The organism is Pseudoprimorskyibacter insulae, from assembly GCF_900302505.1.
Lineage (GTDB): Bacteria > Pseudomonadota > Alphaproteobacteria > Rhodobacterales > Rhodobacteraceae > Pseudoprimorskyibacter > Pseudoprimorskyibacter insulae.
In genome coordinates this window covers 56,594-147,215 of sequence record NZ_OMOJ01000006.1, presented here as the reverse complement: position 1 = coordinate 147,215, position 90,622 = coordinate 56,594, and the positions used below count along the sequence as shown (strand labels likewise).

The following is a 90,622-nucleotide window of genomic DNA, read 5'->3' as shown; positions in this document are numbered from 1 at the left end:
TGGAAAATAGGGCTTCAAACGCGCCATCTGCGCATCGCTCAACCAGAAAAGATCAGACATGTTCACCGCTCGTTTTTCGAACCGTGAATCACGCCGCTAGACGGAAATCAATGGGTCCTGACCCTAGTGGTCAACGACCATGAGATCGGCGCTTTGGCGGGCGTGGCCACAGTCCAAGACGGAACCACGGACCGAGACGCCGTCATGCGCGCTGCCAAAACCGTGCTGGATCAAGGCAGCATGGACCTTGTTACAGTGCATTTCACCCAAGGGGCCTGCATGGTCACCCGCGACGGCGGCGCATTGTTTCAGCCATCGGTCGCTGTGCCAGACAGCGCGCGCAAAGGGGCCAACGGCGCAGGCGACGCCTTTGCCGCCGGGTTTCACTATGGCCTGCACGAAGGCTGGACCGGCGCGAATTGTCTAAAACTGGGTCACGCCGCCGCCGCCGCCTGCCTCCGCGCAGCCGAGACATACACATCGGTCGGAACGGTGGCGGAATGCTTGGAACTGGCGCAAAGCTGGGGCTGGCGCTAGCAACCGCAAGGCTTGAACGTGTTTGGGGCAAGCGAATCCTTGTGGGTCTTACGGCACGTTTTCACCGTAGGGGGCGATCAGATCACTATTGGAACCAATGATCGGTGAAACGGGGATTGCGCTGAGATTCAAGCGTAATTTCAGCCAAAAGTTGAAATAGCATAGTTACGCAGGCGAAAAAACGAAAAACATCAATAAACAGCCAATGGAAGCGCTAACACTAAGACGGCGATCAGAGCGATCCAAGACGCGATTAACAGATTTCTGGAAACAACAGTTTTCACGTTAGCGCCAGAATCCTTCCCCAACCAATCAATCCAACTTTCCATTCACGAAGAATGCCATGAGACTTTTAATGACTCAAAGTGAATCAATTCGCGCTGAACCATTTCCCACATCATGTCACCCAAACCAAACGGCACTGGTAGCCACGGCACGATTAAAATCGTCAAACTTCTGATAATAAACGATTTAATCTACATCCTTCACCCGCCCCCCTGGGGAAACTTTGCCACTTTTCCCCTTTTTATCAATTCCAAACCATTTCCGACAACTTCGCACCACCCTCAAATATCAACCCGAAACATGGCCAGAAATCGCTTTTCGATGGCCAAAACGGATTTCACCAATTTACACACATATCGAATTCGCGAATTGGCCGTTCTTAAGATAGAAGTCCGAAAATTTCAAAGGCACATAGGTGGATTCTGTGGCATCCCGCCACCCCCCTTAGGAATTACTGCCCATCTACCTTTGTCACCTTCGACACCACGACCACCACGACCACTGCGACCGCAAATGACGACAAGATCTCTGGCACTTCTGGCAATGACCTGATCTATGCAGGCGCCGGCAGTGACACTGTTTCCGGTTCAAATGGACAAGACCACCTGATCGGTGACGCGTCTGACGACATCGTGTTTCAGACCGATCTGCTAACGATCGCGCAAACCGGTGCGATGAAAGTTACCTTCGACTTTGAAGAGGCAGGCTTCCGCAACACGATCGGCGTTTACAAAGTCGACGCCGCAGGCAATTTCACCCAGACCGAAGTGATGTGGGAAAACGCGTCTCTCAAAGGATCCGGTGGCGATCTGGTCGGCGGTGTGTCGTCCTTTGAATACCAAGTACAGGCTGGCGACAAGGTCGGCTTCTTCCTGATTGCCAACGGCTTTGGCCAAAACAACTTTTCGACCCTGACCGAAGGCACGTACAGCTTTGTCGATGCAAAAGGGAAACCTGCGACCATCAACTCGACCGGCAGCCGCTTGGTCCACACCGCTGACAACGGCAAGGTGACCCTGCTCAATGGTCAGATCTATCACACCGCCGCATTCGGCGACCGCACCAAGCTGAACGCCGATGGCCTCACGCACACCCTTGGCTACAAACAGAACGACAATGGCTCGTTCCAGATCGGCTTTGAAGATCTGTGGCAAGGTGGTGACAAAGACTATGACGACGCCGTGTTCACTGTTTCCGTTGATGCCGCCAGCATCGAAGTGCTGAAGGAACACTTCGCAACCACGCTGCAGCCGGCCACTACGGGCATGTACATCAATACGGCGTCCTACATGGCCACCGCGGCTGGCGATGATCGTCTGTCGGGCAACCTTGGCGCAGACACGCTGGAAGGCATGCAGGGCAACGACCTGCTGGCAGGCGGCGGCGCAGGTGCAGAATGGCGCATGGTCGGCGGAAAATGGGTCTATGACCCCTCCAAACTGTCCACGGATGGCCAAGGCATCGTGTTTGACGAAAGCGACGATGTGATTGATGGCGGATCGGGCGACGATGTATTGCTTGGCGGTCGCGGCAACGACCTTCTGTCGGGCGGCGCGGGCAAGGACACCATCAACGCAGGGCGCGGCGATGACGTGGCTTCAGGCGGCGATGACAATGACGTCATCAACCTCGAAGACGGCAACGACTATGCCTCGGGCGGCAACGGCAATGACACCATCAACGGTGGCCTTGGCGAAGACGTCATGTTCGGCGGCGACGGCAATGACGCGCTGCGCGGCGGCGAAGACAACGATCAGCTGTATGGCGATGCAGGCAATGATGAACTGCATGGCGCACAGGGCAACGACCTGCTGAGCGGTGGCGAAGGCAATGACAAGCTGTTCGGCGGCGTTGGCGCTGACACCTTGTTGGGCGGTGATGGCAATGACACCCTAGACGGCGGTACCGAAGCCGATGTGCTGGAAGGCGGCGCAGGCGATGACTTCCTTCAGGGTGGGGCCGACAACGACAGCCTGTCCGGTGGCGACGGTGTCGATAAAATCGTCGGCGGCAAAGGCAGCGATACGATCTCTGGTGGCGCAGGCGCAGACCAGCTCTGGGGCGGCGAATGGTCCAAAGACGGATCGGCCGATACCTTCGTCTTCGAACAGGGTTGCGGCCGTGACATGATCCACGACTTCGAAGCCGGCATTGACATGATTGACTTGTCCGCCTTTGGCTTTGACCAGTCAGACCTTGCCAGCGCGATCACGGACCGCGGCTGGTGCCTGGAAATCGACCTGGGCAGTGACGACACGAATGACTCGATCGTGATCAAGTCGCTGTCCCTGGCCAACGTGACAGACAGCACGTTCATCCTGTAACTTCAAAGCGCTCGGCACCTCATACCGGGTGCCGACCGCACTTTGCCCAATATGGCATCGTAAGCATTTGTTTTAAAACGACATACAGACACTGGCCGCAACATGCCGTGAAAACGCCTGATAAACTTGGCGACCCAAACCCTTCAGACTGCACGTTCAAATGGAGCGAAACTGAGGGCAGGTCTGACAGCAGGCAAAGTAGCCCAAATCAATCACCAAAGGCAGCGAAACCGCCTAGGCAACCGTATCTTCGTGAGAAACGCAAAGACGCGAACAGGCTCCTGCCCGCACCCCGCTCAACAACAACCCCGCACCACAGCACAGGCCCCGCACCCGATGCCTGGGCGCGCTATTTGTCATCCAATGTGCCGTGAAATGGCGGAGACGAAGGGATTCGAACCCTCGAGACGGTTTCCCGCCTACTCCCTTAGCAGGGGAGCGCCTTCGACCACTCGGCCACGTCTCCGTCGACCGGTCTATCCACTTGAGCCAGCAGGAACAAGAGCAATAGCGAAAAAAATCTTGCCTATGTTAGGTTGGCCCGACGACATCAAACTATGTGCCGTCGGGCTCTGTGACTTAACGCTTCTGGCGGCGTGTTTTCGACAGCGTCAACCGTCGCCATTCGCGCAGCAGTGGTGCCAAACCCGAAGTCTGAAAACCACCTCCTGGCACCGTAACCGTACCGCCGATCAAAACGCCGACCAATACGAGGACGAACACCAGACACATTGCCAAAGCGAGCAGCCAAGGCGAAAGAGAAAGAAGAACGTGCATTGCGTCTCCAATCATTTCTATTTGGGTTTTGGTGTTAGATTTCAGTTGGCCAAACAGGCCGGGCGCGCGCGCTCCGCGCACCCATCGCCGGAAGAGCTGCGAGCCTTTGGTTTCTGCTCAGTACGCGGGATCTAATCGCCGCGCAGACTCGCCATTCTTGCTTACTGTTTGTCTGCCATCGGCACACGGCCATAACATGACAGTTGCGTAACCGTTTTACGACAGCTCGCAGGTCACGTATTGAACAAGAAGTGCATCACGTCGCCGTCTTGCACGATATAGCCCTTGCCCTCGGCGCGCATTTTGCCGGCTTCTTTTGCGCCTTGTTCACCGTTCAGGGTGACGTAATCATTGTAGGCGATGGTTTCGGCGCGGATGAAGCCGCGTTCGAAATCGCCGTGGATTACGCCAGCGGCCTGCGGGGCGCCGGTACCTTTGCGGATGGTCCAGGCGCGGGCCTCTTTCGGGCCGACGGTGAAATAGGTTTCCAGCTTCAGCAATTCGTAACCCGCGCGGATCAGACGGTCGAGGCCGGCCTCCTCAAGACCCATTTCGCCAAGAAACATTTCGGCCTCTTCGGCGTCAAGCTGGCTGATCTCTTCCTCGATGCGGGCCGAGATGATGACATGGCTGTTGCCCTGCTCGGCGGCCATTTTGGCCACGGCATCGGAATGGGCGTTGCCATTCGCGGCCTCTTCTTCCGAGACGTTGCAGACATAGAGAACCGGCTTGGTGGTCAGCAGTTGCAGCATCTTCCAGGCTTTGGCGTCTTCGGCATCAACCTGAACAGTGCGCGCAGGCTGGCCGGATTCCAACGCGGCTTTGGCGGCTTCCATCAGGCGCTGCTGCTGCACGGCTTCTTTGTCGCCGCCACGGACCTTGCGCACGATGTTCTGTAGGCGCTTATCGATGCTTTCCAAATCGGCCAGCATCAGTTCTGTTTCAATCGTGTCGGCATCTTCGACCGGGTTCACGCGGCCTTCGACGTGGGTCACGTCGCCATCTTCGAAACAGCGCAGCACATGGGCAATCGCGTCGACCTCGCGGATGTTGGCCAGAAACTGGTTGCCCAGCCCTTCGCCTTTGGAGGCGCCTTTCACAAGACCCGCGATATCGACAAAGGTCATGCGCGTCGGGATGATCTGCTTGGACCCGGCAATCGCGGCCAGTTTATCAAGGCGTTCATCAGGCACGGCCACGTCACCGACGTTCGGTTCAATGGTACAGAACGGAAAGTTGGCAGCCTGCGCAGCGGCGGTTTTCGTCAGCGCGTTGAACAGGGTCGATTTGCCCACGTTCGGCAGACCGACAATACCCATCTTAAAGCCCATGATGCACCTTTTTCTCAGATCACCCGCGCCTTCTAGGCAGAACTTGTGGCTGCTGCAACAGGCTCCTGTGATAGGCTGCGACGGAATCGCGCGATGGGAGACATTAGATGCAACCGATTCCGTACATTTTCTTTAATGGCACCTGTGGGGAGGCGTTCCGGTTCTACGCTGATGTATTTGGCGCCCCTGCCCCGGAATTTATGACCGCCAAGGACATGCCCGAGGAATCGCGCGCCTATATGAAAGGTGTGCCAGATCACGCGGTGATGCATGTCGGGCTTCAGGTCGGCAGCGGCTGGATTTATGGCAGCGACAGCTTTGGTGAAGATACCGCAGGCATGGCGGGCTGTAATGTGCATGTGTCTTTCCCGACCGTGGACGAGGCGCACAAAGCCTTTGCCGCGATTTCCGAGGGCGGTGAAGTGCGCATGCCAATTGGCCCGACCTTCTGGGCCCCAGCCTTTGGTGCCTGTTCTGACAAATACGGTGTGCGCTGGATGATCGCCGCCGATCCGCAGGAGCAAGCCTGATGGCCACGCACCCGTACCTTCACTTTCGCGGGCAATGCACCGAGGCGATGACCTATTACGCCTCGGTCTTTGATGGCACCGACCTGCAAATGCTGCCCTATAGCCAGATGCCCGGAGGCGATGCGCGCGAAGGCTCGGACGACCGGATCATGCATGCGCAGATGACCATCGGCGACGGCGTATTGATGGCCAGCGATTTCGCCCCCGGCACCGAAGGCGATCCACAAAAGGCCGTGTCTGTGATGCAGGTCGCCCCCGATGGCGAGACGGCAAAGCGTTGGTTCGACCGGCTGGAAGAGGGCAGCGATATCATCTTCCCCTTTGGTCCCACGTTCTTTTCGCCGTCATTTGCGATGCTGCGCGACAAATTCGGCACCCATTGGATCATTTCTGCGCAAGCCTAGGGCTTGCTCTTGGCGACGTGATCGGGCACTTCCTTGACCAAACCCAAGGGAGTGCCAGCTATGACCCGTATCGACGCCAAATTCGCTGATCTGAAAGCCCAAGGCAAAAAAGCCTTCGTGGCCTATGTCATGGCGGGCGATCCCGATTTCGACACCTCGCTTGAGGTGGTCAAGGGTCTTCCGGGTGCGGGTGTGGATGTGATCGAACTGGGCCTGCCCTTCACCGATCCGATGGCAGATGGCCCCGCGATTCAGCTGGCCGGTCAGCGCGCGCTGGAAGCCGGCATGACGCTGGACCGCACGTTGGAAATGGCACGTGAATTCCGCAAGGGCGACAACACCACGCCGATCGTGATGATGGGCTATTACAACCCGATCTATTCGCGCGGCGTCGATCTGTTTCTTGAGCAGGCCAAAGAGGCGGGCATTGACGGGCTCATCATCGTGGACCTGCCCCCCGAAGAAGACGACGAGCTGTGCATCCCGGCACAAAAGGCTGGCCTGAACTTCATCCGCCTGGCGACCCCTACGACCGATGACAAGCGCCTGCCGAAGGTTCTGCAAAACACTTCGGGATTTGTGTACTACGTCTCGATCACTGGCATCACCGGCGCGGCGCAGGCCCAAGCCACCGACGTCGCCCCCGAAGTGGCCCGGATCAAAGCAAAAACCGAACTGCCCGTGATCGTCGGCTTTGGCGTGAGAACGCCTGAGATCGCGCAAAACATCGCCAGCGTGGCCGACGGCTGTGTTGTTGGGTCGGCCATCGTGGCCGAGCTCGCCTCGGGCAAGCCGGTGTCCGAGGTTCTGGCCTTCGTCAAATCACTGGCCGACGGCGCGCACCGCGCCTGATTACGCGCCCCTGCGGCTGGCCCACAGGGCCAGCGCTCCGGTCGGCCCCAAAAGAACCCACTGCGGCAACACCATCAGCCCCGAAACGCCGCTCTGCCACAGGGCGGCGACGACAAACACGCCTGCGAAAGCCAGCCAGAGCCAGCCGAACGCCTTTGCGGCCTCTCCGCCTCGCCAGAATACAAAGGCCGAGGCCAGCAGGAACACCGACACGAAATGCCAACAAGCGTGCAACGTGCCCACCACATCGGGCGGCAGGTCCGAGCGCAAAGTGGGCAGCATCACATCCATCGTTCCAACGGCAATGTGAACAAGCGCTGTAAATGCGGCCAATCCGCCAGAAATCTTTTGCATCATCTGGTAATTCCTTCGCAAACCAATGCCTGTGACCTAGCCTACAACCGGGGGAAGAACACTCTTGTTCTTGCCTGATGCGGCCAAAGGCCCTAAGTGCACCCCCCTATGCAGCCCTTCCTTTGAATGCAGGGGAATTGAGATGATCCAGACGCCCTACTACCTGATCGACAAGTCGCGCCTTCTGCCCAACATGGAAAAGATCGCTTGGCTGCGCGAAAACTCGGGCGCCAAGGCGCTGCTGGCGCTCAAGTGCTTTGCGACGTGGTCGGTGTTCGACATGATGAGCGAGTATATGGACGGCACGACCTCCTCCTCGCTGTTTGAGGTCAAGCTGGGCCGCGACAAGTTTCCGGGCGAAACCCATGCCTATTCGGTGGCGTGGTCGGATCATGAAATTGAGGAGGTGATCGCCAACTCGGACAAGATCATCTTCAACACGGCTGCACAGCTTCAGCGGTTCGAGGCGCAAAGCGCCAGCCACGTGCGCGGCCTACGCGTGAACCCCGGCGTATCCACCAGCGGGTTCGATCTGGCCGACCCGGCCCGCCCCTTTTCGCGCCTAGGCGAACACACCCCCGAGGCGATTGAGCCGGTGGCCGATCTGATTTCGGGCTTTATGTTCCACAACAACTGCGAAAACGCCGATTTCGACCGGTTCGACGCCATGCTGACCCAGATCGAATCCCGCTTTGGCAGTCTGATCAAGCGCATGAGTTGGATCAGCCTTGGCGGCGGCATCCATTTCACCGGCGAAGGTTATCCGCTGGACAAGCTGGCCGAACGCCTAAAGCGGTTTGCCGGTGAAAACGAAGTGCAGGTCTATCTGGAGCCGGGCGAAGCCGCGATCACCAAATCGACCACGCTGGAAGTCACCGTTCTGGACACGCTGCACAACGGCAAGAACCTGGCCATCGTCGATAGCAGCATCGAAGCGCATATGCTGGATCTGCTGATCTACCGCGAAAGCGCCAAGATGGACCAATCGGGCGATCACGAATGGATGGTTTGCGGCAAATCCTGCCTTGCAGGCGATATCTTTGGCGAATTTCGCTTCCCTGCCCCGCTGAAGGCGGGCGACCGTCTGTCCATTCAGGACGCGGCGGGCTATACAATGGTCAAGAAAAACTGGTTCAACGGCGTTAAAATGCCCGCCATCGCCATCCGCGACATGGACGGCACCGAACGTCTGGTCCGGGATTTCACCTACGAGGATTTCACGGCAGCCTTGTCGTGAATTTGTCGCCTTCGGGCATCAAAATGGGCAACCACCCTAGGAGGTCTCTTGAGTTGAAAAAGAACGTACTCATCATCGGCGCTGGCGGCGTCGCTCAGGTCGTGGCGCATAAATGTGCGCAGAACAACGATGTGCTTGGCGAAATTCATATCGCCAGCCGGACGGTTTCGAAATGCGAAGCTATCCTTGAGTCGGTCCGCAAAAAGGGCGCGATGAAACAGGAGGGCGTTCTTGCAGCCCATGCGCTGGATGCGACCAAATCCGCCGATGTGGCCGATCTGATCCGCAAAACCGGCGCTGAGATCGTGATCAACGTCGGCACGGCCTTCGTGAACATGCATGTGCTGGACGGCTGTATCGAAACCGGTGCCGCCTATATCGACACCGCCATCCATGAAGAGCCCGACAAGATCTGCGAAACCCCGCCGTGGTACGCCAACTACGAATGGAAAAAGCGCGACCTTTGCGCCGAAAAAGGCGTGACCGCGATCTTGGGCGCGGGCTTTGATCCGGGTGTGGTGAATGCCTATGCCCGCTTTGCCATCGACATGATGGATGAGGTCAAATCCATCGACATCGTTGATATCAACGCGGGCAATCACGGCAAGTATTTCGCCACCAATTTCGACCCCGAGATCAACTTTCGCGAATTCACCGGCGTCGTCTACTATTGGGAAGACCAGCAGTGGAAGGAAACGACCATGTTTGCCTCGGGCCATGTCTGGGATCTGCCGGTGGTTGGCCCGTCGCAGGCTTATCAATCGGGCCATGACGAGGTGCACTCTCTGGCGACGAACTACCCGCAAGCGGACGTGCGGTTTTGGATGGGCTTTGGCGATCACTATATCAACGTGTTCACCGTGCTGAAAAACATCGGCCTGCTGTCCGAACAGCCCGTGACCACCGCCGAAGGCCTGGAAGTGGTGCCGCTGAAAGTGGTCAAGGCCTGCCTGCCCGACCCGGCCTCGCTGGCCCCAAACTACACCGGCAAAACCTGCATCGGCGATCTGGTGAAGGGCGTGAAAGACGGCAAAGAGATCGAGGTCTTTGTCTATAACGTCGCCGATCACAAAGAAGCCTATGAAGAGGTCGGCAGCCAAGGCATCTCCTACACCGCGGGCGTGCCGCCCGTGGCTGCGGCCATGCTTGTTGCATCGGGCGAATGGGACGCGAAGACGATGAAAAACGTCGAAGAGCTGGACCCCAAACCGTTCTTCAGCATCCTGGACCGCATCGGCCTGCCCACCCGCAAACGCATCGGCGGGCTGCACGGCGAAGACACCGCCTGGGACGCCTAAGCACCTGAAATTCAAATGCGAAAGGCCCGCCAATCCGGCGGGCCTTTTAGTTTCGTATCATACCAAATTCAGGCGAAAATCACGTCCAGAAGCATCATCAGGATCAAGCCGATCAACAAGCCGGTGGTGGCACGGTTCTGATGGCCGTGGCGGTGCGTCTCGGGGATAATCTCATGGCTGATGATATAGAGCATCGCGCCGGCTGCGAAGGTCAGGCCAACCGGCAGGACGTAGGACGACACTGTCACAGCAGCCACGCCAATCAACCCACCGATGGGTTCGACCAGCCCGGTCATCAGCGCAATGCCAACGGACTTGCCTTTGCTAAACCCCTGCCCTCGCAGCGCAAGTGCCACGGCAAGGCCTTCGGGGGCGTTTTGCAGCCCAATCCCGGTGGCCAATGACATGCCGTTCGCCACGTCACCGCCGCCAAAGCCAATGCCAACGGCCATTCCTTCGGGGAAGTTGTGGATCGTGATCGCCAGAATGAACAGCCATAGCTTCGACAAGGCACCGGGATCCGCGCCTTCAGGCCCGGTGATGAAATGTTCATGCGGGATATTGGCGTTCATCCACGCAACGGCCCCGGCCCCGAGCGCAATGCCGAACCCAGCCAACAGCGCCGCTGCCACTGTGCCGCCGTAGATCGTTTCACCATAGTCGATGCCCGGCAGGATCAGCGAAAAGAACGAGGCCGAGATCATGACGCCCGCGGCAAAGCCCAGCATCGTGTCATTCGTGCGCCGGGACACGGTTTTGCCCAACAAGACAGGCAGAGCGCCGACGCCGGTCATCGCCCCTGCGGCAAGGCTGGCCGCTGCACCTACGAGTATCATAGGATCATCCCATTTACACGTTTTCGAAGTGAGTTCGTCATTGAAAGTCCTTTCACAGAATTGACGGTCGTACCGAATTACCGGAACTGGGCCGGCACCCAACTTGGCGCAGACGCTAACACCGCAGGTGCAGCATGGAAAGTATCCACAGGCAGAAAGCCCCTGCTGCCACAAATGCGGTGTGATCTGAGCCATACTTCCCGTCAGTTGCCGGAATTTCGCCTGCGAGCCGCGACATTAATCACTTTCCGCCGCCTCGGCGGTGCCCTCGGCATTGCACAAAACCCGCAACATTGGTAAGCAAACCTAACCAAAAGCGAGGGATTGTGCCCATGGCCGTCATTACCAACATTGAAGACCTCAAACGCATTTATAAACGTCGCGCGCCCAAGATGTTCTATGACTACTGTGAAAGCGGTAGCTGGACGGAACAGACCTTCCGCGAGAACACCTCGGACTTTGAAAAGATCTATCTGCGCCAGCGTGTGGCCGTCGATATGTCGGGCCGGTCGACCAAGACCCAGATGGTGGGTCAGGATGTGGCGATGCCGGTGGCTCTGGCCCCGGTTGGATCCACCGGGATGCAATGCGCCGATGGTGAAATCAAAGCCGCCCGCGCGGCAGAAGCTTTTGGCGTGCCCTTTACGCTGTCGACCATGTCGATCAACTCGATCGAAGACGTGGCCGAAGCGACAACCAAGCCGTTCTGGTTTCAGCTTTACACCATGCGCGATACGGACTTCACCTCACGACTGATCCAGCGCGCGAAGGATGCCAAATGTTCGGCGCTGGTGATCACGCTGGACCTGCAATTGCTGGGTCAGCGCCATATGGACCTGAAGAACGGCCTGTCCGCCCCGCCCAAGCCGACGCTGCCGGTGATTATGGACCTGTCGACCAAATGGCGTTGGTGCATGGGGATGGCCGGGGCAAAACGCCGCCACTTCGGCAATATCGTCGGCCATGTAAAGGGTGTTTCCGACTTGTCGGATCTGGGCGCCTGGACCGCCGAACAGTTTGACCTGACGCTCGACTGGGACAAGGTCGCCAAGCTGATGGAGCAATGGGACGGTCCGGTGATCCTGAAAGGGATCAACGATGTGGAAGACGCCAAGATGGCGGTGAAGCTGGGGGCGGACGCGATTGTCGTGTCGAACCACGGCGGACGCCAGCTTGATGGCTCGCTCAGTTCGATCCGCATGCTGCCGAAGATCTTGGACGCCGTGGGCAGCGATATCGAGGTGCATCTGGATAGCGGCATTCGGTCGGGTCAGGATGTGCTGAAAGCGGTGGCGATGGGGGCCAAGGGCACCTTTATTGGCCGCGCATTTATCTATGGCCTTGGCGCGATGGGCCAGGAAGGCGTCAGCCATGCGCTGCGCGTGATCCACACCGAGCTGGACAAGAGCATGGCGCTGTGTGGACGGACCAATATCGAGAGCTTGGACCGCGACATGTTGCTGATCCCCAAGGACTTCCACGGCGATTGGGTTTAAGCGTGATCTGATCGTGCGCTGACGCGCACAGGATATCTTCGGGCGCACCTTGCGGTGCGCCCGAACCTGTTTGGGGCGCTGCCCCGGACGCGCTGCGCGCGCCCTCCCCGGGATATTTCGGGTCAGAAAATGACAATTGCGGTGGTCTAGAGGGGAAATCGCGCATTGTTGCTTGCACCGAGGGGGATTCTGCTTTACCGCGCGAACTTCATGCGGGGTGGCAGCCTTGGAGGCACCCCGAAGCTATTATGGAGAGATAAAATGGCTGGTGAGATTCCTGATCTTGTATGCCAGGAACGCGCGGGGACAGGCAAGGGCGCCGCTCGCGCTGCTCGTCGTTCGAGCATGGTTCCTGGTGTGGTTTTCGGTGGCGACAAAGAACCGCTCGCAATCGAGATCCCGTTCAACGTTCTGCTGAAGCGCCTGAAGCAAGGCCGCTTTAAGTCGACCCTGTTCAACCTGCAGGTTGAAGGGCATGAGGACGTGCGCGTGATCTGCCGCGATGTTCAGCGTGACGTCGTGAAAGACCTGCCGATCCACTTCGACCTGATGCGCCTGCGCCGCACCACGCGCGTGAAGCTGTACATCCCGGTTGAGTTCCTCAACGAGGAAGAAGCCCCCGGCATCAAGCGCGGCGGCATGCTGACCGTTGTGCGCCCGGAAGTCGAACTGGAAGTGACCGCGGCTGATATCCCCGAAAAGATCACCGTTGATCTGGCCGGTCTGGCCATTGGCGACATCGTGCACATCAATGATGTGACGCTGCCGGCCGGTGCAAAGCCTGCCATCGACCGTAACTTCGTGATCGCCAACATCTCGGCCCCGGCGGGTCTGGGGTCGTCGGATGACGAAGACGAAGCGGAAGAAGCAGAAGGCGGCGAAGAGTAATCTTTGCACCTTTGACGGAATTGACGGCCTCGCCCTTTGGGCGGGGCCGTTTTCGTTGCGGGGCAGCCGATTGCCGCGTATCAGGGGCGCAATCAGGCGGAGAGGCACATGAAACTTCTGGTAGGACTTGGAAATCCCGGCGGCAAATATGCGCGAAACCGGCACAATATCGGGTTCATGGCGCTGGATCAGATCGCTTTGGATCATGGGTTCGGGCCGTGGAAATCCAAGTTTCAGGGGCAGATCGCTGAAGGCCGTCTGGGCGGTGACAAGGCACTGTTGCTGAAGCCCGAAACCTTTATGAACCTGTCTGGCCAATCCGTTGGAGAAACGATGCGGTTCTACAAGCTGACGCCCGCCGATGTGGTTGTCTTCCATGATGAGCTGGATCTGGCGCCGGGACGGCTCAAGGTGAAATCGGGCGGCGGTCATGCCGGGCACAATGGGTTGAGGTCGATCCATGCGCATATCGGCGAAGCCTATGACCGCGTGCGCATGGGGATCGGTCATCCGGGGCGCAAGGAACTGGTGGCGGCCTATGTGCTGCATGATTTCGCCAAGGCCGATGAGGCGTGGCTGGATGATGTGCTGCGCGGTGTGTCCGATGGTGCGGCGGCGCTGGCCGATGGCGATGCGGCCCGGTTCATGAACGCGGTCGCCCTGCGGGTGAAACCGCCGCGATCGTCTGGCGGAAAGGCCCCGGCGGCAAAGCCCGCCAAAGCGGCCCCTGAGGAGGCACCCGCCGCAGAGGACACCCGCAGCCCGATGCAAAAGCTGGTCGATAGGTTCAAATGAGCCACCATAGCGCGGCCTTGGAAAACATGTCATGCTGAGGTCAGTCGCCAAAGCCGCAGGATGAGGAACCATGACACCAGAGGCTTCGATCAATGTTCTGGGCGGGGCTTTGGCCCCCTGCTCGACCAAGCCATTGACGGGCTATTTCCGCGATGGGCACTGCAACACCTGCACGCAGGACAGCGGCAGCCATACGGTCTGTGCGGTGATGACGGCCGAGTTTCTGGCCTATTCCAAATATGTCGGCAATGATCTGAGCACCCCGCGCCCTGAGTTCGGCTTTGCCGGGCTGAAGCCGGGTGACAGCTGGTGCCTATGTGCCGCGCGGTTCTTGCAGGCCCATGATGAAGGCTGCGCGCCGCAGGTGCATCTGGAGGCGACGCATCGCCGGGCGCTGGACATCGTGCCGCTGCGCATCTTGGAACAGTATAAGGCCTAGGCCACGTCTTGTAGCGCATCCCGCAAGGGGCGGCCCTCAATCAATTCATCTATGAACAGGCTGAGCAGTTGCGGGCGGCCCGTCACGCCGGCTTTGCGATAGATTGCGTTGGTCTGCGCTTTGACCGTGCCTTCGGATGTTTTGCGCAAGGTCGCGATATCTGCGGTAGACAGGCCCTTGATGGCAAACAGGGCAACATCGCGTTCCGCGGGGGTCAGCGACCAAGCGTCGAAATGTTGGTTCAGCACGTCCATGAACGCGCCCGAGGCCAGTTTCAGCGACTGTTCCGCCGCTGCCTGACGCCGCAGAGACCGGCGCAGCAGGATGCCCGACACGACCGCGCCCAGCACCAGCCCGATTGCCGCGCCAATCTCGATCAGTTCCGACACATGCCACGGGATCGGGGCGGCCGGGGTGCCAATGAAGGATGACAAAGTGCGCCAGACAAACACCAGCGCACATAGGATCTGAAACACCAATAGGGCGGCGAATGTCAGGCGGAGTTTCATGCCGCGCTCCGATGATCTTGGGCCCTAGTCATCGCGATCGTCCCGATCATCGCGGTCGTCTTTGTCGTCTTCCGCTTTGTCATCGTCAGAACGGTCACTGCCGGACCTATCATCGTCTGGCTTGTCGTCATCCGATCTATCGCGATCCCGGCCTGAACTGTCAGACCCACGGCCCGATGACGAAGACCCGCTGCGATCATCGTCCAAACGGCGATCATCGTGCTCATCGTCATCATCGTCGTCCAAGTAGTCGCGCAGCACTTCGCCCGAACGCGGGTTCACCACCACTTCGCGCGTTTGGCCCGGTTTGCTGGCCTCAATCCGCAGGCGGCCCAGCCACGTGCGTTCAACCTCAATATGGGTAAACCCTTGGCGGCGAAGCTGTTTGATCCATTCGGCTTGCACATCTTTGGCCAAAGCCGCCCCGCCGGTGGCAAGCAGCAGGCATATTGCTGTCCAGATCAAACGTCGTAGCATTCTGTCACCCAAATGAGGAAACGGCGTGCAAGACCAAGCCGTGCACGCCTTCCGACCATAGCAAATCGGTCAAACCTTCACCAGTACGAGGCCGGATCAGTGGCCGTGACGGCCGCCACGATCATCATCACGCTCGCCGTGACCGCGGCCCCGGTGATCATCATCATCGTCATCGTCATCGTCGACGCTGTCATCAGACGAGCTATCGTCGGAGCTATCATCTGAACTGCTGTCGTCAGACGAACTGTCATCGGCGCTATCATCGCTGCTGTCATCCTCGGCATCATCGTCGTCATGGCGATGGCGGCCATTGTGCGCGCCGCGTTCAACAACGGCACTTTGTGCCTCTGCCGCGTCACGCAGATCGTCGGCATCAGCAGCCTCCGTCTCGGACGAGATCAGCTCTCCGCTGACTTCATCATAGACCAGTTCGGTCTTTTCAGTGCCGCGTAGCGCTTCGAACTTTACGGTGCCGCGACGGGTGCGCACTTCGATATAGGTGTAGCCCTGCGCTTGCAGGTCAGCGATGACATCGTCTGTGAGGGTCTCGGCTTGCGCCACACCTCCGAGCGACAGGGCAGCGAGGGTCGAAATCAACAGGGCAGGTTTCATGGGGACAGTCCTCCTCTAACTTATGAAACAACCGAAGATGGGGTACGGTTACAGAGTCGGACCGTTGTGATCCCGACCCTCGCCATCTGGATGCCTGCTGCGGTGGGATCTGTCGATAAACTGAGGGCAAAGGCCGCTAAACTTGGGTTTATGGCCGCTCAAGCGATTGAAACAAAAGAAAAAGCCCGACCAAATGGCCGGGCCTTCGAATTTCGCGATAGAACGACGGTTTAGACCAAGCCGCCCATATCCACCCCAAGATGACGCGCGACGGTAAAGATGTCTTTGTCACCACGGCCACACATGTTCATGCAGATGATGTGATCTTTCGGCAATTCCGGCGCGATCTTCATCACATGGCCCAATGCGTGGCTGGGTTCCAGCGCGGGGATGATGCCTTCGGTCTTGCAGCACAGCTGGAACGCCTCCAGCGCCTCCTTATCTGTGATCGAGACATATTCCGCGCGGCCAATGTCGTGCAGCCAGGAATGTTCTGGCCCGATGCCCGGATAATCAAGACCCGCCGAAATCGAATGGCCTTCGAGGATCTGGCCATCATCATCTTGCAGCAGATAGGTGCGGTTGCCATGCAGAACACCCGGACGGCCACCCGTCAGCGAGGCGCAATGCTCCATCTTCTCATCCACACCTTTGCCGCCGGCCTCAACACCGATGATGCGCACGGATTTGTCGTCAAGGAACGGATAGAACAGTCCCATCGCGTTGGACCCGCCGCCAATGGCCGCGATGATCGTATCGGGCAGACGGCCCTCGGCCTCTTGCATCTGGGCCTTGGCCTCTTTGCCGATGATCTGCTGGAAATCGCGAACCATCGCAGGGTACGGGTGCGGGCCAGCCACTGTGCCAATGCAGTAGAACGTATCGCGCACGTTGGTCACCCAGTCGCGCAGCGCGTCGTTCATCGCGTCTTTCAGCGTGCCACGACCCGAGGTCACGGGCACCACTTCGGCGCCCAGAAGCTTCATGCGGAACACGTTGGGGGCCTGACGTTCGACGTCATGCGCACCCATATAGACCACGCATTGCAGACCGAACTTGGCGCAAACGGTGGCGGTGGCCACGCCGTGCTGCCCTGCCCCGGTTTCCGCGATGATCCGGGTCTTGCCCATGCGACGCGCCAGAATGATTTGGCCCAGCACGTTGTTGATCTTATGCGCGCCGGTGTGGTTCAGCTCATCGCGCTTCATGTAGACCTTGGCGCCGCCCAGATGGTCGGTCAGACGCTCGGCAAAATACAGCGGCGACGGACGGCCCACATAATGCTTCCACAGAAAGTCCATTTCGGCCCAGAAGGTCTCATCGGTCTTTGCGTGTTCGTATTGCTCTTCCAGCTCAAGGATCAACGGCATCAAGGTTTCGGACACGAAACGCCCACCAAAATCACCAAAACGGCCCTTTTCATCGGGGCCTTTCATAAAGCTGTTGAATAGATCGTTCATCAGATGCTCCCTGCGCGATGCCTTCCCTTAGCGCAACCAAGAGGCACGGTAAAGCAGGCGGTCATCCCCACTTGGCCTTCCAATGCGCCACGGCCTCGCCTCTGGTTGGTGCGGTGTCGCCTGTGATGATGGTGTTGTTGGCCGAAAGGAACAGATCGGCATCTTGTCGCATGAACCGCGCATGCACGTCGGTTGTGGCATACCGCTTCATCACCGCCGGATCAGACCAAACCGAAACGGCAAAGAACAACCGGCCCTCGCGGAACAGATCCACCGAAACGCAGCCTTCGGTGGCCAGCGCCGCCTTGCGCGCCTGAAACGCCCGTAGAAAGAACCGGGGCAGATGCCGCAATGATTTGACCTTCACACCACCGATGGACGTCCAAACCATTGCGCTCCTATCCCGCCCTACCGGAGGTTTTGCATAAATTTCTGAATTAAAGTCGCGTCCTTGATCCCCGGCGCAGATTCCACGCCCGAGGATAGATCGACCTGCCGCGCCCCGGTCAGGGCAACCGCCTCGGCCACGTTGTCAGGCGTCAGCCCGCCTGCCAGCATCCAAGGCCGGGTCCAGTATTTGCGGCCCGACAACAGTCGCCAGTCGAAGGAAATCCCGTTGCCGCCGGGCAGGTTGGATTTGGTTGGCGGCTTGGCGTCGATCAGTAATTGATCGGCCACGTCTGAATAGATGTCGATTTTGTCCAGATCTTCAGCGTCCGCGATCCCGATGGCCTTCATCACCGGCAAACCATAGCGCGCCTTGATCTCGGCCACGCGTTCCGGGCTTTCAGAGCCGTGAAGCTGCAACATATCCAGCGGCACGGCGTCAGTGATCGCCTCAAGCAAGGCGTCATCGGCATCTACCGTCAGCGCCACCTTGGCCAGCCCGATAGGGGCCTCAACCGCCAAGGCCCGCGCCTGATCGATCGACACATTGCGCGGGGACTTGGGAAAGAACACCAGACCGGCATAAACCGCCCCAGCATCTGCCACGGCGGTCATGTCTTCGGGGCGGGTGATCCCGCAGATTTTCACACGAATGCGGGGCTGCATCGGCCTCAGCGGGCCTCATCCAGCAGGGCAAGCACTTCGTCCTTGCCTTCGTCGCGCTGGCCTTTGACGCGGCGCAGTTCACGCTCCAGCTTTTTGACTTCGCCCTGATTGCGCGATGCTGCGGCACGGTGCTTGTATTCGCGCAGATATTCCCAGACGAAGCCAAGCAGAAGGCCAAAGACGATGCCGCCGAAGATCACGACGAACAAAGGCAGGGTCAGACTGTGCTGAAGTTGCAGCAGGTTCGACAGACCTGACGGCAACAGTGTGAGTGTCACCTCCTGGCGGTTGGCCAGAGCAACAGACACCAAAAGAATGGCCAGAGCGGCCAGAAAGGCATAACGAATGTAGCGCATCGATTACTTTCCGTTCAGTCGATCGCGCAGCAGCTTCCCGGTCTTGAAGAAAGGCACGTGCTTTTCTTCGACTTCGACGGACTCGCCGGTGCGCGGGTTTCGTCCTACCCTCGCATCCCGTTGCTTGACAGAAAACGCGCCAAAGCCGCGCAGTTCAACACGATCTCCACGCGCCATGGCTTCGATGATTTCTTCGAAAATCGTATTTACGATTCTTTCGACATCACGCTGGTAGAGGTGCGGGTTCTCATCGGCGATCTTTTGAATCAGTTCCGATCGGATCATGTGTATCTGTCTCCCCAGGCGATTGGTTCTAACCAATTCTAATCTGTCTTTGGACTATAGAAGTATCTGGCCAACCGTTAAACATATTCTCGTTACTTCAGAACGAATTTGCGGGTGTTTGGGCCGATTTCCCCCATGTTTTGCATGGCTTGCCCCCACCGATCGTCCTGACATGCACTAAATCCGAGCGCAGCCCCCAGAGCAAGCCTCGTTTGATTCGCTCGCAAAGATAGTTTGCCTCCTGCGGCTACTTGGGCAGTTTCAGCGCAAATACGGGCCAAAGGCAGACGGCTGAAAACGTCCAGACCAGTGCTTCTTTCATCAACAGGTAGCCTGCGGCGAATCCAAAAGAAGTGACCGCCAGGACCACCAAGGAAACGAATGCGACGAAAGTTGACCAACTTGACTTACTCTTCATAGCAGATCCTCCTTGGAATGAGGCTGCCATGCAAAAGTTGGTCCTAAGTTTGCGACAGGTCAAAATTAGTGAACTTTGTTAACCCAAAAAGCACGTGGCACAGATGCGTTTTGCCCGCAGAACAGATGTTTCTGGCCGTGCTTTCTAGTGATCCAATCGCCTATCTGGCAACTTTAAGTGCAAATGCGGGCCACAGGCTGACTGCTGAAATCGCCCAGACCAATGCCTCAGACAGAAGCAAACTTCCAACGGCAAATCCGAATGACACCAAAGCTAAAATCGCGGCTGCAACGACGGCGATAAAAGTTGTGAGTCTCGTTAAGCCATTCATGTGACACCTCTTTTTCCAGAAGGTTGTCACACCAACGATAGGTCCGACTTTGCTTTGGATCAAATTTCTTAAAGTTCGACAAACAAAAAAGCACTCCGACCTTCGCCGGAGTGCCCAATTTTTAAGCATTACCGATCAAGAATAGATCAGTTGTCGCCCTTCAGCGCTGCGCCAAGGATGTCGCCCAGCGATGCGCCCGATGCGGACGAACCGTACTGTTCAACCGCTTCTTTTTCTTCAGCGATTTCACGTGCCTTGATCGACAGGCCCAGACGGCGCGACTTGTTGTCGATGTTGGTGACGCGAACGTCGACCTTATCGCCAACCGAGAAACGCTCGGGGCGCTGTTCGGCGCGGTCACGCGACAGATCCGAACGACGGATGAACGACTTGGCGCCTTCGTATTCCACTTCGATGCCGCCGTCTTCGATGGCGGTCACTTCGACGGTTACGATCGAGCCACGCTTCACGCCGCCAGTCGCTTCGGCGAACTTGTCGCCACCCAGCGCTTTGATCGACAGCGAAATACGCTCTTTCTCGACGTCAACTTCCGAAACCACGGCTTTGACGATGTCGCCCTTGCGGTAGTTCTGGATGGCGTCTTCGCCACGCTCTTCCCACGACAGGTCGGACAGGTGAACCATGCCGTCGATGTCGCCCGGCAGGCCAATGAACAGACCGAATTCGGTGATGTTCTTGACTTCGCCTTCGACCTCGGTGCCCTCGGGGTGAGTTTCCGAGAAAACTTCCCACGGGTTGCGCATGGTCTGCTTGAGGCCCAGCGAAACGCGACGCTTGGCGCCGTCGATTTCCAGAACCATGACGTCCACTTCCTGCGAGGTCGAAACGATCTTGCCGGGGTGTACGTTTTTCTTGGTCCAGGACATTTCGGACACGTGAACCAGACCTTCGACACCCGGCTCCAGCTCGACGAATGCGCCGTAGTCGGTGATGTTGGTCACGCGGCCCTGGTGCACCGAGCTCAGCGGGAACTTGGCAGCAACCAGATCCCACGGATCGTCCTGCAGCTGCTTCATGCCCAGCGAAATGCGGTGGGTTTCTTTGTTGATCTTGATGACCTGGACCTTCACGGTCTCGCCGATCGTCAGGATCTCGGACGGGTGGTTCACACGGCGCCATGCCATGTCGGTGACGTGCAGCAGGCCGTCAACGCCGCCCAGATCAACGAACGCACCGTATTCGGTGATGTTCTTGACCACACCTTCAACAGCCTGGCCTTCGGTCAGGTTGGCGATGACTTCGGCACGCTGTTCGGCACGCGATTCTTCGAGGATTGCACGACGCGACACAACGATGTTGCCACGACGACGGTCCATCTTGAGGATCTGGAACGGCTGCTTCAGACCCATCAGCGGGCCAGCGTCACGCACGGGGCGCACGTCAACTTGGCTGCCGGGCAGGAAGGCAACAGCGCCACCCAGATCGACGGTGAAGCCACCTTTGACACGGCCAAAGATCGCGCCTTCGACGCGTGCGTCGTCTGCGTATGCTTTTTCCAGGCGGTCCCAGGCTTCTTCGCGGCGGGCCATCTCACGCGAGATGACGGCTTCGCCACGGGCGTTTTCTGCGGCGCGCAGGTACACTTCAACGTCGTCGCCTACGGCAACTTTCGGTGCTTCACCCGGCTCTGCGAATTCTTTCAGATCAACGCGGCCTTCCATTTTGTAGCCTACGTCGATGATGGCCTGACCGGCCTCGATGGCAATTACCTTGCCTTTGACAACCGAACCCTCTTCGGGGGTGTCCATTTCGAAGCTTTCCTGAAGGAGGGCTTCAAATTCTTCCATTGCATTAGCCATGTGGCATTACATCCTTTACATCGGTTTTATCTGGCCGAGCGGTTGTCTCCGCCGGTCTTTGGGTTGGTCGTATCAAACGCAAAACAAAGAGGGCCGGTTGGTCCGACCCTTGCTCGATCTCTTTGGAATGCGGTGTTTTCACCTTGTCGACGCGCGCTCATTAGCCAAAATTGGCCAAAAGGGCAAGGACGGAATCCGCCCCTGCCCTGCGCGGCTTACTTTACGTCCGTGACGATCTGGTCGCGCGATTTGCGCACTTTCGGCAGCGGTGCCAGCCAATCCTTGGCCTCATCACGGTAGCCGATGGTCAGAATGACCACAGTTTTCAGGCCCTTCGCCCCAAGGCCCAGAATCTCGTCAAACTTAGCAGGATCCAGACCTTCCATCGGGGTCGCGTCCACGCCTTCCTCGGCAGCGGCCATCAGGGCGAAACCCAGCGCAATATAGGCCTGACGGGCAGCATGTTCGAAATTGGTGCGGGCATCGCGCGGCAGGTACATGCCCTTGAGTCGATCATAATAAGCGGTCAACGCCTCAGTCACGCCGCCACGCACTTCGCCGGTCAGGTTGACGAAGTCGTCAATGCGGGCGTCGGTGTAGTTGTCCCAAGCGGCGAACACCAGAACGGCGGTGCCATCAACCAATTGCTGCTGGCCAAAAGCGGCCTCAGACAGCTCGGCACGCACCTCGGGGTTGGTCACCAGAACCATTTCAAACGGCTGAAGCCCAGACGAGGTGGGCGCCTTGCGCGCAGCCTCGATGATGCGTTCAATTTTCTCGGACGGTACGACCCGGTTCGCGTCCATTGCCTTGGTTGCGTAGCGCCATTCGAGCTTTTCGTAGAACATTTTCAAACCCTTCTACAGTTTGATTGGTATTAATTTGTAACTGGGTATATATTTGTGACTAATCAGCCTCCGCAAGAAGGCACAAATTTGTTACCCAGTATCAAAAAGGGAACCGCCATGAAGGACATCGGACATTGCACCACCAGCTGCGACCGCATCAAAGATGTGCTGGCGCGGATCGGTGACAAATGGAGCCTGCTGGTGATCATCGCCCTGAAAGGCACGGGCGTAATGCGGTTCAACGAATTGAAGCGGCATTTGGGCGTGTCTCAGCGGATGCTGTCCATCACCCTGCGGGAATTAGAACGTGACGGCTTGGTCACCCGCACCGCCTATCCCACCGTGCCACCAACGGTCGAATATCAACTGACCACGCTTGGGGAATCGTTCGGCATGGCCGTGCGAACACTTAGCCAATGGGCCATAGATAATCTGGACGAAATCGACACAGCCCGCGCCGACTATGACGCGGCACAGCAAAACGCCTAAACAGCGGCGCGCTTTAGCGCCAATGCCCCGAGGCCAAGAATCGCGCCCGCGCCAATACAGATCACCGTCAAAGCCGCCGACAGTCCCGACAATCCATAGGCCACGAAAACCAACAGCCCGGCCCCTCCGCCCACGCCGACAAGAATCGCCGCTCCGATGGTTGAGGCCCAAGGCCGCCTGCGCCACGGCAGCCCCGGCACCAGAACCAAGCAAGCCGAGGCAAGCGTCGAAAAGCACAAGATGAACGCCACAACCTGCGTGATCTGCGCGACTTCGGCGGCCAGAATGGCGGCAAAGCCCGGCTGATCGGCGGCGCGGGCGAACCCGAATGCAGGGGCCGCGTCTTGCCTTGCCGGATCATAGGTCCAGCGGGCCGCAAGCGCCTCTTTCGAGGTTCCGGTCATCAAGGGGCCGTCAAATGCGCTGTCTTCTTCCCAGACAAACACGGCCTTCGCATCAGCATCATAAACCGCGCAGTCCGGGCCCAGCATGGGATAGCTTAGCAGCCCGACCTGCAAATATCCCAGCAACCGCCCCTCAGGCGAAAGGATCACCGCCGCCTTGGGATCAGGTCCGAACAGGCCATCGCCCAGCAGAAACGCCATGTGCCGATCACCGTCGATCTGGCAATCAAACGGGTCGGACAAATAGGGCGAGTTCGCAAGCGCCGCAGAAGGGGCCAACAAAGCCAGCCAAACCAGCAGCGCCCGCAGCACGCCTTTAGCCTCGCTTGGCGTCGACGGCCTGAATGGCCGCGGCCACCGCCTCGTCAATCGTCATGGTCGAGGTATCGACCAGCACCGCGTCATCGGCGGGTTTCAATGGGGCATCGGCGCGGTTCATGTCGCGTTCGTCCCGCGCCCGCACATCGGCCAGAACCGTATCGAATTCGGTGGCCGCGCCCTGCTCCGTCAGCTCTTTGAACCGGCGCTGTGCACGCACTTCGGCGCTGGCGGTCACGAACAGTTTCGCTTCGGCCTCGGGGCAGATCACGGTGCCGATGTCGCGCCCATCCAGAACCGCGCCCCCGGCACGGCGGGCAAAGACCCGCTGAAAATCCAACAAGGCGGCCCGAACTTCCGGGATCACAGCAACCTTCGACGCCGCCTGCGCGACTTCGGCGGTGCGCAAGCCCTCGACTTCAAGATCCTCAGGCCTCAAGGCACGCGCGGCGTCGATCGGATCGACACCGCCCAGCATTTTCAACCCGACCGCGCGATAAAGAAGCCCGGTGTCCAAATGGGGGACATTGAAATGTGCGGCCACGGCCTTGGAAATGGTGCCCTTACCCGCAGCGGCAGGCCCGTCGATAGCGATGGTAAAGCTCATGCCCGTTTATACACCTGATAAATCTGCACCGCGCCCGAAGGCAGGTTGTTTTCCATAAAGACACTGAGCAACTGCCCATCCGGCGACACCCGCCGCCGCGCATAGGCCATACGCCGATCACCGGCAAAGGCCGAACTGTCCAGCGTTGCGTCATCCACCGCTTGCACCGACACATGGGTCAGACCGGGGATATGCGTCTCCTCTGCCTCGCCATTCGCGGGGGCCGAGAAATCAGACCGCACCGGCTGGCCGTCCTTTTCAGATTGGATGACAAAGACAAACCGGCCATCGATCATCCCGATCTCATACCGGCCCGCATCTGGCGGGTGGCCTTTGCTATAGTGGCAAAGCTCGGGGATCAGCACCCATGTGCCGATGCAATTGCTCATGTCAGCCTCCTGTCATTGGCCCATGCTACCCACGCGGGCGGCGCAGGCCAACCGCAATCAGCTGCGTTCGACCCGTGCACCAAGCGCGCCCATCAGCGGCTCAAAAATTGGGAAAGACGTGGCAATCGGGCTGCCGTCATCCACGCTGACCGGCGCTTCGCTGCCCATGCCCATCACCATGAACGACATGGCAATGCGGTGGTCCAGATGGCTTTGAACCATCGCGCCGCCCGGCACTTTGCCATGGCCGCAGCCATAGACCGTCCACCAATCTTCGCCCTCGTCCACGGCCACGCCATTGGCACGCAGGCCCGTGGCCATCGCATCAATTCGGTCCGATTCCTTGACGCGCAGTTCCTTGACACCGGGCATATGCGTCTTGCCCTCGGCATAGGCCGCGACAACCGACAGAACCGGATATTCGTCGATCATGCTGGCCGCGCGTTCGGCAGGCACTTCGATGCCCTTAAGGTTCGGGCTGAATTTAGCACGCAGATCGGCGACCGGCTCGCCGCCCTCTTCGCGCATATTCTCAAAGGTCAGATCCGCGCCCATCTCTTGCAGGGTAAAGAACAGTCCCGCGCGGGTCGGGTTCAGACCGATGTTCGGCACCAACACGTCCGACCCTTCGGTGATCAGCGCCGCACAGACCGGGAATGCCGCCGAGGACGGATCGCGCGGCACAACGATGTGCTGCGGCTTCAGCTCGGGCTGGCCTTGCAGCGTAATAACCCGGCCTTCGTCTGTGACTTCGGTGGTGATATTGGCGCCAAAGCCCGTCAGCATCCGTTCGGTATGGTCGCGCGTGGCCTCTTTTTCGATCACGACAGATTCGCCGGGCGCATTCAGCGCCGCCAGCAGAACCGCCGATTTCACCTGCGCCGACGGCACCGGCACGACAAAGCGCACAGGCTTCGGCTCGGCCGCACCAACGATGGTCATCGGAAGGCGACCGCCAGACCGGCCAACCGATTGCGTGCCAAACAAGGCCAAAGGATCGGTCACGCGGGCCATGGGCCGTTTGTTCAGGCTGGCATCGCCCGTGAAGGTCGCGGTGATCGGCGTGGTGGCCATCGCACCCATGATCAGGCGCACACCGGTGCCGGAATTGCCGCAGTCAATCACATTGTCCGGCTCGGCAAAGCCGCCAACGCCCACCCCCTGCACCGACCATTTGCCGCCACCATGATCCGTCACAGTCGCGCCAAAGGCCCGCATCGCCTTGGCGGTATCAAGAACGTCCTCGCCTTCCAGCAGACCTTCGATCCGGGTTTCGCCAATGGCCATGGCCCCAAGGATCAAGGACCGGTGCGAAATGGATTTGTCCCCCGGCACATGGGCCTCACCCGTCAGGGGGCCACATTTGTACGAGGTCATCGGGATGGGCGTGCCATGTGCGGACATGTGAACCTTCCTGTCTTAGCGTTGGCTGCGTCTTAGCAAGCCCACGCAGGCAGGTACATCCCCTTTTGGCAGCGCAAACGCCGACCAATTGGCAGGGTGGCTCAGACGCGGCGGAAGGTCAGGTAATGCGCCGTGCGGCCTTCGCGGAAGGCCTTCTTTTCATAGCGCGTGCTGATCCAGTCATCCCAAGGCTTGCGCCAATCATCGGGCGCTTCGGCCTGCCATTCAAAGTTGGCCTTCGGCACCTGTTCCAGCGTTTGCCGCACATAGTCGGGAATGTCGGTCGCCACGCGGAATTCACCGCCTGGTTTGATGACCCGCGACAGCGGCTCCAGATGGTCGGGCGTGACGAACCGGCGGCGGTGGTGGCGCTTTTTCGGCCAAGGATCGGGATAAAGCAAAAACGCCTTCTCGACCGACCCTTCGGGCAACACGTCGAACATGTGCCGGGCATCGCCGGGATAGACGCGCACGTTGTCCACCTCGGCTTCGCGGATTTTGCCCAGCAGCATGGCAACGCCATTGATGAATGGCTCACAGCCGATGATGCCAACGCCAGGATTGTTCACCGCCTGATGCACCATATGCTCGCCGCCGCCAAAGCCGATCTCCAGCCATAATGGCCGTCCGCCGAACATCGCGTTCGGGTCCAGCGGCGTGCGATCTGGGTTGTCTTCCCACGACACTGCCCCCGGAGACAACGCCTCAAGGTCGTTCTCCAGATAGTCCTTATGGTTCGGACGCAGGGTCTTGCCCTTCCACCGACCATAGAAATTGCGCCAAGGGGTGCCGTTTGGGTGTTGCTTCTCGCTCATGCGCCGCCCTTTACCCGGCTCGGACGCGCCGCGCAACACCAGCCGCACCGCTCCCGCCCGAGGAAGCGCCCAAAGGGCGCAGACGAGATATCCTGTCGCGCCCCGCGCGGCCTTAGAACAGACTGCCCTGTTCGGGCGGCTTGGGTTTGGTTGCACTTTTGCGAGTTGTGCCGCCGATCTTGAACTTGCCATCGGCAAATTCGATCTCCAGCCCTGCTGCCGCCTCGGCTGCGGCTTTGGTCCCGACAACCTGCCCGCCATCGCCATAGACCACAGCATAGCCGCGCTTCAGCGTGGCCTTGTAGCCCAGCGTTTCATGCAGACGCATCAACGCTTCCAACCGGTCGCGCGGCGCGGTGGTTTGGCGGGTGCCTGCGTCCTTCAACCGGCGGGTCAGCGCCTCAAGGCGGTCACGCCCCTGCGCGATGTCCCGTTCGATTACACGCGGGGTCAACCGGTCGGCCCGTCGGCCCAAAGCCTCGCGCTTGGCCAATGCTGCGCGTTGCAGCGCCGGGGCCAGCCGGTCGGCGCTATTGGAAATCCGGCGCTGATCCTGCCCCAGCATCCGCGCCAGCAAACCTGGCCGCAGACTGCCCGAGGCCTCAGACAGGGCCACGCGACGCCTCTCCACCCCGCGCATCAGCGCGGTCGGCAGGCGGTCTGACATCAGATCGTATCGCTGCTGCGGCCCTTCCAGCAAGGTTTCAGGCCGCCGCAGGGCGCGGCCCAGATCGCGCAGGCGCTGGCCACGCTGGTCCACCCGCGCCGACAAGGCCCGGACCAGACGCGTTTGCTGTTCGCCAACCCATGCCAAAAGTTCCATTCGCACGGGCACGGCCATTTCCGCCGCCGCCGTGGGCGTGGGCGCCCGCCGGTCGGACACGTAGTCGATCAACGTCGTATCGGTTTCATGGCCCACCGCCGAAATCAGCGGAATTTCAGACCGCGCTGCAGCCCGCGCGACGATTTCTTCGTTAAAGCCCCACAGGTCTTCGATAGACCCGCCGCCTCGCGCCACGATCAACAGATCAGGCCGGGGCAAGGCCCCGCCCGGCGTCAACAGGTTGAACCCGTCAATCGCATTGGCCACCTCACGCGCGCAGGCCTCACCCTGCACCGCCACTGGCCAAATCAGCACCTTGCGCGGAAAGCGGTCGCGCAAGCGGTGCAGAATATCGCGGATCACCGCCCCGGAGGGCGAGGTCACAACGCCGATAATCTCAGGCAGATAGGGCAAGGGGCGCTTGCGACTTTGCTCAAACAGCCCTTCGGCCTGAAGCTGGGCTTTGCGCTTTTCCAGCAGGGCCATCAACGCGCCCTTGCCCGCGACGGCCACCTCTTCGACGTTCATATTGTACTTGGACTGCCCGCCAAAAGCCGTCAGCCGCCCGGTCACCACGACCTCAAGCCCCTCCTCGGGCACGACCGACAGGCGCGACACCTGCCCTTTCCACGTGGTGCAGGCCAGCACGTTTTTGTCGTCCTTGATGTCGTAATACAGATGCCCCGACCGCGCCGTGAACACGCGCCCGACCTCACCGCGCACGCGAACGCGGGAAAACTGATCCTCCAGCGTGCGTTTCACCGCGCCCGAGATTTCGGCAACAGTGAATTCTGGCAGGTTCTGCCCGGGCTGCGGATCGTCAATCAGGTCAGACATATAGGCCCCATCAGTGATTTGCCCCACCCTAGCCCGCCGCCGCGCCAGAGGAAACCGCAACCAAGCAGGCATGGGGCGGCGCTTGCGTTACAGCGGCCTTGGCACTAAGGAACCGGCAGATTTTCCGGCAAAAAGGTCACGCGCATGAACATTCTCATCCTTGGTAGCGGCGGACGCGAACATGCACTGGCTTGGGCCGTGATGCAGAACCCCAAATGCGACAAGCTGATCGTCGCGCCGGGCAATGCCGGGATTGCGCAGATCGCCGAATGCGCGGCGCTGGATACCGAAGACGGCGGCGTGGTTGCGGGCTTCTGCGAAGAGAACGCCATCGACATGGTCATCATCGGCCCCGAAGCGCCCTTGGCCGCCGGTGTGGCCGACCGACTGCGCGAGGCGGGCCTGACCGTGTTTGGCCCTTCGGCGGCGGCAGCGCGGCTGGAAGCGTCGAAGAGTTTTACCAAGGAAATCTGCGATGCGGCAAGCGCGCCCACCGCAGGCTATGCACATTTCACCGATCTGGCCTCGGCCAAAGCCTATGTGACCGAACAGGGCATGCCGCTGGTCATCAAGGCCGATGGGCTGGCCGCCGGTAAAGGCGTGATCATCCCCGAAACGCTGGACGAGGCGCTGGCCGCGCTGGACGACATGTTCGGCGGGGCCTTTGGGGCGGCGGGCGCCGAAGTGGTGATCGAAGAGTTCATGACCGGCGAAGAGGCGAGTTTTTTCATCCTCGTGGATGGCGAAACCTGCCTGCCGATCGGCACGGCCCAAGACCACAAGCGCGTGGGCGAAGGTGACACCGGTCCGAACACCGGCGGCATGGGCGCCTATTCGCCCGCGCCTGTGCTGACCGATGAGATCGCACAAAAGGCGATGGATGAAATCATCCGCCCGACCATGGCCGAAATGGCCAAGCGCGGCATGCCCTATTCCGGCGTGCTTTACGCGGGTTTGATGATCAAGGACGGCCAGCCCCGTCTGGTGGAATACAACGTCCGCTTTGGTGATCCCGAATGTCAGGTGCTGATGCTGCGCCTTGGCGCGCAGGCGCTGGACCTGATGCAGGCCTGCGCCGAAGGGCGTTTGGCGGATGCTCAGGTCACTTGGGCCGATGACCATGCGATGACCGTGGTGATTGCCGCCGAAGGCTATCCCGGCAGCTATGCCAAGGGGGCCGAAATTGGCGGGCTGAACGCCCTGCCCGAGGACAGTTTCAATGTGATGTTCCATGCTGGCACAAAGCAGGTGGACGGCAAGATCACGGCGAATGGCGGCCGTGTGCTGAACGCCACCGCGCGCGGGGCCTCCTTGCAAGAGGCCGCGGACCGCGCCTATGCGCTGGTCGATACCGTCGAGTGGCCCACAGGCTTCTGCCGCCGCGACATCGGTTGGCGTGCCTTGAAAGGGTAAACGCGGTTGGATTGCGACCTGTTTGGCAGGCGTAGGGGAAACCCTGCGCCTGTTGTCTTTTGCATAATTCTTTCGAACCGCTGCGCGGCCCGACGTGAAAGGGGGGCTGTCTGCCCCCCTCTGCGCCTGCGGCGCATTCACCCCCCGAGGAATATTTCTGGTCAGAAAATACTCAGGGACATGTCAGGGCTTGGGCTAAACTTGCGGGCGTGGCGTGGGTGGCCAGCGTTTTGGTGGACCAGCCAGTGCCGGACCATTTTATGGCAAGGGTATTGCGCCAGTTGCCATCGGACAGGATGAGTTCTGGGGATGGGCCGCAATTGCGGATGCCGCCTGCGATGAAGGCCCAACCGATTTGGTGATTGGTCACCCCGTCCAGGGGCGGCATTGGGGTCAGCTTGCCGCTTTGCCAGCGCCAAACGGTCAGGCGCTTGGCCAGATGCGGACGATCGATATAGGCTATATCGGGGGCACCATCGCCGTCGAAATCCGCGACGCCAATCGGGGCCAGCCAGCGGTTGCGACGGCCGATGGGTTTGGTCGCGGCCAGAAGCGTGCCTTGGGCATCGTAGATGACAAGGCGGGCACCGGACTGGATGCTCGATTGAACGGTGATGATCTCTGGCAGGCCATCGCCGGTCAGATCCGCAAGGCGCGGGGCGATGTCTTCGAACACCTCGCCTTTTGGGAGCGAGACCCGCGCAGGGCAAGCGATGCGGTTCGTGGCAGGATCGCCCAGCGTGATGATCAGCGCTTTGGCATCGCGCAGATCGCCCAGAATGCCGTGGCCATATTCATCCGTTGGGACGGCCAAAGCGGCGGTCAGCGATAGCTGGGCGCTGGCCTCGGCCCAAGGGGCATGCAGGCCCCGGTCATGTTGATTGGCGACCGAGGCAGCCGCGCTACGCCCTGCCATCGGCTGCACCAGGTGATCGGGCGGGCAGTCCGCCGAGGCGGTGGCGGCAAGCGCCGCCAGCCAAAAGCCCAACACTGGCCCGGCGCGGCGGGCCGTCGCGCGGCAGGCGCGCAACAGAACGTGCCGCGCCTTGCCGGCCATCAGATCTGCTTTTCGGGCATATGCACGACCAGACCGTCGATCGCGTCCGAGACCTTGAGCTGGCAGGTCAGGCGTGACCGCGCCGGATCGGGCTGATAGGCGAAATCGAGCATGTCTTCTTCCATGTCGTCCTTCGCAGGCAGCTTTTCGACCCATGCCGGATCGACGTAGACATGGCAGGTCGAACAGGCGCAGGCGCCGCCGCAATCGGCCTCGATGCCCGGAATGTTGTTGTCGCGCGCGCCTTCCATCACGGTCAGCCCGTTGCGGACCTCTACGTCGTGTTTGGTGCCGTTATGCTCGATATAGGTGATCTTCGCCATCTGGCCGGTCTCCCTCGTCTTGAAACTTCGCCTATTCCTAGGAAGGCTTTGCGCCGGGGGCCAGCCCTTTTACAGTCATGCTGGACTCAATTTTGCGTTAGTTCTATGTTTGTTCTCATGCAGCGCCCAGCTTATGACACTTGGCCCCGGCCCCCGTCCTGTCTTATGGCCGCCCGATTGGGCGAGCCGCCGCAGGGTGCGCGTGTGGCCGTGGCAGGGCTGGTGATCCTGCGTCAGCGCCCCGGAACCGCCAAGGGGGTGATCTTTCTGACGCTGGAGGATGAAACCGGCGTGGTGAATATCATCGTCTGGCGCACCTTATACGAACGGTTTCGCCGGGCGGTGATTGCCGGGCGGCTGCTGCGCGTGACGGGGCGGCTTCAGCGCGAAAATGGCGTGACGCATATCATTGCCGAACTGGTCGAAGATATCTCGCCCATGTTGGATGAATTGCTCCGCCCGTCAGAGGCGCTTTCCCAAACGGGGCAAACCGGTTAAGGTCTGCGCCAAGCCGAAACTGGCACGAGCAGTTCATGACCAAGCACTACACACTGGCCTGTCTGGCCTTCATCGCCCTGAGCGCCTGCGACCAGCCTGCCGCCACCACTGCGCCCGCCGCAACGGCAGAGCCCGCGCAGACCGAAACGCAGCCGACCGCCACAGGTGCAGTCTGTTGGGCCAGCAAGGTGGTGCCTGCCGAATACGGCTATGTCATGGGCCAGGTGCAGGTGGTGCAGGCCGAACGCGCCGCCGATGGCCGCGTTGTCACGCCGCCGGTCTATCGCAATCAACCGGTGCCCAAAGTGGTCAAGCCGCGCAGCGAGATCCGCTTTCAGACCCCCTGCCCCGATCAACAGACGCCGCAATTCATTGCCACGCTGCAACGCGCCCTATTCGCGCGGGGCTATTACAAAGGCCGGATCAACGGCCAGATGGACAAGCCGACCCGCGACGCGATCTTGCATTACCAGCAGCGCCAAGGGCTGAACAGCGACCAGCTTTCGATGGATACCGCGCGGGATCTGGGCGTTCTGGCCATCCTGATTCCGCCAAAATCAGACCAATAACCCCGCTTTCGGCACGGGTCTGCCCGAAAATCTCCTCATAGTTGCGCAATCAGCCTTTGCGCATCCCGAGGAGGTTCAACATGCAAAACCAGCACCAGCGCAGCGTCGCATTGATTGGTCTTGGCTCCAAACTGGCACCGGCCTATCTGGCCGCCATCAGCCAAAGCGATGACATCGCCCTGAGCGGTATTGCGGTTGCCGGAACCTTGGCCGAGGCGCTTGGCGTGCCGCTTCGGCAAGCAACCGATGTTCATGAAATCAGGCTGGCCCATGATTGCGGACAGGTGGCGCATTGCAGCGATCCGGCGTTGCTGGCCCAAACCATTGCGGCGGATCTGCTGATCGAGACCACAGACACCCCCTTTGAGGCCGCCCTATCGGCAGCGGCCGCGCTGGAACGTGGGATATCGGTTCTGGTGGTTCAACCCGACACGCTGACGCTTTATGGCCAGTGGCTGGCCCAGTTGGCCGCGCAGTCGGGGGCTCGGCTGACCTGCCCTGGCGTCGATGAGGCGCCCGAGGCCGCGTTGGCCCGCGCCTGCCTGCCATCGGGGCCAAGCGATCTGGCGCTGGCGCAGACCGGGCCGCAGACGGCCTATGCCGCCGATGATTTGCCTGCCGGAACGGCGCTGACCCCGGCGATGATGAAAGCCCATCACGAAGCGCCCGAGGCCAACCGACCCTATGATTTTCACGAAGGTCTGCCGATACCGCTGCATCCCGGCCTGTACCTGAAACGCCCGGTCCCGCAGGGCCGCCGCATCCGCCTGAGCGATTGCACCTATAGCGAACACGATCCGCGCTTTGCCCTTTGGCGGCAAGCGCAAAGCCTGTCTGGCGCACACAGGCAATTGGCCGCTGAATAGGCCACGAAAAAGGGCGCCCTAGGGCGCCCTTTTCTGTATTCGTTCGAACCGGGAATTACTCTTCGATCCCCAGCGCGACAAAGCGGGCATCCCCGGCGCGGCGCACCAGAAGCAGCAGCGATTTGCGGCCCTGTTCCTTGGCTTCGGTGATCCGGTTTTCCAGATCTTCAACCGTCAGAACCTGGCTTTGACCGGCTTCGGTGATCACGTCACCGGCACGCAGGCCTTTGGTGTAGGCTTCGGCCATTTCGTCGATGTTCGTGACAACCAGACCTTTGACCGATGCGCCCAGATCCATTTCCGTGCGCAGATCTTCGGTCACCGGGCTCAGCTCCATTCCCAGAATGGTGCTGGTTTCCGGTGCGGGTTCTTCCATCGGGGCAACAACCGGCACGGCCTCTGCCTCTTCGCGGCGGCCCAGCGTGACCAGCAGCGTTTCGGTTGCGCCGCTGCGGTTCACGACCACGCGGACAGCTTTGCCAACGGTGGTGTTGCCCACCTGACGCACCAGACCGCGCGTATCACTGACATCCACGCCATCGAACTTGGTGATCACGTCACCGGCCAGCATCCCGGCATCTTTCGCCGGACCATCAGGCACATCCGAGACAAGCACGCCCGAGGCCGAGGCCAGACCCAGCGCTTCGGCAACGTCTGCCGTCACATCCTGAATGCGCACGCCCAGCCAGCCGCGGCGGGTTTCACCGAATTCCTTCAGTTGGTCCACTACCTTGGTGACAACGTTGGACGCCATCGAGAACCCGATCCCGATCGAGCCGCCGTTGGGCGACAGGATTGCGGTGTTCACGCCGATCACATCACCGTCCATGTTGAACAGCGGACCGCCCGAGTTGCCGCGGTTGATGGCAGCGTCGGTCTGGATGTAATCGTCATAGGTGCCGCTCAGGGCGCGGTTGCGGGCCGAGACGATCCCGGCCGAGACGGAAAAACCCTGTCCCAGCGGGTTGCCCATGGCCATAACCCAATCGCCGACGCGGGCGTTGTCACTATTACCGAAATTGACGAAGGACAGCGCGGTTTCGGTGTCCACCTTCAGCAGCGCGATATCGGTCTTGGGATCGGTGCCAACCACCGTGGCCGGCAGTTCCTCGCCCGAGAAAAACTCGATGGTGATTTCGTCTGCGCCTTCAATCACGTGATTGTTGGTGACAACGAACCCGTCTTCCGAGATCACAAAGCCCGACCCCAATGCCGACGACCGGCGCGGGCGGTCCTGGTTTTGACCATTGCGGTCTTGGAAATCGCGGAAGAAATCCTCAAACGGTGATCCTTCGGGCACAATGCCCTGCGGGCCGGTGCGGCCTTCGACCGTGGTGGAGGTGGTGATGTTGACCACGGCGGGGCTGATTTTTTCGGCCAGATCCGCGAAACTTTCAGGTGCGCCGCGTGCATCCACCGAAAGCGACTGCGACACGATCAGCACCATCGACAAGGTCGTCAGCCAGAACATGCGCAAAGGCGTGGCGTGATCGCGCGTCAATGCGAGTGATAAGGGTTTCAAGTCTCTCTCCTTGCTTGTTCGGAGGACTTCACGGGCACCTATTGCCCCTGCCTCGATCCAGTGTCGCAGACATAGGTGCGATTGAGCAACACGAAAGACCTGATTTCCAAATATCAAGCAGATGTGAGCGAAAGGTGAAGAGGTTACAGCGCGTAGACGGCCCAGAGCATGGCCAAACCCGTTATTGCAGATAGCAGCCCCAACAGGCGCAACGCCTCTTCTGGCAGCAGGCGCAGGGCCTCTAGCATACGTTCGATGTACGAAGGGGCCAGTGCGAACACCAGCCCCTCGAAAATCAGGACAATCCCGATGGCCGTGGCCAGATCAGCGATCACCGACCGGCGCCGTTCGCCGATTTGAGATAGTTGAAGAATTCGCTATCCGGCGAAATCACCATGGTCGAATTCTCGCCCTTCAGCGCTTTTTCGTAGGCCGACAGCGAACGGTAGAATTCGAAGAACTCCGCATCCGCGCCAAAGGCATCGGCAAAGATCCCGTTGCGCAATGCGTCGGCTTCGCCTCGGATGATCTCGCTCTCGCGGTTGGCGTCCGACACGATTTCCACCTGCGTCCGGTCGGCCTGAGCACGAACACGCTGCGCGGCTTCGTTACCACGGGCGATTTCGTCAGCGGCTTCACGTTCACGTTCGGCGCGCATCCGGGCAAAAGTCGCGTCCAGGTTTTCGCGCGGCAGGTCGGTGCGCTTCAAACGAACGTCAATGATTTCAATCCCCAGCGAGGTCGCGTCTTTGACGGCCCCGTTGCGGATACGAAGCATCAGCGCCGCACGATCCGAACTTAGGATATCGTTGGACGACACCGAACCCAGAACTTCACGGGTTTGCGAACGCAGGATCGAATCCAGACGGCTTTCCGCCGCCGGAATGCCGCCCACACCCACGGCCTGACGGAACTGGTTCACGTCTTGGATGCGATAGCGCGCGAAGGCATCAACGACCAAGCGGCGGTCATCCAGCGGTGTGACCTCAAGCGGGTCGATATCGCGGCTGAGGATACGGTCGTCGTAACGCACGACTTCCTGAATAAGCGGGATCTTGAATGCCAGCCCAGGATCTTCCTTGACGGCGACAACGCGGCCAAACTGAAGCACCAACGCGCGTTCACGTTCATCCACGATGAACACAGACGACAGCGCGATAATCAGCGCCACAAAGACGGCGGGCAAAAGATAGGTCGTCTTTTTCATCAGTTGCTCCCCCGGCGCAGTTCGTTCAGCGGCAGATAGGGCACGACGCCCTGCCCGCCTTCGGCCTTGTCATCAATGATAATCTTGTCGACGCTGCCGAGAACGTTTTCCATCGTTTCCAGATAAAGACGCTTGCGCGTCACATCGGGTGCCTTTTGGTATTCGGTCAGAACAGCGCGGAAACGGCTGGCTTCACCCTCGGCCTCATTCACGACGCGGGCGCGATAGCCTTCGGCCTCTTCCATAACCTGCGCGGCTTCACCGCGGGCTTCGGCAACGATCCGGTTGGCATAGGCGTCAGCCTGCTTTTCCAAACGGTCGCGTTCCTGTTCCGCAGCCTGTACTTCGCGGAAGGCGCTGATGACCTGCTCGGGCGGGTCGGCCTTGTCGAAGTTCACACGCACCACGTTCACGCCGCTGTCATAGCTGTTCAGCGTCGATTGAATCAGGTCCTGCAAACGGCTGGCAATTGAACCACGATCGCGGTTCAGGATCGGCGCCAATTCGGACTGAGCGATGATTTCGCGCATCGCCGATTCAGACACAGCGCGAATGGTCATGCGCGGATCACGCAGGTTAAACAGATACTTGGCCGGGTCATTGATGTTCCAGACAACCTGGAAATCAATATCAACGATATTTTCGTCCCCCGTCAGCATCAGACCCGCGTCGCTGCCGCGACCGCCCACACCGATGTCTTCGGTCTGTTCGCGCGTAACCGGGATCACTTCGGCGGTGACGAAGGGCCAAGGCGCGAAGTTCAGACCAGGATTGCCGGTCGAGTAATATTCGCCAAGGAACAGTTCAACCGACTGTTCTTCGGGCTTGACCGTATAAAAGCTGCTGAAAGCCCAAAGACCGACAGCGGCCAATGCGCCCAGCGCGATGGTGCCACGCGTAAAGCCCGGACCGCCCGAACCGCCGCCCGAGGACGATCCGCGACCACCGCCGCCACCGCCCACCAGAACGCGCAGACGCTCTTGGCCTTTTTTGACCAACTCGTCGATCTCTGGGATCTGCGGGTCTTCCCCCGGACGACGTCCGCCGCCGTTGTTGCCACCGCCGGAATTGCCACGGTTGCCACCGTTGCTGTTTCCGCCTCCGCCGCCCCAGGGGCCGCCGCTGTTGCCTGCCATAAGGGTCCTTCCCTCTTTCATCTTACCCATGTCCGGGTCTAACCTGTGTATCTTTTGCAAGATATCAAGCTGTTCGTGTCGGATTGCGCATCGTGACCAGTTCTTCCGACATCGTCGGATGCACCGCCACGGTGCGGTCGAAGTCTTCTTTGGTTGCGCCCATCTTTACGGCAATACCCGCAAGCTGGATCATTTCCCCCGCTTCGGGGGCAACGATGTGACAGCCCAGAACCTTGCGGGTGTCGGCGCAAACGATCAGCTTCATCAGCACGCGATCTTGCTTGCCAATAAATGATGTCTTCATCGGCCGGAACGAGGTGCAGTAGACCTCAATCGGGCCATTGTCGCGCGCCTGTTCTTCGCTTAGGCCAACGGTGCCAAGTTCAGGCTGTGTGAACACCGCCGACGGGATCAGGTCATGATCGACCGGGGTCGGGTTGCCTTTGAACACGGTTTCCACAAACGCCATGCCTTCGCGGATGGCGACCGGGGTCAGGTTCACGCGGTTGGTCACATCGCCAATCGCATAGATCGAAGGAACCTTGGTCTGGCTGTATTCATCCACGACAATGGCGCCCTGACGGTCGAGTTCGACCCCCAGATCCGGGGCAACCAGACCTTCGGTTTTCGGCGTGCGGCCTGTGGCGAACATTACTTGTTCGAACACCTGTTCCGACCCATTGGTCGCCTTGACCTTGATGCCGCCTTCGACTTTTTCCATCGACAGGATATTGGTGCCAAGGTGCAGGCCAATCCCGCGCTGGGTCATTTCCTCGGCGATCAGACCGCGCGCTTCGTCATCAAAGCCGCGCAGGATCTGCGCACCGCGATAATACTGTGTCACCTCAACGCCCAAGCCGTGCAGAATGCAGGCAAATTCACAGGCGATATAGCCGCCGCCAAGGATCAGGATCGACTTGGGCAGCGTTTCAAGGTGGAAAATCTCATTCGAGGTGATGGCCAGGTCCGCGCCCGGAATATCGGCCAGCGTCGGTGCGCCGCCCACGGCGATCAGGATATGCTTGGCGGTTTTGCGTTCGCCCGTGCTGAGCTGCACGGTATGCGCATCGACCACTGTCGCACGCGCGTCGAACATTTCCACGCCCGACCCGTTCAGCAACCGGCGGTACACGCCTTCCAAACGATCAAGTTCGCCTTCCAGCTTGCCTTTGAACACATCCCACGAAAAATCACCCGCCTGCATGTCCCAGCCATATTCGCGGGCATCTTTGGCCATTTCGCCATAGGTCGAGGCAAATACCATCAGCTTTTTAGGCACACAGCCGCGCTGAACGCAGGTGCCGCCATAGCGATCTTCTTCAGCCAGACCGACCTTCGCGCCGGTCTCTCCGGCTGCGACCCGTGCCGCCCGGACGCCGCCGGAACCGCCACCAATCACGAAAAGGTCAAAGTCAAAATCGCTCATGCGCCTGTCTCCATTTCGATGTCATGCCGGTATCACACATGGTCCCGGAAATGACCAGTGCAAGGCCGGATCACGGCGAAATCCTTAAGCTGTGAAGCGGTGACGCCTAGTCACCGTCAACGAACAGGTTGTCGCTATCGCCGACATCCATCTGTTCTTCGCGCACGGTGCCTTCGTTGATATCGCGCACTTCGACGCGGCCATCGGAATTGCCGATCACCACCACATCGCAGATATCCACGAACAAACCGTTTTCAACCACACCCGGCATCTGGTTCAGCACCAGCGCCAATTGGCGGGTGTTTTCGATCCGGTTCAGATGCAGATCGATGATGTAATTGCCTTCGTCGGTCACATAGGGCTGATCGCCATTCATCCGCAGGGTCGAGGTCCGCCCCATGACATCCATGGAAATCAGTGTCTCTTCGATCAGGGCTTGTGTGGTGCGCCAGCCGAACTTGATCACCTCAACCGGCAGCGGGAAAGCGCCAAGGCTTTCAACCTCTTTGGCGGCATCAGCGATGACAATCATCTGGTCGCTGGCCGTGGCGACGATCTTTTCCTGAAGCAGGGCACCGCCGCCGCCTTTGATCAGGTTCAGTTCCTGATCGAATTCATCTGCGCCATCAATCGTCAGGTCCAGCCAACGCGCATCGTCCAGCGTGATGACCTCAATCCCGACGTCCCGCGCCAGTTTCGCCGTCCGGGCCGAGGTCGGCACTCCGCGAATGCGCAAGCCATTGTCACGGACCCGTTCGCCCAGGCAGCGCACCAGCCATGCCGCAGTTGACCCTGTTCCAAGACCGACCCGCATGCCATCTTCAACGAATTCCGCTGCCCTTTTGGCGGACACGAACTTGGCTCGGTCGATCGGGGAAAGCTCAACGGTCATGTAGGCGCACCTCCTTGCTTTTTGGCAGTTATAGGACGTTCGCCCCCGCCGTGCGAGTGAGAAAACGCAGAGCAGCACAATTCGTCCATGAGTGATCTCCATCGCGCACAATGCATGCGCGAAAGACGCAATTGCCGCGATTAAGTCGCTTTCGACTCAGGACATGGGCAATGTGCTGCGGTAGAAGACCCTATGGATTACGTGCTTCACTATGCCCCAGACAACGCCTCGCTTGCGGTTCGCCTTACGTTAGAGGAACTTGGCCTGCCTTACCGAACCCGGCTTGTCGATCGCGCCGGTCATGCGCAGGCATCTGATGCCTATCGCGCGCTGAACCCCGCCGCCAAAATCCCGACGCTTGAAACCCCGGATGGGCCGATCTTTGAAACCGCCGCGATTTTGCTTTGGCTGGCCGATCGGCATGGCGCAATGGCCCCCGCCATCACCGCCCCCGCCCGCGCCGGGCTTTTGAAATGGCTGTTCTTTACGTCGAACACCGTCCACGCCGGGCTGCGCATGACCTTTTATCCGAATCGTTACGCAGGCGATGGGGCAGAGGCGCAATCCGCGCTGCGCCGTCATGTGCAATCGACGCTGATGTCGGAATGGGCACTGCTGGATGCGGCCTTGGCCACACGACAAGGCCCCTATTTCGGCGGGGGCGCGCCAAATATCTTGGATTGCTACGCCGCCCCGTTGCTGCGTTGGAGCGCGCTTTATCCCGCTGGGCAGACGGATTGGTTCCGCCTTGCAGACTTGCCCGCACTGGCCCGCATGGCGCAATTGTTCGAACAACGCCCAAGCGCACAGGCCGCCATCAAAGCCGAAGGGCTTGGCCCGCACCCGTTTACCGCGCCGGAGCCGCCGACGCCCCCAGAAGGAAGCGCCCTGTAATGTTTCTATCGGTCTTCGACATGTTCAAAGTGGGCGTTGGTCCGTCGTCCTCGCATACAATGGGGCCGATGGTGGCTGCCGGGCGATTTCTTGAGACGATCAAGGCTGCGCCCTTTGCGGTGCACGGGCTGCGCGGGTCGCTGCATGGGTCATTGGCCTTTACCGGTGTTGGCCACGCCACCGACCGCGCTACCATTCTGGGCCTCGCAGGGTTTGCGCCGGAAACCTACGATCAGGACAAGGCCGAGGCCGAACTGGCCCGGATCACCGCCGAAGGCACCGTTTGCCCGGATGGGCATGACCCGATGGTGTTCAACCCCGCAACCGATCTGATCTTCGACTATGACCGCCCCCTGTCCGGCCATGCCAATGGCATGATCCTGATGGCACTCGACCACCAAGGCGACGTGATCTTGCAGGAGACCTATTATTCTATCGGTGGCGGCTTTGTTCTGACCGCCGATGAACTGGCCGCAGGCCGCGATACCGATGATGGCCCGCCGGTGCCGCACCCGTTCAAAACCGCAGCCGAGATGCTGGAGATGGCCAATGCCACCGGCAAGACCATCGCCCAGATGAAACGCAGCAATGAAATCGCACGGGGCGGTGTGGATCGGCTGGATCGCGGGCTAGAACGGATCTGGGACGTGATGAACGCCTGTATCGAACGCGGGCTTGCAAGCGATGGCACCCTGCCCGGCGGGCTAAAGGTGCGTAGACGGGCCAAGGCGATGCACGCATCGCTTTTGGCTGAACGCGGGCTGAACATCGCGCCGCCCCATACGATCAACGATTGGATGAGCGCGTTCGCCATGGCGGTGAACGAAGAAAACGCCGCTGGCGGTCAGGTGGTCACCGCCCCGACGAATGGCGCGGCGGGCGTTGTTCCGGCCACCATTCGCTATTGGCTGGATTTCGTACCGGGCGCCACGCGGTCCCGCATCCCCGATTTTCTTCTGACCGCCGCTTCGATTGGTGGGTTGGTCAAATACAACGCCTCCATTTCGGGGGCTGAGGCCGGATGTCAGGCCGAAGTCGGCAGCGCCTCGGCCATGGCGGCGGCAGGGCTTTGTGCGGTGATGGGTGGAACGCCCGAACAGATCGAAAACGCCGCTGAAATCGCGTTGGAGCATCACCTTGGCATGACCTGCGATCCGGTGAAGGGCTTGGTGCAGGTGCCCTGCATCGAACGCAACGGGCTGGGGACGATCAAGGCCGTGTCGGCGGCATCGCTCGCCCTGCGCGGCGATGGCCAGCACCTTGTACCGCTGGACGCCTGCATCGAAACAATGCGCCAAACCGGCCACGACATGAGCGAGAAGTATAAAGAAACCTCGCTTGGTGGTTTGGCTGTAAACGTGCCGAACTGTTAACGGCGGTCCGGCCAATCCTTGGGGGCGCGGCGCAGGGCGTCGATCAGCAGATCGCGCCAATGGCTGTCCAGCAGCACCAGCATCCCCGGCCCGTCCATCCGCAACGACACATGTCCCGTTGCCTCATTCGAAGTGCCGGTCTGCCCGCCGGGGGCCATTGCCAGCCCGTCAATCGGCCAGCGCAGCCCTGTCGATTGCCCCTGAACCGGCAACAGTGGAAACAAGGACACACGCGCGCCTTCTGGCAGCGGCAGGTCAAGCGCGGGGGGGATATGGGCGATCACATCGTCCTGCCCGACCAGCACGCAGCGGCGATGCCCATGACGCACCAGAACGTTCAGAACCGCCAGTTCATGATCCACACGCCCGCCCAGAAAGCCGACGCCCACAACCATCGGTGCCACGATATTGCGCAGGCATTTGTCGAAATCCGTGCTATCCTGTTCGGCGATGTGGTGCACACAGCCCGCAGGCAGCGCGGCCAACACCGTAGGCGAGGCGGAATCAAGATCGCCGATCACCGCGTCGGGCTGAATGCCCCAGTCAAACAGGCGGTCAGCGCCGCCATCGGCGGCAACCAGATGCGAAGCCGTCATCAATAGCGGCTCCAATTCGGATTTGTCGCTGCGCCCACCACCGACCAAGGCGACCATGGAAGTACTGCGAACAATTCCTATATCCATGCAATATTAATCCTCATTTCGGAAACAGATCACAAACACGTCACGAAATGATACCCTCATTGGCACAGATTCGTTCACCTTTAGACGCTGTGACCCTTCTATGTGCTAGGCCGAATGTAGTGAAAGGTTAATGGCTTATGGTCAACTCGAACAAAATCCTTACGGTGTCGTACGGGACGTTTTCGTGCACCCTAGAAGGGTTCGACGATTCATTCGGGATGATGAAGGCTATTGCCGAATACTTCCGCGACCTTGCATCGGATGATCGCTACTTTGGCGCCGAACCGCCGACCCCGGACACCGAAATGCTGGCCCGCATCGCTGAACGCGAAGTGGAACGCCGGGTTGAGGCGCGTCTGGAAAAGGGCGGCGTGGTTCTGCGCCCCTCGCTGAATGCGCCGGAGGGTGGATCTGCCACCGCCCCCGCATCCAAGGTTCAGGCTGTGCCTGCTCGCCAGCCTGAACCGCAACAGGACACTGCCCAAGACGACACTGCCGAAGACCTTGCCGAAGACCTTGCCGAAGACCTGCCACCGCTGGGCAAGGCTGCGGCCGCCCCGGCCCCGCGCAATGTCGAAGAAAAACTGCGTCGCATCCGGTCTGTCGTCGGAACCCCCGCCGCGCCCGCCTTTACTGAGGATGAGCACGCCGAGACCGAAGAGGAAGGAGGCGCGGACAATGGGTCCATTGCCGCCTTTCTTGCAGATCAGGAAGCGGACCTTGCAGATGCCGTCGAAAACGAGGCACTGACCGACAACCAGCCCGAGGTTGAAAACGTCGATGCGCCCGAGGCCGAAACTGCCGAGGACGCCGAGGAAGACTTCACGCTGCCGCAAATCGAAGGCATGTCCTTTGACGCGGTTGAAGACGATGACGAAGAAGACGAAACCGATCTGGACGACGCATCGGACGACAGCCTGCTGGGCGCGTTTGCCGATGACATCTCTGAGGATCTGGATGACGAAGATCTGGCAGACCTTGCCGCGCTGAATGAGGACGAAGACGACGATCTGCTTGATGGATTGGACATCGACGAAACGGACGATCTTGAGGACGAAGACGAAGACGAAAGCCTTCTAAACTCGCTGGACGAAGATGACGACGAGGAACCGATTGATTTCTCGGCACTTGGTCTGGGCGACGATAGCGCCGAAGATCTGGATGACACGCTGGCCGCGCTGGATGCAATCGACCTTGAAGAGGACGACGCGGACGATATTACCGAAGACGCCGATTATGATGACGAAGACCTCTATGACGAGGAAGACGAACAGGATTTGGCTGATGATGGCGATCTTGATGACCTGCTCGAAGACGATGAAGATCTGCTGTACGACGACGAGGATCTGAACGAAGGCCCCGCCGAAGCCGCAGCAGTGGCCGCCCCTGCCGCTGCGCTGAACCTTGGTCAATTCGCGGCGTCCACCGCCCCCGCGCCTGCCGAGGAAGACCGCCCGCGTCTGCGCGCCCGCGTCACCCGCGTCAAACGCGCCGTCTTTGACGATGCCGTGGCCCGCGGCGCAATCGAAGAAGTGGCCGAAGCTGCCCACGCCGCCCCCGCCGTCAAGCCTCTACGCTCGGTTCCGCTGGCGGATATGTCGACACTGGATGCGGACGAAGAAGACGAACTGGCCCGTGAACTCGCCGCCCTCAGCGCCGAGATCGAAGAAAACCTTGCCGCTGAACTGCCGGATGTCGCCGATCTGGACGAAGACGACAGCGTCGAAACCGCCATCGCCGCCAGCATGGCCGCCTATGATGATGACGACGTCGAAGACGATGTTTCCGATCTAGATGCAGACACCGACTGGGACGATCAGGACGAAGACTGGGACGACGAAGACGAAGACCTTGAACCGGCCCGCGCCGCAGACACCCTGGACAGCGACGACCTGTTGCCTGAGGACGATTTCCTCGACGAAGACGAGGTTGCCGAATCCAACTTTGGTGATTGGGACGATGAGGACGAAGACGAGGAAGAGCTTGAACCTCAGGCCGCCGCCCCTGCCCCTGCCGCGCAGGACATGGATTGGGACGATGACGACGATGACGACGATGACGAGGAAGAGGCCCGCAAATGGGCCGAGGCCGAGGCACGCATCCGCGCCGAAGAGGATCAGCGCAAAACCGAGGAAATGGAAGCAACCATCGAACGTTTGGCCCGTGAAAGCGTGCGCAAAACCGTTCGTATGGCCAGCCCGGCCCGCGCGATGCTGACCGAAACCAGCGTCGAGGACGATTCGAATTCCGTCTCGCGCCTGCTGAACCAGACCAATTCGGAACTGAATGAGCCCGAAGGCAAAGGCCGCCGCTCGGCCATCGCGCATCTGCGTGCAGCCGTCGCCGCCACCAAAGCCGACCGTATTCTGGGCCGCAAGCGCGACCCAGAAGAGGCGAACCAAGCCTATCGCGAAGATCTGGCCGATGTGGTGCGCCCCCGCCGCCCGCAAGCCGCAGGATCGCGCACCGAACGCCCAACTTCGAACGATCGTCCGGCGCCGCTGACCCTGGTCGCCGCCCAGCGTGTCGATGCTGAACAGGCGCCTGCCGCCCGTCCGGTCCGCCCCCGCCGGGTCAGTGCCGCCGCCGCCGCTGCCGCCCCGCGCCGCAGCGCGACCGCCGGTTCGGAGGACAGTGGCTTTGCCCAATTCGCCGCCGATATGGGCGCAACCGAATTGCCCGATCTGCTGGAGGCTGCCGCCTCGTATATGTCCTTCGTGGAAGGCATTGACCAGTTTTCGCGCCCGCAATTGATGAGCAAGGTGACGCAAGTCGAGCAGGATGAATCAAGCCGCGAAGATCGCCTTCGCAGCTTTGGTCAATTGCTGCGCGATGGCAAAATCGAAAAGACGCGCGGTGGCCGGTTCACCGCATCCGACAGCATCGGCTATAAGCCAGATACCCGCGCGGCGGGCTAAACCTGTCAGATCAAAAGAAAAGACCGCCTCGTCCCCCGAGGCGGTCTTTTGCATTTCCAACGTCAACGCGCCGCGTTACGCGTCCGGGTCGGCCTGACCAATCCCGCGAAACACCTTCTTGAACGGGATCGCCCAAAGAATGCCCAGCACGATATAGACCAGCAGTTCGACCAACAGAGACGGACGCCCCAGCAGGTTCACAATCGTCACTGCCACCACAACATAAAGCGGCAAGCCAACCAGCAAAATCAGCAGCGACAGCCGGCGACGGGCCTTATAAGACAGCGCCATGGTTCAGGTCCTTCGCGTCAAAACAGGTATCAGGCCGTTTAACTTAGTCCGAGAACGGGTCCGTGACCAGAATCGTGTCGTCCCGCTCGGGCGAGGTGGACAGCAGCGCAACCGGACAATCGATCAGCTCTTCGATGCGGCGAACATATTTCACCGCGTTGCCGGGCAGATCGTTCCACGACCGTGCGCCTTCGGTCGATTCCGACCAGCCGGGCATTTCTTCGTAGATCGGCTTGCAACGCGCCTGCTGATCGGCAGCCGTGGGCAGGTAATCCAGCGTCTCGCCATCCAGATCATAGCCGGTGCAGATGCGGATCGTTTCGAACCCGTCCAACACGTCCAACTTGGTCAGCGAAATACCGTTCACACCCGAGGTTGCGCAGGTCTGGCGGACCAGCGCCGCATCGAACCAGCCGCAACGACGCTTGCGGCCCGTTGTGGTGCCAAACTCATGCCCGCGTTCACCCAGACGCTGACCATCGGCGTCAAACAGCTCCGACGGGAACGGGCCTTCGCCCACGCGGGTGGTGTAGGCTTTGACGATGCCCAGAACGTAGTCGATCGCGCCGGGGCCAATGCCAACACCAGTGGCGGCCTGACCGGCGATCACGTTGGACGAGGTCACAAACGGATAAGTGCCGAAATCGATGTCCAGCAGCGCGCCCTGCGCCCCTTCAAACAGGATGCGTTTGCCCGCTTTGCGCTTTTCGTTCAGAACCTTCCAGACCGGTGCGGCATAGGGCAGGATCTCGGACGCGATGTCTCGCAACTGGGCGATCAGCGCGTCACGGTCCACGGGATCAATGCCAAGACCTTTGCGCAGCGCGTTGTGATGCAGCAAGGCCCGATCAACACGTGCTTCCAGCGTGGCAGCATCGGCCAGATCGGCGACCCGAACCGAACGGCGGCCCACTTTGTCCTCATAGGCCGGGCCAATGCCGCGGCCCGTGGTGCCAATCTTGGTGCCTGCGCTGGCCGCTTCTTCGCGGGCGCGATCCAATTCACCGTGAATCGGCAGGATCAGCGGGGTGTTTTCCGCGATCATCAGCGTCTCGGGCGTGATTTCGACGCCCTGCGCGCGAATCGTGGCGATCTCTTTGATCAGGTGCCAAGGATCCAAAACCACGCCGTTACCGATCACCGAAAGCTTGCCGCCGCGCACAACGCCCGACGGCAGCGCGTGCAATTTATAGACTTTGCCGTCGATCACCAGCGTGTGGCCGGCGTTGTGACCACCTTGGAAACGGGCGATCACATCAGCGCGTTCGCTGAGCCAATCGACGATTTTACCTTTTCCTTCGTCGCCCCACTGAGCGCCGACCACAACCACGTTTGCCATTCTGGGACCTTTCTGCAAAAGCCAAACCCGCGCTCGTATAGCCCCGGTCTGCGAAGTGTGAAACCCGAATCTGCGCCAGCGCGGCAACTGAGCCCCCTTTGACCGCCATTATGCGCCTTGATATGAAAGGCGCGGGGATAGCCTCGTTTCAAATCGGAACATTTCATGCGCATCGATCGCACCGCATTTATGCACCTTGGCCCGTATATCTATGCCGTTATGGGCGGGGCGCTTGTACTGCTTTTTTCCTATGTCTTGCGCGGCCAAACGGACCTCATCTGGCAACGAGTCGGCTTTGCCGTGGCACTGGGCCTTATGGCGCAAGACGTGCTGCAACCGGCCCAGCATATGGCCCTGACCGGGCGCCGGTTCGGACGGTCGATCTATGCGTTTCATCAGGGCCTGCATTTTTCCACCCTGTTCTTGCTGCTGACGTGGGATCCCGAAACATCGATGGATGCGATCGGGTACAGCCTGATCTTGCTGACACTTATCTTTGGCGGATCGATGGCGCTGCTGCTTCGGCGCAATAAGAAAGCCCCCGCGTTCGTTGTCGAAATCGAAAAGCTGTTCGATACCTCGCCCGAGAATGCCTCTGCGCGATATGCATGGGTCTGGCCACTGATCGTCATCGCGCTTCTGGCGTGGCAAATCATCCGGGGGCCTGTCCCGCCGGTATCGCTGATGTTTAGCTTGGTGTTTCTGCAAACCCTCGCGCAGTATTACCTGCGAAAATCCAGCGCACCTTGGCTACTAAGATATCTGCACAGCTTTATCGGAACCGCCCTGCTGATCACTCTGTTCATCGCTGGCCAATAACGGCAAACCCTAGACAGCCCTGCCACAAACCGCCACTTTGTGCAGGCATTTGCCCCAAGGACACTGTCTATGAGCTTTTTTCTTCGTTGGCTGTTTGCCTTCCTGCTGGTCGCGCTGACCTACAATCCCACGCCCTTGAACTATGTGGCTTGGTCCATAAGCAACTGGCCCGCACAAATGCCGCTGATCGCCCTCTTCGGTCTGCTTCTGCTGATTGGGTACATTATTTATCTGCGCGCCACGCTGCGCTCCATCGGGCCTTTTGGCATGGTCTTGGTGCTGGCTTTGGTCGGAGCGCTGCTTTGGGTGCTGTATGATTTCGGTCTGCTGGACCTGACGAACCGCACGCTGTCGCTGTGGCTGGGCATTTTTGCGCTGTCCATCGTTCTGGGCATCGGCCTGAGTTGGAGCTTGGTGCGCCGCAAACTCTCTGGTCAGGCAGACGTGGACGATGTGGACGAATGACGCCAAACCGCGCCGTCCCCTGCTTCTTCTCTTTTATAAATACGCACAGCCCGACCAGCCCCGTTCGCTGCCGCCGGGTGAATGGTGCAATGGCCGGATGAACGGCTTGCACCCTGAGGCCTTTGCGCCTACATAGCGCGAAACGTTGCAAACGCAGGCCCGCCTCATGGAAAACGTCATCCTGATTGTCCACCTTCTGCTCGCCCTCGGTTTGATCGCCGTGGTGCTGCTTCAGCGCTCCGAAGGTGGCGGCCTTGGCATGGGTGGTCCCGGCGGCGCCGCCGCTGGTCGTCCCCCGCTGACGGCCATCAGCAAGGTGACTTGGGTATTGGCCATTGCGTTTATCATCACCTCTATCGGTCTGACCGTTGTCGCGGCGCAAAAATCCGCTGGCAGCTCGGTTCTGGATCGTCTGGGCGGCGCACCCGCTGTGGATGCAACTGCGACGGACACACCGGCACCGCTTGAAACGGACGGTCTGCTTCCGCCACCTTCGAGCACGGACGCAAACACGCCGCTGGTTCCGCGCGCCGACTAAGCAGTTATAAGATCTGACGACTCACCCCGGCCCAAACGGGCCGGCGTGTTTTTGTTGTGCGTTGCGCAACACCCACTACCGATAGACAAGATCATAAGAACCGTAACAGCATCTTGCGGTTATCTGGACAATGTTGACCGAATCTTGTATATCTCAAGTCCCGTGATGCTATGGATCCGACTCGGACCTGGGGCAGAAAAATATGAAATAAATCACGGGGTTCGGGCCACATGGCACGCTTTATCTTCATCACCGGCGGTGTTGTTTCAAGTCTGGGCAAAGGTCTTGCCTCGGCCGCTTTGGGTGCGCTTTTGCAGGCGCGCGGGTATTCTGTGCGTCTTCGCAAGCTGGATCCGTATCTAAACGTCGATCCCGGCACCATGAGCCCGTTTGAACATGGCGAAGTTTTCGTCACCGACGACGGCGCCGAAACGGACCTTGATCTGGGCCATTACGAACGCTTCACCGGCGTGGCCGCCCGCAAGACAGACTCGATCTCGTCGGGCCGGATCTACACCAACGTTCTCGAGAAAGAGCGTCGGGGCGATTACCTTGGCAAAACGATTCAGGTGATTCCGCACGTCACCAATGAGATCAAGGATTTCATCTCGATCGGCGAGGATGAGGTTGATTTCATGCTGTGCGAAATCGGCGGGACCGTGGGCGACATCGAAGGCCTGCCCTTCTTTGAAGCCATCCGCCAATTCAGCCAGGACAAACCGCGCGGCCAGTGCGTGTTCATGCACCTGACGCTGCTGCCCTATATCGCCGCCTCGGGCGAGCTGAAGACCAAGCCGACTCAGCACTCGGTCAAGGAACTGCGCTCCATCGGGATTGCACCCGATATTCTGGTCTGCCGCTCCGAAGGTCCGATCCCGCAAAAAGAACGCGACAAGCTGGCGCTGTTCTGCAACGTGCGCCCCGATGCGGTGATTGCCGCGCAGGACCTCAAGTCGATCTATGAGGCCCCGCTCGCCTACCACCGCGAAGGGTTGGATCAGGCGGTTCTGGATGCCTTCGGCATCGCCCCGGCCCCCAAGCCGAACCTTGAGCGTTGGGAAGATGTGGCCGACCGCATCTACAACCCCGAAGGCGAAGTCAAAGTCGCCATCGTTGGCAAATACACCCAGCTGGAAGACGCCTATAAGTCGATCGCCGAGGCCCTGACCCATGGCGGTATGGCCAACCGGGTCAAGGTTAAGGTGGAATGGGTCGATGCCGAGATTTTCGACCGCGAAGACCCGACCCCCTATCTTCAAGGCTTCCACGCGATCCTTGTGCCCGGCGGGTTTGGCGAACGCGGCACCGAAGGCAAAATCAAAGCGGCGCAATTCGCCCGCGAACACAAGATCCCTTACCTTGGCATTTGCCTTGGCATGCAAATGGCCGTCATCGAAGCCGCGCGCAACGTGGCAGGCATGACCGCGGCCGGGTCCGAAGAATTTGACCACGAAGCCGGCAAGAAACGCTTTGAACCTGTCGTCTATCACCTCAAGGAATGGGTGCAGGGCAACGAAAAGGTCAACCGGTCGGTCGCCGATGACAAAGGCGGCACCATGCGCCTTGGCGCCTATGACGCGGTTCTGGCCGAAGGGTCGAAAGTGGCCGAAGTCTATGGCGCAACCGCCATCGACGAACGCCACCGCCACCGCTACGAAGTGGACATCAGCTATAAGGACCAGTTGGAACAGGTCGGCCTGTGCTTCTCGGGGATGTCGCCCGATGGCCGCTTGCCGGAAATCGTCGAATGGAAGGACCACCCGTGGTTCATCGGCGTCCAATTCCACCCTGAACTGAAGTCCAAACCGTTCCAGCCCCATCCGCTGTTCAAAGACTTCGTCCGCGCCGCCAAGGACAATTCGCGTCTGGTATAAAACCAAACGAAACAAATTATATCGCCGCCCACAACCATTTGGGCGGCGATATTTTTTTAATCGCCTTGTAATGGTTTTCTATTTCTAAGAAAATTAACGTATTGTTAACCATTTAAAGGCACCTGCCATGATTCCTCGTACGTTCCTGTTTCTTTTCTTTGCCTTATCGTCAGGCGGCTCCGCTTTTGCAGCACCTGTATGGACTGGGGTTCACCCAAAAGAACAAACCATTTCCCATGGCGGCGGCTGCCGTAAATCCTCGCCTCCGGGTCAATGCTGCCATGCTGGGAAGCAACCGCTTCACTGCCACTGAACGACTTACACAACACCAATTAGGCGCAAGTTCTTAAACTTGCGCCCGATCCCACCGATTGAGCTATTGCGCCGAGAAATTTGCCGCCTTAATGCTCTCACATGCTCTCCTACCAACATATCTACCACGCCGGAAATCTGGCGGATGTTCAGAAACATGCGCTTTTGGCGTGGATGTTGGATTATCTGACGCGCAAGGACAAACCGCTGTCCTATATCGAGACCCACTCCGGGCGCGGGCTTTATGACCTGTCGGCGGATGAGGCGATCAAGACCGGTGAGGCAGCACAAGGCATTGCGAAGGTGGCAAAATGGTTTGCCCCCGGCCACCCCTATATGCGGGCCTTGGCCGAGGTGCGCAAAGCCCATGGGCCGAACGCCTACCCCGGCTCTCCGGTGATTGCCAAGGCGCTGCTGCGCGACACGGACACGTTGCATCTGGCCGAACTGCACCCGCAGGAACATGCGGCCCTACGCACGGCGATGCGGATCAAATCGGCCAACACCTATCAGCAAGACGGCTGGGACATGGTGCAAAGCATCTGTCCTCCGACCCCGCGCCGCGGGCTGCTGCTGGTCGACCCCAGCTATGAGATCAAAACGGATTACGACCTGATCCCGAAGGTCTTCCAACAGCTTGACCGCAAGTGGAACGTCGGAATTCTGGCGCTTTGGTATCCGCTGCTGAAGGATGGCCCGCACGGCCCCATGATCCGGGCGCTTCAGGCCGAATTCCCCGATGCGCTGAAACATGAGGTGCGGTTCCCCCCCGCCCGCGATGGCCACCGGATGATCGGATCGGGCATGTTCATCGTCAATCCGCCCTATGGCCTGTCGGAAGAAGCCGCGCGGCTGACCAAGAATTTCGCCCAACTGTCTGCATAGGCGGCGATTTCCCCCTACCCATTTGCGCCAAACCCGATAGCCTGCCCGCAGGAGGGTGAAGCCATGTTCGAACGTATTTTAAAATTGCTACATGCGCCGCCGAAAAAGCCCGCACCGCTTGGCGAATTGGATGCCCAGGCGGCGGTCGGTACCTTGCTGGTCCGCGTGGCCATGGCCGACGATGCCTATCTGTTTCAAGAGGTTGAGCAGATCGACAAGGTTCTGTGCGATGCCTACGGGATGAAACCGCTGGAGGCCGCCAAATTCCGCGCCCGCTGTGAACGCTTTGGCCGCGAACTGCCCGCCAATGCCGATCTGGCCGCCGTCGTCCGCGATGGTGTGTCCTATGACGATCGCCGCGCGCTGATTGATGCGCTATGGCGGATCGCGCAGGCCGATGGTTTTACGCATGAAAGCGAAGCAGAGCTTGTGGAGCTGGTGGTAGAACAGATCGGCGTGTCCCACGAGGATTCCGAAGCGGCCCGTTTGGCCCATAGCATTCCGTGACCCATTGGCAGGCGGCATAGCCTGCCATATATGCCACATATGTTTGCTGATCTTCTAAAACGCCTTACGGCGACGAATGCCGCGCCCCTGCCCGATCTGGACGCACGTCTTGCGCTGACGGCGCTTTTGGTGCGGATTGCCCGCGCGGATGAAAGCTATGACGCCGAAGAACAGGCCCGGATCGACCGGATCTGCAGCCAGCGTTACGCCCTGTCGCCGTTTGAGGCGAGCAAGCTGCGCCATGACGCCGAAACGCTGGAATCCGAGGCCCCCGACACCTTCCGCTTTACCTCGGCGATCAAGGCGGCGGTGCCGCTGGAAGATCGGATCGGCGTGATTGAGGCGATGTGGCAGGTCGTGCTGGCAGATGGCGTGCGCGACCCCGAAGAAGACGCGCTGATGCGGATGGTCACGTCCTTCCTTGGCATCTCGGATCAAGACAGCGCATTGGCACGGCGACGTATCTCGGGCGGCTAATCCTCTGGCGAAAGGGCGTGAAACTGCCTTGAAACGCGGCTGACCTTTGGTCACGTGGCGGAAACGTCACGTGATCCGGCGGATTTGACATTGCCTCTTGCGGAAAACTTGGCAAAATTCCCGACCAAACGGTCAAATCATGCCAAGCACGCCAAAACCAACAGAATCACCCGTCATCGAAATTCGTGACCTTCACAAACGCTACGGCGATTTGGAGGTCATCAAGGGTGTCGACGTCACCGCGCATCGCGGCGATGTTGTGTCGCTGATCGGATCGTCGGGGTCGGGCAAATCCACCCTGCTGCGCTGCGCCAACCTTCTGGAAGACAGCCAAAAGGGCGACATCCTGTTCAACGGTGAACCCGTGCGCTGGTCCGGCCATCCGCGCCGCCCGGCTGATCCGTCGCAGATCCTGCGCATCCGAACGAACCTGTCGATGGTGTTCCAACAGTTCAATCTGTGGGCCCATATGACCATCCTGCAAAACGTCATGGAAGCGCCGGTCACGGTGCTGGGCCGCGACCGGGATGAGGTCGAAGCCGCCGCGCGGTCCTATCTGGACAAGGTCGGCATTGGCGACAAATGCGATGTCTATCCCGCGCAGCTTTCGGGCGGCCAGCAACAGCGCGCCGCCATTGCCCGCGCCCTATGTATGGAGCCGCAGGCGCTTTTGTTTGATGAACCCACCTCGGCGCTGGACCCCGAGTTGGAACAAGAGGTCGTCAAGGTCATCAGGGAACTGGCCAACGAAGGCCGGACCATGTTGATCGTCACCCACGATATGAAAATGGCCGCCGATGTCAGCGACCATGTCATATTCCTGCACCAAGGAAAAATCGAAGAAGAAGGCGCACCGGACACGCTGTTCGGCGCGCCAAAATCAGAACGGCTACAGGGCTTTCTGGCCTCAACAATGGCCGTCTAACCTCAGGGAGACTATCATGAAAAAACTGCTACTGGGCACCGCCGCATTAGCTGTCACCGCCTCGGTCGCATTCGCTGGCAGCCACTCGGTTGTTCGCATGGGCACCGAAGGCGCCTACCCTCCGTACAACTTCATCAACGATGCTGGGCAAGTTGATGGGTTTGAGCGTGAGCTGGGCGATGAGCTGTGCAAACGCGCTGAACTGACCTGTGAATGGGTCACCAACGAATGGGATTCGATCATCCCGAACCTTGTGTCGGGCAACTACGACACCATCATCGCAGGAATGTCGATCACGGCAGAACGTGATGAGGTCATCGACTTCACCCAGAACTACACCCAGCCCGACCCCTCGGCCTATCTGGTGATGGCAGGCAATGAAGGTGTGGCACTGGAAGGCGCGGTCATCGCGGCTCAGACCAACACCATTCAGGCCAGCTTTGTCGCCGAAATGGGCGCGACCCTGCTGGAATTTGCATCCCCCGATGAAACCATTGCTGCGGTGCGCAACGGCGAAGCCGACGCGGTTCTGGCCGATAAATCCTTCCTGACCCCGATTGCGGATGAAGGCGGCGATCTGGTCATGCTGGAGCGTGAAGAGCTGATCGGCGGCGGTGTTGGCATGGGCCTGCGCGAAAGCGATGGCGAGCTGAAAGAAAAGTTCAACGCTGCCATCCAGTCGATGAAAGACGACGGCAGCCTGAACACGCTGATCGCAAAATGGGAAATCGGCGCTGCGTTCTAAGCGTCTGATCGGGGCGGCGAAGCCATTCGCCCCCCGGTCTGTCTAAGGGGGCAGACCCGCCCCCTTCTTCTCTTTCCAAATACGCAAAAACCGCAACATCCCCCGAGGCACCCCATCTTCAGTATGTGCACAGACCCAAGCCAGCTTGACCAGTTTTCTTGGCTGGCCTGCTACCTGACCACGCCAAAACACATGGCGCTGTATTGGTCGGTCGGCACTGTTCTGTCGCTGTTGGCGATCACCGCCCCGGCGGCGCTGCTGTTCGGGTTTGGCGGGGCCACCTCGGCCCGGTCGCGCATCACGCCGCTGCGCTGGTTCGGAAAAGGCTATATCGCCATTGTGCGCGGCGTGCCGGATATCGCGTTCTTTTTGTTCTTTGTCATCGCGCTGGACCAAGGGTTCGAATGGATCCGGCATCAGGTCAAATGCCCCGATTGGCCGGATCCGATCCGGCAGGGCAATGACTTTATCGTCTGCGCCGCGGCAAAGATGCCTTTGGGCACCGCGCCGCAATGGGTGCATGAAACCTATGGGTTTTTTCTGGCGGTCCTGACCTTTGCTATCGTCTTTGGCGCCTTTGCCGCCAATGTGCTGTACGGTGCGATGCGGTCGGTTCCGCATGCGCAGCTTGAAACCGCAGCGGCCTATGGCATGACCCCGCGCCAGACCTTCTGGCGCATTCTGGTCCCGCAGATGTGGGTCTATGCGCTGCCCGGTTTGGGCAATCTGTGGATGGTGTTGATCAAAGCAACGCCGCTGCTGTTCCTGCTCGGGGTTGAGGACATCGTCTATTGGGCCCGCGAATTGGGCGGGGCCAAGACAGCCCGGTTTACCGACTATCCGCATGCCGACTGGCGGATGTGGTACTTCTTTGGGCTTTTGGTGTTCTACCTGCTGTTCACCCGCGTGTCTGAGGTCGTGCTGGACCGTCTGATGAAGCGCCTGACCCACGGCCAAGCCACTGTTGGCGGCGAAGCCCAGCGAAAGGCCGCGTGAGGATGGTTTGGTTGGATCTAGTCTCTGGGGCCGCCGCGCCTTTGGACAACGGCCTGAAATTGGGGCTCTGCCCCGCCCGCGCTGACGCGCGTGCCCCCCGGGATATTTCGGGTCAGAAAATACACGGGGGCGTTTTCAGATGAGTTGCTGGGAAACGCTGGCCGATTACGGATTGCGTTCGCTGGGCTATGGCGAGCGGCTTTTACCGCGGGACGAGTTAACCATTTGCCAACAGGTGGTCCTGATTGGATCGGGCATGCTGTGGAACATCTATTTCGGCGTGCTGTCGGTGATCGTTGGCTTCATGCTGGCGACGGCAGTTGCGCTTGGCAAAGCCTCGCAAAGCGCGTTGTGGCGCAAACTGTCGGAATGGTTCATCTTTCTGTTTCGCGGCTCGCCGTTGTTCATCCAGTTCTTCTTTGCCTACTTCCTGTTCCTCAGCCTGAAGTCCAGCTTTCCGGCGGCATCGGTCTTTACCTCGGCATGGTCCGGGGCGCTGGTGGTGCTGATCCTGAACACCGCCGCCTATTCCGGCGAGATTTTCTACGGCGCGCTGATGTCTGTCCCCAAGGGCGACATTGAGGCCGCCGATGCCTATGGGTTCAAAGGCTGGTCCAAGTTCCGCAAGATCACATGGCCGACCATGCTGCGGCTGGCATGGCCCGCCTATACGAATGAAGCGATCTTTTTGTTCCATGCCACGACGCTGGTGTTCTTTTCCGGCTTCCCGGCGCGGCAACAGCAGGGCGATGCGCTTTATTACGCCAGTTACTTCGCAGACAAGACCTTCAACCCCTTCATCCCCTACCCCATTCTGGCGGGGTACTTCATCTTGCTGACGCTGATCATCATCACCCTGTTTGGCATCGTGAACCGCCGTCTGAACCGGCATTTGCCGCAGAATGACCGCCCGCGTCTGAAGCTGAAGCCCAGGTTGCTGCGCTAAAGGCGTGTTTGGTGCGAGCGTGGCGATACGACAAGAATAACAACAAGATGGCCTGAGATGAGCTTTTCCCAAACCCGACACTTCCTGCGCAAGAACCCCCAAATCCGCACCTTTCGCTGTGCGGCGGCCGACTTGAACGGACAGTCGCGCGGCAAACGGGTTCCGGCGCGCTTTGCCGATAAGGTGGTTGAGGATGGCACGCGCTTTCCACTGTCGGCGATGAATCTGGACATTTGGGGCGAGGATATCGACGACAGCCCGCTGGTGTTCGACACTGGCGATGCCGACGGCGTATTGCGGCCCACGGAACGAGGCTTTGTGCCTATGCCGTGGCTAGAGGCGCCGACTGCCCTGTTGCCGCTGTGGATGTTCCGCGAAAATGGCGAACCCTTTGCCGGTGATCCGCGCCACGCCTTGCGGGCCGTGGTGGACCGGTATCGGATGAACGGCATGACACCCGTTGTCGCGATGGAGCTGGAGTTCTTTTTGATCGATGACAGCGGTAAGAAGCTGACCGTGCCTGTATCGCCCCGGTCGGGCAAGCGGCGCAAGGCGGCTGAGGTTCTGTCGATCCGGGCGCTGGATGCTTTCGACAGCTTCTTCACCGATCTGTATGACGCCTGTGAAGCGATGGACATTCCCGCCGATACCGCGATTTCCGAGGCGGGGCTGGGCCAGTTTGAGGTCAATATGATGCATCAGGATGACGCCCTGCGCGCCGCCGACGATGCCTGGCTGTTCAAGATGCTGGTCAAGGGAATTGCCCGCCGCCACGGCTTTGCCGCCTCCTTCATGGCCAAACCCTATGAAGATTACGCCGGATCGGGCATGCACACGCATTTTTCCGTGCTGGATTACGCGGGCAAAAACATCTTTGACGATGGCACGGCCAAGGGCACCTCGACGCTTATGCATGCGGTGGGCGGATGCCTTGAGGCGATGTATGACAGCACGCTGATCTTTGCCCCGCACCAGAACAGCTATGACCGAATGGTGCCCGACGCCCATGCGCCGACCGGCATGTGCTGGGGCTATGAAAACCGCACGGCGGCGCTACGCATTCCCGGTGGCAACCACAAAGGCCGCCGGATTGAGCACCGCGTGTCGGGCGGCGATGTGAACCCGTACCTGACGCTGGCCGCAATCCTTGGCGCGGCGCTGAATGGGATTGAGGATCAAACCCAGCCGCCTGAACCTATTCGCGGCAATTCCTACGCCCAAGACCTGCCGCAGATCGCCGGAACGTGGGGCGACGCCATCACCGCCTTTGAAAACAGCACCATCATGCCGCGGATTTTCCCTAAGGAATTGATCCGCAACATGGTTCTGACCAAACGGCAGGAACTGCACTATATGGCCGAACTGAGCGCGACCGAGCAGGTGGAAATTTATCTCGACACGGTCTGAGCCGTCTTGTTCTGCACCGCCCCTGACCGTACCTTACTGGTACAACCCTATTGGTGACCCATGAAAATCGGAATTCTTCAAACCGGCCTCGTCCCGTCTGAGCTTGCGCAGCAGTTGGGCGAATACCCAGACATGTTCGCCCGTCTTCTGGATGGGCGCGGCTTTGACTTTACCACCTATGCCGTGGTGAACGGCGAATTCCCTGATGGGCCAGAGGCGCAGGATGGCTGGCTGATCACCGGATCGCGCCATGGGGTCTATGAGGACCACGCGTGGCTGCCCCCGCTTGAGGCGCTGATCCGCGACATCTACACCGCTGGCAAGCCGCTGATTGGCGTGTGCTTTGGCCACCAGATCATCGCGCAGGCGCTTGGCGGCGATGTGCGCAAATTTGATGGTGGCTGGTCAATCGGCGCCACGGATTATGCCTTTGGCGATGAAACCCGCCGCCTGAACGCCTGGCATCAGGATCAGGTCGTAACCCCGCCCGAAGGGGCGGAAACCGTGGCCAAGACCGATTTTTGCGCCCATGCGGCGCTGCTGTATCCCGGTCATGCCTATACCGTGCAGCCGCACCCCGAATTCGGCCATGACGTGGTCAAAGGCCTGATCGATTTGCGCGCACCCGGCGTAGTGCCGCAGCCGCTGATTGATACGGCCAATGACCGGATTGAGACGCCCTTGGCAACCCAGCGCCTTGCCGACGAATTTGAAACCTTCTTCAAGACAGGAACCCTTGCATGAGCGATTGGACCGATGACCTGCCCGAGGCCGCCCGCGCCTATGTAACGGAACAGCGGCTGGATGAGGTGGAATGCGTCATCTCGGACCTGCCGGGGATCGCGCGGGGCAAGGCCGTGCCTGCAAGCAAGTTCATCCGCCAACAGCATTTTCACCTGCCCGACAGCATCTTTTTCCAGACCATCACCGGCGACTGGGGCGAAGCTGCGGATGAGGACGAAGGCTTTATCGAACGCGATATGATCCTGAAGCCGGACATGTCCACCGCCACCGCCGCGCCTTGGACGGGGGACGTCACGCTTCAGGTGATCCACGACGCCTATGACCGCAAGGACCGCCGCATTCCCTATGCACCGCGCAACGTGCTGAGGCGGGTGATGGATCTGTACCTGGCTGAAGGTTGGAAGCCCGTGGTCGCCCCCGAGATGGAATTCTATCTGGTGGCCCGCAATCTTGATCCGGCCAAGGAAATCGAACCGATGATGGGCCGTTCGGGCCGTCCGGCCGCCGCGCGTCAGGCCTATAGCATGACCGCCGTGGATGAATTTGGCCCGGTCATCGACGACATCTATGATTTCGCCGAGGCCCAGGGCTTTGAGATTGACGGCATCACCCAAGAAGGCGGCGCCGGCCAATTGGAAATCAACCTGCGCCATGGCAACCCGGTCAAGCTGGCCGATGAGGTGTTTTACTTCAAACGCCTGATCCGCGAAGCTGCCCTGCGCCACAACTGTTTTGCGACCTTCATGGCCAAGCCCATCGCCAATGAGCCGGGCAGCGCCATGCATATTCACCATTCGGTGCTGGATATCGAAACGGGTCGGAACATGTTTTCAGGCCCGCATGACGGCGAAACCGACGCGTTCTACAACTTCATCGGCGGGCTTCAGAAATACCTGCCGTCGGTGATTGCCGTAATGGCGCCCTATGTGAACAGCTATCGCCGCTACGTGCGCGACCACGCCGCCCCGATCAATCTTGAATGGGGTCGGGACAACCGCACCACCGGCATCCGCATTCCGCTGTCCTCGCCGGATTCGCGCCGGGTGGAAAACCGTCTGGCGGGAATGGACTGCAACCCATACCTTGGCATCGCGGCCTCTTTGGCGGCGGGCTATCTGGGCATGAAAGAGGGCCTGCGCCCAACCAAGCAATATCGCGGTGACGCCTACGAGGGCGACGGCGAAATCCCCAATGTGCTGGGCGATGCGCTGGATCTGTTCGACGACTGCAAACCGATGCAAGAGGTGCTGGGCCCGGATTTCTGCCGCGTCTATTCCATCGTCAAACGCACCGAATACCAAGAATTCCTTCAGGTGATTTCTCCGTGGGAACGTGAACACCTGTTGCTGAACGTCTAAAGCCCGTATGAACCTGCTCTATTCGAACGACCAATCCGGCCAATACCCCGATAGCTGGTATGCCGCGACCGCCGATATCAAAGCGCCCCGCACTGCCCTGAAGGGGCAGGAAACAGCGGATGTCTGCGTGATCGGCGCGGGCTACACCGGGCTGTCGGCGGCGCTGCACATGGCCGAGGCAGGATTGAAGGTCATCGTCCTTGAGGCGCACAGGGCGGGCTTTGGTGCGTCGGGCCGCAATGGCGGGCAATTGGGCAGCGGCCAACGGCAGGACCAACGCAAGCTGGAAAAGATGATGGGCCCCGACCATGCCCGCCACCTGTGGGACTTGGGCGAAGATGCCAAGGCGCTGGTCAAATCCCTGATCGCGCAGCACCAGATTGACTGTTACCTCAAACCCGGCGTGGCCTGGACCGGATCGACCCAAGCCGAGGCAGAGGAGCTGCAAAGCTATGCCCGGCATTTGCAGACCGACTATGGCTACGATCAGATCCACCCCCTGAACGCCGAGGAATGCCACGCCATGTGCCCCTCGCCCGATTATGTCGGCGGGCTGATTGACCGGGGCGCGGCGCATCTACACCCTTTGCGCTTTGCGCTGGGGCTGGCCGATGCCGCTGAACGCGCGGGCGCGGTGCTGCACGAACAATCGCAAGTGCTGGATATCGAGCGCGGCGCGAAAGTCACCGTCCAGACCGTCGATGGCAGCGTTGTTGCCGATCACGTCGTTCTGGCGGGCAACGGCTATCTGGGCAAGCTGGATCATCGCGTGCCGAAACGGGTCATGCCGATCAACAATTTCATCGTCGCAACCGAACCGCTGGGCGATGATGCCGCCCGCGTGTTGACCGAAGATGTGGCGGTCGCGGATTCGAAATTCGTAGTGAACTATTTTCGCCTCAGCCATGACAACCGCCTGCTGTTCGGCGGTGGTGAAAGCTATGGCTACCGCTTCCCCAGGAATATCGCGGCGGTGGTGCGCAAGCCGATGACCAAGGTGTATCCGCACCTGCGCGACGTTCGTATTGACTATGCCTGGGGCGGCACGCTGGCGATTACCATGACCCGAATGCCCAATCTGGCGCGGCTGGACCGCAACATCCTGACGGCCTCGGGCTATTCCGGCCACGGCCTTGGCACGGCGGTACACGCGGGCCAATTGATGGCCCTTGCCATCGAAGGACAAGCCGCCGGATTTGATGCTATGGCCGCCGTCCCAACCCCGCGCTTTCCGGGCGGTACGGCCTTCCGTAGCCCGCTTTTGGCGCTTGCCATGACGTGGTTTTCGCTGCGCGACCGCCTAGGCGTTTGATCTTCCAACGCTTTCACTTTTGACAGCCCCCGCGACCATCAGTGCAGGGCGATCTGCTTGGCTTTCCCGCCCGCTTAATTTACTATTTCCAAAGTGAAGTTTCAGGATTTTGAAATATGTCCGATATGCCCAACATGCACGACGCAGAGCCGATCCCAGACGCGGCCCGCGCCGAGATCGACCGGCTTATGGCCTCTGGCGATTTGTTCCGTTACACCGCCTCTGAAAACGCACCGGTGACCCTGCTGGAAGCCGAATTCGCCCAGATGATGGGCGTGAAATACGCGCTTTGCGTAAGCAGCTGTTCTGCGGCGCTGTTCCTGTCGCTCAAGGCGCTTGGCCTGCCCCGCGACGCGCGGGTGATGATCCCCGGCTTTACATTTGCGGCTGTGCCGTCGTCGATCGTGCATGCCGATTGTGTGCCGGTGCTCTGCGAAGTGGGCGACAACTATCGCATCGACATCGCCGATTTTGAGACCAAGCTGGACAGCGTTCAGGCCGTCATCATCAGCCATATGCGCGGGCATACATCTGACATGGATGCGATCATGGCGCTGTGCAATGCGCGCGATATTCCCGTGATCGAAGACGCGGCCCATTCGCTTGGCACCACGTGGCATGGACAGAAAATCGGAACCATCGGCAAGATCGGCTGCTTCAGCTTCCAAAGCTACAAGCTGATGAATGGGGGTGAAGGCGGGGTCATGATCTCAAACGATCCTGACATTATCGCGCAGGCCGTCATCCTGTCGGGCGCTTACGAGCATAACTGGAAAAAGCACAAAGGCCCGCGCGGCGAAAACTCGACCGAATTGCACGACGCTTTTGCGCGCTGGCAGAACAAACTGCCGCTTTACAATCTGCGCATGTCGAACCTCAGCGCCGCCGTGCTACGCCCCCAGCTGGCCGAGGTGCCGCGACGGATCACCGATGGCCGCCGCAACCACGACCACGTGGCCGCGCAGATCAACGCCTCGCCCTGGATCAACGTGCCGGACAAACTGCCGCCCGAAGATCGCGCGCCGGATTCGCTTCAGTTCAATCTGGTGGACATGAGCGACAATGAGGTCAAAGCCTTCGCCGCCGAGGCCGAAGCGCATGGCGTCAAGGTGCAGGTCTTTGGCCAAAGCACCGACAACGCCCGCGCCTATTGGAACTGGCAGTTCATGCCCGAAATGCCGGACCTGCCGCAGACACGGGCCATGCTGATGCGGGCTTGTGATACCCGCCTGCCCGCCCGTCTGACGCTGGAGGAATGCGATGCCGTGGCCGCCGTTCTGATTGACGCGGCGCAAACGGTCGCCGGTCAGGTCAAAGCCTACGGCACCTAAGGCCACACGATGAAAAAGGCGCCCCGAGGGGCGCCCTTTTTATTTGTCCATCTTCGACAGTTTTTCCTGCAACTGGGCCAACTGGCGCTTTATATCGCTCAGATCCTCGCCCCCGGTTTCAGTGCCAGGAACGGTGCTGCCCGGCTTTAGCCCGCCCGTCATGGCCTTCAAGAAGGCCTCTTGCTGGGCTTGCATGGCCTCAAACCCCGGAATACCGGCCATTGGGTTGACCTTGTTCATATTCTCAACCCAATGCGATTGGCTGTCGCGAAACATATCAAAGCTGGCCGCCAGAAACTGCGGCACGACGCTTGTCGCTTGCGTCGTATAGCTGCGGACCAGATCTGTCAGAACATTGATCGGCAGAACGTTTTCGCCACGGCTTTCGTGCTCAGCCACGATCTGAAGCAGATACTGGCGAGTCAGGTCGTCGCCGGACTTCAGATCGACGATCTGTACTTCACGGCCATCACGAATGAACCCGGCGATATCTTCCAAGGTCACGTAGTCAGACGTTTCGGTGTTGTACAGACGACGGCTGGCATACCGCTTAATCAAGAGTGGCTTATCGGTGGTTGGCACGGGTCCCTCCCCTAGAGTGCGGCGCTGCATTGCAGCTTATGCGACTGCAGAACAAAAGCAAGCCATTGAAAAAACAAAAGGCCGGATCTGAAGATCCGGCCTTGCAGCGACGCTCATAACATTTGGGAGGAGAAAGTGAGCGTCGCGAAGCTTGTCAGCTTACTTTGCTGCGGTTGCAGCTTTCTTAGCAGCGGCGGTCACGTCGTTGGTGGCCTTCTTCACTGCGGCAGTTGCGTCTTCCGACAGATCTTTGCCGGCAGCCATCATCAGCTCAACGGTTTCCATCTGTACTTTCTTGGCGATCTCAGCAAAGGCGGCCATGTTTTCAGCAGCAACTTCAGCCTGAGCCGATGCGAAATCGGTGATGGCTTTTGCGTAATCTGCCGGCTCTGCCTTTGCTTTCGACATGTCTGCCAGTTTGGTCAGGGTGTCTTTGGTCCACTTGGACGAAATGTCGGCCGACTTTTCAGCAGCTTCCAGAGCAACGCCCGACAGCTTTTCGTTCAGCGTCGCGGTGGTTTTGAAAGCGTCTTCCATGGCTGCGGTGTCAACCGGGAACGCGCCCATCATGTCTTTCATCAGGGCGGTGAAATCTTGGGTCTTGGCCATCTTAAAAATCCTTTAGCTTGCTGAGCGAGCCCACCTCGCTTTTTCTGCAGCTGCAAACAATATGCATGCTGCGGCGCAGCATTTCAAGGATTTTCTTTCTGCGCTGCCGAAAAAATAATCTTCAAAAGAATTCAACCCTTTGCCTTCACCAACACATACGTCCCCGGCGCATGGGCGAGCGGCGGATGCTCCGAATCGCCTACAGGGCGAGCGTCAATCCACTTGCCAGACCGCTTGGCGATCCACTTTTCCCAATGCGGCCACCAGGACCCTTCGTGGAAATCTGCCTGCGCCTGCCAGTCTTCGGCAGGCAGTTTCAGATCGGTGTTCAGATAATGGCCGTACTTCTTTTTGGAGGGCGGATTAACGATGCCCGCGATGTGGCCCGACTCAGACAGGATAAAGGTCTTCGACCGGCTGGCCGCCTGCTGGAACCCGCGATAGCAATCTTTCCACGCGGCGATATGGTCGGTCTCACACGCGATGGAACACATGGGCACATCGACATCCTTTAGCGACACCGTCTCGCCCAGAACCTCAAAGCCATCCCCGGCCAGTTCGTTGCGCTGGCACAGCCCGCGCAGATATTCGACCACCATCTTGCCCGGCAGGTTGGCCCCGTCCCCGTTCCAATAAAGCAGGTCGAAGGCGGGCGGCGTTTCGCCCAGCATGTAACTGCGGATCGCAGGCCCATAGACTAGATCGTTGGAACGCAGGAAGGAAAAGGTTCGCGCCATGATGAAGGAATGCAGAATGCCCTTGGCGTTCACCTCGGCCTCGATCCCGTCGATGAAGTCATTCTGCAAGAAGGGCGTGAATTCCCCCTGATCCGAGAAATCGGTCAGCGTGGTAAAGAAGGTCGCGGATTTGACCGATTTGTCGCCGCGTTTTTTCAGCAAGCCCAGCGTTAGGTTCAACGTGGTGCCCGCGATGCAATAGCCGATGGCGTTGATCCGGTCTTGCTTGGTGATGGATTTGACCACGTCGAAGGCGGTCAGATAGCCGTCTTGCACATAGTCGCCCATGCCGATCTGCGCCATGCTTTCATCGGGGTTCACCCAGCTGACGACAAACAGCGTATAACCCTGATCGACGACCCAGCGGATAAAGCTGTTCGATTCCCGCAGGTCCAGAATGTAGAACTTGTTGATCCACGGCGGGAACAACACGATCGGCGTCTCACGCACCTTTTCGGTGGTGGGCGCGTATTGGATGATCTCCATCATGTGGTTGCGGAAAACCACTTCACCATCGGCGGTGGCGATATTGCCCCCGACCTCGAACGCGCTTTCATCCACCAGTCGGACAATCAATTCGCCCTTGTTCGCCTCAAGATCGGCGACAAGGTTTTCCAGCCCGCGCACCAGACTTTCGCCTTCGGTTGCAACGGCACGTTCCAAGGCGTCGGGGTTGGTGGCCAAAAAGTTGGTCGGCGCCATCATATCGACGATCTGACTGGCGAAATACTTGAGCCGGCGCTTCTCGGTTTCGTCCAGATCTTCGACATCGCCAACGGCCTGTTCGATGGCCTTGGCGTTGATCAGGTACTGCTGTTTGACGAAGTTGAAATAGGGGTGCGAATCCCAGAGCGGATTGCTGAACCGGCGGTCCTTTGGGCCAGTGTCGGCGGGCGGCTGCAACTTGCCTTTGGACAGGGCGCTTTGGGCATCGACGAAATGCCGCACGGAACTGCCCCAAAATTCAATCTGATGTTCAAGAACCTTGGCCGGGTTTTGCATCCACTCATGCATATAGGCCTGCGCGGCCTTAACATAGAGATCGCCACTTGGCGCACTCAGCGATGGGTTGACCGACTGCTTTTGCCGCAGCGCCGCAACCAACCGTTGCGATAACTCCTCGATTCGAGAGAGATTTTCCTCCAAACGCGTCTTGTTTGCAGCTGCGGCAACGTCGTTCGTTGTCATCTAAACAAATCCCCCATACAATCTGATGTCAGATTAACGTCGCATTGCCAAAGTTCAACGCGGCGTTTTACCCGGGACTATTAACCCGGAGAGATGGAGACGCGCATGCGCTATATGGCGACTTACGACCTGATGGAAACCATTCGCAACACCAACCAGTGGCTTGGTGCGACGGCGAAGACCATGGCCTCCTATCCTGCAATGGCTGCCATGCCGAACCCGGCAATGCAGTGGCTTGCTGCATGGGGCGAAGTGACGGAACGCACCTTCGAACGTATGGTCGTCAAACCGTCCTGGGGCATCCGCACCATGACCTGCGCCGATGGCCGCGATCACTTGGTCAGCAAAGAAGTCGTGGTGGAAAAGCCCTTTGGCGATCTGCTGCACTTCAACGTTTTGGGCCGCGAAGAAATGGCGCGAAAAATCCTGCTGGTTGCGCCGATGTCGGGTCACTACGCGACCCTGCTGCGCTCGACCGTGCAATCGCTGATCCCCGATTGCGAAGTCTACGTCACCGATTGGCACAATGCCCGCGATATCCCGGTCAGCGCTGGCAAGTTCGACATCGAAGATTACACACTCTATCTGATGGAGTTTATGCGCTTCCTTGGACCGGACACCCACGTGATCGCCGTGTGCCAGCCTGCGCCGCTGACCTTGGCCGCCACCGCTTATCTGGCCGAGCTGGACCCCGACGCGCAGCCCCGTTCGCTGACGCTGATCGGTGGCCCGATCGATCCGGGCGCTGCCCCGACCGAAGTCACCGACTTTGGCCGCCGCGTCACCATGGGCCAACTGGAAGAAACCATGATCCAGCGGGTTGGTTTTAAATACAAAGGGGTGGGCCGCATGGTCTATCCGGGCCTGCTGCAACTGTCGTCCTTCATGTCGATGAACGCCGACCGCCACAGCAAAGCCTTCACCGATCAAATCTCGCGCGTGTCGCGCGGGCAAGCGTCGGATCACGATGCGCACAATCGCTTCTATGACGAATATCTGGCCGTCATGGATATGCCCGCTGAATTCTATCTGTCGACGGTGGAACGCGTGTTCAAGAACCGCGAAATTGCCAAGAACGAATTCATCGTTGATGGGCATAAGGTGGACATGGGTGCGATCACCAGCGTTGCGGTCAAGACCGTCGAAGGCGCGAAAGACGATATCTCGGCCCCCGGCCAGTGTATCGCCGCTTTGAACCTTTGCACCGGCCTGCCTGACAGCAAGAAAGCCAGCCACGTGGAGCCAGGCGCAGGCCATTACGGCATCTTCGCTGGCAAAAGCTGGCGCAACAACATCCGCCCGCTGGTTCTGGAATTCATCGACCAGAACTCGGGCAAATCGGGCAAGCCTGCGAATATCAACGCAGCCTAAACCTTGCCCAAGAACAGCAAAACGCCGCCCCTTATGAGGGCGGCGTTTTCGTTTTGGACCAGCGGCTTACTTGGCTTTTTCGAAATCCATCACCATATCGATCATGGTCTGCGTGCCGCGCACGAATTCCAACGGGCATGGATAGTCTGCCCCATCCAGAACACTGGCGTTAAACGCCTCAACCTGATTGACGTAATGCGATGCCATCGGGAAGCGGTAGAACTGGCGTTCCGCATTCGGCAGATGCAGTTCCACCTGAGCGATATCGTAGACATTGGCGTTGAACGGCGCGGTCAGCCGCATCAGGCCTTTATCCCCGTGGAAAGTCATATCCTGCCAAGGCGTCATCCGCATCGAGGTCACGCCGCTATAGTGGAAGCTGGGGAATTCCGCCGTGACATGCGCCCAGACATCAACACCGTTTTCATACTCGATCTCGGTCGACAGGATGCGCGTCGGCTCCTCTCCGGTGACGAAACGGGTTGAGCCGAAGACATAGACGCCGATGTCCGGCAGGCTGCCGCCGCCCGTATCGGGACGGTTGCGGATGTTGCCTGTGTCCTGCCGATTGTCATAAGAAAACGCGGCCGACACGCGGCGCAGCTTGCCGATGGCCCCGGATTGATACAGCTCGCGGGCTTTGTGCCACTGCGGGTGGTGCACGATCATGAAGGCCTCGGCAGCAATCAACCCGGTCGCATCGCGCTTGGCGATCACCTCGTCAAATTGGTCGGCCCTAAGGGTCAGTGGCTTTTCGACCAGCACGTGCTTGCCCGCGTCCATCGCCTTGAGCGCCCATTCCACATGCAGGTGGTTGGGCAGCGGTACATAAACGGCGTCGATGGCCGGATCGGCCAGCATTGCATCATAACTGTCGTATACGGTCAGGTCCGGCGTCATAGCCGCGAAAGGCGCGGCCTTGTCAGCGCTGGATGTGGCCAACCCGGCCAAGCGCCCACGACGGGCGGCGTGGATGGCCGGGGCCATATGTTCCTTGGCGAATTTTGCGGCGCCCAAAACGCCCCAATTCACATGGTTTCTCATTGCGTCCTCCGGTGTAGTTGCGCGCATGTTAGCGCAACCGACCTGCGTCGCAAGGTGATTAGCTGTTGGTGTCCGCCCAAGGGAAGGGCTTATCCGCAGCCGCCCCGGTCAGATAGGCCACCGCGTTGCGGGTCCAATCGGCCAGCGTTTTGCCAAAATCGGCAATCGCCTTATTCGGCCCACCGGTCAGCGGAACCCAGATGATCTGAAGCGCGGTCAGCACCCACAGAACGGTTTCGGCAATCGCGAACAGAATCAGCAAAACCACCGCATAGAGGATGCGTTTCCAGATCGGTTCTTGGTCGGTCACCGGTTCGGCATCTTCAATCGTAAAATCGTCAGTCGTATCCGTCATCACAGCCCCCTGTGAAAATGAATGATGTCAGGTCCTTGCACGGCCCCAAAGGGTCGCGCCATGCGCAGGATCAAGCCGAAGGCAAAAGGCCTTGTTCACGGGCCAGATCGCGCATTTTCTTCTGCAATTTTTCAAACGCGCGCACTTCGATCTGGCGGATGCGTTCGCGGCTTACGCCGTATTGCGCGCTCAGATCTTCAAGCGTGACCGTCTGATCCATCAAACGACGCTGGGTCAGAATGTCCTTTTCCCGGTCATTGAGCACCTGCATCGCCGCCACCAGCATATCGCGGCGAGTCTCAAGTTCGTCCCGCGCCTCGTAGTCGCCAGCTTGGTCCGCATCTTCGTCCTCAAGCCAGTCCTGCCATTGCATGGTGCCTTCGCCTTCGGAGCCGACGGTCGCGTTCAGCGACGCATCCCCGCCCGACAGACGACGGTTCATCGAGATGACCTCATTCTCGGACACGCCCAGATCGTTGGCGATCTTTTCGACATGCTCGGGCCGCAGGTCGCCGTCTTCCAGCGCACCAATCCGGTTCTTGGCCTTGCGCAGGTTGAAGAACAGCTTCTTCTGCGCCGAGGTCGTCCCCAGTTTCACAAGGCTCCAGGATCGCAGGATATATTCCTGGATCGAGGCGCGAATCCACCACATCGCATAGGTCGCAAGGCGGAAGCCCTTTTCCGGGTCAAAGCGTTTGACGGCCTGCATCAGACCAACGTTCGCCTCAGAAATCACCTCTGCCTGCGGCAGACCGTAACCGCGATAGCCCATTGCAATCTTGGCGGCCAAGCGCAGGTGCGACGTGACCATTTTATGGGCCGAGGCGGTGTCCTGTTCCTCAACCCACCGTTTGGCCAGCATATATTCCTCTTCCGGCTCCAGCAGAGGAAACTTGCGGATCTCTTGCAGGTAGCGGCTCAGGCCAGCCTCCGGCGAAGGTGCCGGCAGATTTGCATAGTTACTCATCGCAGTCCCTTCGATGTTTATTGTCTTAACATCCAGATAAGAAGGGCGCTAACATGTTTCAAGCGCCCGGGTCCGAATTTCTTCAATCCCAATGTAGGGCAAGGGGCGCGGGCGCGCGTGATTATGTCGGCGTCGTCACAAGGATGTGTAAAATGCGTCAGCTGCGCAACGCATTCAGCAAATCCTGCATGTCGCTGGGCAGCTCTGCCTCAAATTCCAGCATCTCGCCCGTTGCCGGATGGACAAAGCCCAAAACCGCCGCATGCAGCGCCTGACGGCTGAACGCGTTCACCGCCTCCACCGCGGCGGGGCTCAGGGCCTTGGCCGCGATCTTTCGCTTGCCGCCATAGACCGGATCACCGATCAATCCATGCCCGGCATGGGCCATGTGCACGCGGATTTGATGGGTGCGCCCCGTTTGCAGCCGGCAAGCCACCAAGGCCGCGGTGCCGGGTGTGCCGAACGCTTCCAGCAATTGCGCACGCGTCACCGCATGGCGCCCCTGCCCGAAATACACCGCCTGTTTCTGACGGTCGGTCTTGTGCCGCGCCAATTGCGTGGTGATGCAGATGGTATTGCCCGGCTCGACCGAAACGCCACGAACACCGCGCAGGCGCGGATCGGCGGTATCCGGCACGCCATAGCACACCGCGCGATATTCGCGGTCAACCGTGTGCTTTTCGAACTGCGCCGCCAGCCCATGATGCGCCCGGTCCGACTTGGCCACGACCAACAGCCCCGATGTGTCCTTGTCGATCCGGTGCACGATGCCGGGCCGCTTTTCGCCGCCCACGCCAGACAGATTGCCGCCAAAGTGATGCAGCAGCGCATTCACCAACGTCCCCGAAGGCGACCCCGGCGCGGGATGGACGACCATACCCGCCGGTTTGTTGATCACGATCAGGTCATCATCCTCATAGAGGATCTCTAGCGGGATATCCTCGGGCAGCACGTCATAGTCTTCGGCCTCAGGGACGATAATCGCCACCTCATCGCCTTCCGCGACCTTGGCCTTGCCGTCCGTAACAATCGCGCCGTTCACCTGAACCTGGCCATCCGCGATCAACCGCGCCAAACGGGTGCGAGAAAGCGACGCCTCCTCTGGCACATCCCGCGCAAGCGCCTTATCAAGGCGGGGCGGCGGTGCCGCGCCGATGATTACAATCAATTCGGTGGTTGCCATGACGGAATCTCCTGAGCCAGAAATTGAGCTTCCAGCCAGCCTGAAGTTCTTGCGCGGGTTGGTGACAGCCCTGACGGTCGTGATGATCGTCGGTATGGTGCTGATCGTTGCGCTGATCTGGTCACGCTATAGCGATGAAACGCCCCTGCTTCCAGACCAGATCACCCTGCCGGACGGCACAAGCCCGGCCGCCTTCACCCAAGGCACGGGCTGGTACGCCATTGTCACCACAGATGACCGCATTCTGATCTACGACCAACTGACGGGCGCGCTGCGCCAAACCATCCAGATCACCCCCGAATAAGCCTGCGCCCTTCCCAAGCGCCACATTCCAAGCCATAAGGCCCCCATGCTGAAAACTCGCATCATTCCCTGCCTTGATGTCGCCGATGGCCGCGTGGTCAAAGGCGTGAACTTTGTCGATCTGGTCGATGCTGGCGACCCTGTGGAATCCGCCCGCGCCTATGACGCCGCTGGCGCGGATGAGATCTGTTTTCTCGACATCCACGCCACCCACGAAAACCGTGGCACCATGTTCGATGTGGTGACCCGCACGGCAGAACAGTGCTTTATCCCGCTGACCGTGGGCGGCGGCGTGCGCACCGTGGCCGATGTTCGGGCACTGCTGCTGGCGGGGGCCGACAAGGTCAGCTTCAACTCTGCCGCCGTGGCTAACCCCGATGTGGTGGCCGAGGCCGCAGACCAATTCGGCAGCCAATGCATTGTGGTCGCCATCGACGCCAAAACGGTCGCGCCCGGCAAGTGGGAGATTTTTACCCATGGCGGGCGCAAACCCACAGGCATCGACGCCGTCGAATTTGCCCGCACCGTGGTTGCCAAAGGCGCAGGCGAAATCCTACTCACCTCGATGGACCGTGACGGCACCCGCGCCGGCTTCAACCTTCCGCTGACCCGCGCGATTTCCGATGCAGTGTCTGTTCCGGTCATCGCCTCGGGCGGCGTTGGAACGCTCGACCATCTGGTCGAAGGCGTCACCAAGGGCGGCGCGAGCGCGGTTCTGGCCGCCTCGATTTTCCACTTTGGCGATTACACCATCCGCGAAGCCAAGGAACACATGGCAAACGCGGGCATCCCCATGAGGCTCGCATGACCCTTGACGATCTTGCCCAAATCGTAGCCGAGCGCGCCAAAGCCGATCCCTCCAGCAGCTGGACCGCCAAGCTTTTGGCAAAAGGCCCGGAGAAATGCGCCGAAAAGTTCGGGGAAGAGGCGATTGAGGCGGTGATCGAAGCCGTCAAAGACGACAAAAATGGGCTCGCCTCAGAGGCGGCCGATGTGCTGTTCCACCTGTTGGTGATGCTGCAATCACGCGACGTGCCACTCAGCGCAGTGATGGACGAGCTGGCCAGCCGCCAACGCCAATCCGGCATCGCCGAAAAAGCCAGCCGCCCCAAATCCTAAGCATCTTAAGCCTAAGCGAAACGCTGGGTGAAAAGAAAGGGGGCTTTGCCCCCTCTTGGGCCAGGCCCAATTCACCCCCAGAGGTATTTATTGGAAAGATGAAAGGAAAGCGCGCCCCTGCTTTCATCTTTCTCTCAAATACTCTCCCGCCGGAGGCAACCCCGAGGCCGCGCGCTCAAAGCGCGCAGCCAAGATATCATGCGTGCGGCGCAAGCCGCACACAATTGGATCAAACAGATGCTTTCAGCGCATCGACCAGATCAACGCGTTCCCAGCTAAAGCCGCCATCGGCTTCGGGCTCGCGGCCAAAATGGCCATATGCGGCAGTACGCTGGTAGATCGGGCGGTTCATGTCCAGATGCGTGCGGATGCCGCGCGGCGTCAGATCCATAACCTTGGGAATGGCAAGCTCGATCGCGGCGTCATCCACCTCACCCGTGCCATGGGTGTCGACATAGATCGACAGCGGCTTTGACACGCCGATGGCATAGCTCAGCTGCACGGTGCAGCGGTCTGCCATACCGGCGGCGACCACGTTCTTGGCCAGATACCGCGCGGCATAGGCGGCCGAGCGGTCCACTTTGGTCGGATCTTTGCCCGAGAAGGCGCCGCCGCCATGGGGGGCCGCGCCGCCATAGGTGTCGACGATGATCTTACGGCCGGTCAGGCCTGCGTCGCCATCCGGGCCGCCAATCACGAAGACACCCGTGGGGTTGACCCACCATTCGGTGTCTTCGCTGATCCAGCCTTCGGGCAGGACTTCGCGAATATAGGGTTCAACAATTTGCCGAATGTCTGCCGAGGTCTGCGTCTCAAACTCATGCTGCGTCGACAGAACGATCGAGGTCACGCCGACCGGCTTGCCGTTTTCATAGCGCACGGACAGCTGCGATTTCGCATCCGGGCGCAGGGTCGGCTGTTCGCTGGATTTGCGCACCTCAGCCAGACGGCGCAGGATGGCGTGGCTGTATTGGATCGGCGCAGGCATCAGCGCGGGCGTTTCATTGGTGGCATAGCCAAACATGATGCCCTGATCGCCGGCGCCTTCGTCCTTGTTTTCCGCCGCATTCACGCCTTGCGCGATATGCGCCGACTGTTCGTGCAACAGATTGGTGATCTTGCAGGTTTCGTGGTGGAACTTGTCCTGCTCATACCCGATGTCCTTGATACAGGCCCGGGCAATATCGGGAATGCGTTCCATGTATTCGGCCAGCTTGTCCTTGTCGGACAGGCCCACCTCGCCGCCGATGACGACGCGGTTCGTGGTGGCAAAGGTTTCGCACGCCACCCGCGCCTCAGGTTCTTCCGCGAGAAACGCGTCCAGAACGGCGTCGGAGATGCGGTCACATACCTTATCCGGGTGCCCTTCGGAGACCGATTCCGAAGTGAAGATATAGTTCTGTCGCGACATTGGGGCTGCTCCATTACATTTCTCCGCCACGCCAGGAAGCCGTTGTGACGGGATTTTTTGACAAGGCACATGCCTATGCCCCTGAATGGCGCGGGTCAATGACGATTCCGTAAAGACATTGCCAAACCCGCCAAAGAGAGCGCGATCAGCAACAATACCACCGGCCAATCGCCGATTTTCGCGTAAACCGTGGTGGCGCGGGGCGCGGGCAGCGGCGCATCAAGGTAACCCGCCTGCCCCAGATCAAGGCTTTGCAGCACCCGGCCCGCCGGATCAATCACCGCTGAGACCCCGGTATTGGCGGCCCGCAAAACCGGCAGGCCGAATTCGACCGCCCGCACGCGGGCCTGTTGCAAGTGCTGATAGGGGCCCGAGAAAGTACCGAACCAAGCGTCATTTGTCAGGTGTAGCACCAGATCGGGGCGCGCGCCGTCCAGCCGCAGATCCTGCTGAAACACCGCCTCATAGCAGATCAGCGGCAAAATGCGCCCCACCCCCGGCAGGTCATAGGCCTGCGGGCCGGGGCCTGCGGAATATCCCCCTTCCGCGCGGGAGGCGAGGCCAAGGATGTTGAACCGGTCAAACAGCCAAGCGGCGGGCATGTATTCGCCAAATGGGACAAGGTGGTGCTTGTCATAGATCGCCGATTGCTGCCCGCCCTCGTCCAATAGCAGCATCGAATTGAAGGTCTGCGCGGTCTCAAAATTGTAGCGCTGAACACCAACGGCGATCGGAGCGCCATTGGCCGCATCCGACATGATCGACAGCGCCTCATCGGCGTCATGCAACCACATCGGAAGTGAGGTTTCGGGCCAGACCACCAAATCCGGGCGCGGTTCAGCACGGGTATAGGTCAGCTGGCGCTGAAAGAAGGTCGGGATGTGATCGGGATCCCATTTCAGATGCTGCGGGGCATTGGGCTGGATCAGGCGCACAACCGGCGCGTCTGCCTTGGGCAGTGCCGCGGCCGGGCGCAGCGCATAGCCGCCGATCAACAGGCCTGCCGCACCAATGGCGGCCATCGCGGCGCCCTTGCGGCCAGCGCTGGCCAATGCCGCCAACCCCAGCGAGACCAGCGTCAGCCCCTGTGCGCCGATGAAGGCGACCCATTGTAGCGCCCAGGTATCGGCCCAGACATAGCCGACCAGCCCCCAAGGAAAACCCGTCAACATATAGCTGCGGGCCAGTTCCACCAGCGCCCATGTCACCGCAAACCAGCCCTTGCCGCCAAGGCGCTGCCCAGCCCAGCCCGCTACGCCCCAGAACAGCGCCAGACCGCCCGCCATGCCAATCAGGGCAAAGGGGGCCATCCAGCCGGTATCGGCGGCATCAACAAAGAATGGCTCAACAATCCACGTCAGGGACAGCCCAAAATAGCCAAGCCCAAACAGCCATGCCAGCATGGCCGCATGCCGCGCATTGGCGGCCCGGCGCAAGACGGCAAACCCCGCGACCAGCCCCAATAGCGCCACCGGCCAAAGACCGAATGGCGGCTGGCCAAGCGCAAAGGCTCCGCCCGCGCCTAGGCTGGCCAGCGATATCCGGGAAACCCGCATGAAGGGTTACTTGCCGGCGGGTTTGGGGGCCGCAGCATCGGGCGCGGCGGCTTTGGGCGCGGCGCGGGCTGCAACCGTACCGGGCGGCACGACACGCAAACGCTTGATCCGCCGGGGATCGGCATCAATCACCTCAAACTCGACACCTGCGGGATGCGATACGACCTCTCCTCGTGCGGGAACATGTCCGGCCAGCATGAAGACAAGACCGCCCAGCGTGTCGATCTCTTCGCTGTCGATGGCTTCGTCCTCGCAAAGATCAACGCCTATTTCGCGTTCGAATTCGTCAAGCATTGTCCGGGCCAGAACCAGATAAGCGCCAGATTTTTCGCGGGTCCAGTTCTTTTCGTCGTCTATGTCGTGTTCGTCTTCGATCTCGCCGATGACCTGTTCGATCAGGTCTTCGATGGTCACAAGCCCATCTACGCCGCCGTATTCGTCGATCACCAACGCCATATGCCGGCGTTCGGCCTGCATCTTCGTCAGCAGCACACCAATTGGCATCGAGGGCGGCACGAACAGCAACGGGCGCAGCAGTTTGCGCAGATCGAAGTCTTCGGTATGGCCGTTAAAGCCGTGGTGCAGCGCGAAATCCTTCAGGTGTGCAAGACCGATCGGCGTGTCCAGCGTGCCTTCATAGACGGGCACACGGGTCAGACCGCTGTCACGGAAAACCTGCACCAGATCGTCGCGGGAAATCGTGTCGGGAACCGAGATGATCTCAACCCGCGGGATCGCCACATCTTCGACCCGCATACGGCGCAGGTTCACCATGCCGTGGGTCTGAGGGCGCGTCTGCGTGACAGGCGCTGCGCTTTGGGGCGCAGGTTCTGGCGTCGGGGTCCAGCGTTTCAACAATCGGCCCAACAACGGCCGCTTCGTTACTTGTTGCCCTTTTGGCTGCGCGCTTTGCGCCGCATTAGAAGAGCCGTCGTTATCGCCCATAAATCCTGTCCAAAAACGGGCCATTGGCCCTGACTATTCCCTATATGGGTCTGAAATACCCATTTTGCCAAGTATTTTGGTCTCAATTCCTTCCATCAGCGTGGCGTCATTGTCACGGATGTGATCATAGCCCAGCAAATGAAGGACGCCGTGCACCACCAGATGGGTGACGTGATCGGCCAAAGGTTTGCCCGCTGCCTCTGCCTCGGCTAAGCATGTGTCATAGGAGATCGCGATATCGCCAAGCGCTTCGGGCATGGTTTCATCGCCCTCGGGCGCGGGCTCTGGCGCGGCGCCGTCATCTTCGGCGGCCAAATCCCACGCGGGCCAGCTCAGCACATTGGTTGGCGTCGGCTTGTCGCGGAACTCGGCGTTCAGGACTGCAATCCGCGCATCATCACAGCCAAGAACGGCGATTTCATAGTCCTGGGGCACCATGCCCAGATGGGATAGCGCCGCCACTGCCGCCGTTTCGGCCAGTGTTTCAAGATCCGCCTCTTCCCAGCGGTCGTCTTCAAGGATCGTATCGGTCAGCATCGTTACGCGCCGGGGGCTCTGCCCCCGGACCCCCGGGAATATTTATTGTCAGAAAATGCTCAGGGTGTGTGAGCATCTTTCTCGTATGCCTCAATGATCGCCGCCACAAGGGGGTGGCGCACGACATCCTTCGAAGTAAAGTAATTGAAGCTGATCTTGGGAATGCTGGTCAGAAGCCGTTCGGCGTCGGCCAGACCCGAGGGCATGCCGCGCGGCAGGTCGATCTGGGTGCGGTCGCCGGTGATGACCATGCGGCTGCCTTCGCCCAAACGGGTGAGGAACATCTTCATCTGCATCGACGTGGCGTTCTGCGCCTCATCCAGAACGACGAAGGCATTGGCCAGCGTGCGGCCACGCATAAAGGCCAGCGGCGCGATTTCGACGGTCTTTTCTTCGATCATTTTGGCCAGTTGTTTGCCCGGCAGAAAATCGTTGAGCGCGTCGTACAAGGGCTGCATGTAAGGATCGACCTTGTCCTTCATGTCGCCGGGCAGATAGCCGAGCTTTTCACCCGCCTCGACCGCCGGGCGGCTGAGGATGATCTTATCGACCAGACCGTTGATGAACATGTTCACACCCACCGCCACGGCCAGATAGGTTTTGCCCGTGCCCGCCGGGCCGATGCCAAAGGCCAATTCGTTGGTGAACAGCGACCGGACATAGGCCTTTTGCGCGTCGGTGCGCGGTTCGATCAGTTTCTTGCGGGTCTTGATTTCGACCTTGCCGCCGTCGAACATTTCAAGCTGGGTTTCGTCTTCTTCCGGCTCAGGAGCCATGCGGAATTCGCGGTCGATGTCGCCGCGTTCGACGGACCGGCCCTGTTCGAGCCGAGCATAGAGCGCGTTCAGAACTTCAACCGCTTCGGCTTGGGCTGCGGGTTCGCCGAAGATGGCCAATTGATTGCCACGGCGCAGGATCTGCACGCCCAGCCGGGTTTCGATATCGGTCAGGTTGCGGTCATATTCGCCGCACAGATCGATCAGCAGACGGTTGTCGGGAAATTCGAGGAGGGCTTCGCTTAGGGTGCCTGTTGTCACGCATTGCTCCTGATGGTGGGGGTGACGGGAGAGGAGAGGCCATCACGGTCCTGACCAGACCGCAAAATAAAATAGGCCGCCCGGCGAAACGCCGCGCGGCCCGGTATGTTGATCGTCAGGCGCAAGCTCAGATCGGGTCGCCGATCAGTGCGGTCGAGCCGCCTTTGAAATCACCGGTTGCCACTGTCGGCGGTGCGGTGCCCGAGCAAACGGGCTTGCCGTATTTATCGAGGCGCTGCGACAGGTATCCTTCGACGCCATCGTCGATGATCCAGTGATCACAGCCATTCGGGTCGATCCAGACGCCGGCCTTCAGCTGACTGAGGTCTTTGCGGTCGAACATGTTGCGGTCCTGGCTTTTGTCCGCCGGGGCATCCGGCAGGAAGCAGCCCGACAAGGCGGTCGCCGCGATCAGGGCCACCAAGGGTTTGCGAAACGTCATTTTCTTGTCCCCAATCACTGAATGCAAATGATCTCTACCCGGCGATTGCGGGCCATGCCGTCGCTGGTCTGGTTCGACGCAACCGGCATGCGTTCGCCGTAGCCGCGCACGTCAACAACATTGGCGCCGACACTGCGGGCGACCGATGCCACCGCATTGGCGCGGTTGTAGCTGAGCTTGATGTTGTATTCGTCGGAAGCGCGCCAATCGGTGTGACCGGCGATCACAAAGGCGGTTGCCGTGGACGACTGGAAGAATTCGCGAATGCGCTGCTGGCCCGCTGCGCTGATCGCGTATTTGTCGGTGGCAAAGAACTGGTCGGTGTTCAGCACGCCGCAGGTGTTGCTGCGACGGCAAACCGGGATGCCCTGACGGTTGGTGTGCGGGCTCATGTAGCCCTCGACGCCATCGTCCATGACCCAGTGTTCGCAGCCGTCCGGGTCAACCCAAATGCCCGGAATGTAACGTTCACCCTTAACCACGCGGTCGGCCATGGCCGGTGTGGCGACCGACACGGCGGTCAGGGCGACCAGTGCAGCAGCCGAAATCGCGGCGCCTACGGCTTTGGAGAAATTTTGACCCACAGCCCTGTCCCTTTCTGTTTCCCAAATCCAAAGTCGCCGAGCAGATTCGAATTGGCGACTCTGACTATCTATAACCGGCAGATTAACAAACGAAACGCCCGTGTGAAGCAAAAACCACCACATCTTGTGGTATGTTGTTGCTTTGAACCGAATTTGCAGCACCGAAAGCCGGTGCCGTGCGGCTCAGATCAATTCGCCTTTCAGCGAGTTGGGGCCGCTTTCGACGATTTTCACCTGTCGCAGTTCGCCCGGCACCACGCCCTCGGCGGCCACATGCACCGCATGCAGGTAGTCGGATTTGCCCACCATTTGCCCCGGAAGACGGCCCGTCTTTTCGAACAGAACGCCGACGGTTTTGCCAACCATCGCGTCTTGCAACCGGCGCTGCTGTTCGGTCAGAAGCCCCTGAAGCCGTTGCAAACGTTCGTCTTTTACGTCCTCCGGCAGTTGCGCACGCTCTGCCGCCGGGGTGCCGGGGCGGGTGGAGTATTTGAAGCTGAAGGCCGAGCCATATTCGACGCGGCGGATCAAATCGAGCGTATCTTCGAAATCCTGATCGGTCTCTTCGGGGAAGCCGACGATAAAATCGCCCGACAGGTGCAAGTCGGGGCGGGCATCGCGCATACGGTCAATCAGGCGGAAATAGTCGTCGCGCGTGTGCGACCGGTTCATGCGCTTCAGAATGCGGTCACTGCCCGATTGCACCGGCAAATGCAGATAGGGCATCAGCTTATCGCAGGTGCCATGCGCCTCGATCAAGGCGTCGTCCATGTCATTGGGGTGGCTGGTGGTAAAGCGGATGCGGGCCAGCCCGTCGATTTCGCTCAGAGCCCAGATCAGGCGCGCAAGCCCCCAATCGCCGCCCTCGCCCGCGCCGTGATAGGCGTTGACGTTCTGGCCCAGCAGCGTGATTTCGCGCACGCCACGTTCGACCAGATCTCGGGCTTCATCCAGGATGCGGCCAGCCGGGCGGCTGACTTCGGCGCCGCGGGTGTAGGGCACCACGCAAAAAGCGCAGAACTTATCGCAGCCCTCTTGCACCGTCAGAAAGGCCGACGGGCCGCGCTTGGCCTTGGGGCGGCTTTTCAGCTTTTCGAACTTGTCTTCCTCAGGGAAATCCGTGTCGAGCGCTTTGACGCCCTGCCCCGCCTTCGCCTCCATTTCGGGCAGGCGGTGATAGCTTTGGGGGCCGACGACCAAATCGACCAGCGGCTGACGGCGCATGATCTCTTCGCCCTCGGCCTGTGCAACGCAGCCCGCCACGCCGATCTTCAGATCGGGCTTGGCCGCCTTCAGCCCCTTGTACCGTCCCAGTTCGGAATACACCTTCTCAGCCGCTTTTTCGCGGATGTGGCAGGTGTTCAGCAGGATCATATCGGCATCATCGGGGCTTTGTGTTTCCACATAGCCCTGCCCGCCAAGCGCTTCGGCCATACGTTCGCTGTCATAGACGTTCATCTGACAGCCATAGGTCTTGATAAATAGCTTCTTGGGCTCAGTCATCGCGCGGCTCCGGGTCTGGGGTCAGGTCGCGGCAATACCGCAAAACCGCCCCTGCTTGCAATGCGAAGAAGATTGTTCGATTCTGGCACGACCCAAACAGGCCGATAGCGAGTCGATGCAGTACACGTCTCTGTCAGATTTTTTCAACAATGGCCTGTCCCAATTGCCATCCGGGCCGGTCGCGCTGATCTTTGCCGAGGATGAGGTTGAGATCGAAGCAACCGTGCGCCACCACCTGCTATGCGGGTTTGACGCGATCGTGCTGATGATGCCCGAACGGTTTCGCCTGAACAGCACCGCCACTGAGCTTGTGTCACGCGTCAATGTCGAAACCGCCGCCGATGGCGCCGTCCCCGAGGCGGTAAATGCCATCATCCAGCATATGCCCGGACGGTGGCTCTATTACTGCTACAACACCGAATTTCTGTTCTACCCGTTCTGCGAGACGCGCTCGATCAGCGAAATGCTGGCCTTTCATGAACAGGAACGCCGCGACGCGATGATCGCCTATGTGGTGGACCTGTACGCGCGGGATCTGAAAAACGCGACCTTCGGCGTCAATGTCAGCGAAGCCTACATGGACAGCGTTGGGTATTACGCCCTCGCCCGCCCCGATCCGGCCAACCACAACCACCCAAAGGAACGGCAGCTTGATTTCTTTGGCGGCCTGCGCTGGCGGTTCGAAGAACATGTCCCCCAGTCGCGCCGCAAAATCGACCGGGTGGCGCTGTTCAAGGCCAAGCCGGGGCTACGGCTGCTGGACGATCACACGTTCAACGATCAGGAATATAACACTTACGCCTGCCCGTGGCATAGCAATCTGACATCGGCCATCGTCAGTTTCCGCACCGCAAAAGCGCTAAAGCTCAATCCGGGGTCAAACGACGCCATCCAATCCTTCGTCTGGCGCGAGTCGACCGAATTCGACTGGAGTTCGCGCAAGCTGATGGATCTGGGTCTGATGGACCCGGCGCAGTGGTTCTAAGCTGCGGGGACCATTGGTTAGTGCGGGCGCTTGCGGAACAGCATGCTGCCCAACACGATTGCCACGGCCCCTGCCGCCAACATGCCCGCCACATCCGATGCCAGTTCAGCGACAAGAACGATCTGACCGGCAAACATCCATCCCAGTCCGACATAGACAACCACCCAGACGGATTCGCCTGTCACGCTGCCAAGGGTGAAATGCGGCCAAGGCATCCGCATCGCCCCGCCAAGGAAGTTCACGTAAGGGCCAAGCGGGCTCAGCAGCCAGCGGGTCAGGAACACGGTGATCGCGCCCTTGCGGCCCAGCATCGCCTCGGCCCGGCGGATGGGTTCGGCGGCGGATCTGCGGCGGCGCAACCGATCAACCAAAGGTGCCCCGCCCCTGCGGCCAATCACAAACCCCGTCTGATCGCCGGCAATCGCACCGATATAGGCCGCACCAGCTGAGCCGACCAAGCTCAGATCGCCCGACGCTGCAAAGGCCCCGCCCGCCAACATCATCAAGGACGACGGCATCGGCACTGCCAAACAAGACAGGTAGGTCGCAACCAACAGGATCCACGCGCCATAAAGCGGCACCATGGCAAAAAGGGCGTCAGTCATGCTTGGACCGGAACACCGCGATTGCGATTTCAAGCTTCTGGATCAAGTCTTCGACCGGAACGCCGCGCAGATCGGCCAGTTCGTCCAATGATCCGACTTTGGGCGTATCTTTGGTCAGGTCCAAAGCGTTGAAAACCACCTCTTTGGGGACGTGCCACGAATGGCCCACAAACCCCGGCGTCATCCATGCCTCGATCTTTTGGTCGCGGAACTTTGGATCATCCCACCGGGTCGAATGCATGAAGAACCGTGCGCCAAAGACCACCAGCACCGCAACGGCCAGCCCAAAGGCCAGTGCCAGCAACGGCTTGCGCCGGACCGAGGTTATGATCCGGCGCAGCGCCATATCTTACAGGTTCTCGTATTGCGGCAGGCCCAGTACGTGGAAGCCGCCATCGACGCGCAGGATCTCGCCCGTGGTGCAGGCGCCCGCGTCGGAAATCAGGTGAACTGCCGTGCCGCCCACCGCCTCAAGCGTTGCGTTCGACCGCAACGGCGCGTTCATGTCGGTGTGTTTATACGTCTTGCGCGCGCCGCCAATCGCCGCCCCCGCCAAGGTCTTCATCGGACCGGGCGAGATGGCGTTGACGCGGATGCCTTCCGGCCCAAGATCGTTGGCCAGATAGCGCGTCGCGCTTTCCAGCGCCGCCTTGGCAATGCCCATCACGTTGTAATTCGGCGTCACGCGGGTGGATCCCATGTAGGTCAGCGTCAGCAACGTGCCGCCGTTGTCCTTCATCATCGGATAGGCGCGGCGCGCCACGTCGATGAAGCTAAAGCAGGAAATATCCAGCGAATTCTTAAAGTTGTCGCGGCTGGTGTTCAGCACACGCCCCGTCAGTTCGTTCTTGTCGGAATAGGCGATGGCATGCACGAGGAAATCCATCGTGTCCCACCGTTCGTTCAACTGGGCAAAGGCCGCATCAAGCGACGCGTCATCCGTCACATCGACATCGACCATAAAATCGCTGCCAACGGACGTCGCCAGCGGCTCCAGCCGTTTGCCGAAGGCTTCGCCTTGATAGGTGAAGGCCAGTTCCGCGCCAGCCTCGGCGCAGGCCTTTGCAATGCCCCAAGCGATGGACCGCTCATTGGCCACGCCCATCACCAAACCCCGTTTGCCCTTAAGCGAATGCATATGAAATCCTCGCGCTTTCTAATGCGTTGGGTAGGCTGTTTTGCCCTCAATCGTCAACCCGGCGATTGGAGTCCAGAAACTGACCGAACCGGGTCAAGCCTTCGGTAAAGGCCTGCAAGTCCTCGGGCGACCAGCCCGCCAGAAAGGCGCCAAGCTCTGGGAACAGCCCGCGTTGCACCTGCATCAGAAAGGCGCGGCCCTGATCCGTCGCCTCGGCCCGCCGGGTGCGGCGGTCTTGCGCGTCGGCCACCATATGCACCCAGCCCGCCCCTTCGAACTTAACCATCATCTTGGTCACAGCCGGCTGCCCCACGCCCACCGCCTGCGCGATATCCGTCACGCGCTGCGGCTCAGACCGGCGCGCCAGATGCGAAAGCACCGACAATTGCGCCGTGGTCAGCCCGTGATCTGCCAGCCGCACCTGCATGGCCGATTGAAACAGATCCGAGGCAATGCCGAACCGCGTCAGCGCGGCCATCACATTTGGGTTGGGAGGGGGCATTCAAACTCCTTGACTTCCATTCCGCGGAATGTAGATTATATTCCATGGAATACAAATTGGTAGATCACATGACTTTCTTGAACATCCTGACAAAGCTGCCCCTTTTGGCGCACGCCGCCGCAACCGTCGCCGCCTTCGTCGCGTTCAACCAGATCAAGGCCCGGCTAGATGCGCTATACGCCGCCAGCCGCCACCCCGTGGACTATGCCACCGGGCAAACAACCTTCGACGCTGGCAAGATCAAATCCTACTACGCCCAGATGCAAGATTTCGGCACGCTGGATATCTACGCCGCGACCCAACGCTTTGATTTCTTGTTCATTCTGTCGATGGCAGCATTCGGTGGTTGCCTTGCGACGCTGGTCGCGCGGGCATCGCGCCCCGGCACGATCGGGCGGAATCTGGGCCTTGCCGCAGGCATCAGCCTGCTGACCGGATGCGTGATGGATGTCTTGGAAAACCTGATCAGCTTTGCTCTGCTGGCCAACCCGCAGGGGTTTGCCGATTGGCTGGCCCTGCCCTATTCGGCCTTCGCCGCACTCAAGTTCGCGGCAATCACGCTGGCCATGGGGATGGTCCTGGCCAGTGCCGTGTTCGCAGTGGTCGCGCGGCTGACCCGCCGCACGACCTGAAGGCAATCAGCCCAGATACTTGGACAGCAACATGGACCCGTTGGTACCACCAAACCCGAAGGAGTTGGTCATCACCGTGTCCAGACCTGCGTTTTCGACCAGCGCAGTGGCGATTTCAGACGCATCCAGCGCCGGGTCCAGCGTTTCGACGTTGATCGACGGCGTGATGAAATCATTGTCCAGCATCAGCAGGCAGAAGATCGCCTCAAGCGCACCGGCTGCGCCCTGCGCGTGACCAGTCATCGACTTGGTCGAGCTGATCGGCGGGGTGTTGCCCTTGCCAAAGACGCGGCGCACGGCTTCAACCTCCCCCACGTCACCGACCGGGGTCGAGGTGCCATGCGCGTTGATATAGCCCACTTTGCGGCCTTCCGGCAGGGTTTCCAGCGCCAGGCGCATCGCACGTTCGCCGCCCTCGCCCGAGGGAGCGACCATGTCATGACCGTCCGAGGTGGCAGCAAAGCCCGTCACTTCGGCATAGATCTTGGCACCGCGCGCCCTGGCATGCTCCAGCTCTTCCAGCACGACAATGCCGCCGCCGCCCGAGATCACGAACCCGTCGCGGCCACCGTCAAACGCGCGCGAGGCTTTTTCCGGCGTGTCGTTGTACTTGCTGCTCATGGCGCCCATGGCATCGAACAGGCAGGACAGCGTCCAATCCAGTTCCTCGCCGCCGCCCGCGAACATCACATCCTGCTTGCCCAGCATGATCTGCTCCGCCGCGTTGCCGATGCAATGCAGCGAGGTCGAGCAAGCCGAGGTGATCGAATAGTTGATGCCCTTGATCTTATAGGCCGTCGCAAGGTTGGCCGAGATGGTCGAGGACATACATTTCGGCACAGCAAACGGCCCAATGCGCTTGGTCGCGCCGGTGTTGGCCACAACCTGATGCGCGGCCAGCATCGCGCTGGTGGACGGACCGCCCGACCCGGCCACAAGACCCGTGCGCGGATTGACGATATCGGCCTCCTCCAGACCGGCATCGGCAATGGCCTGCCCCATGGCGATATGAGCATAAGCCGCACCCGCGCCCATGAAACGCAGCGTACGCTTGTCCACATGGGCCGCCAGATCAATGTCGATCTGCCCCGACACCTGACTGCGGAAGCCATGCTCCACCATGCTCTCATCGGCACGAATGCCCGATTTGCCAGCCTTCAGCGATGCAACAACTTCATCTGCGTTGTTGCCAATGGACGAGACGATGCCCAGCCCGGTTACGACCACACGGCGCATGGCGTCCTCCTTTACTAGTTTGCCGACTACTTAGGGCAATGAGGCAGGGCGGCGCAAGGTGATTGGGGTGGAGGTGGGTTGCCGGATGGGGAGCAAATCTCCAACCATCGTGCAGAATGACATAGAGACTGTTCGCTTTTTCTCAACGATCAGCCTTAGGGAACCAATTAGGACTATGCGTCGACTTGAAGCTCAAAAGTGCCGGCCATATCCATCTCAAGTCGAAAGGGCTTCTGGAGAGGAAAAGATATCTCTTGGTCAGAAAACGCTATATACTCCCCTGCCATTACACCTTCGTTATAATGCATAGCCACTTTGATGAACATACTGCCAACGACATCGCCTTCCATTTCCACGACTTCGCCAAAGAGTTTCGGCAGTAATGTACCACGAAAAACTGTGAAGTCCTTCACGGATTCAAAGATCGTCGGACTGTTGGAATCGGTGGATATAAATTCGTCGGCAGTGGCAAAATTTGCCTTGTTTATGCCCATGATTGCCATGGCGGCCCGATTGTGAACCGTGACTCCTGCGAACTCAACACGAGCATAGATTTTGCCATCATCACCGCGTTCAGCAATACCATCAGACACCCGCATTTCAAAAGAGGTTTTCAGCAATTCAATGTACGCTTCAGCTTCGGCAAACCCTGAAAGAGTTTCACGCGCCAAACCGGTGTAGTCTTGACCTTCAACAATGATCCTTACGTCATGCTCAGAAAGTAAATAGCGGCCAGACCGAACCCGAGCAGAAGACCCCAACCCATCTGCTAGCTTGAGTTTCGTATCATACTCGACACGGCAGTTGCGCGCGAGGTTTTGGGGAGCCAGCACATTTTCCAGTTCGAAAAATCGAGCATTCAAGCTTTGCAAAGGCAACCTTACAATGGGCGCAGCATCCGGGCCGGAAAGGGTTTCATAGACTACAAGTTCGCTTCCATTCCCAAGCATAAAAAAGTTCGCCCCCACTTGAGCATGGGCAGCGTATGAGTGCGCCTGTTCTACTTCCCTTGACGTGATCGGCACATTGCCTGCCTTGGCTTCGACCACGAAGCTACCTCGAGCTCCTTTGACCCCCGCGCGATAGTCAGGATACCCTAGAGGCAGATCCTTTTTAGAACGCCGTCCGATGTGAAGATAAGGATATTCAAGCTTTTCCTCTAATTTCAAATAAGTGTTTTCAGCATCGGGATAGCCTAACATTCGAACGACTGGATCAATCACATGGAATCGAATTTCCGCTTCATTAAAGCCAAGAGCCGCAGCGACAGTAGAATCTGAAATCAGCATCATATTTTATTTCCAGCATTTAACCATCTTGCAACCAAGAGAGTTAAAACTACGAAATGTAGTTCATCTCAAGTAAAAAATTCTTTTGGTTAACTTTGCGGCGATTGTACTAGAACAGTCATCCGCTCATCTAGCAGCAGTCAAATAGGGCGACACAAAAAAAGGCCCGCAAGGGCCCTTTTCTTTTCTCACGGTGACCGCACTCATCAGCTCTCGCTGAGCGCGACCTTCATGTCCTTAACCTGATAGATCACTTCGCCATCCGCCTCGACGATGCCGTCGGCGACGCCCATGGTCAGGCGGCGGGTTTGGATCGCTTTGGTGAAGTCGATCTTGTAGGTCAGCATCTTGCGGTTGGGGCGGACCATGCCGGTCAGTTTCACTTCGCCCACACCCAGCGCATAGCCACGCCCCTGCCAGCCGCGCCAGCCAAGGTTGAAGCCGGTCAGCTGCCACAGGCCGTCAAGGCCAAGGCATCCGGGCATGATCGGGTTGCCGGGGAAGTGGCAGTCAAAGAACCACAGGTCAGGCGTGATATCGAACTCGGCCAGAACGTGGCCTTTGCCATGCGCCCCGCCATCGGCGGAAATATCGGTGATCCGGTCCATCATCAGCATCGGCGGCGCGGGCAATTGCGCGTTGCCGGGGCCGAAAAGCTCGCCTCGGGCGCATTTCAGCAGGTCGTCCTTGGTGAAGCTGCTCGGATACTGGGCCATTCTGATGCCTCTCCTGATCGTGGAATTTCGGGTTTCGATCCCACTACCACCGCCAAAGCGCCCCATGCAAGCCTGCGGTTTTGCCGCAGTGGGGCGCTCTGCCGCAAAGCCAATTGAAATTTCCCTCAAGTCAGTCCTATATACAGTATGCAAACGAATGCGAACGAACCTATGTCGCCAGAAGCTCAGAACCGTGGAACCAAATGGCTAAACCGGGCCGGTGTGCGTCCGACGCGTCAGCGCGTGGCCTTGGCTGCCCTTCTGGTTGGCGATGGTCAGAACCGTCACGTCACCGCCGAAAGCCTGTTTGCCGCCGCTGCCGATGCGGGCGAACGGGTGTCGCTGGCCACGGTCTACAACACGCTGCGGGCCTTCTGTGAGGTCGGTTTGATGCAGGAAATCACCGTGGACGGGTCGAAAAGCTATTTCGACACCAACACCCACGACCATCCGCATTTCTTCTGGGAAGACGATGGCCGACTGTCCGACGCCCCGGCGGACCAGCTGACAATCTCCAACCTGCCCGAAGCGCCCGAAGGCACCGAAATCGCCTCGGTTGAGGTAGTGATCCGTCTGCGGAAAATCTGATCCCCGCATTTTGCCTTTGAACCCGTCAAAACCTGAGGCTATGACGGGCGCGTGCGGTCCCTTAGCTCAACTGGATAGAGCAGCTGACTTCTAATCAGCAGGTTGAGGGTTCGAGTCCTTCAGGGATCGCCACCGAACCTCAGAGAATCAATAACTTTCCGGTGTTTCCCCTGCGCCGGACGACACGGTGGGTAAGCGTGTCCGTGTGAACACTGAACTGGCTCGCCAGCTCGGCCACCGTCTGCTACCCCACCAGGGGTTCAAGCGGGACCTTCGCCTTGAACTCGGGCGCGTGTTGTTTCTGTCTCGACATCGATGATCTCCTTCTCGTCGAAGATCCGCGGACAACAAAATCGCAGCTTAGTCAGTGTCCGAGTTTCGGAGGGCAGCACAGTATTTCAAACAGCAAACAAGCCAAGAACAGGAACGTCTCATATACGTCTTCGGCTTCGCCGACGTTGCCGCTTGAGGGCACTTTGGTTCGGTAGAAGTACGGTTTCCAATGGGTTTTGGCTGCCTGAGCCGCTGTTTCGCCGATTTTCCTCAGCGCCCCCTCATGCCGCGGGGCTTCATGCGACCAAACTGGCGCTTGAGAATCTGGAACGGGTGCTCAACCTTGGCCCGCACCTTGGCGATTACCCGGTTGAACTGCTCGTCGAGCTAATGCAGTGCGATGCCCTCATGAGTCTATGGACTTGAGGAAATCCCGAACGGCATCACCAGTCTCTTTGATCAATTCCGGGCCTCCAACGGCGTGCATGGTTTTTGTCCGGGGCACTTCGATACCCAATGGCAAATCCGCCGGTAGCGCTCGGAGGTAGGCGGTCAGATCTATTTGACCGGTGCCCGGCAAAAGACGCTCCTCGCGGGCAGCGAACAGTAGTTCGGCTTCATTGTAGTGGGGGCGAACTGGTGCATCGCACAGGTGGGCAAAGCGCAGGCGCTCGGGCGGCAGTTCGGCCAACGTGATATGTGATGACCCGGAGCGGTCGAAATGAAGGCTGTCGGGCAACACGCCGATATTCGGCCCGGCTTGCGACACCAGCGCCAGCGCATCATCGACGGTACGAATGTCGGTCCACGGAAAGAACTCAAGCACAACGCCAAGCCCGCGCGCCCCTGCAGCTTCGGACAGGCGCCCCAGTTTGTCGGCCATGCGCGCATGGTCGGGGTCGTAAGGAGCGGTGATCACTTCCCTGGCACACAGTTCGGCCCCGATGTCGAGAAATGGCAAAAGCGACTCGACCTGCGTGTCCGGCGTGAGGCGCACGAATTCGATGTCATGCACCTGCACACCCGTTGCCCGCATGGCTGCATGTGTTTCGCGCAGCATCCTGGCATTCTGCCAAAGCGGATACCCCGGCGTCGTCGCGGTCACCTGCAAAAGCCGCAGGCCAACCGCGTCAAATCCGCCTGTAGCGGCGGCTTCGATCAACGCTGGAGGAGCGAGGTCAATGGCGGTCAGATGAGCGAGAGAGAGCAAGCGCAAAATCAAACTCCTGCCGCGGCATGTCTGGCGGCGATAAATCCAAAGGTCAATGCGGGGCCCAAATTGATGCCACCCGCCGGATAGTGCCCGCCCATGACAGACGCCATGTCAGTGCCTGCAGCATAAAGGCCGGGAATTGGTTCGCCTTCGGCGGCCAGCACGCGGGCGCTGCCGTCTGTCTGCAATCCGGCAAAAGTGCCGAAGCTGCCCGGCACCACCTTCACGGCATAGAACGGGCCGGTTTCGATGGGGGCATTGCAGGGGTTGGGCGCCATGTCCGGGTCACCTTGCAGGCGCATGTAGGGTGTCGTCCCGCGCCCGAAAGCCGGGTCTTCGCCCAACCGTGCACCCGCGTTGTAGGCTTCAAGTGTCCGAACCAGCCCAGTCGGATCGATGCCGCAGGCCTTGGCCAGCGCCTCGGGCGTGTCTGCGCGGGTCATATAGCCGTTCTTGACCCAAGGCCCAAGCGGCACCGGCGCAGGGCGAACGATACCCAGCCCGTAGCGGCGGATAAAGCGGTGATCGCAGATCAACCAGCTTTCGACGGGCATTCCATCGGGCACCGCCACCAGCATGTCGCGCACGAAGTCATGATAGCCCAGCCCCTCGTTGGTGAAGCGCTGCCCGCTCGCCAGTACGCCGATCACGCCCGGTTTGCCGCGGTCAATGATGTGCGGGAATATCCCGGTCGAACCATCGGCAAAGGGCACGCGCGAGACTGGGCACCAAGCGCCAGGGCTGGCCAGAGTCATCGCCTGATGTCCGCCAGCACTTTCCCCCAATCGCAGCCCGTCGCCGGTGGCATGGGGCAGCGCAAGGGACAGGTGGTTCTCGGGGCGGGGGAACTGGTCCCGCCGCATCATGTCATGTGGAAAGCCGCCAGCCGCCAGCACGACGCCCCGTTTGGCGTTGACCTGAACGGCACCGCCCGGCCCCGACAGCGTTGCGCCAACAACCGCGCTTTTGTCGAAGGTCAGATCCGCCGCCGCATGCCCCGGCAGCAGCACCACGCCCTGATCCAGCGCCGAACGCAGCAGCCGGGCCGCCAAAGCATTGCCATTGCGCAACTGCATCCCGCGCCCGAAACGCGCCAGTTCAAACACGTGCCGCCCAAGGCGTTTTGCCACGTGCAGCGCCGACCCGACAGACCGGGTCGCCGTCATGAAGGCGCGAAGATCGGGTCCGGCTTGAATCGTCATGCCCCAGAAGGTCGTTTCGCGCATCGGCTTGCGCAACAGCTGTATTGCATCACCAAGATCGCGAGCATCATATGGTTGCGCGAT

General features: G+C 59.8%; 99 protein-coding genes, 2 tRNA genes, 2 pseudogenes and 1 riboswitch (1 of these 104 only partly in view). Of the genes and pseudogenes, 45 read left to right on the top strand and 58 right to left on the bottom strand.

Going from position 1 to position 90,622, the window contains the following annotated elements; translation table 11 throughout:
• The first annotated feature begins 126 nt into the window (after nt 1-126).
• The 3 genes and pseudogenes from PRI8871_RS14485 to PRI8871_RS14475 all read left to right on the top strand — a co-directional run bounded on the left by PRI8871_RS14485 (nt 127) and on the right by PRI8871_RS14475 (nt 3,146).
• Nucleotides 127-537 carry a PfkB family carbohydrate kinase gene (locus tag PRI8871_RS14485; RefSeq protein WP_181389479.1) on the top strand — a complete coding sequence of 137 codons (411 nt, stop codon included), beginning with the start codon at nt 127-129 and terminating at the stop codon, nt 535-537.
• 683 nt (nt 538-1,220) lie between these two features.
• Nucleotides 1,221-1,451 (top strand): annotated as a pseudogene (locus tag PRI8871_RS20230) (hypothetical protein); the annotation flags it as partial.
• Nucleotides 1,452-1,454: 3 nt separating this feature from the next.
• Nucleotides 1,455-3,146 carry a DUF4114 domain-containing protein gene (locus PRI8871_RS14475; RefSeq protein WP_108886947.1) on the top strand — a complete coding sequence of 564 codons (1,692 nt, stop codon included), beginning with the start codon at nt 1,455-1,457 and terminating at the stop codon, nt 3,144-3,146.
• 376 nt (nt 3,147-3,522) lie between these two features.
• Here PRI8871_RS14475 and PRI8871_RS14470 read toward each other — a convergent pair.
• The 3 genes from PRI8871_RS14470 to ychF form a co-directional block, all read right to left on the bottom strand.
• Nucleotides 3,523-3,612, bottom strand: a tRNA-Ser gene (locus tag PRI8871_RS14470).
• 113 nt (nt 3,613-3,725) lie between these two features.
• On the bottom strand, nt 3,726-3,923 hold the full coding sequence (locus tag PRI8871_RS19455) for a hypothetical protein (RefSeq protein ID WP_146188693.1): 198 nt from the start codon (nt 3,921-3,923) through the stop codon (nt 3,726-3,728).
• A 233-nt stretch (nt 3,924-4,156) separates the two neighbouring features.
• The gene (ychF, locus tag PRI8871_RS14465; RefSeq protein WP_108886946.1) at nt 4,157-5,254 is read right to left on the bottom strand and encodes a redox-regulated ATPase YchF; all 1,098 of its coding nucleotides are present in this window, start codon (nt 5,252-5,254) and stop codon (nt 4,157-4,159) included.
• 107 nt (nt 5,255-5,361) lie between these two features.
• On the opposite strand from ychF, the gene PRI8871_RS14460 reads away from it, so the two are divergent.
• Genes PRI8871_RS14460 through trpA form a run of 3 tightly spaced genes read left to right on the top strand, consistent with a single transcriptional unit; the run spans nt 5,362 to nt 7,040 of the window.
• Nucleotides 5,362-5,784: a VOC family protein gene (locus PRI8871_RS14460; protein WP_108886945.1), complete on the top strand. Its 423-nt coding sequence runs from the start codon at nt 5,362-5,364 to the stop codon at nt 5,782-5,784.
• Nucleotides 5,784-6,188, top strand: coding sequence for a VOC family protein (locus PRI8871_RS14455; RefSeq protein ID WP_108886944.1), 405 nt, complete (start codon nt 5,784-5,786; stop codon nt 6,186-6,188). Before PRI8871_RS14460 ends, PRI8871_RS14455 begins: the two co-directional genes overlap by 1 nt.
• Nucleotides 6,189-6,248: 60 nt before the next feature.
• Nucleotides 6,249-7,040 (top strand): tryptophan synthase subunit alpha, encoded by a 792-nt coding sequence (gene trpA / locus PRI8871_RS14450; RefSeq protein WP_108886943.1) that lies wholly within the window; start codon nt 6,249-6,251, stop codon nt 7,038-7,040.
• Here trpA and PRI8871_RS14445 read toward each other — a convergent pair whose 3' ends face one another.
• A complete protein-coding gene (locus PRI8871_RS14445; protein WP_108886942.1) occupies nt 7,041-7,397 on the bottom strand; it encodes a hypothetical protein in 357 nt (118 codons plus the stop codon).
• Between the two features lie 142 nt (nt 7,398-7,539).
• On the opposite strand from PRI8871_RS14445, the gene PRI8871_RS14440 reads away from it, so the two are divergent.
• A complete protein-coding gene (locus PRI8871_RS14440) occupies nt 7,540-8,631 on the top strand; it encodes a carboxynorspermidine decarboxylase (RefSeq protein ID WP_108886961.1) in 1,092 nt (363 codons plus the stop codon).
• 53 nt (nt 8,632-8,684) lie between these two features.
• Nucleotides 8,685-9,929: a saccharopine dehydrogenase family protein gene (locus PRI8871_RS14435; RefSeq protein WP_108886941.1), complete on the top strand. Its 1,245-nt coding sequence runs from the start codon at nt 8,685-8,687 to the stop codon at nt 9,927-9,929.
• A 68-nt stretch (nt 9,930-9,997) separates the two neighbouring features.
• Here the strand turns inward: PRI8871_RS14435 and PRI8871_RS14430 are convergent, their stop codons facing one another.
• On the bottom strand, nt 9,998-10,765 hold the full coding sequence (locus PRI8871_RS14430) for a ZIP family metal transporter (protein ID WP_108886940.1): 768 nt from the start codon (nt 10,763-10,765) through the stop codon (nt 9,998-10,000).
• Nucleotides 10,766-11,097: 332 nt separating this feature from the next.
• Here PRI8871_RS14430 and PRI8871_RS14425 point away from each other — a divergent pair, with 332 nt between their 5' ends.
• The 4 genes from PRI8871_RS14425 (at nt 11,098) to PRI8871_RS14410 (ending at nt 14,383) form a co-directional block, all read left to right on the top strand.
• Nucleotides 11,098-12,261, top strand: a complete 1,164-nt coding sequence (locus tag PRI8871_RS14425; RefSeq protein ID WP_108886939.1) for an alpha-hydroxy acid oxidase — start codon at nt 11,098-11,100, stop codon at nt 12,259-12,261.
• A 261-nt stretch (nt 12,262-12,522) separates the two neighbouring features.
• Entirely contained in the window at nt 12,523-13,149 is a 627-nt protein-coding gene (locus PRI8871_RS14420; protein ID WP_108886938.1) for a 50S ribosomal protein L25/general stress protein Ctc, read from the top strand.
• Nucleotides 13,150-13,257: 108 nt separating this feature from the next.
• Nucleotides 13,258-13,944: an aminoacyl-tRNA hydrolase gene (pth, locus tag PRI8871_RS14415; protein WP_108886937.1), complete on the top strand. Its 687-nt coding sequence runs from the start codon at nt 13,258-13,260 to the stop codon at nt 13,942-13,944.
• Between the two features lie 70 nt (nt 13,945-14,014).
• The gene (locus PRI8871_RS14410; protein WP_108886936.1) at nt 14,015-14,383 is read left to right on the top strand and encodes a DUF2237 family protein; all 369 of its coding nucleotides are present in this window, start codon (nt 14,015-14,017) and stop codon (nt 14,381-14,383) included.
• On the opposite strand, the gene PRI8871_RS14405 is transcribed toward PRI8871_RS14410, so the two are convergent.
• From PRI8871_RS14405 to PRI8871_RS19650, 9 genes are all read right to left on the bottom strand, one after another.
• Nucleotides 14,380-14,892: a helix-turn-helix transcriptional regulator gene (locus PRI8871_RS14405; RefSeq protein WP_108886935.1), complete on the bottom strand. Its 513-nt coding sequence runs from the start codon at nt 14,890-14,892 to the stop codon at nt 14,380-14,382. The two genes, PRI8871_RS14410 and PRI8871_RS14405, sit on opposite strands and share 4 nt — an antisense overlap.
• 24 nt (nt 14,893-14,916) lie before the next feature.
• Nucleotides 14,917-15,369 (bottom strand): hypothetical protein, encoded by a 453-nt coding sequence (locus PRI8871_RS19655; RefSeq protein WP_181389477.1) that lies wholly within the window; start codon nt 15,367-15,369, stop codon nt 14,917-14,919.
• A 96-nt stretch (nt 15,370-15,465) separates the two neighbouring features.
• Nucleotides 15,466-15,981, bottom strand: a complete 516-nt coding sequence (locus PRI8871_RS14395) for a PepSY domain-containing protein (protein ID WP_108886933.1) — start codon at nt 15,979-15,981, stop codon at nt 15,466-15,468.
• A 230-nt stretch (nt 15,982-16,211) separates the two neighbouring features.
• A complete protein-coding gene (gene trpB, locus PRI8871_RS14390; RefSeq protein ID WP_108886932.1) occupies nt 16,212-17,444 on the bottom strand; it encodes a tryptophan synthase subunit beta in 1,233 nt (410 codons plus the stop codon).
• A gap of 58 nt (nt 17,445-17,502) precedes the next feature.
• Nucleotides 17,503-17,832 carry an antibiotic biosynthesis monooxygenase gene (locus PRI8871_RS14385; protein WP_108886931.1) on the bottom strand — a complete coding sequence of 110 codons (330 nt, stop codon included), beginning with the start codon at nt 17,830-17,832 and terminating at the stop codon, nt 17,503-17,505.
• A gap of 17 nt (nt 17,833-17,849) precedes the next feature.
• Entirely contained in the window at nt 17,850-18,494 is a 645-nt protein-coding gene (locus PRI8871_RS14380; RefSeq protein WP_108886930.1) for a phosphoribosylanthranilate isomerase, read from the bottom strand.
• A 5-nt stretch (nt 18,495-18,499) separates the two neighbouring features.
• Complete coding sequence (locus PRI8871_RS14375) at nt 18,500-18,850, bottom strand: lipopolysaccharide assembly protein LapA domain-containing protein (RefSeq protein ID WP_108886929.1); 351 nt, start codon at nt 18,848-18,850, stop codon at nt 18,500-18,502.
• A gap of 3 nt (nt 18,851-18,853) precedes the next feature.
• Nucleotides 18,854-19,135, bottom strand: a complete 282-nt coding sequence (ihfB, locus tag PRI8871_RS14370; protein ID WP_108886928.1) for an integration host factor subunit beta — start codon at nt 19,133-19,135, stop codon at nt 18,854-18,856.
• 247 nt (nt 19,136-19,382) lie between these two features.
• Nucleotides 19,383-19,553, bottom strand: a complete 171-nt coding sequence (locus PRI8871_RS19650; RefSeq protein ID WP_181389476.1) for a hypothetical protein — start codon at nt 19,551-19,553, stop codon at nt 19,383-19,385.
• Between the two features lie 125 nt (nt 19,554-19,678).
• Here PRI8871_RS19650 and PRI8871_RS19445 point away from each other — a divergent pair, with 125 nt between their 5' ends.
• Nucleotides 19,679-19,888: a hypothetical protein gene (locus tag PRI8871_RS19445; RefSeq protein WP_146188692.1), complete on the top strand. Its 210-nt coding sequence runs from the start codon at nt 19,679-19,681 to the stop codon at nt 19,886-19,888.
• Between the two features lie 142 nt (nt 19,889-20,030).
• Here the strand turns inward: PRI8871_RS19445 and rpsA are convergent, their stop codons facing one another.
• Together rpsA and PRI8871_RS14360 are read right to left on the bottom strand one after the other, a co-directional pair.
• Nucleotides 20,031-21,704 (bottom strand): 30S ribosomal protein S1, encoded by a 1,674-nt coding sequence (rpsA, locus tag PRI8871_RS14365; protein ID WP_108886927.1) that lies wholly within the window; start codon nt 21,702-21,704, stop codon nt 20,031-20,033.
• A gap of 215 nt (nt 21,705-21,919) precedes the next feature.
• Nucleotides 21,920-22,552 carry an NAD(P)H-dependent oxidoreductase gene (locus PRI8871_RS14360; RefSeq protein ID WP_108886926.1) on the bottom strand — a complete coding sequence of 211 codons (633 nt, stop codon included), beginning with the start codon at nt 22,550-22,552 and terminating at the stop codon, nt 21,920-21,922.
• Between the two features lie 117 nt (nt 22,553-22,669).
• On the opposite strand from PRI8871_RS14360, the gene PRI8871_RS14355 reads away from it, so the two are divergent.
• Complete coding sequence (locus PRI8871_RS14355; protein WP_108886925.1) at nt 22,670-23,041, top strand: winged helix-turn-helix transcriptional regulator; 372 nt, start codon at nt 22,670-22,672, stop codon at nt 23,039-23,041.
• Here the strand turns inward: PRI8871_RS14355 and PRI8871_RS14350 are convergent.
• From PRI8871_RS14350 to xseA, 6 genes are all read right to left on the bottom strand, one after another.
• Nucleotides 23,038-23,757, bottom strand: a complete 720-nt coding sequence (locus PRI8871_RS14350; RefSeq protein ID WP_108886924.1) for a hypothetical protein — start codon at nt 23,755-23,757, stop codon at nt 23,038-23,040. The genes PRI8871_RS14355 and PRI8871_RS14350 overlap by 4 nt on opposite strands.
• Before the next feature lie 4 nt (nt 23,758-23,761).
• Entirely contained in the window at nt 23,762-24,370 is a 609-nt protein-coding gene (gene cmk / locus PRI8871_RS14345; protein WP_108886923.1) for a (d)CMP kinase, read from the bottom strand.
• Nucleotides 24,367-24,759 (bottom strand): hypothetical protein, encoded by a 393-nt coding sequence (locus PRI8871_RS14340; protein ID WP_108886922.1) that lies wholly within the window; start codon nt 24,757-24,759, stop codon nt 24,367-24,369. The genes cmk and PRI8871_RS14340 overlap by 4 nt, the downstream gene beginning before the upstream one ends.
• 57 nt (nt 24,760-24,816) lie before the next feature.
• Nucleotides 24,817-26,163 (bottom strand): 3-phosphoshikimate 1-carboxyvinyltransferase, encoded by a 1,347-nt coding sequence (aroA, locus tag PRI8871_RS14335; protein WP_108886921.1) that lies wholly within the window; start codon nt 26,161-26,163, stop codon nt 24,817-24,819.
• Between the two features lie 101 nt (nt 26,164-26,264).
• Nucleotides 26,265-26,978: a tRNA (guanosine(46)-N7)-methyltransferase TrmB gene (trmB, locus tag PRI8871_RS14330; RefSeq protein WP_108886920.1), complete on the bottom strand. Its 714-nt coding sequence runs from the start codon at nt 26,976-26,978 to the stop codon at nt 26,265-26,267.
• Nucleotides 26,979-27,090: 112 nt separating this feature from the next.
• Entirely contained in the window at nt 27,091-28,638 is a 1,548-nt protein-coding gene (gene xseA, locus PRI8871_RS14325) for an exodeoxyribonuclease VII large subunit (protein WP_108886960.1), read from the bottom strand.
• A gap of 144 nt (nt 28,639-28,782) precedes the next feature.
• On the opposite strand from xseA, the gene purD reads away from it, so the two are divergent.
• Nucleotides 28,783-30,051 (top strand): phosphoribosylamine--glycine ligase, encoded by a 1,269-nt coding sequence (gene purD / locus PRI8871_RS14320; RefSeq protein ID WP_108886919.1) that lies wholly within the window; start codon nt 28,783-28,785, stop codon nt 30,049-30,051.
• 172 nt (nt 30,052-30,223) lie between these two features.
• Here the strand turns inward: purD and PRI8871_RS14315 are convergent, their stop codons facing one another.
• Nucleotides 30,224-31,108, bottom strand: coding sequence for an FG-GAP repeat domain-containing protein (locus PRI8871_RS14315; RefSeq protein ID WP_108886918.1), 885 nt, complete (start codon nt 31,106-31,108; stop codon nt 30,224-30,226).
• Nucleotides 31,108-31,431, bottom strand: a complete 324-nt coding sequence (locus PRI8871_RS14310; RefSeq protein ID WP_108886917.1) for a 2Fe-2S iron-sulfur cluster-binding protein — start codon at nt 31,429-31,431, stop codon at nt 31,108-31,110. Before PRI8871_RS14310 ends, PRI8871_RS14315 begins: the two co-directional genes overlap by 1 nt.
• 105 nt (nt 31,432-31,536) lie before the next feature.
• On the opposite strand from PRI8871_RS14310, the gene PRI8871_RS14305 reads away from it, so the two are divergent.
• The 3 genes from PRI8871_RS14305 to PRI8871_RS14295 all read left to right on the top strand — a co-directional run bounded on the left by PRI8871_RS14305 (nt 31,537) and on the right by PRI8871_RS14295 (nt 33,364).
• Nucleotides 31,537-31,929, top strand: a complete 393-nt coding sequence (locus tag PRI8871_RS14305; RefSeq protein ID WP_108886916.1) for an OB-fold nucleic acid binding domain-containing protein — start codon at nt 31,537-31,539, stop codon at nt 31,927-31,929.
• A 35-nt stretch (nt 31,930-31,964) separates the two neighbouring features.
• A complete protein-coding gene (locus PRI8871_RS14300; RefSeq protein ID WP_108886915.1) occupies nt 31,965-32,498 on the top strand; it encodes a peptidoglycan-binding domain-containing protein in 534 nt (177 codons plus the stop codon).
• 80 nt (nt 32,499-32,578) lie between these two features.
• Nucleotides 32,579-33,364, top strand: coding sequence for a type 2 periplasmic-binding domain-containing protein (locus PRI8871_RS14295; RefSeq protein WP_108886914.1), 786 nt, complete (start codon nt 32,579-32,581; stop codon nt 33,362-33,364).
• A 55-nt stretch (nt 33,365-33,419) separates the two neighbouring features.
• On the opposite strand, the gene PRI8871_RS14290 is transcribed toward PRI8871_RS14295, so the two are convergent.
• From PRI8871_RS14290 to rpiA, 6 genes are all read right to left on the bottom strand, one after another.
• The gene (locus PRI8871_RS14290; RefSeq protein WP_245897875.1) at nt 33,420-34,835 is read right to left on the bottom strand and encodes a Do family serine endopeptidase; all 1,416 of its coding nucleotides are present in this window, start codon (nt 34,833-34,835) and stop codon (nt 33,420-33,422) included.
• Nucleotides 34,836-35,029: 194 nt separating this feature from the next.
• On the bottom strand, nt 35,030-35,221 hold the full coding sequence (locus tag PRI8871_RS14285; RefSeq protein ID WP_370742090.1) for a DUF2065 domain-containing protein: 192 nt from the start codon (nt 35,219-35,221) through the stop codon (nt 35,030-35,032).
• Nucleotides 35,218-36,093 carry a protease modulator HflC gene (gene hflC / locus PRI8871_RS14280; RefSeq protein WP_108886913.1) on the bottom strand — a complete coding sequence of 292 codons (876 nt, stop codon included), beginning with the start codon at nt 36,091-36,093 and terminating at the stop codon, nt 35,218-35,220. The genes PRI8871_RS14285 and hflC overlap by 4 nt, the downstream gene beginning before the upstream one ends.
• Nucleotides 36,093-37,229 carry an FtsH protease activity modulator HflK gene (gene hflK / locus PRI8871_RS14275; protein ID WP_108886912.1) on the bottom strand — a complete coding sequence of 379 codons (1,137 nt, stop codon included), beginning with the start codon at nt 37,227-37,229 and terminating at the stop codon, nt 36,093-36,095. Before hflK ends, hflC begins: the two co-directional genes overlap by 1 nt.
• A 64-nt stretch (nt 37,230-37,293) precedes the next feature.
• Complete coding sequence (gor, locus tag PRI8871_RS14270; protein ID WP_108886911.1) at nt 37,294-38,655, bottom strand: glutathione-disulfide reductase; 1,362 nt, start codon at nt 38,653-38,655, stop codon at nt 37,294-37,296.
• A 106-nt stretch (nt 38,656-38,761) separates the two neighbouring features.
• Complete coding sequence (gene rpiA / locus PRI8871_RS14265; RefSeq protein WP_108886910.1) at nt 38,762-39,547, bottom strand: ribose-5-phosphate isomerase RpiA; 786 nt, start codon at nt 39,545-39,547, stop codon at nt 38,762-38,764.
• A 192-nt stretch (nt 39,548-39,739) separates the two neighbouring features.
• Between rpiA and PRI8871_RS14260 the strand changes: the two genes are divergently transcribed.
• The gene (locus tag PRI8871_RS14260; protein ID WP_108886909.1) at nt 39,740-40,441 is read left to right on the top strand and encodes a glutathione S-transferase family protein; all 702 of its coding nucleotides are present in this window, start codon (nt 39,740-39,742) and stop codon (nt 40,439-40,441) included.
• On the top strand, nt 40,441-41,814 hold the full coding sequence (locus PRI8871_RS14255; protein WP_108886908.1) for an L-serine ammonia-lyase: 1,374 nt from the start codon (nt 40,441-40,443) through the stop codon (nt 41,812-41,814). Before PRI8871_RS14260 ends, PRI8871_RS14255 begins: the two co-directional genes overlap by 1 nt.
• Here PRI8871_RS14255 and PRI8871_RS14250 read toward each other — a convergent pair.
• Entirely contained in the window at nt 41,811-42,497 is a 687-nt protein-coding gene (locus PRI8871_RS14250; protein ID WP_108886907.1) for a thiamine diphosphokinase, read from the bottom strand. The genes PRI8871_RS14255 and PRI8871_RS14250 overlap by 4 nt on opposite strands.
• A gap of 221 nt (nt 42,498-42,718) precedes the next feature.
• Between PRI8871_RS14250 and PRI8871_RS19645 the strand changes: the two genes are divergently transcribed.
• A complete protein-coding gene (locus PRI8871_RS19645) occupies nt 42,719-45,415 on the top strand; it encodes a hypothetical protein (RefSeq protein WP_442439593.1) in 2,697 nt (898 codons plus the stop codon).
• 75 nt (nt 45,416-45,490) lie between these two features.
• Here the strand turns inward: PRI8871_RS19645 and PRI8871_RS14240 are convergent, their stop codons facing one another.
• Nucleotides 45,491-45,706, bottom strand: coding sequence for a DUF2842 domain-containing protein (locus PRI8871_RS14240; protein ID WP_108886906.1), 216 nt, complete (start codon nt 45,704-45,706; stop codon nt 45,491-45,493).
• A gap of 43 nt (nt 45,707-45,749) precedes the next feature.
• The gene (locus PRI8871_RS14235; RefSeq protein WP_108886905.1) at nt 45,750-47,045 is read right to left on the bottom strand and encodes an adenylosuccinate synthase; all 1,296 of its coding nucleotides are present in this window, start codon (nt 47,043-47,045) and stop codon (nt 45,750-45,752) included.
• A gap of 165 nt (nt 47,046-47,210) precedes the next feature.
• On the opposite strand from PRI8871_RS14235, the gene PRI8871_RS14230 reads away from it, so the two are divergent.
• The 16 genes from PRI8871_RS14230 (at nt 47,211) to PRI8871_RS14150 (ending at nt 62,686) form a co-directional block, all read left to right on the top strand.
• Nucleotides 47,211-47,864: a hypothetical protein gene (locus tag PRI8871_RS14230; RefSeq protein WP_108886904.1), complete on the top strand. Its 654-nt coding sequence runs from the start codon at nt 47,211-47,213 to the stop codon at nt 47,862-47,864.
• Between the two features lie 69 nt (nt 47,865-47,933).
• Nucleotides 47,934-48,329 (top strand): DUF6524 family protein, encoded by a 396-nt coding sequence (locus tag PRI8871_RS14225; RefSeq protein ID WP_108886903.1) that lies wholly within the window; start codon nt 47,934-47,936, stop codon nt 48,327-48,329.
• A 166-nt stretch (nt 48,330-48,495) separates the two neighbouring features.
• Nucleotides 48,496-48,867, top strand: coding sequence for a preprotein translocase subunit SecG (gene secG, locus PRI8871_RS14220; protein ID WP_108886902.1), 372 nt, complete (start codon nt 48,496-48,498; stop codon nt 48,865-48,867).
• A gap of 230 nt (nt 48,868-49,097) precedes the next feature.
• On the top strand, nt 49,098-50,741 hold the full coding sequence (pyrG, locus tag PRI8871_RS14215; protein WP_108886901.1) for a CTP synthase: 1,644 nt from the start codon (nt 49,098-49,100) through the stop codon (nt 50,739-50,741).
• A 414-nt stretch (nt 50,742-51,155) separates the two neighbouring features.
• Nucleotides 51,156-51,938: a 23S rRNA (adenine(2030)-N(6))-methyltransferase RlmJ gene (locus PRI8871_RS14205; RefSeq protein ID WP_108886899.1), complete on the top strand. Its 783-nt coding sequence runs from the start codon at nt 51,156-51,158 to the stop codon at nt 51,936-51,938.
• Nucleotides 51,939-52,001: 63 nt separating this feature from the next.
• A complete protein-coding gene (locus tag PRI8871_RS14200) occupies nt 52,002-52,445 on the top strand; it encodes a tellurite resistance TerB family protein (protein ID WP_108886898.1) in 444 nt (147 codons plus the stop codon).
• 39 nt (nt 52,446-52,484) lie between these two features.
• A complete protein-coding gene (locus PRI8871_RS14195) occupies nt 52,485-52,922 on the top strand; it encodes a tellurite resistance TerB family protein (RefSeq protein WP_108886897.1) in 438 nt (145 codons plus the stop codon).
• 139 nt (nt 52,923-53,061) lie between these two features.
• Nucleotides 53,062-53,847, top strand: a complete 786-nt coding sequence (locus tag PRI8871_RS14190) for an ABC transporter ATP-binding protein (RefSeq protein WP_108886896.1) — start codon at nt 53,062-53,064, stop codon at nt 53,845-53,847.
• Between the two features lie 16 nt (nt 53,848-53,863).
• Entirely contained in the window at nt 53,864-54,592 is a 729-nt protein-coding gene (locus tag PRI8871_RS14185; RefSeq protein WP_108886895.1) for a transporter substrate-binding domain-containing protein, read from the top strand.
• A gap of 114 nt (nt 54,593-54,706) precedes the next feature.
• On the top strand, nt 54,707-55,588 hold the full coding sequence (locus tag PRI8871_RS14180) for an ABC transporter permease (protein WP_108886894.1): 882 nt from the start codon (nt 54,707-54,709) through the stop codon (nt 55,586-55,588).
• Between the two features lie 139 nt (nt 55,589-55,727).
• Nucleotides 55,728-56,534 carry an ABC transporter permease gene (locus PRI8871_RS14175; RefSeq protein ID WP_108886893.1) on the top strand — a complete coding sequence of 269 codons (807 nt, stop codon included), beginning with the start codon at nt 55,728-55,730 and terminating at the stop codon, nt 56,532-56,534.
• A 57-nt stretch (nt 56,535-56,591) separates the two neighbouring features.
• Entirely contained in the window at nt 56,592-57,941 is a 1,350-nt protein-coding gene (locus tag PRI8871_RS14170) for a glutamine synthetase family protein (RefSeq protein WP_108886892.1), read from the top strand.
• Between the two features lie 60 nt (nt 57,942-58,001).
• Nucleotides 58,002-58,685 carry a type 1 glutamine amidotransferase gene (locus tag PRI8871_RS14165; protein WP_108886891.1) on the top strand — a complete coding sequence of 228 codons (684 nt, stop codon included), beginning with the start codon at nt 58,002-58,004 and terminating at the stop codon, nt 58,683-58,685.
• Nucleotides 58,682-60,043 (top strand): glutamine synthetase family protein, encoded by a 1,362-nt coding sequence (locus PRI8871_RS14160; RefSeq protein ID WP_108886890.1) that lies wholly within the window; start codon nt 58,682-58,684, stop codon nt 60,041-60,043. Before PRI8871_RS14165 ends, PRI8871_RS14160 begins: the two co-directional genes overlap by 4 nt.
• 7 nt (nt 60,044-60,050) lie before the next feature.
• Nucleotides 60,051-61,355: an NAD(P)/FAD-dependent oxidoreductase gene (locus tag PRI8871_RS14155; RefSeq protein WP_108886889.1), complete on the top strand. Its 1,305-nt coding sequence runs from the start codon at nt 60,051-60,053 to the stop codon at nt 61,353-61,355.
• A gap of 116 nt (nt 61,356-61,471) precedes the next feature.
• Nucleotides 61,472-62,686: a DegT/DnrJ/EryC1/StrS family aminotransferase gene (locus tag PRI8871_RS14150; protein ID WP_108886888.1), complete on the top strand. Its 1,215-nt coding sequence runs from the start codon at nt 61,472-61,474 to the stop codon at nt 62,684-62,686.
• A 39-nt stretch (nt 62,687-62,725) separates the two neighbouring features.
• On the opposite strand, the gene phaR is transcribed toward PRI8871_RS14150, so the two are convergent.
• The 3 genes from phaR to phaC all read right to left on the bottom strand — a co-directional run bounded on the left by phaR (nt 62,726) and on the right by phaC (nt 65,802).
• Nucleotides 62,726-63,268 carry a polyhydroxyalkanoate synthesis repressor PhaR gene (phaR, locus tag PRI8871_RS14145; protein ID WP_108886887.1) on the bottom strand — a complete coding sequence of 181 codons (543 nt, stop codon included), beginning with the start codon at nt 63,266-63,268 and terminating at the stop codon, nt 62,726-62,728.
• A gap of 159 nt (nt 63,269-63,427) precedes the next feature.
• On the bottom strand, nt 63,428-63,877 hold the full coding sequence (locus PRI8871_RS14140) for a phasin family protein (protein WP_108886886.1): 450 nt from the start codon (nt 63,875-63,877) through the stop codon (nt 63,428-63,430).
• Between the two features lie 131 nt (nt 63,878-64,008).
• Nucleotides 64,009-65,802, bottom strand: coding sequence for a class I poly(R)-hydroxyalkanoic acid synthase (gene phaC, locus PRI8871_RS14135; protein WP_108886885.1), 1,794 nt, complete (start codon nt 65,800-65,802; stop codon nt 64,009-64,011).
• Nucleotides 65,803-65,907: 105 nt separating this feature from the next.
• Between phaC and phaZ the strand changes: the two genes are divergently transcribed.
• Nucleotides 65,908-67,173 (top strand): polyhydroxyalkanoate depolymerase, encoded by a 1,266-nt coding sequence (phaZ, locus tag PRI8871_RS14130; RefSeq protein ID WP_108886957.1) that lies wholly within the window; start codon nt 65,908-65,910, stop codon nt 67,171-67,173.
• Nucleotides 67,174-67,239: 66 nt separating this feature from the next.
• Here the strand turns inward: phaZ and PRI8871_RS14125 are convergent, their stop codons facing one another.
• The 4 genes from PRI8871_RS14125 to PRI8871_RS14110 form a co-directional block, all read right to left on the bottom strand.
• Nucleotides 67,240-68,217, bottom strand: a complete 978-nt coding sequence (locus PRI8871_RS14125) for a Gfo/Idh/MocA family protein (RefSeq protein WP_108886884.1) — start codon at nt 68,215-68,217, stop codon at nt 67,240-67,242.
• Nucleotides 68,218-68,275: 58 nt separating this feature from the next.
• A complete protein-coding gene (locus PRI8871_RS14120) occupies nt 68,276-68,572 on the bottom strand; it encodes a DUF4389 domain-containing protein (protein ID WP_108886883.1) in 297 nt (98 codons plus the stop codon).
• Nucleotides 68,573-68,642: 70 nt separating this feature from the next.
• Nucleotides 68,643-69,539 (bottom strand): RNA polymerase sigma factor RpoH, encoded by an 897-nt coding sequence (rpoH, locus tag PRI8871_RS14115; protein WP_108886882.1) that lies wholly within the window; start codon nt 69,537-69,539, stop codon nt 68,643-68,645.
• A 157-nt stretch (nt 69,540-69,696) separates the two neighbouring features.
• On the bottom strand, nt 69,697-70,722 hold the full coding sequence (locus PRI8871_RS14110; protein ID WP_108886881.1) for an RluA family pseudouridine synthase: 1,026 nt from the start codon (nt 70,720-70,722) through the stop codon (nt 69,697-69,699).
• Here PRI8871_RS14110 and PRI8871_RS14105 point away from each other — a divergent pair.
• Genes PRI8871_RS14105 through PRI8871_RS14095 form a run of 3 tightly spaced genes read left to right on the top strand, consistent with a single transcriptional unit; the run spans nt 70,721 to nt 72,144 of the window.
• Nucleotides 70,721-71,026 (top strand): DUF6476 family protein, encoded by a 306-nt coding sequence (locus PRI8871_RS14105; protein ID WP_108886880.1) that lies wholly within the window; start codon nt 70,721-70,723, stop codon nt 71,024-71,026. The two genes, PRI8871_RS14110 and PRI8871_RS14105, sit on opposite strands and share 2 nt — an antisense overlap.
• 45 nt (nt 71,027-71,071) lie before the next feature.
• The gene (hisF, locus tag PRI8871_RS14100; RefSeq protein ID WP_108886879.1) at nt 71,072-71,833 is read left to right on the top strand and encodes an imidazole glycerol phosphate synthase subunit HisF; all 762 of its coding nucleotides are present in this window, start codon (nt 71,072-71,074) and stop codon (nt 71,831-71,833) included.
• A complete protein-coding gene (locus PRI8871_RS14095) occupies nt 71,830-72,144 on the top strand; it encodes a phosphoribosyl-ATP diphosphatase (RefSeq protein WP_108886878.1) in 315 nt (104 codons plus the stop codon). Before hisF ends, PRI8871_RS14095 begins: the two co-directional genes overlap by 4 nt.
• Nucleotides 72,145-72,373: 229 nt before the next feature.
• On the opposite strand, the gene metK is transcribed toward PRI8871_RS14095, so the two are convergent.
• From metK to miaB, 8 genes are all read right to left on the bottom strand, one after another.
• Nucleotides 72,374-73,555: a methionine adenosyltransferase gene (metK, locus tag PRI8871_RS14090; RefSeq protein ID WP_108886877.1), complete on the bottom strand. Its 1,182-nt coding sequence runs from the start codon at nt 73,553-73,555 to the stop codon at nt 72,374-72,376.
• Nucleotides 73,556-73,561: 6 nt separating this feature from the next.
• Nucleotides 73,562-73,609: riboswitch (SAM-SAH riboswitch) on the bottom strand.
• A gap of 41 nt (nt 73,610-73,650) precedes the next feature.
• Entirely contained in the window at nt 73,651-75,111 is a 1,461-nt protein-coding gene (gene lnt, locus PRI8871_RS14085) for an apolipoprotein N-acyltransferase (protein WP_108886876.1), read from the bottom strand.
• A 6-nt stretch (nt 75,112-75,117) separates the two neighbouring features.
• A complete protein-coding gene (locus PRI8871_RS14080) occupies nt 75,118-76,056 on the bottom strand; it encodes a hemolysin family protein (RefSeq protein WP_108886875.1) in 939 nt (312 codons plus the stop codon).
• A 33-nt stretch (nt 76,057-76,089) separates the two neighbouring features.
• Nucleotides 76,090-76,593, bottom strand: coding sequence for an rRNA maturation RNase YbeY (ybeY, locus tag PRI8871_RS14075; RefSeq protein WP_108886874.1), 504 nt, complete (start codon nt 76,591-76,593; stop codon nt 76,090-76,092).
• Nucleotides 76,594-76,652: 59 nt separating this feature from the next.
• Complete coding sequence (locus tag PRI8871_RS14070; RefSeq protein WP_108886873.1) at nt 76,653-77,630, bottom strand: PhoH family protein; 978 nt, start codon at nt 77,628-77,630, stop codon at nt 76,653-76,655.
• 127 nt (nt 77,631-77,757) lie between these two features.
• Nucleotides 77,758-78,072: a hypothetical protein gene (locus PRI8871_RS14065; RefSeq protein ID WP_108886872.1), complete on the bottom strand. Its 315-nt coding sequence runs from the start codon at nt 78,070-78,072 to the stop codon at nt 77,758-77,760.
• Nucleotides 78,073-78,086: 14 nt separating this feature from the next.
• Nucleotides 78,087-78,656, bottom strand: coding sequence for an OmpA family protein (locus tag PRI8871_RS14060; RefSeq protein WP_370742077.1), 570 nt, complete (start codon nt 78,654-78,656; stop codon nt 78,087-78,089).
• A gap of 183 nt (nt 78,657-78,839) precedes the next feature.
• The gene (gene miaB, locus PRI8871_RS14055) at nt 78,840-80,159 is read right to left on the bottom strand and encodes a tRNA (N6-isopentenyl adenosine(37)-C2)-methylthiotransferase MiaB (RefSeq protein WP_108886871.1); all 1,320 of its coding nucleotides are present in this window, start codon (nt 80,157-80,159) and stop codon (nt 78,840-78,842) included.
• A gap of 115 nt (nt 80,160-80,274) precedes the next feature.
• On the opposite strand from miaB, the gene PRI8871_RS14050 reads away from it, so the two are divergent.
• Nucleotides 80,275-81,144, top strand: coding sequence for a glycosyltransferase family protein (locus PRI8871_RS14050; RefSeq protein WP_108886955.1), 870 nt, complete (start codon nt 80,275-80,277; stop codon nt 81,142-81,144).
• A gap of 17 nt (nt 81,145-81,161) precedes the next feature.
• Here PRI8871_RS14050 and PRI8871_RS14045 read toward each other — a convergent pair whose 3' ends face one another.
• Genes PRI8871_RS14045 through PRI8871_RS14030 form a run of 4 tightly spaced genes read right to left on the bottom strand, consistent with a single transcriptional unit; the run spans nt 81,162 to nt 83,389 of the window.
• The gene (locus PRI8871_RS14045; protein ID WP_108886870.1) at nt 81,162-81,749 is read right to left on the bottom strand and encodes a DedA family protein; all 588 of its coding nucleotides are present in this window, start codon (nt 81,747-81,749) and stop codon (nt 81,162-81,164) included.
• Entirely contained in the window at nt 81,742-82,095 is a 354-nt protein-coding gene (locus PRI8871_RS14040) for a hypothetical protein (RefSeq protein ID WP_108886869.1), read from the bottom strand. Before PRI8871_RS14040 ends, PRI8871_RS14045 begins: the two co-directional genes overlap by 8 nt.
• A gap of 3 nt (nt 82,096-82,098) precedes the next feature.
• Nucleotides 82,099-82,887: an enoyl-ACP reductase FabI gene (locus PRI8871_RS14035; protein ID WP_108886868.1), complete on the bottom strand. Its 789-nt coding sequence runs from the start codon at nt 82,885-82,887 to the stop codon at nt 82,099-82,101.
• A gap of 46 nt (nt 82,888-82,933) precedes the next feature.
• On the bottom strand, nt 82,934-83,389 hold the full coding sequence (locus PRI8871_RS14030; protein WP_108886867.1) for a MarR family winged helix-turn-helix transcriptional regulator: 456 nt from the start codon (nt 83,387-83,389) through the stop codon (nt 82,934-82,936).
• A 68-nt stretch (nt 83,390-83,457) separates the two neighbouring features.
• On the opposite strand from PRI8871_RS14030, the gene PRI8871_RS14025 reads away from it, so the two are divergent.
• Nucleotides 83,458-84,021: a hypothetical protein gene (locus PRI8871_RS14025; RefSeq protein WP_146188691.1), complete on the top strand. Its 564-nt coding sequence runs from the start codon at nt 83,458-83,460 to the stop codon at nt 84,019-84,021.
• 6 nt (nt 84,022-84,027) lie between these two features.
• On the opposite strand, the gene fabB is transcribed toward PRI8871_RS14025, so the two are convergent.
• The 3 genes from fabB to fabA form a co-directional block, all read right to left on the bottom strand.
• Nucleotides 84,028-85,257, bottom strand: coding sequence for a beta-ketoacyl-ACP synthase I (fabB, locus tag PRI8871_RS14020; RefSeq protein WP_108886865.1), 1,230 nt, complete (start codon nt 85,255-85,257; stop codon nt 84,028-84,030).
• Nucleotides 85,258-85,430: 173 nt separating this feature from the next.
• Nucleotides 85,431-86,549: a type I restriction enzyme HsdR N-terminal domain-containing protein gene (locus PRI8871_RS14015; RefSeq protein ID WP_108886864.1), complete on the bottom strand. Its 1,119-nt coding sequence runs from the start codon at nt 86,547-86,549 to the stop codon at nt 85,431-85,433.
• A gap of 203 nt (nt 86,550-86,752) precedes the next feature.
• The gene (gene fabA / locus PRI8871_RS14010) at nt 86,753-87,262 is read right to left on the bottom strand and encodes a bifunctional 3-hydroxydecanoyl-ACP dehydratase/trans-2-decenoyl-ACP isomerase (RefSeq protein WP_108886863.1); all 510 of its coding nucleotides are present in this window, start codon (nt 87,260-87,262) and stop codon (nt 86,753-86,755) included.
• A 171-nt stretch (nt 87,263-87,433) separates the two neighbouring features.
• Between fabA and irrA the strand changes: the two genes are divergently transcribed.
• Both irrA and PRI8871_RS14000 read left to right on the top strand, forming a co-directional pair.
• Nucleotides 87,434-87,850: an iron response transcriptional regulator IrrA gene (gene irrA / locus PRI8871_RS14005; RefSeq protein ID WP_108886862.1), complete on the top strand. Its 417-nt coding sequence runs from the start codon at nt 87,434-87,436 to the stop codon at nt 87,848-87,850.
• A 55-nt stretch (nt 87,851-87,905) separates the two neighbouring features.
• Nucleotides 87,906-87,982 (top strand) — tRNA-Arg (locus PRI8871_RS14000).
• A gap of 429 nt (nt 87,983-88,411) precedes the next feature.
• On the opposite strand, the pseudogene PRI8871_RS20010 reads toward PRI8871_RS14000, so the two are convergent.
• The 3 genes and pseudogenes from PRI8871_RS20010 to PRI8871_RS13990 form a co-directional block, all read right to left on the bottom strand.
• Nucleotides 88,412-88,510 (bottom strand): annotated as a pseudogene (locus PRI8871_RS20010) (IS5 family transposase); the annotation flags it as partial.
• 19 nt (nt 88,511-88,529) lie between these two features.
• Complete coding sequence (locus tag PRI8871_RS13995; RefSeq protein WP_245897873.1) at nt 88,530-89,285, bottom strand: sugar phosphate isomerase/epimerase family protein; 756 nt, start codon at nt 89,283-89,285, stop codon at nt 88,530-88,532.
• Between the two features lie 56 nt (nt 89,286-89,341).
• Nucleotides 89,342-90,622, bottom strand: the 3' portion of a protein-coding gene (locus tag PRI8871_RS13990) for an FAD-dependent oxidoreductase (RefSeq protein WP_108886861.1). It continues 396 nt past the right edge of the window; the window shows 1,281 of its 1,677 coding nt (coding positions 397-1,677); its start codon lies beyond the right edge, outside the window; its stop codon occupies nt 89,342-89,344.

Bases quoted from the DNA above. Each gene is read 5' to 3' on its own strand.
- PRI8871_RS14030 (WP_108886867.1), bottom strand. From the start codon at position 83,389: ATGCCCCCTCCCAACCCAAATGTGATGGCCGCGCTGACGCGGTTCGGC.
- secG (WP_108886902.1), top strand. From the start codon at position 48,496: ATGGAAAACGTCATCCTGATTGTCCACCTTCTGCTCGCCCTCGGTTTG.
- rpiA (WP_108886910.1), bottom strand. From the start codon at position 39,547: ATGACCGTTGAGCTTTCCCCGATCGACCGAGCCAAGTTCGTGTCCGCC.
- ihfB (WP_108886928.1), bottom strand. From the start codon at position 19,135: ATGATCCGATCGGAACTGATTCAAAAGATCGCCGATGAGAACCCGCAC.
- PRI8871_RS14445 (WP_108886942.1), bottom strand. From the start codon at position 7,397: ATGATGCAAAAGATTTCTGGCGGATTGGCCGCATTTACAGCGCTTGTT.
- PRI8871_RS14190 (WP_108886896.1), top strand. From the start codon at position 53,062: ATGCCAAGCACGCCAAAACCAACAGAATCACCCGTCATCGAAATTCGT.
- PRI8871_RS14260 (WP_108886909.1), top strand. From the start codon at position 39,740: ATGGATTACGTGCTTCACTATGCCCCAGACAACGCCTCGCTTGCGGTT.
- PRI8871_RS14360 (WP_108886926.1), bottom strand. From the start codon at position 22,552: ATGTTCTACGAAAAGCTCGAATGGCGCTACGCAACCAAGGCAATGGAC.
- PRI8871_RS14165 (WP_108886891.1), top strand. From the start codon at position 58,002: ATGAAAATCGGAATTCTTCAAACCGGCCTCGTCCCGTCTGAGCTTGCG.
- pth (WP_108886937.1), top strand. From the start codon at position 13,258: ATGAAACTTCTGGTAGGACTTGGAAATCCCGGCGGCAAATATGCGCGA.
- PRI8871_RS14095 (WP_108886878.1), top strand. From the start codon at position 71,830: ATGACCCTTGACGATCTTGCCCAAATCGTAGCCGAGCGCGCCAAAGCC.
- PRI8871_RS14125 (WP_108886884.1), bottom strand. From the start codon at position 68,217: ATGAGAAACCATGTGAATTGGGGCGTTTTGGGCGCCGCAAAATTCGCC.
- phaC (WP_108886885.1), bottom strand. From the start codon at position 65,802: ATGACAACGAACGACGTTGCCGCAGCTGCAAACAAGACGCGTTTGGAG.
- PRI8871_RS14385 (WP_108886931.1), bottom strand. From the start codon at position 17,832: ATGGTTTGGACGTCCATCGGTGGTGTGAAGGTCAAATCATTGCGGCAT.
- PRI8871_RS19650 (WP_181389476.1), bottom strand. From the start codon at position 19,553: ATGAAGAGTAAGTCAAGTTGGTCAACTTTCGTCGCATTCGTTTCCTTG.
- hflK (WP_108886912.1), bottom strand. From the start codon at position 37,229: ATGGCAGGCAACAGCGGCGGCCCCTGGGGCGGCGGAGGCGGAAACAGC.
- PRI8871_RS14380 (WP_108886930.1), bottom strand. From the start codon at position 18,494: ATGCAGCCCCGCATTCGTGTGAAAATCTGCGGGATCACCCGCCCCGAA.
- PRI8871_RS14040 (WP_108886869.1), bottom strand. From the start codon at position 82,095: ATGGCGCTGCGCCGGATCATAACCTCGGTCCGGCGCAAGCCGTTGCTG.
- PRI8871_RS19655 (WP_181389477.1), bottom strand. From the start codon at position 15,369: ATGCTACGACGTTTGATCTGGACAGCAATATGCCTGCTGCTTGCCACC.
- PRI8871_RS14205 (WP_108886899.1), top strand. From the start codon at position 51,156: ATGCTCTCCTACCAACATATCTACCACGCCGGAAATCTGGCGGATGTT.
- PRI8871_RS14195 (WP_108886897.1), top strand. From the start codon at position 52,485: ATGTTTGCTGATCTTCTAAAACGCCTTACGGCGACGAATGCCGCGCCC.
- xseA (WP_108886960.1), bottom strand. From the start codon at position 28,638: ATGTCTGACCTGATTGACGATCCGCAGCCCGGGCAGAACCTGCCAGAA.
- PRI8871_RS14425 (WP_108886939.1), top strand. From the start codon at position 11,098: ATGGCCGTCATTACCAACATTGAAGACCTCAAACGCATTTATAAACGT.
- PRI8871_RS14240 (WP_108886906.1), bottom strand. From the start codon at position 45,706: ATGGCGCTGTCTTATAAGGCCCGTCGCCGGCTGTCGCTGCTGATTTTG.
- PRI8871_RS14175 (WP_108886893.1), top strand. From the start codon at position 55,728: ATGAGTTGCTGGGAAACGCTGGCCGATTACGGATTGCGTTCGCTGGGC.
- rpoH (WP_108886882.1), bottom strand. From the start codon at position 69,539: ATGAGTAACTATGCAAATCTGCCGGCACCTTCGCCGGAGGCTGGCCTG.
- PRI8871_RS14410 (WP_108886936.1), top strand. From the start codon at position 14,015: ATGACACCAGAGGCTTCGATCAATGTTCTGGGCGGGGCTTTGGCCCCC.
- PRI8871_RS14235 (WP_108886905.1), bottom strand. From the start codon at position 47,045: ATGGCAAACGTGGTTGTGGTCGGCGCTCAGTGGGGCGACGAAGGAAAA.
- rpsA (WP_108886927.1), bottom strand. From the start codon at position 21,704: ATGGCTAATGCAATGGAAGAATTTGAAGCCCTCCTTCAGGAAAGCTTC.
- PRI8871_RS14120 (WP_108886883.1), bottom strand. From the start codon at position 68,572: ATGACGGATACGACTGACGATTTTACGATTGAAGATGCCGAACCGGTG.
- cmk (WP_108886923.1), bottom strand. From the start codon at position 24,370: ATGAGCTTTACCATCGCTATCGACGGGCCTGCCGCTGCGGGTAAGGGC.
- PRI8871_RS14110 (WP_108886881.1), bottom strand. From the start codon at position 70,722: ATGGCAACCACCGAATTGATTGTAATCATCGGCGCGGCACCGCCGCCC.
- trpA (WP_108886943.1), top strand. From the start codon at position 6,249: ATGACCCGTATCGACGCCAAATTCGCTGATCTGAAAGCCCAAGGCAAA.
- PRI8871_RS14080 (WP_108886875.1), bottom strand. From the start codon at position 76,056: ATGGGCGATAACGACGGCTCTTCTAATGCGGCGCAAAGCGCGCAGCCA.
- PRI8871_RS14200 (WP_108886898.1), top strand. From the start codon at position 52,002: ATGTTCGAACGTATTTTAAAATTGCTACATGCGCCGCCGAAAAAGCCC.
- ychF (WP_108886946.1), bottom strand. From the start codon at position 5,254: ATGGGCTTTAAGATGGGTATTGTCGGTCTGCCGAACGTGGGCAAATCG.
- lnt (WP_108886876.1), bottom strand. From the start codon at position 75,111: ATGCGGGTTTCCCGGATATCGCTGGCCAGCCTAGGCGCGGGCGGAGCC.
- PRI8871_RS19645 (WP_442439593.1), top strand. From the start codon at position 42,719: ATGAAGGCTATTGCCGAATACTTCCGCGACCTTGCATCGGATGATCGC.
- ybeY (WP_108886874.1), bottom strand. From the start codon at position 76,593: ATGCTGACCGATACGATCCTTGAAGACGACCGCTGGGAAGAGGCGGAT.
- PRI8871_RS14420 (WP_108886938.1), top strand. From the start codon at position 12,523: ATGGCTGGTGAGATTCCTGATCTTGTATGCCAGGAACGCGCGGGGACA.
- hisF (WP_108886879.1), top strand. From the start codon at position 71,072: ATGCTGAAAACTCGCATCATTCCCTGCCTTGATGTCGCCGATGGCCGC.
- PRI8871_RS14160 (WP_108886890.1), top strand. From the start codon at position 58,682: ATGAGCGATTGGACCGATGACCTGCCCGAGGCCGCCCGCGCCTATGTA.
- PRI8871_RS14170 (WP_108886892.1), top strand. From the start codon at position 56,592: ATGAGCTTTTCCCAAACCCGACACTTCCTGCGCAAGAACCCCCAAATC.
- PRI8871_RS14035 (WP_108886868.1), bottom strand. From the start codon at position 82,887: ATGCATTCGCTTAAGGGCAAACGGGGTTTGGTGATGGGCGTGGCCAAT.
- PRI8871_RS14185 (WP_108886895.1), top strand. From the start codon at position 53,864: ATGAAAAAACTGCTACTGGGCACCGCCGCATTAGCTGTCACCGCCTCG.
- PRI8871_RS14105 (WP_108886880.1), top strand. From the start codon at position 70,721: ATGACGGAATCTCCTGAGCCAGAAATTGAGCTTCCAGCCAGCCTGAAG.
- PRI8871_RS14230 (WP_108886904.1), top strand. From the start codon at position 47,211: ATGCGCATCGATCGCACCGCATTTATGCACCTTGGCCCGTATATCTAT.
- PRI8871_RS14310 (WP_108886917.1), bottom strand. From the start codon at position 31,431: ATGGCGAAGATCACCTATATCGAGCATAACGGCACCAAACACGACGTA.
- PRI8871_RS14355 (WP_108886925.1), top strand. From the start codon at position 22,670: ATGAAGGACATCGGACATTGCACCACCAGCTGCGACCGCATCAAAGAT.
- gor (WP_108886911.1), bottom strand. From the start codon at position 38,655: ATGAGCGATTTTGACTTTGACCTTTTCGTGATTGGTGGCGGTTCCGGC.
- PRI8871_RS14015 (WP_108886864.1), bottom strand. From the start codon at position 86,549: ATGATGCTGATTTCAGATTCTACTGTCGCTGCGGCTCTTGGCTTTAAT.
- hflC (WP_108886913.1), bottom strand. From the start codon at position 36,093: ATGAAAAAGACGACCTATCTTTTGCCCGCCGTCTTTGTGGCGCTGATT.
- PRI8871_RS14065 (WP_108886872.1), bottom strand. From the start codon at position 78,072: ATGACGTTTCGCAAACCCTTGGTGGCCCTGATCGCGGCGACCGCCTTG.
- phaZ (WP_108886957.1), top strand. From the start codon at position 65,908: ATGCGCTATATGGCGACTTACGACCTGATGGAAACCATTCGCAACACC.
- trmB (WP_108886920.1), bottom strand. From the start codon at position 26,978: ATGAGCGAGAAGCAACACCCAAACGGCACCCCTTGGCGCAATTTCTAT.
- PRI8871_RS14315 (WP_108886918.1), bottom strand. From the start codon at position 31,108: ATGGCCGGCAAGGCGCGGCACGTTCTGTTGCGCGCCTGCCGCGCGACG.
- PRI8871_RS14405 (WP_108886935.1), bottom strand. From the start codon at position 14,892: ATGAAACTCCGCCTGACATTCGCCGCCCTATTGGTGTTTCAGATCCTA.
- PRI8871_RS19455 (WP_146188693.1), bottom strand. From the start codon at position 3,923: ATGCACGTTCTTCTTTCTCTTTCGCCTTGGCTGCTCGCTTTGGCAATG.
- PRI8871_RS14460 (WP_108886945.1), top strand. From the start codon at position 5,362: ATGCAACCGATTCCGTACATTTTCTTTAATGGCACCTGTGGGGAGGCG.
- miaB (WP_108886871.1), bottom strand. From the start codon at position 80,159: ATGACTGAGCCCAAGAAGCTATTTATCAAGACCTATGGCTGTCAGATG.
- PRI8871_RS14305 (WP_108886916.1), top strand. From the start codon at position 31,537: ATGTTTGTTCTCATGCAGCGCCCAGCTTATGACACTTGGCCCCGGCCC.
- pyrG (WP_108886901.1), top strand. From the start codon at position 49,098: ATGGCACGCTTTATCTTCATCACCGGCGGTGTTGTTTCAAGTCTGGGC.
- PRI8871_RS14050 (WP_108886955.1), top strand. From the start codon at position 80,275: ATGCAGTACACGTCTCTGTCAGATTTTTTCAACAATGGCCTGTCCCAA.
- PRI8871_RS14430 (WP_108886940.1), bottom strand. From the start codon at position 10,765: ATGATACTCGTAGGTGCAGCGGCCAGCCTTGCCGCAGGGGCGATGACC.
- metK (WP_108886877.1), bottom strand. From the start codon at position 73,555: ATGTCGCGACAGAACTATATCTTCACTTCGGAATCGGTCTCCGAAGGG.
- fabB (WP_108886865.1), bottom strand. From the start codon at position 85,257: ATGCGCCGTGTGGTCGTAACCGGGCTGGGCATCGTCTCGTCCATTGGC.
- irrA (WP_108886862.1), top strand. From the start codon at position 87,434: ATGTCGCCAGAAGCTCAGAACCGTGGAACCAAATGGCTAAACCGGGCC.
- PRI8871_RS14455 (WP_108886944.1), top strand. From the start codon at position 5,784: ATGGCCACGCACCCGTACCTTCACTTTCGCGGGCAATGCACCGAGGCG.
- PRI8871_RS14150 (WP_108886888.1), top strand. From the start codon at position 61,472: ATGTCCGATATGCCCAACATGCACGACGCAGAGCCGATCCCAGACGCG.
- PRI8871_RS14045 (WP_108886870.1), bottom strand. From the start codon at position 81,749: ATGACTGACGCCCTTTTTGCCATGGTGCCGCTTTATGGCGCGTGGATC.
- PRI8871_RS14295 (WP_108886914.1), top strand. From the start codon at position 32,579: ATGCAAAACCAGCACCAGCGCAGCGTCGCATTGATTGGTCTTGGCTCC.
- PRI8871_RS14290 (WP_245897875.1), bottom strand. From the start codon at position 34,835: ATGTTCTGGCTGACGACCTTGTCGATGGTGCTGATCGTGTCGCAGTCG.
- PRI8871_RS14155 (WP_108886889.1), top strand. From the start codon at position 60,051: ATGAACCTGCTCTATTCGAACGACCAATCCGGCCAATACCCCGATAGC.
- PRI8871_RS14140 (WP_108886886.1), bottom strand. From the start codon at position 63,877: ATGGCCAAGACCCAAGATTTCACCGCCCTGATGAAAGACATGATGGGC.
- fabA (WP_108886863.1), bottom strand. From the start codon at position 87,262: ATGGCCCAGTATCCGAGCAGCTTCACCAAGGACGACCTGCTGAAATGC.
- PRI8871_RS14300 (WP_108886915.1), top strand. From the start codon at position 31,965: ATGACCAAGCACTACACACTGGCCTGTCTGGCCTTCATCGCCCTGAGC.
- PRI8871_RS14340 (WP_108886922.1), bottom strand. From the start codon at position 24,759: ATGAGCAATTGCATCGGCACATGGGTGCTGATCCCCGAGCTTTGCCAC.
- PRI8871_RS14025 (WP_146188691.1), top strand. From the start codon at position 83,458: ATGACTTTCTTGAACATCCTGACAAAGCTGCCCCTTTTGGCGCACGCC.
- PRI8871_RS19445 (WP_146188692.1), top strand. From the start codon at position 19,679: ATGTTTCTGGCCGTGCTTTCTAGTGATCCAATCGCCTATCTGGCAACT.
- PRI8871_RS14225 (WP_108886903.1), top strand. From the start codon at position 47,934: ATGAGCTTTTTTCTTCGTTGGCTGTTTGCCTTCCTGCTGGTCGCGCTG.
- PRI8871_RS14255 (WP_108886908.1), top strand. From the start codon at position 40,441: ATGTTTCTATCGGTCTTCGACATGTTCAAAGTGGGCGTTGGTCCGTCG.
- PRI8871_RS14250 (WP_108886907.1), bottom strand. From the start codon at position 42,497: ATGGATATAGGAATTGTTCGCAGTACTTCCATGGTCGCCTTGGTCGGT.
- PRI8871_RS14395 (WP_108886933.1), bottom strand. From the start codon at position 15,981: ATGAAACCTGCCCTGTTGATTTCGACCCTCGCTGCCCTGTCGCTCGGA.
- aroA (WP_108886921.1), bottom strand. From the start codon at position 26,163: ATGTCCGCACATGGCACGCCCATCCCGATGACCTCGTACAAATGTGGC.
- PRI8871_RS14375 (WP_108886929.1), bottom strand. From the start codon at position 18,850: ATGCGCTACATTCGTTATGCCTTTCTGGCCGCTCTGGCCATTCTTTTG.
- purD (WP_108886919.1), top strand. From the start codon at position 28,783: ATGAACATTCTCATCCTTGGTAGCGGCGGACGCGAACATGCACTGGCT.